A 115343-nucleotide genomic window follows, 5' to 3' on the forward strand; every position below is an offset into this window, starting at 1 on the left:
GTTGCGCCAGATCGTGACGACGGTTGGGTGCCATGGCGCCCAGGCCGCCCAGCAGAATGGCGATGGAGCTCAAGTTGGCAAAACCACACAAGGCAAAAGCCAGGATTGCCTGAGTACGAGGCGTCATCTCTGCACCGTTGATCAGCATTTCACCACTGAGGTACGGCGCCAGGTTGATGTAGGCCACAAACTCATTCACCACGATCTTCTGGCCAATGAAGGAGCCAGCAGTCAAGGCCTCTTCCCATGGCACACCCATGACAAACGCCAATGGTGAGAAGATGTAGCCCAGAATGATCTCCAGGCTCAGGTTTTCAAAGCCTACCAGGCCACCAGCCCAACCGATGATACCGTTGATCATGGCGATCAGACCGATGAAAGCCAGCAACATGGCACCCACGTTCAAGGCCAGCTGCATACCGGAGGAAGCACCGGCCGCAGCAGCGTCCAGCACGTTGGCAGGCTTGTCTTCTGGCTCGGCCAGCTCTTCAACGTCCTGCTTGGCGTGTTCGGTTTCCGGCTGCATCAGCTTGGCCATCAACAGACCACCCGGAGCAGCCATAAAGGAGGCGGCAATCAGGTATTCCAGAGGGACACCCAAACCGGCATAACCGGCCAGAACAGAACCGGCAACGGAAGCCAGACCACCGGTCATGATGGCGAACAGCTCGGACTTGGTCATGGTGGCGATAAAGGGACGCACAACCAGCGGTGCTTCCGTTTGACCAACGAAGATGTTCGCGGTTGCAGACATGGACTCAGGGCGAGACGTGCCCAGTGCCTTCTGCAGGGCACCCCCGATCACGCGGATGATCCACTGCATAACACCGATGTAGTACAAAACGGCGATCAGAGAGGAGAAGAAAACGATGATTGGCAGTACGTTAATGGCAAAAATAAAGCCAACTTTGAATGCCGCCAGGTCGCCAAACAGGAAGCCGATACCGTCATTGGCATAGCCGATGACCGAAGATACCGCTTCAGAGATCTTACCCAGCACGTCGCGCCCAAACGGGACGTACAAAACGAAGGCACCCAGAGATGCCTGGATGGCAAAAGCACCACCCACGGTGCGCCAGTTAATCGCACTGCGATCTGAAGACAGACCGTAGGCGATCGCCAGCAGGGTCACGATCCCTACCAGACTCATCAAAATACTCATTGACCCATTATCCTCTTTATATGGATGTTATTGACGCGTAGAGCACATCAACCTAAAAAAACGGCCGAATTATACTGTTCGCCCCGGTAAATTACCTCCGTTGCACAGCAATAATTGTGACTCATGTAGAAGTTTTAACTCGCGAGAGACTGCTTTTTTTGGCAATTCATTCACATTTTGTCTCACACATCACAGTCCACTCATGAAAATCACTCAGGATCGCTACACAGCCTCCCAGTGAGCCGTGTGTTTTTCATACAGGAAACGGTGTAACCATAGCAGTTTTGGGGACAGGTAAAGTTAGAGGGCTTCCCAGAGAGGAAAAAGTTCGCGGCAATTCTTGTGCAACTGCGCCTGCAACTGTGTCTCGGACTCTCCCCTGAGCTGGGCGAGGGACGACAACACCCGGGGCAATTGAGCCGGTTCATTGACCTGGCCCTGAAAGCCAGAGAGGGGCATGTCCGGGCTGTCGGTTTCCAAAAGCAGGGCTTTAGCAGGCAACTGGGCGATCGTCTCACGGGTCTTGCCCGCTCTTGGATAGGTGATGGTGCCGCCGATCCCCAATTTAAGGCCCCGGCGCACATACTCGGCCGCCAGGGCCGGACTGCCACTGAAGCCATGCAGAACACCGCCTTGTGGGATCGGGTTGCGGTTGAGCAGAGCCAGCATTTCATTGTGAGCCTTACGCACATGCAGGATCACCGGCAAGTTATGTTGACAGGCCAGACGCAACTGTTCTTCGCACAGTCGGATCTGCTGTTCCATGGATGCCAGCCCTCCGACCGAATCCAGGCCACACTCACCGATGGCCACATAGGGATGGGGGTTGGCCAGCCGCCGTGCCATTGCCGCCAAATCGCCCTCTTCATGCTCGAAGCAAGGGTGTAACCCGATGGCAGCCGCAACTTGGCCGTTATCGGCCAAGGTTTCGAGTCCCGCCCAGTGCGCCCGATCCACCGCAGGTACCAGGAAGTGCTGCACCCCCACCTGCCGGGCCCGATGCAGCACCGCAGGAAGTTGAGCCGCCAAGGGGGGCAGATCAAGGTGGCAATGGCTATCAATCAACACGAGAGTCCTGCTCATCCCCCCGCTTAATGGCCTTCTGAGCACGCTCAGACAGCGGCACACAGCAACGTCGACTCTCCACGGTCAGGCCCAAGCTGTCTAGAAACGCGCAGTATCTCTGCCACAGTCGTTTTATCCACACCATCCAAGATCCTCCTTATATTTGGCTTGGCATTCTATCAAGACCAGCGCAATGCTTCGATGCTCGGATCGAGTCACCCCTGGGATCCCGGGGCATCACTCTGATGATCTGGATGAGCCCGAACAAATGCCGGCAGCTGTTCGCAAGCCTGATCACAGGCAACAAGGGTCGGATAAGAAGCCATGTCCACCCCAAAGCGGCGCGCATTGTAGATCTGGGGGATCAGATACAGGTGCAGCCAGCTAGGTCTTTGGCAGTCAAACTCATCATTACCGGCCAACTCGCTCTCCAGGGCGCTAAACCCCTGGCCAATCCAATGCCGGACCCAGGCTATTTTATCGGCTTCGTTTACCGCCAGCTTCCCGGTAAGGTATTGAAGCACGCGTAGATTGCAGATGGGATGAATATCACAGGCAATGCTCTGACTCCAACCTCTCATCTTGGCAGCAGCGAGTGCCGATGAGGGCAACAAGGCTGGTTGCGGAAAGCGCTGCTCTAAGTATTCCAGGATCGCACCGGACTGGGTCAGACAAACCCCGTTATCCAGCACCAGAGTCGGCACCAGGTGCTGAGGGTTGATGCGGCCATAATCCGCCTTCCTATGCTCTCCTTGCAACAGGTTGAGGGCCACACTCTGATATGTCACTCCTTTGAGATTCAGGGCAAGGCGAACTCGATAGGTGGCGGAGGAGCGATAGTAACCATAGAGTTTCATCGCATCTCCTCAGGTTCGCACCGGTAATACCGTGCTGCTGACTTCACCAAAACCGATCCGAGCGGCACCGTCCGCACTGCAGTAGCCCTTCATCACCACGGTATCGCCATCTTCCAGAAAAGTTCTCTGCTCACCCGTATCCAGAGTCAGTGCGCACTTTCCTCCCTGAGTCAGCTCCAGCAGTGAGCCCGCCTCCTCAGGCTGCGGTCCTGACTGAGTCCCTGTGCCCAAAAGATCCCCGGGCTGGAGATTGCAACCATTCACCGTGTGGTGGGTCACCATCTGCGCCACGGTCCAGTAAGCGTGGCGGAAATTAGATCGGGACAGACGTTGCGCCGCCCTGCCTTGCGTGGCCATCTGTGCCGTTTGCAGATAGCATTCAAGCTCAATATCCAGGGCCCCCAGTGCCCGGTTTTGCTCCGAGTCCAGATAGGGTAATGGGAGAGGATCCCCTTCGGGCCTAACGAACTCACGGCGATAGGGCGCCAGCGCCTCCAGGGTCACGATCCAGGGCGATAGGGTCGAGGCAAAACTCTTAGCCAGGAAGGGGCCCAGTGGCTGATATTCCCAGGCTTGCAGATCTCGCGCCGACCAGTCGTTCAGCAGGCACAGACCGAAGATCTGAGCCTCGGCCTGTGCCATGGTTACCGGGACGCCCAGATCATTGCCCCCACCGATCACGACCCCAACCTCCAATTCATAATCCAGCCTCCGGCTCGGTCCAAGGGCTGGCTCAGCCGCACCGGGCATCAGGATCTGTCCTTGAGGGCGATGGAACCGCTGACCGGTCACCCGGATGGAAGAGGCTCGACCGTGGTAAGCAATGGGCACCCATTTATAATTCGGCAACAAAGGATTGTCCGGCCTAAACAGACTCCCAACCGCTGTCGCGTGATAAATGGAAGAGTAGAAATCCGTGTAATCCCCTATCACACAAGGAAGGCTGTACTCTGCTTCGCTCATTGGCACCAGGCATTGGGCAAACGCGTCCTGCCCACCTGAGCCCTCCCTAAGGGCTCGAGACAATGCCTGGCGCAATGCCGACCAAGCCGAGGGACCCATCGCCATCAACTCGTTGAGCCACGGCAAACTGGCTGCCTCCAATGCTTCGGCGGCCAGGCCAATAAAGGGGCGAAGCTGCTGCATGGCCTCCAGATCCAGGATCTGATCCCCGATGGCGACGCCGCCTCGAAAGGCTTCATCGCTGTGCTGCGTGCGAAAAACGGCAAAGGGCAGATTCTGAATAGGAAAGTCACTGTCGCTGCGGTTGGCGCTTTGAACCCAGCTTTTCAGTGCCGGATCATGGGTTTCGTTCAAACTGATCATGGATATTCCCTCAGATCTGACCATCAAAATGTTTCTTTAAACCGTCCCAACAGGCCTGATAATCCGCCTGGCGCTGCTCAGCCTCCAGGGCAAACAGGGTTGGCTCCATGACATAGCGGGACTCAAACATAAAGGCCAGGGTGTCCTGATAACGTTGCGGCAGCAATTCAGCGCGGCTGGCCTGATCGAACACTGCCGCCTCCGGCCCGTGGGGAGTCATGCAATTGTGCAAACTCATGCCACCGGGCTCAAATCCTGTCTCCTTGGCATCATAGCGCCCCTCCACCAGGCCCATAAACTCGCTCATCACGTTGCGGTGATACCAGGGTGGACGAAAGCTATGCTCAGCCACCATCCATCTGGGGGGAAAGATCACGAAGTCGACATTGGCCCATCCCTCCGTATCACTGGGGGAGGTCAGCACAGTAAAGATTGAAGGGTCCGGGTGATCAAAGCTGACTGTCCCCATGACATTAAAGCGGGACAGATCGTACTTATAGGGCGCACTGTTGCCGGTCCAGGCCACCACATCAAAGGGCGAGTGAGCCAGGGGCGCCTGGAAAAAGCCGCCGGCGAACTTGGTCACCAGAGTATGGGGCTTCTCACTGTCCTCAAACCAGGCCACCGGATACTGAAAATCCCGGTCATTGGCGTAGCCGTTGGCCCCCACAGGGCCGCGCTCCGGCAGGATCAGCGCGGCGCCGTAGTTCTCGCAAACGTAACCGCGGATCGGCCCCTCCAAAGGGGTAACTTTGAATTTCATGCCCCGGGGCACCACGGCGATCTCACCGGGCGCCAGGTCCAGCAACCCCAGCTCCGTCGTCAACCGCAGCCGCCCCTGCTGCGGCACCAGCAGCAGCTCGCCATCGGCATTGTAAAAGGCACGCTGGGTCATATCGGCATTGGCACAATACACGTGAATGGCGATCCCCAGCTGGGCCTTGGCATCGCCATTGACCGCCATGGTCACCATGCCGTCGATAAAGTCGGTATCGCCTTGCGGCAGGGGCAGCGGATCCCAGCGCATGGGATCCGGCGGCAGCGGCACGCCCTGCTGTGGGGCAGTCGTCCAGCCCGCCTGTCGGTAGGGCGTAAACTCCCCCATGGCCACGGAGGGGCGCAGGCGGTAGGTCCAGCTGCGCCGGTTGCTGGCTCGTGGGGCAGTAAACGCGGTGGAAGTAAACTGCTCGGCATACAGCTTGTAAGGACAATGCTGGGGGCTGAACTGCCCCTGTGGCAAGGCACCGGGCAAGGCCTCGGTTTCATGTTCATTGCCGAAACCGTGCAGATAATTCAAGGATCGGACATCCATTTTGTCTCACTCTTTCAATAGCCGATCCCTCGAACCTAGTGATAAGCCCGGATCCGATCAAGCACCCAGGGCACTTTTGCTAATCACCAATGTCATTCTGGCCTGCCATCGTCTGTTCTACCGATGCCAGCGTGCCCCCTTCTGGGATTAGATTGAATACCTGTTGCCTCACCCAGAGTCATTACCATGGGACGTAAACTGATACTCGGCACCCTCTCCCTGCTCTTCTTACTCCTGTTTGGCACCTTGTGCCTCGGACTCCTGCTCTACCGCTGGACCCCGGAGCCACCCCACTCCCAGTTGTTCTTCAATGGGCAGATCCTCACCATGGATCCCGACCGGCCCCGAGTCGAGGCGGTGCGGATCGAAGATCAGCGGATCGTCGCCGTAGGCAGCCTGGAGGAGCTGAGCAAAACGCCTGCGACCGTGTTGCACGATCTCCAGGGCAAGACCCTGCTGCCGGGATTTATCGACGCGCACAGCCACTTTCCCGGGATCACCGACACCGATCTCACCGTCGATCTCAATCAGCCTCCCATCGGCCAGATCCGCAGCATCAAGCAGGCCTTGGAGAAACTTCGGCAAGTGGAAGCCCGGCTGCCGGACGGGCACTGGTTGGTGGGGTTTGGCTATGACGACACCCTGTTGGAGGAGATGCGCCACTTTACCCGGGACGATCTGGATCAGATCAGCCAGGAACGTCCGATCTACCTGATGCATATCTCGGGTCACCTGGGCGTGGCCAACAGTGCCGCCCTGGCCAAGGCGGGGATCGACGCATTCACCCCCGATCCGCCCGGCGGCGTGATCCGGCGTGATCCCCAGGGCCGGGCCACCGGCCTGCTCGAGGAGAACGCGCATAAGGACGCCTTCAAGCATGCCATGGATCTGTCCCTGCTGCAGTTTCTCGAGATGCTGGATCAGGGGGCGCAACGCTATGCCGCCGCAGGGATCACCACGGCGCAAAGCGGCCTGACCAACCAGCAACTGCTGCAGGGACTGCAACTGGCCTATGGCCTCAACCGCCTGCCGATCCGCATGCAGATCTGGCCGGATCAGGCGTTGGGACTGAGCCTGCTGGAAGAGGGACGCCTGCCTCAACCGTTTCGGTCCGATAGCCTGCTGCGCCTGGGGGCGGTGAAACTGGTGGCGGACGGATCGATCCAGGGCTACACCGGCCTGCTCAGCCACCCCTATCACCACACCGGCCCCCATCCCAGTGATCACAACGGCTACCCGACCCTGTCGCAACCACAACTCGATGAGCTGGTCAGCCAGTTACACCGAAACGGGGTACAGGTGGCGATCCACGGCAATGGCGATCTGGCGATCAGCAACATCCTGCAGGCGATCAGCCGGGCCCAGCAGGCGGATCCCCGCCCGGATCCCCGTCACATCCTTATCCATGCGCAAATGGCCACCGAATCCCAACTGGTGCAGATGAAACAACTGGGGGTGACCCCCAGCTTCTTCTCCCCCCACACCTATTATTGGGGGGATCGCCACCAGCAGATCTTCCTCGGCCCTCAGCGGGCACGGCGGATCAGCCCCACCGCGTCCGCCCAGGCCCTGTCCCTGCCCTTCAGTGTGCACCTGGACAGCCCCGTGGTGCCGATGGATCCCATGATGCTGCTGTGGTCCACGGTCAACCGCGAAACCGCCTCCGGCCAGGTTCTGGGCCCGGAACAACGCATCGATGTGATGAGTGCACTGCAGGCCATGACGCGGATCCCGGCCTACCAGATCTTTGCCGACGCGGAGCTTGGCTCCATCGAGATGGGCAAACTGGCCGATCTGGTGGTGCTGTCCGGCGATCCCCTGGCGGATCCCAAGCGCATTCGGGATCTGAAGGTCGAACGCACCTTTGTCGGCGGCGTCCAGATCTTCCCCCGGGATTAAGCCAGACGGGGATCAAAAAAGGACAGCCGAAGCTGTCCTTTTTCCCTCGCCGCTGGAGCTTAATGCTCGCGGGTCTTGTGGAACACCACGTCCGGGTAGCGCTCCATGGTCAGATTAAGGTTGACCATGGTCGGGGCGATGTAGGTGAGGTTGTCGCCGCCATCCAGCGCCAGGTTGGTGGACGCCTTGCGACGGAACTCATCTTCCTTCTTCGCATCGTCACAGGTTACCCAGCGGGCAGTCGCCACGTTGATCGGCTCGTAGATCGCCTCCACCTTGTACTCGGTGCGCAGACGGGCCACTACCACGTCAAACTGCAGGACACCGACGGCACCGACGATCAGATCGTTGTTGTCGATGGGACGGAATACCTGCACCGCGCCCTCTTCCGACAGCTGAACCAAACCCTTGAGTAGCTGCTTCTGCTTGAGGGGATCCTTCAGGCGGATGCGGCGGAACATCTCCGGGGCAAAGTTCGGAATGCCGGTGAACTTCATCACCTCACCCTGGGAGAAGGTGTCGCCGATCTGGATGGTGCCGTGGTTGTGCAGGCCGATGATATCCCCCGGGTAGGCTTCCTCGGCGTGGCTGCGATCGCCCGCCATAAAGGTCACCGCATCGGAGATGCTCACGTCTTTGCCCAGACGCACGTGGCGCATCTTCATGCCCTTGGAGTACTTGCCGGAACAGATCCGCATAAAGGCGATACGATCCCGGTGTTTGGGATCCATGTTGGCCTGGATCTTAAAGATGAAGCCGGAAAACTTCTCATCGCCCGCTTCCACGGTACGCACATCAGTTTTCCGCGGTTGTGGAGCCGGTGCCCACTCGGTCAGGCCGTCGAGCATGTGGTCAACGCCGAAGTTACCCAGGGCGGTACCGAAATAGACCGGGGTCAGCTCGCCGGACAAAAACAGTTCCAGATCGAACTCGTTGGAGGCGCCGATCACCAGCTCCAGCTCTTCGCGCAACTGCTCAGCCAGCTCTTCACCGATCTCGGCATCCAGCTCTGGATTATCCAGGCCCTTGATGATGCGCTTTTCCTGAATGGTGTGGCCCATGCCGCTCTGGTACAAAATCGTCTCATCACGATGCAGGTGGTAAACGCCTTTGAACTCCTTACCACAGCCAATCGGCCAGGTAATGGGCGCACACATGATGTTCAGCTCATTCTCCACCTCATCCATCACCTCCATAGGATCACGAATGTCACGGTCGAGCTTGTTCATAAAGGTGACGATCGGCGTGTCGCGCAGACGGGTCACTTCCATCAGCTTACGGGTCCGGTCTTCCACCCCCTTGGCCGTATCGATCACCATCAGGCAGGAATCTACCGCGGTCAGGGTCCGGTAGGTATCCTCAGAGAAGTCTTCGTGTCCCGGGGTATCCAGCAGGTTCACCAAGGCATCGTTGTAGGGGAACTGCATCACCGAGGTGGTCACGGAGATCCCACGTTCTTTTTCCATCTCCATCCAGTCGGACTTGGCGTGCTGGCCACTGCCACCTCGACCTTTCACCGTACCGGCTTTTTGCAGCGCCTGCCCGAACAGCAGCACCTTCTCGGTGATGGTGGTTTTACCCGCATCGGGGTGACTGATGATCGCGAAGGTACGGCGACGCGCCACTTCAGAATTTTGGTTACTCATAGATCTCGACCGGAATAGGATGGAATACGGCGAACGGGCCGCAAGGCTGGCGCATTATAGCCGCTGCGCCGCACCAGCAAAAGGGGCTGGGGAGAGGTCACTGGGCAACGCCCGGGGAAACGTTCGTATGTTCAGCTTGACTCCGTCTCCAGCTTCGATGGTGTTGCTCGCCTGGGCTGCAACCACCCCAGGTAAGTCATCAGCATAAATCCTCCCACCAGATAGAGGGTCGCTACCGCCACTTGAGTCAGGCGCACAATAAACTTGGCATCGGTCTCGCCACCACTGGATCCTGTGGTCGAGCACACCAGTACCAGCATTGTGGTAAACGCCGAGGCATACAGCTTGCCGTAAGGTGAGGTAAACATAGCACTGGCAAACAGGGTACTGCTCAGAGCCATCAGGGCGACGAAAAATAGCCAAATAGGCACGGCCACCAGCAATTCATAAAAGATCACCGCAGCAACACCCCCCAGAAGATTTGCCAGCAGCACCACGGCACTGGCTTTGATCCCGCCTTGCAGATCCGGATCCTGAGCCAGGATGGCGACAAAGGCCAACACCAGCAGATCACTAGTCTTATCAAACAGGTAGATGTAAAACAGTAGCGGTAAGAGCAGCAACGTACTGAGCATGGCCCGCCGAGCGGCTTCTGTCGGAACCAGGGCCTCAGGCTTAGGCGGCAACGCCAGCGGCCCAAGTTGGGGGATCCAGCTATACATCAAAGCCGTCAATAACAGACCGATCCCCAGGGAGCTCAGAAAGCCCCAGGCAAAGTCGATGGCAAGAGGTCGGCTTAACAGACCGATGGCGGGAAACATCAGCAGGGCAATTAGCAGCATCAATACCACCATAGGGTTCATCCCAAGGCCCGCCTTATAGAAGGTCAGGAACAACAGCCAGGTCATGACGATCAGGGTTACCGTCATATTGGGCAAGAGAAACACCACCACCGCCAGGGCAACGGAGAATGCTAGGGCGATCCCCAGCAATAGCTGAATGTACACCTTGCCCGGCAAGGGCAACGCTGGCGGACCGAGAAACAGGCCGACGAAGATGGGGGCTACCATGGCCAGGGGCCACTCTATGGTCATCGCCAGCGTCACCGCCAGCGTCACTCCCAGAGCAAAGCGCCCTATCCGTCGCTCTGTGTCTTGGAACGACAAGGCCCGTTCAGTAGACATAGCTGATCAAGCTGACCAATCGGATCCAGAGCTTGCCGATCCAACGGGTCAGCAGGCTCGGCTGAGTGTAAACGATCACATCGGCCTGTCCCCCCTCCCGGCGAAAACCCACGGCGGACTCATCAAGGAAACGGATCACCACGGGGAAACGCTGCGCATCCCTGAGCCAGCCGGAGGTTTCCAGTGGATCCTGCAGTCCCCCCACCTTGGTGCCCGACTCAAACTGGACACCCGCACTGATGGATACGATCTCTCCCTGAAAGATCCGTCCCGGCGCAGAGTCCAGTACCATCTCGACCCGATCACCGGGCTGAATATGCTCCAGATTATTTTCCCGCAGATAGGCCTCGAGCCAGACATCCTTGGTGGAAATAAAGGTCATCAGGGGGGTTCCGGGATTGGCGTAAAAGCCAGCGTCATAGCGAATATTGGTGACCAGCCCAAAGCGGGGAGCCTTGATCACCGTGTTCTCCAGATCGAGTCTGGCCTGCCCCAACACCGCCAAGGCCTTTTGTAACTTGGGGTTATCCTCCCCCACCAAACCCAGCTGCTGCTTAGCCATCTCCAACTGGGCCTTGGCCTGCTCAACCCCGGCTTCGGCGCTGGCCAGCTGGGCCTTGGCCCGATCCACATCGGCCTTGGAGATGTAGCCTTGATTCGCCACCGCCAGGATCCGGGCGGTATCCGCCTTGATGTTATTCAAGGTAGAGATAGACTCAAGCACGCCAGCCTGGGCGGAGGCTACATTGGCGGTACCGGCACCGATATCCTGCCCTGCCAACTCCAACTCGGCCTTGGCCCTATTTACCGCCAATTGGTACTGCTCGGGATCGATCCGTGCCACCACCTGACCCGGCTCCACCACCTCATTGGTATCCACCGGGATCTCGGTCAGACGACCGGCCACCTGACTGGACAGGGGCAGCACAAAGCCCCGCACCCGGGCATTGTCAGTATGGGGAGTGAAGCGCTGGGCAGCCACGTACCAGACAAAAAGCAGCACGCACAGCGCCGCGACCACTAACGAGGTCCGCTTGATCCGCTGCGGGGTCGGATCGTCCTTTGAATTAATCTCGGCCGGGATCGGCGGTTCTGTTGCATCACTCATGGCTCACTCCCCTGGGGCTTTGTCTTCGCCTTCGCCCTCATCCCCATCGGGCGTGAGCCAGGCCATAAACAGGGTATAGCCCAGGGCCAATACCACAGCGCCAGCAAACAGGCCGACGATGCCGGACATCATCATGCCACCGATAGCCCCCAGTAGGATCACGAGCATCGGGACGTCCATCCCGCGACCGAGGAACAGGGGCTTAAGAAATCCATCACTGCCGCTCACGATCAGGCACCAGACCAAAAACAGGGTTGCAGACATCCCATCGGCCACCGAGTACATGTAGGCGGCAATGGGGCCAAGGATGATAATGGGCGGTAGCTGAGCAATGGCTAAGACCAAAATCAGCACGCTCCAGACTCCGGCGGCCGGTACCCCCATCAACACCATACCAATGCAGGAGGCGACGGCCTGGATCAGCGCAACCCCGAGTACCCCCTTGGCCACGCTACGCACAGTCTCGGCGGCCAACTTCGGCAGTTCGGAGCCGGCCGTGAGCCGACTGGCCACCCGCTCTACAGCTTGATGGCAGGCCTCACCCGTGGTCAAAAAGACTCCGGCAATGATCATCGACAAGGCGAAGACCGCAACGCCGCCAAAGATGGATCCCAGCATGCCAAGCAGGCCAGAAAGGGCGTCCTCCACCGACTCTTTATGCATTGCCAAGAAACCACTGAGATTTTGTGAAGCGGTCAACCAGCCATCGTAGAGAGGCTCACCGATCAGGGGCCAGGCACGGACCTTATCGGTTGGGGGCGGGACGGTCAGGGAACCCGCTTGCAGTTGTTCGGTAAACCTGCTGACATTCTCGACAATACTACCGCCGAGACTGAATGCCGGGATCAACAGCAAAGCCAGGCCAGTCAGGGTGATCAGCGTGGCCGAAAGCCCCTGTCGGCCGCTCAGTCGGGCAGTGAGACCAAGGTGCATGGGATAGAGGGAGACCGCCAAAATTGTGCCCCAGATCACCGGCACCAGGAAAGGGCGGATCAGCTGAAAACACCAGCTAAGCAGAATGAAGATCAGCAACAGTTTGATCGCCGCCTCGATCACCGAACGTTCAATATCGACAACAGGGGGTTGGGGGGAAGGGGCCATAACACACTCCAACATCAGCGCGGCTCGGCCAATGCGGACCGAAACCGATACCGACCAACTGGGTTAGGCTGTTAACTATAACAAAGCAGAAAAATGTTGCCGGGAAACAAAAGGGGCCCCTTGCGGGCCCCTCATCAAGCAAATATGCATTGGCTTACTCGTCGCCGCTAACCTGTTCTTCGGCCATGGCACCTTCTGCGACTTGCCGCATCTCCAGCAAGGCATAACGGTGCTCAACAAACTCATACACGTTCGTCGCCAGCGCCAACTTAAACAGGTTCATCGCCTTACCGCTGTCTCCTTGCAAGCGGGCTTGTTTACCAAGGTAGAAGTAAGCTTCACACAAACGCTCAGCCAATTCACCCTGCTTGCTCAGCCCATCTCTACTGGACACCAGCAACTCTCCGGCACTGATCCGCCCCAGAAAGAGATCCGCAAGACCGGTGGACCAGTTGGTGTCATCCATACGGGTTCGATGATCCGCCAACTGTACCAGAGCCTGCTCTGGATCCAGCTCATGCAAAGCCAGATAGAGCCAGATGGCGCGATAGGGATCCGACGGTTCATCCAGCAGGAAGGTGGTGAGATCCTGCACCGCTAACTCGGGGCGGCCACCGTAATAGAGCGCAATACCACGGTTGAGATAGGCAAAACTGAAATTCGAGTCCAACTCCAGTACCGCATCAAACGCCTGGTAGGCCTGATCAAACTCCATCGCCTGGGTCGCGTAGATCCCGACAAAGTTATAAACATCGGTGTAGTCAGGCTGCAATTGCAAGGCCTGGTTAAAATCAATCCGGGCCAGGGTACGAAGCCCCACCGCATCATAGCGAACGCCACGATCATAAAGGAATCGGGCCCGCTGAATATCGGTGAGATCCGGCACCTGCAGTAACTCGCCCAACTTGACCAGTTGAATCTCAATCTGTGGATCCGCCTGTTGTGGCGTGGCGAGCAAAAGCTGAGGCTCCAGTTGAGCCTGCTCTCCGCCAGGGGCCGCACACCCGCCCAACAATAAGCCGCTGATCACCGCCGGCAGCAAATACTTTCTCATAGTCATTCCGGTTCCTAACGACTTAGCAATAGTACAGCCCTTAAAGAAAAAGGAGAGCTGATGCTCTCCTTTTTACCACAGTCCAGCCTTATTCGGCAGCCGGTTTGGTCGCCGCTTCCTTCATGGACAGGCGGATACGGCCCTGACGGTCAACTTCTACGACCTTCACGTCGACTTCCTGACCCATCGCCAGGTGATCGGCGACGTTGTTCACGCGCTCCTCACAGATCTGAGAGATGTGTACCAGGCCATCTTTGCCTGGCAGGATGTTGACGAAGGCACCGAAGTCGACGATGCGAACCACTTTACCCTTGTAGACACGACCCTCTTCCACGTCTGCGGTGATCGCTTCGATGCGTGCAATCGCATCCTTAGCAGCAGCACCATCGGTAGAAGCAACCTTTACGGTACCATCGTCTTCGATCTCGATGGTGGTGCCGGTCTCTTCGGTCAGGGCACGGATCACGGCGCCACCTTTACCAATCACGTCACGGATCTTGTCCGGGTTGATCTTGATAGTGGTGATGCGTGGCGCGTGGATAGACAGCTCGCTGCGATGCGTCGGCAACGCCTGATCCATCACACCCAAGATGTGGTTACGGGCTTCGTTGGCCTGCTTCAGGGCGATCTGCATGATCTCCTGAGTGATGCCTTCGATCTTGATGTCCATCTGCAGTGCAGTGATACCACCAGTAGTACCAGCCACTTTGAAGTCCATGTCGCCCAAGTGATCTTCGTCACCCAGAATATCGGTCAGAACCGCGAACTTTTCGCCGTCCATCACCAGACCCATGGCGATACCGGCAACGGAGGCCTTGATCGGCACACCGGCATCCATCAGCGCCAGGGAAGTACCACACACGGACGCCATGGAGGAGGAACCGTTGGATTCGGTGATCTCAGAAACCACACGAACGGTGTACGGGAACTCTTCCGCAGAAGGCATAACCGCCTGAACACCACGCTTAGCCAGCTTACCGTGGCCGATCTCGCGGCGCTTAGGGGAGCCCATAAAGCCGGTCTCACCCACACAGTATGGAGGGAAGTTGTAGTGCAGCATAAAGCGATCGGTACGCTCACCGATCAGCTCATCGATGATCTGACCATCGCGCTCGGTACCCAGAGTGGCGGCAACCAGTGCCTGAGTCTCACCACGGGTAAACAGCGCAGAACCGTGAGTACGCGGCAGTACACCAGGCAGTACAGACAAGGCACGAACCATCTTGGTGTCACGGCCGTCGATACGAGGCTCACCGGCGATGATGCGAGAGCGAACCACCTTCTTCTCCAGGCTGCTCAACATACCGCCGATCTCGGATTCGTCCTGCTCTGGGTTTTCCGCCAGGATCGCCTCTTTGGCCGCGGTCTTCACAGCGTTGATCTTCTCGATCCGCGCCATCTTGTCGATGGTGGTGTACGCATCGCGCATGCCATCGGTGGCCAGTTCGGCTACCTTGGCTTCCAGATCCAGATTCTTCTCAGGAGCAGTCCAGTCCCAAACAGGCTTACCCGCTTCAGCCTTCAACTCGTTGATCGCGTTGATCACGGTTTGTTGTGCCTGATGACCGTAAACCACGGCACCCAGCATCACCTCTTCGGACAGCACTTCGGCTTCGGATTCCACCATCAGAACCGCGCCTTCGGTACCCGCAACCACCAGGTCCAGCTTAGACTCTTTGAGTTCTTCAACAGACGGGTTAAGCAGGTACTCACCGTTTAGGTAACCAACACGGGCACAGCCGATTGGGCCGTTAAATGGAACGCCAGACAGAGATAGGGCGGCAGAGGTACCAATCATGGCAACCACGTCTGGAGATACGGCAGGCTCAACAGAAACCACGGTGGCAACCACCTGGACTTCGTTCATAAAGCCTTTCGGGAACAGCGGGCGGATCGGACGGTCAATCAAGCGGGCAGTCAGGGTCTCGCTCTCCGCGGGACGACCTTCACGCTTAAAGAAGCCACCAGGGATCTTACCGGCCGCATAAGTCTTTTCCTGGTAGTTCACGGTCAGAGGGAAGAAATCTTGACCCGGCTGAACCTTTTTCTTACCCACAACGGTAACCAGAACAGTGGTATCGCCCATGCTGGCCAGAACGGCCGCGTCGGCTTGACGAGCAATAACACCGGTTTCCAAAGTTACGGTGTGCTTGCCGTAGGGAAAGCTCTTAATGACAGGATTCACTAGCTGTTTCCTTTAATCTATTTTCGTCTTGAAATTCGCCCGTTAGTATACTGCAAAGCGCATCGAAAGACAGACCATGCCAGTGAATAGTTGCCTGCAAGAGTGCAGAAATCGCAACGAAAAAGCGCCATTTATTCGCTTAATCAGGCCAAGGATAAGACGGAAATTCTGTGCTTAGCCGGACTCACTCAGCGATGCCATTGCCATGCATTCAATTTCCACGCACTAACAAGGTTCCACTATGAAGTCTGCTCCTCAAAAGATGCTCAAAAAGCACCGGCAGCTTACCCATTCCGAAGGCCTCAAGGTGCTCTCCCATACCCAAAGAGAACACAACGACTGGGTCCTGCACACCCTGATGATCGAAGGCTATGAGGTGCCATTTCAATTTCGCCGACCGAGAAACTATCACTCACTCAAGGGCCAAAGGGTTAACCTGACCTACTATCCAATAACCGAGACCATTGCCGGATTGGTCATCGAGACCATGAGGGTCGTTCGCGTTAAGCGCTATTAATGCGGTAAAACGAAAAAAGGGAGCCATAAGGCTCCCTCTTTCAAAACTTGGTGCGACTTAGCGACGCAGACCCAGCTTGGCGATCAGCTCTTGGTAACGAGCTACATCTTTACGCTTCAGGTAATCCAGCAGCTTACGACGCTGGGCAACCATACGCAGCAGACCGCGACGGCTGTGGTGGTCGTGGATGTGCTGCTTGAAGTGGCCTTGCAGGTGGTTGATCTGAGCGGTGTGCAGGGCAACCTGAACTTCCGGGGAACCGGTATCGTTTTCGCCCTGGCCAAACTCAGCAACGATCTTCGCTTTTACTTCTGCGCTTAGTGACATAGTCATCTCTCCAAAATAAGTAATACAAGCCTAAAGCCAATCACTAACTCAGCTTTAGGGGCGGGCATTGTAGCGGCTAATCGCCGCCCACTCAACCCTGGTGAATGTTGATCAGTCGCTTAGGAGCCACCAAGCCATCATCATCGATCTGACCCAGGCCAACAAACACCCGCTGCTCGCCCACGGTCAGGCGCACGGTTCCCTCGGTCGGGCTCCCTGGCACCTGAACTGGCTGGCCGTGCATCAGGTAACCCGCTACCACATCGGTCATGTTAACTTCCGGCAGGGTTGCTACTGCGGTATCCATCGGCAGCAGTAGTGGATCCAGCAGCTCCTTCGGCTGACGCTCTTGGCCCAAGGCTTCTTCCAAAAGGTTTTCGATCTGCTCAAGCTTGACCATGCGCTCGTAAGGATAGCCAGCGACCTGGGTGCGACGCAGTACAGTCACGTGCGCACCACAGCCCAGAACCTCGCCCAGATCGTCGGTGATGGTGCGGATGTAGGTGCCCTTTGAGCAATGTATATCCAGCTCCACCTCGTCGCCTTCGAAGCGATTGAGGATCAGTTCATGAACGGTAATAGGCCGTGCCTCACGGGGCACTTCAATCCCTTCCCGGGCATACTTGTACAGGGGTTGGCCCTGGTACTTGAGTGCCGAATACATGGACGGCACCTGCATGGTGGTCCCACGGAACCCCTCCAGCGCCTCATTGAGCTGTTCCAGGGTCACATTGATCGGACGCTCGGACACCACTTCGCCATCGGCGTCACTGGTGGTGGTTCGCACCCCCAGCTTCATCACCACGGTGTAACGCTTATCCGCATCCAGCAAAAACTGGGAAAACTTGGTCGCCTCACCCAGGCAGATAGGCAACATGCCGGTGGCCAGGGGATCCAGTGCGCCGGTATGCCCGGCCTTGGCGGCGTTATAGATGCGCTTGACCTTTTGCAGCGCATCATTGGAGGAGATCCCTGCCGGCTTGTCCAGCAGCAGTACGCCGTCAATCAGACGACCACGGTTACGACGACGGCCCATTACTGCTGACCCTCCTCGTTCTCCTCGTTGGTACCGTTGGCTTCGGCCTTGGCATCATCCTCGGCACGGACCTTGGAGACCAAGCTGGCCATCCGGATCCCCTCAACCAGGGACTTATCGTATTGGAAACGGATCTCCGGCATTACCCGCAGCTTTAATCGGGAAGCCAGCAGGGTACGGATCATCGGAGCCAGTTCGATCAACGCATCGAGCTGCTTCTTTACTTCGTCCGCATCGTCATTCAAAAAGGTCACGAACACCTTGGCATAGCCCATATCGCGGGATACCTCGACTTCGTTGACCGTCACCATGCCGAGCCGATCGTCACGAATTTCGCGCATCAGCACCATCGCCAATTCACGCTGCAACTGTTGCCCGACACGTTTGCTTCGACTGAATTCTCTAGCCATATTCTTCTCTACCAAAAAGAGGGGCCGCAGCCCCTCTTGATATCAGTGGTGCTCAATCACCTTTGGACCGAGTGCCACCGTTATTCTATGTTCCGCTGCGATTACAGGGAGCGTTTCACTTCAACGGTTTCGAACACTTCGATCTGGTCACCGACCTTCACATCGTTGTAGTTCTTCACGCCGATACCACACTCCATGCCATTACGCACTTCTTGCAGATCGTCCTTGAAGCGACGCAGGGATTCCAGCTCACCTTCGTAGATCACCACGTTGTCACGCAGAACACGGATAGGCGCGTTACGCTTAACCACACCCTCGGTAACCATACAGCCAGCGACTGCACCAATCTTCGGCGACTTGAACACTTCACGTACCTGAGCCAGACCGATGATCTCCTGCTTGAACTCAGGTGCCAGCATGCCGCTCATGGCCTGCTTCACTTCGTCAATCAGATCATAGATCACGCTGTAGTAACGCAGATCCAAGTTTTCATTATCGACCATGCGGCGCGCAACGGCGTCAGCACGAACGTTAAAGCCAACCAGGATGGCGTTGGAAGCGGCAGCCAGAGACGCATCGGTCTCGGTCAGACCGCCCACACCGCGACCAATGATGTTCACTTTCACTTCGTCGGTGGACAGCTTGGTCAGGGAGTCGGCAATCGCCTCCAGGGAGCCTTGTACGTCGGCCTTCAGGACTACGTTCAGCTCGGAGATGTCGCCAGCGGTCATATTGGTGAACATGTTCTCCAACTTGGCCTTCTGCTGACGCGCCAGTTTAACCTCACGGAACTTACCTTGACGATGCAGGGCAACTTCACGGGCTTTCTTCTCGTCACGCACAACGGTGGCTTCATCACCGGCTGCCGGTACACCAGACAGACCCAGGATCTCCACAGGGATGGACGGACCAGCCTCTTCGATGTCCTGACCGTTCTCATCACGCATGGCGCGAACACGACCGTACTCCAAACCACACAGGACGATGTCACCCTTACGCAGGGTACCTTCCTGAACCAGGATGGAAGCAACCGGGCCGCGACCTTTGTCCAGACGGGATTCGATCACCACGCCGTGGGCCATGCCCTCTTTGCGTGCGGTCAGCTCCAGTACTTCGGATTGCAAGATGATGCCTTCCAGCAGTTCATCAACGCCCATACCGGTTTTCGCCGAAACGTGAGCAAACATATGCTCGCCGCCCCAGTCTTCCGGGATCACGCCGTGCTGAGACAGCTCGTTCTTAACACGGTCCGGATCAACGTCTTCCTTATCCATCTTGTTCACAGCAATCACCAGAGGCACTTCGGCGGCTTTGGCGTGCTGGATCGCTTCGACGGTCTGTGGCATCACGCCATCGTCCGCAGCAACAACCAGAACTACGATATCGGTAGCCTTGGCACCACGGGCACGCATGCTGGTAAAGGCGGCGTGACCTGGAGTATCCAGGAAAGTGATGCTGCCATCACCCACTTCAACGTGGTAGGCACCGATGTGCTGGGTAATACCACCGGCTTCACCGGAGGCCACTTTAGCGCGACGGATGTAATCCAGCAGCGAGGTCTTGCCGTGGTCAACGTGACCCATGATGGTCACAACCGGCGCACGGTGAACGGTTTCCGCTGTGGTGTCACGATCGGACATCACCGCATCTTCCATCTCGTTGTCGTTACGCAGAACCACCTTGTGGCCCAGCTCTTCGGCAACCAGTTGAGCGGTTTCCTGATCGATCACCTGGTTGATGGTCACCATGGAGCCCATCTTCATCATCGCTTTGATGATCTCAGTAGCTTTGATGGCCATCTTGTTGGCCAGCTCTGCCACTGTGATGGTCTCACCGATCACCACATCACGAACCACCTTCTCTGCCGGTTTCTGGAAACCGTGCTGCATGGAAGATGGCGCATTCACACCGCGCTTACCACGCTGATTGCGGCCGCCACGACGGTCGTTACGACCACCACGGGCGTTACGATCGTTTGCACCTGCCGGCTTCTTCTTACGACGAGGGCCGCTGCGCTCGGCCTTGGCATCCTGCTGATCTTCAGCAGCACGGGCCGTAACAGAAGTGGTCACGTGGTAGTCGGCGTTCTTTTCCTGTTCCTTACGCTTGGCATCTTCTTCAGCCCAGCGCTGGGCATTTTCTTCGGCCAGCTTCTTGGCCTCTTCGGCCTTCTCAATGGCCAACTGTTCCGCTTTCCGTGCCGCTTCTGCTTCTTGCGCTTTTAACAATGCTTCTGCCTCTTCTTTGGCTTTCTGTTCCTGCGCAACGGTAACCGGATCTTTCTCCGCTTCGGCTTTACGTGCAGCTACTTGTGCAGCTTCACGCTTGGCTTTCTCTTCCGCCGCACGCTTGGCCTTCTCTTCGGCTTCGCGGCGAGCTTGCTCATCAGCCTGACGCTTGGCTTCTTCCGCCTCACGATTGACTGCCTCTTCGGCCTCACGGCGAGCTTGCTCTTCCGCTTCCTGCTTGGCCTGATCCTCTGCCACACTTCGTTTTACATAAGTGCGTTTTTTCCGTACTTCAACTTGCACGGACTTACTCTTGCCGCCTGTGCTGGACACGCTCAAGGTAGAGCGGGTCTTGCGCTGCAGCGTCATGCGGGTCGGCTCAGCCTTACCGCCATGTTGCTCCGCCAGATGACTGAGCAGAGTCTGTTGCTCTGCCTGAGTCACGCTGTCATTAGCAGTTTTCTTGATACCGGCTTCTTCAAATTGAGCCAGCAGCCGGTCAACGGGTTTGCCAACTTCCTCAGCAAGCGATTGAATCGTTTTCTCTGACATTATCCTTATATCCTCTGTTGACCGGTATTTAGGCTTCGTCGCCGAACCAGCAGATGTTACGTGCCGCCATAATCAATTCGCCGGCTTTTTCGTCGTTCAGCTCTTCGATGTCGGTCAGATCGTCAATACCTTGATCCGCCAAATCTTCCAGAGTCACAACACCACGGCTAGCCAACACAAACGCCAGGTGACGCTCTAGACCTTCCAGGCTCAGCAGGTCTTCCGCTGGCTCAGCACCATCGAGTGCCTCCTCGGAAGCCAACGCCTTGGTGGTCAGCGCCGTTTTGGCACGATCACGCAGCTCTTCGACCGTATCTTCATCCAGACCCTCGATTTCGAGGAGTTCAGCTACTGGTACGTAAGCCACTTCTTCCAGGCTGGTGAACCCTTCGTCAACCAGTACGGAAGCAAACTCTTCGTCAATATCCAGGCCTTCGACGAATACAGAAAGCATCTTGGCGGCTTCAGCCTGGTGCTTCTCCTGCATCTCTTCGGTGGTCATGACATTCAAGTCCCAACCGGAAACCTGAGAGGCCAAACGCACGTTTTGACCTGCGCGGCCGATAGCCTGAGCTAGGCTGTCTTTCTCAACGGCCACATCCATGGACTTGGCATCTTCATCCACCACAATGGAGGAAACATCCGCTGGCGCCATGGCATTGATCACATACTGTGCATTGTTATCATTCCACAGCACGATATCGATGCGTTCACCACCGAGTTCACCGGAAACGGCTTGAACTCGTGCGCCACGCATGCCGACACAGGCACCGACAGGATCGATGCGCTTGTCGTTAGTCTTCACAGCGATCTTCGCGCGAGACCCAGGATCACGGGCAGCACCCATGATCTCAATCATCTCTTCACCAATCTCCGGCACCTCGATGCGGAACAGTTCAATCAGCATTTCAGGACGTGAGCGGCTGAGGAACAGCTGAGAACCACGAGCCTCCAGCCGGACAGAGTGCAGCAAGGCACGAATACGATCACCCGGACGGAAGTTTTCCCGCGGTAGCATCTCTTCACGGAACAGGATGGCGTCCGCATTGTTACCCAGATCGACGATGACAGAGTCGCGGTTGACCTTTTTCACCACACCGGTGACCAGTTCACCTTCACGATCTTTGAACTGCTCAACCACCTGGGCACGTTCGGCTTCGCGTACCTTCTGTACGATCACCTGCTTCGCAGTCTGAGTCGTGATGCGATCGAAGACCACAGATTCGATCTGTTCCTCAACAAAATCGCCGACCTGGATGCTCTCATCTTCTTCCATCGCGCGTGCAGCGGACAGGTAGACCTGACGAGTAGGTACTTCCATTTCAGCATCATCTTCGATCACTTCCCAACGACGGAAGGTCTCGTACTCACCAGTTTTATGATCAATGCACACACGTGCGTCAATCTCCAGCTCCTGCTTCTTCTTAGTTGCAGTCGCCAGTGCAAATTCCAGCGCCTCAAAAATCTTTTCACGCGGTACCGCTTTTTCGTTGGATACCGCCTCGGCTACCGCCAGGATCTCTTTGCTCATTATCAGCCTCGTTTCACCCTGAAACTTAAAATTTCGGAACCAGATTGGATTTCTGCACGTTCGACAGCATCACCATCTGCTCTTGACCATCGCAACGCAGGGTGACCACGTCACCGTCGACGGCCACGATTTCACCACGCCACTTACGTTTTCCTTCCATTGGCATATTCAGCACCAGTATCACTTCGGAGCCGAGGTATTTTTCATAATGCCGGGCAGTGAACAACGGACGATCCATCCCAGGGGACGAGACTTCCAAGTTGTATTCTGTACTGATCGGGTCTTCCACATCCAAAACTGCACTGGCCTGGCGACTGGCTTCGGCACAATCGTCAACGGTAATGCCGTTTTCGTGGTCAATAAACAGGCGTAATACTGAATGGTTACCGGCACGTATGTACTGAAGGCCCCAGAGCTCGTAGCCCAGAGCTTCAACCGGCTCGGTCAACATTTCAGTCAGGCGTTGTTCTATCGTCGCCATGGGTTCACCCCTACAAACAAAAAAAGGGCATAACGCCCATTCACCCGACTATCTAGGATAGTCAAACCCAAGGATAGAAGCCTTCAATCACAGACTCTGTAACTGAAATAACAAAAAGCCCCGTAATCTAAACGGGGCTCAAAGTTTGCTATACCCTGTTTGAAGCCATTGGCTTCGACAGGTTTCCCTGTCACCACCTTCGCCGTGGTTTTTGACCATTGCTAGTCGGCACGTGTGCCACGAAGCGATAACCTGCTCGGCATGTAGACAAGTCATCGGAAATTGGTTGCGGGGGCCGGATTTGAACCGACGACCTTCGGGTTATGAGCCCGACGAGCTACCAGGCTGCTCCACCCCGCGTCCGTCTTCCCAATTTTACTTCCGGGAGAGAAGTGCAAGCACTCTACCACTTGGGCCAAGCATTCGCAACTAATGGTGCCGTGGGCGGGACTTGAACCCGCACGAGCATAGCTCACCACCCCCTCAAGATGGCGTGTCTACCAATTCCACCACCACGGCATAAATTCTTATCGTCTTTTTAAAGCCTGACTTTGGGCTATCAGTTCGGTACGTCGCTCACGGCGGGTACGTCACTTGGTTGAACTTGCTCAACCACAGGAACATCGATCTCGTTCCAATCTTCGCTAGGCGCTGTGGTGTGGGCAGTCATACGACCCAACAACAAACTCACCACGAAGAACACGGTTGCCAACACGGCAGTCGTGCGGGTCAGGAAGTTACCTGAACCAGAGGAGCCAAACAATGTTGCAGAAGCACCGGCACCAAAAGAGGCCCCCATGCCCGCTCCTTTACCTTGCTGAATCAACACCAGGCCAATAATTGCCAGGGCAACCAACAAGTAAACAACCATCAAAACTTCAAACATCTTTCACTTATTCCGCTTGTGAGGCGATGCGGCACAGCGTAACAAACTCGCTGGCATTTAAACTCGCACCGCCGACCAAACCACCATCGACATCCGGTTGGGTAAACAGGTCTGCCGCATTACTGGGCTTCACACTGCCACCATACAGGATGCGGATCTTTTCGCCTTCATAAGGCGACAGGTCCGACAACCGTTGACGAAGGAAGGCATGTACCTCCTGAGCCTGCTCAGGAGTCGCGCTCTTGCCGGTACCAATGGCCCATAAAGGCTCATAGGCAAGGACCGCATTATCAAACGCCATGATCCCACACTTATCCAGCACGGCATCCAGCTCACCGGTCAAAACTTCAAAAGTTCGGTTAGCCTGCCTTGCTGCCAGGGACTCACCGACACATAAGATGGGCGTTAAACCGCACTTCTGTGCCATGGCGAATTTCTCTGCCACCATGTCGCTGGTCTCTCCGTACATACGACGGCGCTCGGAGTGACCGATGATAACATAGTTGCAGCCAAATTCTTTCAGCATCGAGCCAGAGATCTCGCCAGTATAGGCGCCAAACTCCTGGTGACTCATATTCTGGCCACCTAAGTGTATTGACTTCCCAGCCAACACCTTGCTCGCTGCCTTGAGCTTCCGCTGCAAGTTATCCAGATAAACGCTTGGCGGACATAGCACTACGTCCGGGGAAAAGTCCGAAAGCTGCGAGAACTTTTGAATCAACTCCTGAGCTAACTGGGGGCTGCCTGCCATTTTCCAGTTTGCTGCGACCAGCGGGCGTCGTGTCGCCATAAGCGTCTCCTGTGAAAGCGAGCGAGATAATATCTAACTGACTTTCCTCTGACAAGGGGCAAAGCTACTCTAACACACTGACCGGTGATTCTTTACCCAATCAGGGTAAATATCCCACAAGTCGAGTGCGAGGAAAGCCTTTGAGAACGGCAGCGCTGCTCTATTTCACGCAGAGCAAGGGCAATACCAGTCGTCACTGCTGTATATCCTATTCTGGCTAGGTATAGCCCGGCCTATCCCATAGGGTGAAGCTCAAGCCAGCACCATCAAGCCCCAGTGCCCATTGGGCATCACTCTCGTTAAACAGGGCGAATGGATAAGGGGACGCGGGGGCTGAGAGTGAAACCATCGGGTGTCACTCGGCTATACCTCATCCGTGCACCGAGCCCCTCAAAGACCTTAAGCGCGATCTGGACGGTGGCACTACTGACGCAATCAAGTGCCAACCTGATCCCCTCCAGATCTTCTCCTAAGCCAAGGCGGTGTTTGTGGCGTTTAATGTACCGCCCAGCCACATCATGGAGGCCCGTAGCAGCTCCTAGCAGATGGGAAAACACACACAATACCGACTCATCCCATGGCTCACTCGATGACTGAGAAGACCACAAAGCGCGCAGCGTTCCCCATTTGCCATACAAGCACAAACCATTGCATGGGTGCATACCGCAAGCACTGCCAATCATAGCCCGGTCCCGGCCCGACAGGCATTCACTCGGTGTCATCGCCCTGGCGCAGGCACGGAGCCTGCCACTAGCACATCACAGGGAAAGGCGAAGCAAGGCTGCCCCCAGGCGCTTCGCGCTGAAAGGACCCAACCTATCCGCTTGAACCTGCTCTTTCACCTTAGCTCCTAATCATCCCGTAACCCGGAAACCGCCAACCCAGGATCAACTCAGAGGCAGGGCTCCTGCACTGGCCTGCCAAACCAGCAGGGCATCGCGGGTCGCCGCCACATCATGCACCCTTAAGATCTCAGCGCCTTGCTGGGCTGCCATTAACGCCCCGACCACACTGCCGACCAGTCGTTCTCCAACCGGGCGACCAAGCAGGTTACCAATCATGCTTTTACGTGATAATCCAATCAACAGGGGCAGTCCATGTCCTCTCAATGCCCCCAGTTCTCCCAATAAACGGTAGTTGTGCTCCAATGTCTTACCAAACCCAAAGCCGGGATCCAGTATCAGCCTACTGGAAGCAATCCCCGCCTGTTGACAGGCCCGGACCCGCTCGGCGAAAAATCCATTGATCTGGGCAAAAAGATCATCGTAATGGGGGGCATTTTGCATGCTCCTTGGCTGGCCCTGCATGTGCATCAAGCAGATCGCCGCGTCCGATTGTGCCGCTGCCTCCAACGCCCCCGGCTCGCGCAGGGCACGTACATCGTTGATCAAGCCCGCACCGACACTCACTGCCTCACGCATTACCTGTGGCTTGGAGGTATCGATTGAGATCACCACATCCAGCTCACCAGCGATCCGCTCAATCAGGGGAATGGTTCGCTCCAGTTCCTGCTCCAAGGCCACATCGGCCGCACCTGGGCGCGTCGACTCGCCACCGATATCCAAAATAGTCGCTCCCTCGGCCACCATCCGCCTTGCCTGAGTTAGAGCAGCTTCCAGACTATTGTGACGACCACCGTCAGAGAACGAATCTGGCGTGACATTCAAGATCCCCATGATCTGGGGTGAAGAGAGATCCAGCATTCGCTGGCCGCAAGGTAATTTCATCGTTGGTGTCCTCTACAGAAGAAAAAACCCCGCAAGGCGGGGTTTATTTTCAAGACGAGCTGCGCCTTTATTTAGCGGGCGCTTCTTCGCTCTCGCCGGCTGGGCGCTCCTCAGTGCTGGCATCGGCATCGGCTTCAGCCTTGACACCGCCATCACTACCACCGGAAGTGGGTCGATCGGTATCTGACCAATCAGCCGGTGGACGGACGTCACGACGCTCCATCAGATCGTCTATCTGCTGGGCATCGATGGTCTCATACTTCATCAAGGCATCCGTCATGGTGTGCAGGATATCCTGATTATCCACCAGGATCTGACGGGCACGACCATAGTTACGATCGATGAACTCTTTCACCTCTTCATCGATCATCTGCGCCGTATCATCAGACATATGACTGGCCTTGGCCATAGAGCGGCCGAGGAACACTTCACCATCATCTTCGGCGTAGTTCATTGGGCCCAGCTTTTCGGACAAGCCCCACTGAGTCACCATCTTACGAGCGATATCTGTGGCACGCTCAATGTCGTTGGAAGCCCCTGTCGTGACCTTTTCATCACCATAGATCAACTGCTCGGCAATACGACCACCGTACAGGCTGGAGATCATGGACTCCAGATGTTGCTTGGAGTGGCTCCAGCGATCCTGCTCCGGCAGGTACATGGTCACGCCCAATGCACGGCCACGAGGAATGATGGACACCTTATAAACAGGGTCATGCTCTGGCACCATCCGACCCACAATGGCGTGACCCGCTTCGTGGTAGGCGGTCATCCGCTTCTCGTCCTCAGACATCACCATGGAGCGGCGCTCGGCCCCCATCATGATCTTGTCCTTGGCCTTTTCGAACTCCTCCATCGCGACAACACGCTTGGAGCCTCGAGCAGCAAACAGAGCGGCTTCGTTAACCAGGTTGGCCAACTCGGCACCGGAGAACCCTGGGGTACCCCGTGCGATCAGGGCAGCATCCACCCCTTCGGCCAACGGCACTTTACGCATGTGGACTTTCAAGATCTGCTCACGACCCCGTACGTCTGGCAGACCGACGGTAACTTGTCGATCGAAGCGTCCCGGACGCAACAAGGCGGGATCCAGTACGTCTGGACGGTTGGTCGCGGCGATCACAATGATCCCCTCGTTACCTTCGAAACCGTCCATCTCCACCAGCATCTGGTTCAGGGTCTGCTCACGCTCATCGTGACCACCGCCCAAACCGGCACCACGCTGACGACCCACCGCATCGATCTCATCGATAAAGATGATACAGGGTGCGGATTTCTTAGCTTGTTCAAACATGTCACGGACACGGGAAGCACCCACCCCGACGAACATCTCAACAAAATCGGAACCCGAAATGGTGAAAAACGGCACCTTGGCTTCGCCGGCAATGGCCTTGGCCAGCAAGGTTTTACCGGTTCCTGGTGGACCCACCAACAGGACGCCCGTCGGGATCTTACCGCCCAACTTCTGGAACTTGGTGGGATCCTTGAGGTAATCCACCAGCTCTTCCACCTCTTCCTTCGCCTCATCGCAACCGGCGACATCGGCAAAAGTGGTCTTGATCTGATCTTCGCCCATCAGGCGCGCCTTGCTCTTGCCGAAGGACATGGCACCTTTACCGCCACCGCCTTGCATCTGACGCATGAAGAAGATCCACACACCGATCAGCAACAGCATCGGGAACCAAGACACGAAGATCTGCGCCAGCATGCTGGGCTTCTCTGGCGGCAAACGAGAGATCTGCACATCGTTGCGCAGCAGCTCGTTGATCAACGCCTCATCGTAGGCCGGCATGTAAGTCACGAACTTCTCGCCGTTGTTGGTGTTGCCGGTAATGGTGATCCCATCCTGCTGGAACTCGACACTGCCGACACGCCCATTTTCATAGGCCTGAACGAAGGTGTTGTAGTTCATGGCATTACTTTTACGAGCACTCGGCGAGTAGCTCTGGAACACCGTCATCAACACTACGGCAATCACCAGCCATAGGATCAAATTTTTCGCCATATCACTCAAGGTATGGAACCTCTCATATTCCTTGGTTTATTGGAGCTAGCTTAACCTTTGTAACCGCTTGCCACAATGTAGACTTCCCGCGAACGGGCCCTGGAACTATCCGGCTTGCGGATTTTTACGCTGGTAAAGCGATTACGCACTTCCTGCAGATAGGGATCAAACCCCTCCCCTTGGAATACTTTGACCACAAAAGCCCCTTTCGGTGCCAAAACCTGATCACACATATCCAGCGCCAACTCCACCAGATACATGGCTCGAGGCTGGTCAACTGCACCGGCTCCGGAGAAGTTGGGTGCCATATCGGACATCACAACATCCACCTTGGCATCTCCGACCCTTCCCATCAAGGCATTAAGCACCGCTTCTTCGCGGAAATCGCCTTGAAGGAAATCGACACCGGCGATTGGGTCCATCGGCAAAATATCACAAGCGATCACCACGCCCTCAAGCCCAACCTGCTCCACAGCGAATTGGGACCAGCCTCCCGGCGCGGCCCCCAAGTCCACCACAGTCATACCAGGCTTGAGCAATTTGTCCTTTCCCTGGATCTCTTCCAACTTAAAGATGGCACGAGAGCGCAGCCCCTTCTTCTGGGCCTGCTTGACATAATGATCGTCAAAATGTTCGGTCAGCCAGCGCTTCGAGCTGGCAGAATGTTTTTTCTTGGTCATGCCCTAAGTTTTTCCGTCCAGGCGGCTTAAGTATCTGAAGGTTGTCTACCCTCAGTATGGTAAGAATTAGTAATAAGGTAGAGATGCGGCTAGAATACGCCGTTTTCAAGTCCACCAAGCCAAATAAAGAGTGCCTGATGAGTCAACTGACCACCAAACAAAAGCAGTACCTGAAAGGACTGGCCCACGGCCTGAAGCCTGTGGTGATCCTCGGTGCTAATGGCCTGACCGAAGGGGTCCTCGCCGAGATCGAGCAGGCGCTGGAACACCATGAGTTAATCAAGATAAAAGCCGCCGGCGAAGATCGCGAGATGAAACGCGCCATTATGGATGCCATTGTCCGCGAAACCGGTGCCCAAGAGGTGCAGACCATCGGCCACATCCAGGTGCTGTTCCGTCCGTCCGAGAAGAAAAAGATCGACGTGCCAAAAGCACGCTGATCCGAACTCGGCCTGACAACAAAAAGCCGCCCCGGTCTCCCTCGGGCGGCTTTTTTGTACCCGAACAGCCTGATTAAAGGTAATCGACCTTAATCACTTCGTACTCAATATCGCCGGCCGGGGCCTTCACGATCACTACATCGTCCAGCTCCTTGCCCACCATCGCACGGGCAATGGGTGAGTTCACGGAGATCAGGTTGTTTTTCAGATCCGCTTCATCATCACCCACGATGCGGTAGGTTACCTCGGCATCGGTATCCACGTTCACCAGGGTCACGGTAGCACCGAAGATCACCTTGCCGTTATTGGTCATCTTGGTCACATCGATCACCTGCGCCACGGACAACTTGCCTTCGATATCACGCACTCGCGCTTCCACCAACCCCTGCTCTTCACGGGCGGCGTGGTATTCGGCGTTCTCTTTCAGATCACCCAGTTCGCGGGCCGAAGCGATCGCCTCGGTAATGGCCGGACGACGGGTGTGCTTCAGGTGATCCAGTTCTTCGCGCAGCATCTCGGCGCCACGCACTGTCATAGGGACTTGTGCCATAGGTTTCTCTTTTCTCCAGCAAAAACCCGCCCCACCCGGCTATTGCTGGGCGCTGGTGGCGAGTTTGGGGACTGGGGTTTATCCAAATGTTGGGACAGATTGTAATAGCAAAACGCCGGCGGGTCATCCCGTCCGGCGTTTTGTTAGGTTCCATTCAGGCCCAAACCGGGCCCGGGCTTACGCCAGGCTGCGCTTATGCAACTCCTGAACGGAAGCCACCTTCTCACGATCATCCGCCTTGTTGGCCAGGCAGGTGGCAAACGCCGCGTTCATGGTGGTGGTGTAGTTCACCTTGTAACGCAGGGCGCCACGGCGCAACTGACGGGAATCCTCAATCGCCTGACGACCTTCGGTGGTGTTGACGATGTAGGTGTATTCACCGTTTTTGATGCGGTCAAGGATGTGAGGACGACCTTCGTGCACCTTGTTGACCAGGCGCGGGTTGATACCCGCTTCGCCCAGTGCAACCGCGGTGCCGTGAGTGGCATCCAGCTCGTAACCCAGCTCAATCAGCTTGAGGGCCAGATCCGCCACACGGCGCTTGTCGCCTTTACGCACGGACAGCAGCGCGCGGCCGTTCTTAGGTACATCCTTGATGGCCCCCAACTGAGCCTTGGCATAGGCTTCGGCGAAGGTATCACCCACGCCCATCACCTCACCGGTAGAGCGCATTTCAGGACCCAGCAGCGGATCAACACCCGGGAACTTGTTGAACGGCAACACCACTTCCTTAACGGAGTAGTAAGGTGGGATGATCTCCTTGTTGAAGCCCTGCTCCTTCAAAGAGGTTCCCGCCATGACACGAGCGGCGATCTTGGCGATCGGTGCACCGGTGGCCTTGGAAACGAACGGTACGGTCCGGGCAGCACGCGGGTTCACCTCAATCAGATAAACCACATCATCCTTCACCGCGAACTGGATATTCATCAGGCCGACAACGCCCAGCTCCAGGGCCAGCTTGCGACACTGCTCACGCATCTCGTCCTGAATGGACTGGCTCAAGGTGTATGGAGGCAGGGAACAACCGGAGTCACCGGAGTGAACCCCAGCCTGCTCGATATGCTCCATGATCCCGCCGATCACCACGTCGGTACCGTCACAGATGGCGTCACAGTCCACCTCAATGGCGTCATCCAGGAAGCGATCCAGCAGAACCGGAGACTCGTTGGACACGCTCACCGCTTCGTTGAAGTAGCGACGCAGATCCTGTTCGTCATAGACGATCTCCATGGCGCGACCACCCAGTACGTAGGACGGACGAACCACCAGAGGGTAACCGATACGCTCGGCTTCACGAACCGCCTGCTCGACCGTGGTGACGGTGCTGTTTTCCGGCTGTTTCAGGCCCAGGCGTTCCACCGCCTGCTGGAAACGCTCGCGGTCTTCGGCGCGGTCAATGGCATCCGGGGAGGTACCGATGATAGGCACACCAGCGGCTTCCAGGGCACGAGCCAGTTTCAGCGGAGTCTGACCGCCGTACTGGACGATCACGCCCTTGGGCTGCTCGACACGAACGATCTCCAGCACGTCTTCCAGGGTGATGGACTCGAAGTACAGACGATCCGAGGTGTCGTAGTCGGTGGACACGGTTTCCGGGTTACAGTTGACCATGATGGTCTCGTAACCGTCTTCACGCATCGCCAGGGCGGCGTGCACACAGCAGTAATCGAACTCGATACCCTGACCGATACGGTTCGGGCCACCGCCGATCACCATGATCTTGTCCTTGTCGGACGGATTCGCCTCACACTCATCCTCGTAGGTGGAGTACATGTAGGCGGTATCGGTGGCAAACTCGGCAGCACAGGTGTCCACGCGCTTGTAGACCGGGAACAGCTCGTGCTTGTGACGCAGCTTACGCACTTCCGCCTCGGAGACGCCGATCAGGGTCGCCAGGCGAACGTCGGAGAAGCCCTTGCGCTTGAGGGTGCGCAGGAAATCGTAGGTCAGGCAGGTCATGCCGCCCTCTTTCACCTGCTCTTCCAGTTTCACCAACTCTTCGATCTGCACCAGGAACCAGGGGTCGATGTTGGTGATCTTGAAGATCCCTTCCATGGACAGGCCGGCGCGGAAGGCGTCGGCGATATACCAAGGGCGCTCAGGTCCACAGTCCTGCAGTTCGTAGCGGATCTTGGCCAGGGCGTCGTTGTCGTTGATATCAACAATCGGATCCAGGCCGGTCATGCCGGTTTCCAGGCCGCGCAACGCCTTCTGGAAAGACTCCTGGAAGGTACGGCCAATGGCCATCACTTCACCCACGGACTTCATCTGAGTGGTCAGGCGGTCGTTAGCACCGGCAAACTTCTCGAAGTTAAAGCGTGGGATCTTGGTCACGACATAGTCGATGGCGGGCTCGAAGGACGCCGGGGTCGCGCCGCCGGTGATGTCGTTTTGCAGCTCATCCAGGGTGAAGCCGACGGCCAGCTTGGCGGCGATCTTGGCGATGGGGAAGCCGGTCGCCTTGGAGGCCAGGGCAGAAGAGCGAGATACCCGTGGGTTCATCTCGATCAGCACCATGCGACCATCTTTCGGGTTAATACCGAACTGAACGTTGGAGCCGCCGGTTTCCACACCAATCTCACGCAGTACCGCCATGGAGGCGTTACGCATGAGCTGGTATTCCTTATCGGTCAGAGTCTGTGCCGGCGCCACGGTGATGGAATCGCCGGTGTGCACGCCCATGGGATCGAAGTTTTCAATCGCACAAACGATGATGCAGTTATCCGCCTTATCGCGGACCACTTCCATCTCGTACTCTTTCCAACCGATCAGAGATTCGTCGATCAGCAGCTCGTTGGTCGGAGACAGATCCAAACCACGGGTACAGATCTCTTCGAACTCCTCGCGGTTGTAGGCAATACCACCGCCGGAGCCGCCCATAGTGAAGGACGGACGGATGATGCAGGGGAAACCAACGTCTTCAAGGATGGCATTGGCATCCTCCATGGAGTGGGCGATCCCGGCGCGCGGACATTCCAGACCAATGGATTTCATCGCGGCGTCAAAGCGGGAGCGATCTTCCGCCTTGTCGATGGCATCGGCGGTGGCGCCGATCATCTCAACACCGAACTCTTCCAGCACACCCTTGGCTTCCAGCTCCAGGGCACAGTTCAGTGCGGTCTGACCGCCCATGGTGGGCAGGACCGCATCCGGACGCTCTTTGGCGATGATGTTACGAACCACTTCCCAGTGGATTGGCTCGATGTAGGTGGCGTCGGCCATCTCCGGATCGGTCATGATGGTGGCCGGGTTGGAGTTCACCAGGATGACTCGGTAACCCTCTTCACGCAGGGCCTTACAGGCCTGGGCGCCGGAGTAGTCAAACTCACAGGCTTGGCCGATCACGATTGGGCCTGCGCCCAGGATCAGAATACTTTTAATGTCAGTACGTTTTGGCATCGTCTTCTTCTCTGTGCGCTTATAGGGCCTTGAACTCGTCCATCAGTTCGATGAAATGATCGAACAGCGGCGCGGCATCGTGTGGACCCGGGCTCGCTTCCGGGTGCCCCTGGAAGGAAAATGCCGGCTTGTCAGTACGATGGATCCCCTGCAGGGTTCCGTCGAACAGACTCTTGTGAGTCCCGCGCAGGTTCGCTGGCAGGCTCTCTTCGTCCACGGCAAAACCGTGGTTCTGAGCGGTGATCATCACCACATCGCGATCCAGATCTTTCACCGGGTGGTTGCCACCGTGGTGACCGAACTTCATCTTCACGGTCTTGGCACCGGAAGCCAGGGCCAGCAACTGGTGACCCAGACAGATCCCAAACACGGGGATCTCGGTCTTGAGGATCTCGCTGATCGCCTCGATGGCGTAATCACAAGGCTGTGGATCACCCGGACCGTTGGAGAGGAACACCCCGTCCGGCTGCATCGCCAGCACTTCGGAAGCCGGGGTCTGGGCCGGCACCACGGTCACGTCACAGCCACGGTCCACCAGCATACGCAGGATATTTTGCTTAACGCCGTAGTCGTAGGCCACGACCTTGTACTTAAGCTCAGAAGCCGGGGTATCGGACGGCAGGCCACCCACCAGTTTCCAGGTCCCGCTGCGCCAGCTGTAGGGGCTGCTGACGGTCACTTCTTTCGCCAGATCCATGCCTTTGAGGCCCGGGAAGGCCTTAGCGGCTTCCAACGCCTTCTCCACATTCTCTTCACCCGCGATGATGGCGCCATTCTGAGCACCTTTCTCACGCAGAATACGGGTCAGCTTACGGGTATCGATATCGGCGATGCCAACGATGCCGTGACGCTTAAGGTATTCGGAGAGGGATTCTTCATTGCGGAAGTTGGACGCCAGGGCTGGGAGATCGCGGATCACCAAGCCTTGAGCATGGATCGCGCCGGATTCGACGTCTTCGGAATTGGCACCGGTGTTGCCAATATGGGGATAGGTCAGAGTGACGATCTGTCGGGAATAGGAGGGATCGGTCAGGATCTCTTGATAGCCGGTCATGGAAGTGTTAAAAACGACTTCTCCGGATGATAAACCGTTTGCACCTATGGATTTACCACGGAAAACAGTCCCATCCTGGAGCACTAACAGGGCAGTTTTGTTCAACTTGACCTCCCACCAGAAATAATTATAAGTTTTTGATTCTTTACCAAAGCTTATGCACAGAGAGTGCATGAATTTTGAATTTTTGGCAAATTCCGCGCATTATACCAGCCAAACCCTTATTTGACTATATCTCTTTAACGAAACCTTGTCATAAAAAAGGCCCGCAATTGCGAGCCCTTCATGGGTTACCCGATCAGACCGGCTTAAAGCCAAGCACCTGTTGCATGTCGTATAAACCGCTGGATTGAGCCGTCAGCCATTTGGACGCACGCATCGCGCCATTGGCAAAAGTCATACGGCTCGACGCCTTATGAGTGATCTCCAGGCGCTCACCCAGATCGGCAAACAGCGCCGTGTGATCACCCACGATGTCACCGGCACGTATGGTGGAGAATGCGATGGTGTCCCGCTCCCGCTCCCCGGTGATCCCCTCACGGCCATAGATGGCGCACTCTTTCAGATCCCGCCCCAGGGTTTCCGCGATCACTTCACCCATCTTCAATGCGGTTCCCGAAGGCGCATCCTTCTTGAACCTGTGATGACCTTCGATGATCTCAATGTCCGTGTAGCTGCCCATCACCTCGGCAGCCACTTCCAGCAGCTTGAACATCAGGTTCACCCCCACCGCCATATTGGGTGCCAGCACCACGGGGATGGACTTGGCCGCTTCGGCCACCTGAGCCTTCTGTGCCTCATCGAAGCCCGTAGTGCCAATCACCATCGGCTTCTTATGCTCGACACAATACTGCAAGAAACCCAGGCTGGACTCCGGAGAGGTAAAATCGACCAGCACATCGAAATCGTCACTCACCAGGGTCAACTCGCCCGCCAGCTTCACGCCATAATGACCCCGAGCCACCAGCTCACCGGCATCGCAGCCGATCAGGGTCGAACCGGGACGCTCGATGGCAGCCCCCAGCTCTACGCCCGGGTGTGCCAGGGCGGCTTCAATCAAGGTACGGCCCATTCGGCCACTGGCACCGGTTACGGCAACGCGGATAGCTTCCACTAGTAATCTCCCACTCCCTTAAAGCAATGGGGCAACTATATAGGGTTTGATCCGGACAAAAAAGGGAACCGCTGACGACATCAGCGCATTCGAGCTCTTTTTAACGAGCAGCGCTTATGAATTTGTTGATTTTGCCAATGATTAGGCCTTAACCACGCCACTCTTGGAATGCTGGCGAAGGCACTTTTAGGGCTGAGCAATGCGCTGAGCGGACTTCAACGATCTTTTGTCATATCAGGGCTGGGATCCGCTGCCCTGTTGTCGTTAGGATCGAACCACAACTGATTTGCTGGGAAGCGCCCCTTTCCAGCCCCTAGCTCAAGGACTGTGCTGATGATCTTTTCTTTGTTTCCCCGCTGGCTTTGTGCTGTGTCTTTTCCCCTGCTCCTCAGCGGCTGTATCTACCTTCAGATCGACGCTGCGGGCAGCGGTGATGCACCTTATGGTGACACCAAGATCTTGTCGCTGGCTCCTCTTGCCGATATGGGCCTGGATGTGGAAACCCGCAACGGCGCCATCGAGGTGAAGCGCGCAGACGTGTCCCAAGTGGAGATCCGCGCTCATGTGCGCGCCGCCACGGAGGAACGTTTGGAGCAGATCCAGCTGCAAACCCAGGTTCGTGATGGTCGGATCCTGATACTCCGAGCTGCCTGGCCTAACGACGAGCGGCTGAATAATGAAGGTGTGGGGTTTGAGATCCTGCTCCCCACTGCCCGCGACGTGCGACTGCAAAGCCGCAATGGCAAGCTGACGATCGAAGGGCTCTCGGGTAACGCTGAGCTGAGCACCCGTAACGGCGCCATTGGGATCCACGACCACCTTGGCCCTATCCAGGCGCAAACCCGCAATGGTCGGATCGATCTGATCCGAGTATCGGCGCCTTTCAAGGCCGACACTCGCAACGGAGCCGTCAACGTCATCCTGACAGCCGATTTTGCCGGGATCTTTTCCCTCTCCACCAGCAATGGAAAGCTCAATGTGGATGGCCTCAAAGGCGCCACGCTGATCTCACTGGACAAAAACCAGGCACAGTTGTCCATCGCGGCGGGGACAGAGCGATCCTCGGTTCAAACCCGCAATGGCAATGTCGTGGTCAAGCAACTGGAGCTGCACAAAGGCTCCTAAGCCAGGCGTTTGCCTCATCAGCCAAGACAGCAACAAAAAAGGGGAAAGCCTGTGCTTTCCCCTTCGTGTTTGAGCCGCGAAAGACCTTACAGGATCTCCAGCAGCTCCACTTCGAATACCAGGGCGGCAAACGGTGGGATGGCGCCACCGGCACCCTGCTCGCCGTAGGCCAGGTTGTGCGGGATGTACAGCTTCACCTTGGTGCCAACAGGCATGGTCTGCAGGGCTTCGGTCCAGCCGGCGATCACGCCGCCCACTGGGAAGTCAGCTGGCTGGCCACGCTCTACGGAGCTGTCAAAGACACGACCATCGGTAAAGGTACCGTGGTAGTGACAACGAACGGTGGACTCGGCAGTCGGCTTCTCACCTTCGCCCTGAGTCAGTACTTCGATCTGCAGGCCAGACTCGGTTACGGTCACTTCGTCACGCTTGGCATTTTCAGCCAGGAAGGCTTCGCCTTCTGCAGCGGCTTCTTTGGCCTTGGCTGCAGCTTCTTCCTGCATGCGCTGGGAGATCACGGCAAAAGCGGCTTGCAGCTCTTCTTGAGCTACCTGGCTGTCAACGCCGTTCAGCGCATCGGCCAGACCGGCCTGTACCGCGGCAACGTCAACGCCTTCAAAGCTCTGGCTCGCCAGTTGCTCACCCATCTGACGGCCAACGCCGTAGCTTACTTTCTGTTCTACAGACTCAAAAGTCATGGATATTTCCCGTTATCTGGAAAGAGTAAAGGCCGCAGTGTAACAGCTTTATCGGGGCGTTTTTACCGTTTACGGTGAGATTTCCACCGGTCACAACCGGCCCCAGAGAAATTTTTTCTCACGCAACCAGCCCGCCCCCGCGGCCACTATCCCGGAGGCTGGCAATCCGGCCGACGCCCCTGCTCCCGGGCCTGCTGATACCAGGGCTGAGCCTTGCTTTGCAGAGACTGCAAGCCATTGATCCGAGTGGTACTGGAGGGGTGAGTGGAGAGGAACTCCGGCGGCGCACCATTCGAGGCCTTGGCCATATTGCGCCACAGTTCGACGGCCGCTGCCGGATCGAAGCCGGCACGGGCCATCAGTTCCAGGCCGATCACATCGGACTCGGCTTCCTGCTGGCGGCCGAAAGGCAGCATGATCCCGACTTGAGCCCCCAGTCCCAGCCCCGCCATGATCAGATCTGAGTTCTGGGTGCCCGAAGCACCCAGTGCCACCTGGGCGATCTGCAAACCCGCGTTGGTCAACTGGCCGCGAGACACCTGCTCATTACCATGGTTGGCCAATACGTGACCTATCTCATGGCCCATCACGGCGGCGAGTTGATCCTGGGTTTGGGCCACCTTGAGCAAGCCGGTGTAGACGCCGATATGCCCTCCCGGCAGGGCAAAGGCGTTCGCCTGCTCCGAATCGAAAACCACCACCTCCCAGCTTTCCACCTGTTCGGGATCCACCGCCGCCAGGATCTGGGGGCGAGTCAAGGCATCGGCGATACACTGGACATAGCCAACTGTGGCAGGATCCGTCTCCACCGTCTCCTTCTCCTTGATCTGCTCAAACGACTGAGCCCCCAGTTGACGCATCTCGTCCGCCGAAAACATCAGCATCTGGCCTCGGCCAGTCGGTGACTGGCTGGTACAGGCCGACAACAAAAAGATCAGCAGAAAAACTGCACGTTTCATCCTATCTCCCCCATTGGATCATTTTCCCTTAAACCAATCTGCACAAGAGTTACCATCGCCTGTGGCCTTGGCCAAGCCTTCCGCTTTGTCGATCCCAATCACCTTACTGCCGTTCCCCATTCCTGTCACTGGCTAGAACGCGGCACGAGAAACTAAGAACAGGATATTCCCTGCAGCAAAGACCGGCACTTGCGGCACGCACAACCAAAAAAGCCGCCCTCCGGTAAACGGAGCGCGGCTTTATCAAGACCCAGGCCGGATCTTAGCTGGTCAGGTCGTCAAAGAATTTTTTCACGCCGTCGAAGAAGCCTTCCGCCTTGGGCTTGTGTCGCTTGGCTGATGCCGCACAGGACTCATCCAGCTCCCGCAGCAGCTCTTTCTGACGCTCTGTCAGGTTCACCGGGGTCTCGATCACCACCTTGCAGATCAGATCGCCCACCGCATGGCTACGAACGGATTTCACCCCTTTGCCACGCAGACGGAACATGCGACCGGACTGTGTCTCCGCAGGCACCTTGAGGGCAACACGACCGTCCAGGGTTGGAACTTCGATCTCACCACCAAGCGCCGCATTGGCAAAGGTGATCGGCACTTCACAATAGAGGTTGTTGCCATCACGGGTGAAGATCGGGTGCTCCTTAACATGCACCTGAACATAGAGATCCCCCGCAGGCGCGCCCATTTCACCGGCTTCACCTTCGCCCGCCAGACGGATGCGATCGCCGGTATCCACTCCGGCCGGGATGGTCACAGACAGCGTCTTGGTCTTCTCGACCCGACCCTGACCGTGACACTTGGTGCAGGGATCTTTGATCACCTTACCGCGACCGCCACAGGAGGGACAGGTCTGCGCCACGGCAAAGAATCCCTGGCGGATCTGCACCTGGCCCTGACCGTGACAGGTGCCACAGGTGGTGGCACTGCTGCCTTTCTTGGCACCGCTGCCGTCACAGCTGTCACAGCTGGACAGGGAGGGGATCTTCAACTCGCGCTTGCAGCCTTTCACCGCCTCTTCCAGGGACAGCTCCAGGTTATAACGCAGATCCGCGCCACCGCGCGCCTGCTGACGACCGCCACCGCGACGACCACCGAAAATATCACCGAACACGTCGCCGAAGATATCGCCGAAGTCGGCGCCACCGCCGCCCCCAAAACCGCCGGCACCGCGGTTTGGATCCACACCGGCATGACCAAACTGATCGTAAGCGGCGCGCTTCTGCTCGTCGGTAAGGATCTCGTACGCTTCCTTCACCTCTTTAAAAGCCGCTTCGGCTTTCTCATCTCCCGGATTTCGATCCGGGTGATACTTCATCGCCAGGCGCTTGTAGGCTTTCTTGATGTCGCGCTCGCTGGCATCGCGAGCCACGCCCAGCACTTCATAAAAATCGCGTTTTGACATTTGCTTGCCGTGATCCTTTGTTGGATAACAAAACGGGCGGCCGGGAAAGGCCGGTCGCCCGCTTAATTGGATTTAAGAAGAGTACGACAAAGGGTTACTTCTTGTCGTCTTTCACTTCTTCAAACTCGGCGTCAACCACGTCGTCGCCTGCAGGCTGAGCTTGCTGCTCAGCGCCGGCTTCAGGTTGAGCACCTTGAGCTTGTGCCTGCTGCTGGGCAATCTCCATCAGCTTGGCAGACGCCTGGATCAGCTCCTGAGTCTTGGCTTCCATCGCTTCTTTGTCGTCGCCTTTCACGGCTTCTTCAACCGCAGCCATGGCCGCTTCGATGTTGGCCTTGTCTTCCGCAGGCAGAGCTTCGCCAGCTTCTTCAACCTGCTTCTTGGTCGCGTGAACCAGACCGTCAGCTTGGTTACGAGCCTGTACCAGCTCTTCAAACTTCTTATCGGCCTCGGCGTTGGCTTCAGCGTCGTTCACCATGGCGTTGATCTCCTCCTCAGACAGACCGGAGGACGCCTGAATGGTGATCTTCTGCTCTTTCCCTGTGTTCTTATCCTTGGCAGATACGTGCAGGATCCCATCGGCATCGATATCGAAGGTCACTTCGATCTGCGGCATACCGCGCGGGGCTGCCTGAATACCTTCCAGGTTGAACTGACCCAGAGACTTGTTACCCGTGGCTTGCTTACGCTCACCCTGCAGCACGTGGATGGTTACTGCGGCCTGGTTGTCTTCGGCAGTAGAGAACACCTGAGACTTCTTGGTCGGGATGGTGGTGTTCTTCTCGATCAGAGCCGTCATCACGCCGCCCATGGTCTCAATGCCCAGAGACAGAGGAGATACGTCCAACAGCAGGACGTCTTTCACGTCACCGGCCAGTACGCCACCCTGAACGGCCGCGCCCATGGCAACCGCTTCGTCCGGGTTCACGTCCTTACGTGGCTCCTTACCGAAGAAGTCCGCAACGGCCTTTTGCACCATAGGCATACGGGTCTGACCACCCACCAGGATGATGTCGTTCACATCAGAGACAGACAGATCCGCATCCTGCAGAGCCACCTTCAGCGGCTCCAAGGAGCGCTGTACCAGATCTTCCACCAAAGATTCCAGCTTGGCGCGGGTTACCTTGATGTTCATGTGCTTAGGACCGGTGGCATCTGCAGTAATGTACGGCAGGTTAACGTCGGTCTGCTGAGCGGAAGAGAGTTCGATCTTGGCTTTTTCAGCGGCTTCTTTCAGACGCTGCATCGCCAGCGGATCGTTCTTCAGATCGATCCCCTGCTCTGCCTTGAAGGCATCGGCCAGGTAGTTGATCATGCGGTTATCGAAGTCTTCACCACCCAGGTGGGTGTCACCGTTGGTGGCCAGAACTTCGAAGGTGTGCTCGCCATCGACTTCGTCGATCTCGATGATGGAGATATCGAAGGTACCACCACCCAAGTCGTAGACCGCGATAACGTTATCGCCCTGCTTCTTGTCCATGCCGTAGGCCAGCGCGGCAGCAGTGGGTTCATTGATGATGCGCTTCACGTCCAGACCCGCGATGCGACCGGCATCTTTGGTGGCTTGACGCTGAGAATCGTTAAAGTAAGCCGGAACGGTGATCACCGCTTCGGTTACCTCTTCACCCAGGTAATCTTCCGCAGTCTTCTTCATCTTCTTGAGAACTTCTGCAGAGACCTGAGGGGCAGCCATCTTATTGCCATGGGCTTCTACCCAGGCATCACCGTTGTCGGCTTCGACGATCTTGAACGGCATGATATCGATGTCACGCTGAACCACTTCGTCTTTAAAGCGACGACCGATCAAACGCTTGATCGCATACATGGTGTTGTGTGGGTTGGTCACAGCCTGACGCTTCGCCGGCTGACCTACCAGAGTTTCGCCATCGGTGTACGCGATGACGGAAGGGGTAGTACGGTCGCCTTCGGCGTTTTCAATGACGCGCGGCTTGTCGCCGTCCAGAACAGACACACAGGAGTTAGTAGTGCCCAGATCGATACCGATGATCTTACCCATCGAGTGCCTCCAAAAATCTTCAAACAACGAGGTGCTTAACTGTTAAAGGGTATCTGGGGATAGTACCGACACCTTTCAAGCGTGTTGGCCATTTTTTCCAGTTACCCGGTGCTGACAAACAAGATGGGGCCATCCCAACGGCTTTCAAGGGGCGGGGACAAAAAAAATTGTCCGGGGAACCGCTTTGCCGCCAAAGCCCGGCAGGTATAATCCCGCCTTAAACGCCCATAACACACAGAAAAGACTCCCTACATGGTTAAAAACCAACGCCGAGCCCTGCAATTTGGCCTCGGAGCCGTACTCCTATGGTCCACGGTCGCCACCGCCTTTAAACTGTCCCTGGCCTATATGACCCCCCTGCAGTTGGTGCTCTTTGCCAGCCTCAGCTCTGCCACGGCCCTCAGCCTGATCCTCATGCTCCAGGGACGGCTTCATCTGGTGGCCAAACAGTGGCGGGCCACACCGATGCAGTTTATTAAAAGCGGCCTGCTCAACCCCTTCCTTTACTACCTGGTGTTGTTTGCCGCCTACGATCAACTGCCGGCACAACAAGCCCAGGCGCTTAACTATACCTGGGCCATCATGCTGAGCCTGCTGGCGGTTCCCATGTTGGGGCAAAAACTGCGAAGCTGGGATCTGATCGCGGCGCTGGCCGCCTACGGGGGCGTACTGGTGATCGCCACCGGGGGGGAATTGGCGGGACTCAAGTTCGATAATCCCCTAGGTGTCGGCCTGGCCCTGCTCTCCACCCTGTTCTGGTCGCTCTACTGGATCGTCAATACCAAGGATAAGGGCGATCCGGTCGCCAGCCTGCTACTGAGCTTCCTGGTCGCCCTGCCCTGTATCTTCGCCACCTGCCTGTGGCGCGGCGAATTGAGCCTTCCCGCCTGGCAAGGGCTGGCTGGTGCCGCCTACGTCGGGCTATTCGAGATGGGCTTGACCTTTGTGTTGTGGCTGACCGCGATGCGCAGCGCCGAGCGCACCGCACCATTGACCAATCTGGTGTTTCTCGGCCCCTTCCTGTCGCTGTTCTTTATCAGCCGGATCCTGGGAGAAACCATCGCCTCCTCCACCCTGCTGGGCCTGGGACTGATTATCTGTGGTCTGCTCGTGCAGCAATTCGGCCCGAGCCTGAGTTCAAAGCCCATGACAAACACACAGGATTGATAATAGCTCTCATTTGCATTAATTTGGTGATCCCATTCGTATCCCCGGAGGGATCACCTTGTCTGCACTCTGCCCAGGCCAAATGCCTCAGCGATCTCAACTGCTCTATGCCGCCAGCTTCAGCCTGGCCATACTGCTACTGCTCACCCCCTTGCTCCCCACCACAGCCATTGCCTGGCTAGTGCTCCCCACGCTGTTCATCAGTCAATTGGCCATGCTTCTCAGCCTGATGTGGGTGAGCTCCAGCCAGCCAAGTCGCCTGGCATGGCTGCTCCAGGGCTTGTGCTGGGTAGCCCTCCTGCCAGGGATCAGCTGACCGAGGTAAATCTCTGTGCGGCTTCCTGCAGTACCCGAGCCGCCGGCTCATTGGCAACGCAGGCAGGCACGCAAAGTCCGATCCGGCGAAACATTCTGGGTGCCACCAGAGGGACAGACACCAGGACGCTGCTCGACTCCAATACCCCACTGGGCAAAAACGAGATCCCCAAACCCGCCTCGACCAGGTGACGAACCTGGGTCTTGTGTGCCGCCTTGGCCACCAGATCCACTGCAAAGCCCCCGGCAGCCAACAGGCTTAAGGTCTGCTGGTGCGCCTCACAGGCCGCGCACTCGATAAAGGGGTAGTGATCCAACTGGGCCAGCTCAACGGATTCTTGCCTCGCCAGTTCATGAGAGCTGGGGACACACAAGAGATAGTCCTCTTCCCAAAGGGGGATAAACAGCTCATCGTCCTGTTTCAGGACATCCAGGGTGATCCGCCCGTCCACCTCATGCTCATCCTGATCACACAGCTCCAGCTCCAGGGCTTGCTCGCTCTGCCCGGTCGCGACCAGAAAGCCTCGCAGCTGCGTTGCACTGACATCATGAAAATTCGCCAGTCGAATTCGTAGCCGGCTCTGCCGCTCGGCGAAAAGATCCGGCAAAGTATCGGCTTGGCTCAGCAAACGAACCGCCAACGGATAGAGTTGATGGGCATCATCGGTCAAGTCGACACCGCGTTTATGACGCACAAACAGTGTTGCTCCCAACTCTTGCTCCAACTGTTTGATGGAGCTGGATAGCGAAGGCTGGGAAATAAAGCAACGCTGAGCGGCAAGCGTCATGTTGCGCTCCTCGAACACGGCAACGAAACAGCGCAGTCGGCGCAGATCCATAGGATTTACCTATCACAGACAAAGAAACAAAGTATTTTATCCCAATAATGGCTATCCCTATAGTAATTGCCATCACGACGGCCACTTCGGCCCAGTCGCTTAATAGGAGACATTCCAATGTCCAAGCCCTTGATCGTCATTACTGGTGCCAGCTCCGGGATCGGTGAAGCCACGGCTCGTGCCCTGTCCGCCGCAGGCCACCCGCTGCTACTGCTGGCCCGTCGAGTGGAGCGCCTCGAAGCCCTGGGTCTGCCCAACACCCTGGCCCGCAAGGTCGATGTCACCGACCGTACCGCCTTTGCTACCGCCATTAAAGAAGCCGAAGCCCAATACGGTCCTGTCGACTGCCTGATCAACAATGCCGGTGTTATGCTGCTGGGCCAGGCCGACAGCCAGGATCCGGCCGAATGGCAAAAAATGCTGGATGTAAACGTCATGGGCCTGCTCAATGGCATCCACTGCGTGCTGGCCGACATGCGTGAGCGCAAGACCGGCACCATCATCAACGTCAGCTCCATCGCCGGGCGTAAGACCTTCGACAACCATGCCGCCTACTGCGGAACCAAGTTTGCCGTGCATGCCATCTCGGAAAATATCCGGGAAGAGGTCGCACTGGATGATGTCCGGGTGATCACCATCGCCCCGGGTGCCGTGGAAACCGAACTTCTCAGCCATACCAGCAGCGATGAGATCAAAGCCGGTTACAACGACTGGAAAGAAAATGTGATGGGCGGCGTACTGGCCCCTCAGGATATCGCCAACGCCATCGCCTACGCCTATGGCCAGCCACAGAACGTTTGTGTTCGTGAGGTGGTTCTGGCCCCGACCCGCCAGCAACCCTAACGGGATCCGCCGCACAATTTATGCCGAAGGCATTTTGCCTAAGCCCGCGAGTTGCGGGCTTTTTTATTTTCCTCTTATGCTTAACGAATACACAGGGATTGATCGAGCATCGTGGGTATGGAAAATAGCCGCTCGATTGAAGAGATGAGGCGAGACGAGTGCGACATTGGGTATGGATAATGCTGGGGCTGTTGTCGGCTCAGGGACTGGCACAGGAACCGTCCCAGGGACGGTCCGTAGAGTCTGCTCTCACCCACTTTGGCCCCAATGCCAGGGCCCGTTTGGCCCTGCACTGGCAACACCTTCCAGAGCAGATGGAGATCCAAGCCGCCAAGTGGGTTGCCTTCAAGGCCGAGCAGCGGCTGGAGATCTGGCTGCAGGATCAAGACTTCCTATGGCACAAACTGCGCCACTATCCCATCGTCAAAACCAGTGGCAGCCTGAGACCCAAGATGCGCCAAGGGGATCTTCAAGTACCCGAAGGGGTCTATCGTCTTGACGCCGCCAACCCCAACAGCCAGTTCCATCTCTCTTTGCGGATCAACTACCCCAACTCCATGGATAGGCTCTATGGAGAACTGGAGCAGCGCCAAGATCTGGGCGGCAACATCTTTATTCATGGCCGAGACGTGTCCTGGGGCTGCCTGGCCATGGGGGATAAAGCGATCGAGGAGCTGTTTGTCCTGGCCCATGATATCGGCCTGGACAATATTGAGATGGTGATCAGCCCTCGGGATCCCCGCCAACATCAGTTGATCCGCCCACGAGGCCTGCCAGAATGGGTTGAGCTCAAATATCAGGAGATCGAGCAGAGCCTATCCGAACTTCAGGCTTCCGTCCCTCTGTTGCGCTATTAAAGCCCGAGATCCTTCGACTGCCCGGTCCGGAGAGAGAAGGTGCCCGCATTCTGTTCGCCGTAACGCCCCATCATCATGGCCAGTTCCGCAGCATTACTTACGCCCATCTTGCCAAACAGGTTGTGGCGGTGGATCTCTACCGTTCGCTGGGCAAGATGCAACTGGGCTGCAATCACCTTGTTGGCGTTGCCCAAGACCACCAGATCCAGTAGCTGCCGCTCTCTGGGCGTCAACAGTGCGAGTTTCGCTTCCACCTCTTCACGCTGCTGCCAAACCTTCTGTCGCTGTTGTGACCCGGCGATCCCTTGATCAATCAAGGCCATCAGCTTCACTCCATCCACCGGCTTCTCTAAAAAATCCAAGGCACCATACTGCAGTGCCTGGACGGCCTTGGGCACCGTTGCATAGCCCGTCAAAAAGATCTGGCTCAACATGCTGCCACGTTCATTCAAGGCCTGTTGCAGGGCCAGACCATCCATGCCGGGCATATTGATATCAATCACTGCCACACCGGTTAGCGAAGGCGTCAGCTCCGCCAGGAATGCCTCTGCCGATGAATAAACGCGGGCCTGATGATCACAGCCAGCCAGCATCCAGGACAGGGACTCCCGAACATCCGCATCGTCATCAATAATAAAAATGGTGCTCATGCTTTCTCTCCCGGCAGCCAAAAACTCACTTCCAGCCCAGGTTCACATCGCTGCGCCCGGATCCACCCCCTGTGTTCATCGATGATCCGTTTGCAGATCATCATCCCCAGACCCAGGCCATCGGACTTGGTGCTTTCAAAGGGCAAAAATAACCGATCCAACGCTTCGGCGGAGAGACCGACCCCCTGATCTCGAACACTCACCCGCCAGCCATCCTGATCAGGATACACTCCGATATCCAGTCGCCGACGAGAGGTTGGTACCGCCTCCATGGCATCAAGCCCATTACGGATTAAATTCACAATCACCTGCTGGATCAACACCCCATCTCCGGACACCTGAGGAGAGGATGACTCGGGCCAATGCAGATTGGGAACACAGCTAAAACGACGGAGATCCGGCCTCATCAGGATCAGGGTCTCCTCGAGCAGGGGCACTAATGACACCTGCCCGGGGGCGATGGGACGTGCACAAAAACTCTTGAGTCGAGTAATGATCTCCTGAGCCCTTTGAGTTTGCCCCTGGATCCTGTCCAGACCTTCCAGCAGCGCCTCCCGCTCGATCCGTTCCCCCTGCAAACGGAAGACACAGCCCTGGCTCAAGTAACCGATGCTGGCCAGGGGCTGATTCAATTCATGGGCGATACCCGCTGCCATCTCGCCGGTCAGCAACACCCGTTGAGCCTTGTAAAAGGCTCGCTGCTGTTCGCTGAGATGCTTCTGAGTCTGACGATGCTGCTCCATCTCCGATTGCAGATCGAGGGTACGCCTGGCCACCAGCGCCCTGACCCTCAAGTGGTGCCAGTACCCCAGCAAGAGGATCACACCCACCAATAGCGCATAGGGAAACGCCCTACCGGCCAGGTAGCGCCAGTCCGTAACAAAGGGCCACAAACGGATCACCCGCAGCAGACCGTAGATCTCACTGTCATCCACCGGAATGGTCCAACCCAGGTAACGACCGCTCTGCGCTTCCACACTGTCCGCTTCCAGATCCAGCAGCAAGCGCGCCACCTGCCGGGCCAGGGGCGTCGGTACATGCCCCAACTTCGACAAGGTATGGCCCGGATAAAGCCGGGTGCTGACACCACAGGGAAAGTCCTCCGCTGGCTGAGCCAGTGCCACGGTGAGACCGGACACCTGGCCCTTTTCGGTCAGGCGCTCCATCAGGCAGCTCGGTACGATCGCGGCATCCGCCTCACCACGGGCTACCAGCTCCAGCAAGCGGGACTGGGGATAGCCCTCGAAACTGAGGTTAGGGAAGTAGCCAAAGGGATCCAACCCCCGCTCCGCCAACTCCCGCCAAAGCGCCTGAAAGCCGCCAAATGCCTGTTGACCCACAGAGACGATCTGTAACGGCTGGAGATCCTCGATTCGATCGATCCGTATCCCCTTGCGAGTGACGATAGCCGAACCGATTGCCCGGGCGGGATCGGCTCCCGATAACGGCCGCAGGGTCAACAGTTGGCTGGCCCCATAGTGAGCCTTGAATTGCACCGATTTGAGTGCACTGCCCAACACAAAATCGACCCGCTGACGCTCAACCAGGCGTTCAAGCTGATGCGGTTTAAGGGTGAGCAGACGAACATCGTGATCCGGCAGGTGTTGATCCAGATAGGCCACCGTCGGGCTCCAGCGGGCCCGCACCTCGCTGGGGCTGTCAAACGCCAGCACAGCCAGCCGTACCTCGGCAGCCCTGCCAGGGCAGGTTAAAAACAATAAAAACAGGATCAAATAGCGCAATTTGGCGATGGTCATAGAGCCCCCGGGAGCGAACCCGAAACAGTTTACTCAACCGCTCCATCAGGAGTGTGATCCAGCTCCCCATCCCATCAGCATTGCGTAAAACCACTATAGGACCGAGCCGGTGCCCGGGGCGAAAGTGTGGCCGACATCATCCACTGAGCACGGGCCAGCACTCACCTGGCTCCCCGAGAACTATCGACAAGGATATCTAATGAATGCACGCCGCCTGACCGCACTGAGCGGGACAGCTCTTTGCTTGACTAGCCTGATGACTGCACCGGCACTGGCCGACAGCCCCGAGTTCTATGGCCGCATCGATTACTCCCTGACCCACAGCGATCAGGGCCTGGCGACCCACGAAGGCAAATCCGGCACCATTTTGGAGAATAACTTCACCCGTCTTGGGGTACGCGGTAACGTGGCCATGAGCGAACAGCTCAGCTTCTTCTATCGCCTCGAAGTGGGCGTCAACGGGGAGTCCAACGATAAAGGCGGTTCCCCCTTTAGCAGCCGTCCCACCTTCGCCGGGATCAAACACGAGCAGATCGGTGCCCTGGCTTTCGGTCGCATCGATCCCGTGTTCAAGATGGTTAAAGGCAGCGCGGATGCCTTCGATGGCTACAGCCTCAAACATGACCGCCTGATCCCGGGTGACAAGCGCCACGGCGATTCTCTGGAGTACAAGAGCCCGGTGTGGGGCGGCGTGCAACTGGGCGCCAGCTACCTGCTGGAGGACGACTACTTCCCAGAAAACGATCCCCGCCGCGACAACGGCAACTACCAACTCGCGGTAAGCTACGGCGACAGAACGTTTAAGCAAGGCAACCTCTACCTTGCCGCCGCCTACAACGATGGGATCCAGGACATCGAAGCCTGGCGCGGCGTTGCCCAGCTGAAGATGGGCAACTTGACCCTGGGAACTTTGCTCCAGGACAGCAAATTGGTCAACGAAGCACTGACTGCCCACCAGGATCGCCAGGGGTTCGGCTTTATCCTGAGCACCACCTACCAACTGGACAACTGGAAGCTCAAGGCACAGATCGGCCAGGATGACTCAGGAACCGGCCTGATCGCCGAGCGCCTGTATAAAAACCACAGCGATGAACTGCTCGACACACCGACCGTCAGCCAATGGGCTGTCGGCGCCGAGTACCGTTTTACCAAACAATTGCGTCTGCACACCGAAGCGGGCCAGTTCCTGGTGAAAGATCACAGCGAGTTTGATGATACGGTCACCAGTGTGGGTCTGCGTTACGACTTCTAAACCTCAGCTAACCGCTCCCTGCACAGTAAAAAAGCAGCCCTGGGCTGCTTTTTTTTCAAGTGGCAAAAACACCCGGGTCTCTGCACGGGAGGCACCGCCTCTCATTCTCGGAAGCAAGACACCGTGATCGCCCCCCTCCCTTATGAACACAAAATGGTCGCAGCAGATAAGCGTACCGGACCCGACCAATACCCTGTTGGTCACAACAGCGAATACGACAATAACATCGTCATGCTTAACCATACCTAACTGTTTCAAAGCCTTCCAAAGAAATATCAGACCAGCTCAATCCTGGTTTTTCCCCGATAAACCATGAAGGCATTCATTTCGACTGCTTCGCCTTCCGTTAATCACGGTTAGACCGATACTTTTCAAATCCACTGGTTGTCAACTTGTTCCCCGACTCATCCAAATACCAAACCGCTTCCAGATAAGGCAGTTCTTCCGCCATCCCGATCGCTTCTTTCATGGGCATCAAAAACAATGTCGTCGAGAGGATATCCGCATATATATGTTGTTCACTCATGACTACGGATACCGAAACCCCCTCTGTTTTAGGCGCGCCTGTATTGGGATCGATAATATGATGATACTCTTTGTCACCAACACGATAATAATTCAAGTAGTTACCACTGGAGACGATGGTGAGGTTTTCTCCAGAAACAATTTCATGAAACTGACCGGCGATCTCATCGCATCCTGGACTCAGAAAGTCATGCTTCTTACAGATGGGATCCTCAATGGCCGTGACAAACGTTCGCCCCGCTGGATGCAACCCAAAGTGTCGAATGTTGCCTCCGGCATTGATAACAAAAGAGCGCATCCCCGCCGCCACCAGATGATCCAGCACCTTCTCCGTCATCCAGCCCTTGGCGATCCCGCCAAGATCCAGGCTCATCCCCTCGGCCATGGTAATGGTGCCAGCCTCAACATCGAGACTTACCTTGCTGATATCTATTAGTTTTGAGGCTTCTTCCAAGGCCGCTTCACTGGGCAAACGGCAACCATTGTCCGCTTCTGTGGGGGCCGAACAGGCATTGCGTTGACGCCGCCAGGCCTGGACCAGGGGCCCCACTGCAATATTGAAATAGCCATTGGATATTTCATGCCAGTCAATGCCAGCCTGGATCAGCTCTACCAATTCCGAATCGATGTGGTGATGCTCTGTCGGGGCATTATTGATGGAGCGGACATTCACCACCCCTTCATAAGTATTATAATCAGACCCCTGTTGATGCAGCTGTTTGATAACGCCAAGACTCTCACACAATGCCTGCTCAACATCCCCGTCACCGGCATCATATATGTTAATGGAAATGGACGTACCAAAATATTTCAGCGTGGTAAGGCTGCTGTATTCGTCGCCAACATGAATGATCCCATCCTGCTGACACCAACTGTCCAGAGCATTGGTCGGGTCCACTCTAACGGGCAGTCTGTCGGCAACTCCATCCATACTAGAGAATGCGGAAAAACTGGGAAAAAGTAGCGCCATGGCACAGGCGGTCATTTTCATTTTCATAAAAGTAGTCTTTAACAAAATTTCGGCGACTCATTTTATCACAAGTAATAAAGAACCATGTCAAAAATCACGCCACAACCGAGATCGCAAAAGTAAAATAAAGTCACGCATATAGTGGTTTTCCGCAATTGCCTCTGGCGCAAAGTTCCCTATCCTCACTTATAAAAAATCACCAAGGAATACCCATGAGTGAGAACATGAAACACTTTAATCGCATTAAGTTGAGCCTGGTAGGCTCCGCTGTGGCTCTGGTTATCGCCGGTTGCGCCGCAACCCCTCCCGCTGGAAAATACATAGATGGCACTCACGAAGTGTCAGCCAGAGGGAAAAAAAGCGACATCGTCCTGACCGTTGCCGTCGAACAGGGCAACATCAAGGAGATCAAAACCAAGTCCCACAATGAGACCGAGTCTCTGTTCCTCAACGCTGAACGCCTGCTGCCCAAGATCGTCGCCAATAACGGCCATGAAGGCATCGATGCCGTCTCCGGTGCCACCTTCTCATCCAATGGAATTCTGCGTGCGGTAAACGATCTGCCCCGCGCCGATGGCTTCCAGCCTGAGTTCCAGAGTGTCGGCGCCAAGAAAAGCGATGATGATGAGTTCAAACTGAAGTGGTCCATTCAGCCTCAACTGGGCCTGATCAAAGGTGACTACTACTACGAGGAAGCACGTTTCCGTCAGGGCCACATGGGCTCCATGGCTGTGGTTGTCGACAGCAACTCCCCAAGTAATGTGCTCTTCGCGGAATTCAACGAAGACGGCCGGCCAAACTACTACACCCGTCTTTACCAGGGTGTGCCAAAACGGATGTCCGAGTACAACTTCTCCATGGGCAAGAAGAAAGGCACCGCCTGGGTTCAGTCCTCTTTGACCATGGAGCGACTGATGGTGGAAGAGAATAAACTGACCTTTGAATCCAACCCTGACTGGGATCCCAAACTGGCCAACAAGCTCAAAGAGCCGAACCGCCTCAAGTACCTGGGATTGGATATCGTTGCCGGTGCTTCCAACTCCATTCAGCAGTCCATGGTGCCGCTGACCGCCAAGATCCATAACCGTATCCATGCCGAAGGCACCACCACAAAGTTCTACCAGCAGGCTGAAAAGTTGCTGGATGAAAAGGGTAAATGGACCGGTCTGACGGCAATGCTGCGCTTTGTCGTGGACACAGACACTCAGCAGATCGTTGACGTCTACTACGACGAGATCTTCGCGGATGAGCAGGCTCAAATCTCCGACGCCTCCCTGAAGAAGTTCTACCGTCAGTCCAAGTACCAGTCCATCGGTTACGAGGAGCCGTCCCGTATCGGCTTTAACGTGATGTTCGATGCCCTTCAAGCGCACATCGTGGATGGCGGTTCCATGTTCGACATTCAGGATCTGCCCGCCACCGGTGACACCGGCAGCTACGCCGCGACCGGCTTCACCCGGCTCTCCAGCAGCTGGGCCAACTACTTGAAACTGGCCGACACCCTCTACAACGAGATGCGTACAGACGGTGTGATTAACGAGCACAAAAAAGGGTGAGCGTTCTCTCTTTTGTCTGATTATTCATCCTGCACAGCCTCCCATCCGGGAGGCTTTTTTAGCGCTTATCACCAGATCCCGGCGCAAAAAAAACCGCCCCGTGGGCGGCTTTTTCATGGCAATGAGACTCAGGCCTGGGTATCGACACTTTGAGTGCCACCGCCCTGGGAGACCATCACCATCGCCGGACGCAACAGACGCCCGTTAAGGGTATAACCCTTTTGCATCACGGCCATCACTGTGTTGGCCGGGTGCTCTGGGCTGGGCACCATGGAGATCGCCTGGTGCAGATCTGGATTGAAGGTTTCACCCTGAGGATCCACCAACTCCACACCGAACTTGGCGACGCTGGCCAAGAAGCTCTTCTGGGTCAGCTCAACGCCTTCCAGCACAGCCTTGACAGCTTCCTCTTCTTTATTAGGCACTTCCAAGGCACGTTCCAGGTTGTCCAGGATAGGCAGCAACTCGTTGGCAAACTTCTCCAAGGCAAACTTACGCGCCTTCTCCACATCCTGAGCACTGCGACGACGTACGTTGTCCACCTCCGCTGCCGCCCGGATCACACTGTCCTTCTGACCGGCGATCTCTGCCTTGGCTGCCGCCAATTCGGTCTCCAATTCGGCGATGCGCTGCTCCCGCGGATCGATTTCAGTTTGCTCAGCGGCGCCCTGCTCGGCTTCGACCGGCTCTTGTTTCTCGGTCGCAATCTCTTCTTGATCAACTACTTTTTGCTGTTCGTCGCTCATCACAACTCCGCCAAACCACTTTATTCACGATAACACTGAGCCTATTATGGGGACGAAATTTGCCACTTCAAGGCCGAGAGACAACGGAAAACTCATGTCAAAGCACTTCCATACCATTGGCCTGATTGGCAAACCCAACCATGCCGGCGCCAACCAGACCATCACAAGCTTGCTGCACTGGCTGCAAGATCAAGGATACGAAGTCCTGATAGAGCAGCGGGTAGCCCGTCAGTTGCCGCCCCACCACGCCGAAACCCTGACCCTCAACGAGTTGGGCGAACGCTGCGATCTGGCCATCGTAGTGGGCGGGGATGGCAACATGCTCGGTGCCGCACGGGTCCTGTCCCGCTATGACGTCGCGGTGATCGGCGTCAACCGAGGCAACCTGGGCTTTCTAACTGACCTGCCTCCCGAGGGATTCGAGGCACCATTGGCTAAGGTGCTCGAAGGGGAATTTGACACCGAGCATCGCTTCCTGCTCCAGGCCGAAGTGTATCGTCATGGTGCCCTCAAAGCCTCCAACAGCGCAGTTAACGAAGCCGTATTGCACCCGGGACGGGTCGCTAACATGATTGAGTTCGAGGTGTATATCGACGGACAATTCATGTACAGCCAGCGGGCCGACGGCATGATTGTCTCCACCCCGACAGGCTCGACGGCCTATGCATTGTCTGCCGGTGGCGCGATCCTCACGCCCAACCTCAATGCCAATATCCTGGTGCCCATGTTCCCCCACTCCCTGTCTGGCCGTCCCATTGTTGTCGATGGCAACAGTGAGGTGAAACTGATCGCATCGCCGGATATGGCCGACCGTCCCCTGGAGGTCAGCTGTGATGGTCACGTTACCCTGTCGGCCCAGCCCGGGGATGAGATCATCATACGAAAGGCCGACCATGCTCTTCGACTGATCCACCCCAAGGGGCGCAACTACTTCGAAGTGCTGCGCAGTAAGCTGGGGTGGGGAAGTAAGCTGTTTTAGCCGACTTCGGTGGCGCTCGGTAGGTTAGCTTAGCGACGCAGTCACGTAAGCCGACAAAACGCCCGGTTTGATCTCCCCCTACCCGGCAGGTTACGCTCGCTTCGCAGCTAACCTGCCCTACGAGACTCCCTATCCGAACTGCCACTCTGTCGATTGCCGGTGACGCAGAAACGGACCGGACGGCCCATTCGCTGGCACAGTGGTGGCCCACCCACACCTTCCACCGCGACTTCTGGCGCCCTAGCCTCATCAACGCCTCCCATATCAGTGCGAACCCAGCCGGGACACGGATTTAACTTTGATATCAAGATCTACCATCACGGTGGCCTTCACCCGAGTCAGCGCAGTCAGCTCCGCCTTGGCGATCCAATAAGTCGCGCTCTTGCCCCTCCTTCCCTGCAGTGTCCCATAACCGGAAACAGCAATGACCTCCCGGCCATAGCCCAGCTTCATCATGCCAGGCAGCACCGCCCGGCACAGGTAGATTGGCCCGTACAGGTTGGTCCCTATGGGTTGTGCAACATGGAATCATCCAACTCAAACAGCGTCAGTGAGGCATCCACAAATACGCGGCATTATTGATCAGCGGCTCCATAGGGCGGTGGGCCTTAATGATCTGTGCCAACGCCGTATCCAGCCAAGTTGACGAACGCACATCCAACACCCAGCCCCCCGAATGGACCATCCGTTTCAATCGCTCAGCCCCCTGAACGGCTGAATCTCGACAATGGGCTGCACAGATCACCATCATGCGCCGATGCGCCAGTTGCTGACTGACATGCAGTCAGTTCCACGATTTGCCCGGTGACCAGGGCGATGCGTTGTGGCGGACTCATGCCACGCTCCTCACAGATCCCGCGCCCATCCAAAAATTTTCACCCATCACACTTTACTGCGCACTTTTTCCACATATACTGTACCCACATACAGTGTTTATCTATACAGTATTTTAGCCACAGGGATGCACCATGCTCACACAACTGACGGTCAGTAACTTCGCCATCGTTAAGTTTTTGGAGTTGGAGTTTCACTCCGGGATGACCACCATCACAGGTGAGACCGGCGCCGGAAAATCCATCGCCATTGATGCCCTGGGACTCTGCCTCGGTAGCCGGGGAGAAGCCAGCATGGTGCGACCGGGAGCTGAGCGGACTGAACTGTCTGCACGCTTTGATCTCGAAGCCATTCCGCTGGCACGTCAATGGCTCAAGGAGAATGCGCTTGAGGATGAAGAGGAGTGCATCCTGCGACGGGCCATCAGCAGTGAAGGGCGCTCCCGCGCCTGGATCAATGGCCATCCGGTTCCCCTGGCCCAGCTAAAAACACTTGGGGAACTCCTGATCAGCATCCATGGCCAACATGCCCATCACAGCATGCTGCATCCGGATGTCCAGCTAAGCCTGCTTGACCAGTACGCCGGTCACCAACGCCTGTTAGACCACTGCCGCCGAGCCTACCAGCAATGGAAAGATCTCGATCACGCCATTCGCCGACTGCAACAAGATCAAGAGCAGCGCCGGGCCCGAGCTCAGTTGCTGGAGTACCAGGTCCAGGAGCTGGACGAGTTCAACCTGCAGCCCGGCGAATTTGAACAGATTGAGGCGGAACACAAGCGGCTGGCCAACTGCGGTAACCTGCTGGAGCAAAGCCAACGTGCCCTCTTCCTGCTCAGCGAAGGGGACGATGCATCGGTGCAAAGCCTGCTGCAGCAAGCGATCAACGAAGTCGAAGCCCTTCATGGCGACGATCCAGCCATGGGCAACGTCCTCACCATGCTCCACGACGGCCTGATCCAGGTTCAGGAGAGCAGCAGCGAGCTGGATAGCTACCGCAGCACACTGGAGATGGATCCCCAACGCTTTACCGAGTTGGAGCAGCGCCTCTCTCGAGCCATGACCCTGGCGCGCAAACATATGGTGGCGCCAGCAGAGCTGGCGATGCACCACCAGCAGCTGGTCGATGAACTTAGCCAGATCGCCGGGGACGACAGTCAGCTTGAGCAGCTTCAGCTCGAACGAGAGCACGCCAGGGAGCAGGCTGCTGAGCAGGCACTGCGTCTGCACAAGAGCCGTTGCCGCTATGCCCGGGAACTGGATAAGCTGGTTACGGCCAATATGAAAGAGCTGGCCATGCCCCACGCCAAGTTCACCATCGAGGTGGAGCATCACCCCCAAAGCCTCAGCCCTGAAGGAGCGGACAAGGTGCAATATCTGGTCTGCACCAACCCGGGCCAGCCCATGCAGCCCATCGCCAAGAGTGCCTCTGGTGGTGAACTCTCCCGCATCGGCCTGGCCATCCAGGTGATCACTGCCCGTAAAGTGGCAACACCGACCCTGATCTTCGATGAGGTGGACGTGGGGATCTCCGGCCCTACCGCTGCCGTTGTCGGGAGAATGCTGCGCCAGCTAGGCCAGTCGACTCAGGTATTTTGCGTGACTCACCTACCCCAGGTCGCTGGCAATGGTCATAACCATATGTTTGTCTCCAAGCAAAGCCAGGGCCGCAGCACCGAAACCCAAATGACGCCTCTGCTTGGGGAAGCGCGGATCCAAGAACTAGCTCGCCTGCTCGGTGGTGATACCATCACCGAAAACACCCTTGCCAATGCATGCGAACTGCTTGTTCAGTAAGTCTAAAGTCCCATATCCCAGGACCGGCTCCTTCACTAGTCTCAGGGACTTGAATGAGCAATGCCCGAAACCACGGTGAGGGCATTGCCTGACTCCCAGAGGAGAGGCCTATGTTAACCAGTAGACTTCCGGGCATCGGCAAGCTGCCTGACAACCAGCAGCAACTGCTCAACCACCTGTCTGAAATAGGCCACAGTAAGGCTGTGCTCCTGTGTACCCAACAAAACCAACTTGCCGAAAATCGCCTGACAAGCACCTTGCATACACTGGACTTTGATGTCGTTTCACTGCCGATCTTGCCTGCCAACTGTGGCGCCGAACATATCGAAATGGTCGTGACGGCCTACCGTCAGCAAGGCTGTGACCTGCTGATCAGTCAGGGAATCTCCCACGGGCACCAGTGCATACGGGCAGCTGCCATGCTGCTGAGCCGAACCGGAATAGAGAGCGAAGTGGCATGCCTTCACCTCCCACACGACAACCACAAAGATCCGGTTTTCGAGGTGCACCACACTCCCAACCTGACCGGGCAAACGGCTCAGCTACTGCAGTCGAGGTCTCCCCGAGACAACGTCCTTGACGCCATCCAATGCCTGGTCCTGGCCCTCACCCCTCTCTTTCAGCCCCACTGCTCTATCGTTAGCGAGGCATTGGCACTCCGGGCCTTGGGGATGGCAACAAGCTACCTGCTTTCCAGTCCCAGTTCCCGACAACAACTGACCGCACGGGAGCAACTGCTACACGCAACCCAGCTTGCTCAGTTCGCGGCGCATCAACGCCGAGAGCAGACATTCACGCCACCGACCGAGCCTGTCGGTTTTTGTGTCGGGCATCCTAAAGCCCCGCTGTCAATCCTACTTCTGCTCCCCAAACTGGCCCGTCTCCCCAGGCATCAACTCAAAGGGATCGCCAAAGCGATGGCTATCAAGGAGCCCACTGCTGATGCCATTCAAAACCGAGTTGATCAACTGTTAGAGTTTAATCAATTACCTAGCAACCTTGAGCAAGTCAGCGTCAACCAGCCCACCGGCGCTGTACCAGCCTAGTACACTCTCCTTTGGCTGCGCTCCGACTCAGCCAAAAGGCAACTCAAACTCAAGCCTGATCGCAAAAACCAGTGCTCTTACGGGGCTCGCAGCAGACTCCAACGATCCGTGGTCACGATTGACCAGATCTGCAGGGCATTGGAAAGTAAGAGGTAAGCGAATGTGCAGAGCGGTAAGAGAAACGGGGAACCCTCGGCCTTTTTTTACGTCCAACGCTTAGGTTATGATGCGCCTCTACGACAAAGGTACTAAGAGAACACAATGAAGCCGATCCGCTCACTGGCCCTTGCCACTGCTCTCACCGCCGCCCTCTCCGGCTGCTCTGTTTTTGACTGGATGGTGTACAAGATTGACATCCCCCAAGGCAACTTTATCGAGCAGGTGCAAGTCGACAAGCTGCGTATCGGCATGAACCGTGAGCAGGTGGAGTTCGTTTTAGGTCGACCGGTATTGAGAGACAGCTTCGCATCCGACACTTGGAGCTACGTCTATCAATTCAAGAATGGCCGCACTAACGAGCTAACCAGTAAAAAGCTGATCGTTACCTTCCACGATGATGTGGTAAGCCGTGTTGAGGGTGACTACGAACTGAGTGAGCAGTTCTACACTCCCTTGAGTGCGAGCCGTCCCTAAATAGGCTTCTTAAGTACAGAAAAAACGCAGCCCAAAGGCTGCGTTTTTTACTCTTTCGAACGGAGGGGGTTGGGCCTTCCCCCGGTCACCTTATCGGCACGACCCGCCAACTTAGCTTGCTCGGCTCTGCGTTTTCGCACCTCTCGTGGGTCGGCCAGCAATGGCCGGTAGATCTCGACTCTGTCTCCTGACTGCACCGACTCAGTGAGCTTGACGGTGCGGCTGAAGATCCCCACTTTCTGTTTCGTTAAATCGATCTCAGGAAAACGCTCCAGCACTCCGGAGTGCTCAATAACCTGCTCCACCGTCGTGCCTTCTGACACAAACAACGTTTTCAAAAAAACTTTGTCCGGCAGAGCATACACGAGCTCAACCTGGCAGTTCTCAGCCACGATAAACCTCCTTCGCACGCTCGGAAAACGACTGCACCATGGAGTGAGCCAGTTCGTTAAACACCTTACCAAACGCTTTCTCCGCCAGCCCATTGGAGAATTCAAACTCCAGCGCCAGTTCCACCTTACAGGCGTCGTCCCGAAGCGGAGTAAAACGCCAGATCCCCTGCAAGCGGCTAAACGGTCCCTCTTTCAGACGCATTCTTATGGTGCTGTTGGCTTCCAGTGTATTTTCCGTAGTAAAGGTCTGAGCGATCCCCACCTTGCGTACAGAGACCGAAGCCACCATCTTCTGTTCGCATCGATGATGTACCTCACTACCAACACAGCCGGGTAGGAATTGTGGATAGGCTGCCACATCATTGATCAGCGCATACATCTGTGCCGCACTAAAGCGCACCAGTGCGCTGCGGTTAAACTCAGGCATTGATGCCCTCCCATGATCACGAATGCACTATTTTGCCATACGAGAGACGATACCAAAATGGTACAAGCCAGGTATAATGCTCCGCCTATGGCTAAGAAAAACGCAAAGAAATCCCAGTCCACTTCCTCCACCATCGCGCTGAACAAAAAAGCGAAGCACGAATACAAGTTTTTGGAGAAGCTTGAGGCGGGTCTTTCCCTGCAAGGCTGGGAAGTCAAATCCATGCGGGCAGGTAAAGTAAACCTGACCGACACCTATGTCATCATCCAACGGGGTGAGGCCTACCTAGTGGCCTGTAACATCACTCCATTGAATACGGCGTCCACCCACGTCGTATGCGAACCGATGCGACCACGCAAACTGTTGCTCAAGCGCAAAGAGCTGGATCGTCTGATCGGCCAGGTTGAGCAAAAAGGTCTGACTCTGGTACCGGTCGCCCTGTACTGGAGCAAGTCCTTCGCCAAGCTGGAGATCGCCCTGGCCCAGGGTAAACAGCAGCACGACAAACGTCAGGACAGCAAAGAGCGTGACTGGCAGCGTGAAAAAGCCCGCGTAATGAAGGGATCCATGCGCTAACCGCTGTGGATTTGTACAGGCAACCTTGCCTTTAGGGTCATTTGCTGGTAGCCTGTTTCTCGTACTTGGGGTCGATTTAGGATTCGACGGGATATTTGAAACCCTAGGAGCATGCCGTGGGGCGGTTGGCCACGTAAAAAGCCGCAAAAAAATAGTCGCAAACGACGAAAACTACGCACTAGCAGCCTAATAAGCTGTGTAGTGCCTACCTCCGAAGCCCCGCTTACTGGCTGAAGATCATAGGTAGTCAAACCCTGTAAGATCGCGTGGACCCTTTGTCCGTAGGGAAAGCGTTAAAACTAATCGGACTCACCCGATAGAACCCTGTCTCTGGGGGTCTTGAAAGGTTAAATAAATCAGTGACTAAGCATGTAGTGCCGACGGCGTAGATGTTTCGGACGCGGGTTCAAATCCCGCCGACTCCACCAAACGCGTTTGATAAAGCCCATCTGAGTTAACCACTTAGATGGGCTTTGTTGTATCTGGCTTCCGTCAACAACCTAGCTGTCACCCTGGTGCACTAATACCAGTCGCACTAAGTATTTAATCTGTTCAGAAGCACACAGCGGTGCAGGATCTAGGCGTGATGATGAAGGAATGGTGGGCCCCTTTTGAGTCATCACAACAACGAGCCTGTGCCGCTGAGCACTTCCCAAAGGGCTGACGTAAAAAGGCTTTATGCTGCGTTAGCCAATCTCACTTTAGAGCCACTAGAGTTTCGCTTGACTGCCTTGCCTAAAGCCTTTTTCCTGTCAGCTGAATGACTAAATACTTAATGTGATTGGTATAAATAGTCCACCATCTCATTGAGTGTTCTGACTTTTTGATAATCGGCATCGGGTATGCTGATCCCGGTTTGCCGCTTGATCGCTACTATCAGGTGGACAAAATCCATCGAGTCCAGATCCAGCGCTTCACACAGATCCTCCGCCTCAGGTACCTCTTGTGCGCCGATCTCCGGGGCAATCTTGGTCAACTCCTCGATCACTATCTGCTTTAACCGCTGGTGCTCCATAGTGCCTCCGGTTGCTGTAATCGCTTGTCTAACGCCTGGAGAAAACGTGCACCATAGTGCCCGTCGCTGACCCTGTGATCCGCCGATAAGGTGGCGGTGATCAAACTATGGATCTGCACGGCTCCATCCACCACGACGGGCTGCTGCCTGGATCGTCCAAAGCCCAGGATGGCGACTTGAGGCGGAAAGATCACCCCCCAGACGGCATCACACCCCCGCTCCCCCAGGCTGGTAACACTGATGCTAGCCCCAATGAGATCCGAAGCCCGTAGCGCGCCACGTTTTGCTCGGCCAGTGACCTGTTCAAGCGCCTGCATCATCTCGATGGCGGACAGGCTCTGGGCCTGCTGAACAACCGGCATCATCAGTCCTCCCCCCCGCAGCTGCACGGCATTGGCCAGGTTCACGCCCGCTTGCTGTACGAATCTCTCCTGAAAATGGCCATTTAGTCTGGGATAATGAACCAGGGTGCGGGCCACGGCACAGAGCAAGGGAGCCACCAGCAGCAAACGCTGCTCGGGCTCAGCACTGTCATTGTGCCGCTGCAGTTCCGCTTCTAATCGACGGATGTCTAGGGCATGGCTCAGGTAGTAGTGGGGGATCTCCCGTTTGGCCCGGCTTACCGTGGCCCCGATCGCCTCGCGCATGGCGTCTTGATCAAAAGCCTCGACTGAAGGGCTCTTGGGCAGATCGGACAGCCGAATGGCTCCGCCGGGGCCAGTGCCCGTAAGCGTCGCCAGGTTGACTCCCCGCTCAGCAGCCAAGTGCCGGGCAGCCGGTGAGGCAGCGATAAAACTGCCTGTGGACGTCGAGAGGGGCAAGGGCGTTGGCAACACCGTGTCAGTCGTGGCCTCAGGCAGCGCGATTGACGCCGCGTGCGCGCCGGGTGCTTTTTCTGGCTGGCCAGGGGCGATTCCCTTCTCATCCGGTTCATACAGCAGGGCAATGGCCTGACCCACAGGCGCGCTCTCCCCAACCCCGATCAACAGCTCAGCCACCGTCCCTTCATCAAACGCATCGAGCTCCAACGCCCCTTTATGGGCTTCAATTACCGCCAGCGTGTCGCCACGCCGCACCTTATCGCCCGGTTTGACCCGCCACTCGGTCAGGATCCCCTGCTCCATATCTGAGCCAAATGAGGGCATGGATACAGTGATCACTCAGCCCCCCTTGCCATCAGGCCCCGGGCCGCCTCAAGGATATTCTCCACCTGAGGCAAGGCGGCTTGCTCAAGGTGAGCCGGATAGGGAATGGGTACCTCCTCGCTGCAGACTCGAACGACCGGGGCATCGAGACTCCAGAAACCCTGCTCGGCGAGCAGAGCAGCCACCTCTGCCGCCATGCCGACACTCTTCCAGGACTCATCGACGATCACCGCCTTATGGGTTTGAGCCACCGCCGCCAGAAGGGTCGAGCTGTCTAAGGGACGCAAACAGCGCAGATCCAAAACCTGAGCCTCTATTCCCTGCTCAGCCAACTGCTCTGCCGCCGCCATCGCCTTGTACAGACTTCCTCCCCAGGCAATCAGGGTCAGATCGTTTCCTTCCCGCCTGAGAACAGCCTTCTCCATGGGCGCGATGCTGTCGGCCTCAGGCAAAGTTTCGGTGCGGTTATACAGCATCACATGTTCAAACAGGATCACAGGATCGGGATCATCCAGTGCCATCTGCAGCATATAGCGTGCATCGCCAACGGTACCGGGGCAAAGTACCTTCAGCCCGGGAATATGGGCATACCAGCCTTCGAAACTGTGAGAGTGCTGGGCAGCCAGCTGCTTGCCGGCGCCGCAAGCCATGCGGATCACCAGAGGGACGCCTATCTGACCACCGGACATATGGCGCAAGGTCGCAGCGTTATTGACGATCTGATCCAGTGCCAGTAGGCTGAAATTAACCGTCATCACCTCGACTATCGGCCGGACTCCTCCCATCGCCGCACCTATCCCGGCGCCGACAAAGCCGGACTCGGCCAGGGGCGTGTCAATCACCCTTTGCGGACCAAAACGTTCCAGCATCCCCTTAGATACGGCGTAACAGCCACCGTATCGCCCAACATCCTCGCCCATCAGGAACACCCTTTCATCCTGCTCCATGGCGACGACCATGGCGTCGTGGATAGCCTGACGGAAACTCAGTTCACTCATGACCCTGCTCCTCGCCGTAGACGTCCCTGAGCAGATCAGAAACGGGCTCAAACTCTGCCAGTTCAGCCTGCTCCACCGCCTGCTCGATCTCCTCGTCTATCTCCTGAGTCAGGCTGTAGAGCCTCTCATCCGTCAGCAGACCGTTGGTTTTCATCCAGTGACTGAGCTGTACTATGGGCCCCCGCTCTTTCCACTGCTCCACCTCCTCGGACCGCCGGTACAGCTGGGTATCAAACATGGAGTGACCGCGAAACCGGTAGGTCTGACACTCCAGAAACTGGGGGGCAGGCGACTGGCGCATCGCTCGACAGGCCAGCTGCGCCGCCGCCTCGACATCCACCACATTCATGCCATCCACCACCTGGGCACACAGGCCATAGCTGGCTGCTTTTTTGTGGAGCTGGGGCTCGGACTCCTCAAACTCCAGCGCCGTCCCCATGGCATAGCGATTGTTCTCACAGACAAAGAGCACCGGCAACTGCCAGAGTGTCGCCAGATTCAGGCTCTCATGAAACTCCCCCTCCGCAACCGCGCCCTCGCCAAAGAAGCAGACGGTGATCCGCTCAGTTCCAGCCATCCGATCGGCCAGTGCCAACCCCACCGCCAACGGTAGGGCACCGGCAACGATGGCATTGCCACCATAGAAGCGCCGTTTGACATCAAACAGATGCATTGAGCCCCCGCGGCCACGACTGCAGCCACTGGCCTTGCCGTACATCTCCGCCATCACGGCCGCCATCGGCACCCCTTTGGCCAGGGCATGGCCATGCTCCCGGTAGGTAGCGACCACGGCATCCTCGGCGGTCAGGGCCTGCATGATCCCCACTGCCACCGCCTCCTCACCGTCGTACAGATGAAGAAAACCGCGGATCTTCTCCTGCTGATACAGCTGAACACAGCGCTCCTCAAAGCGTCGGATCCGCAACATCTGGGCAAGCAGGTGGCTTAGGTGGGAGGTCGACAGTCGCACTTTTTCATCACTCATGAGCCATCACTCTCCAGGGTCGAGGTGTCCCCCTCCGGCAGCCCCAGGGCCCGGGCTTTCAACAGGCGACGCATGATCTTGCCGCTGCGGGTTTTCGGCAATTGGGGACAAAACAGGATCCGCCGTGGCGCCACGGCGGGACCCAAGCGTTTACGGGCGTGTCCCATCAGCTCCGCCTCCAGCGCCTCGTTGCCCGCCATACCGGGTTTCAGCGCGACATAAGCCTGTACCAGCTCACCGGCCAGTTCATCGGGGATCCCGATCACGCCCGCTTCCGCCACCGCCGAATGCTCCAGTAATACGCTCTCTACTTCAAAGGGACCGATCAGGTGGCCGGCAGATTTGATCAGATCATCCGCCCGGCCAACAAACCAGTAATACCCCTCCTCATCCCGACGGGCGAGATCACCGGTCAGGTACCAGCCATCGGCAAAGCATTTTTGGTACCTGGCCTCCTCCCCCAGGTACCCCCGGAACATGGAGGGCCAGCCGGGCCGCAGTGCCAGCTCACCGATCTGATCGGGCTGGCTCAACTCCCGGATCCGGCCATCGCTCTGGCGCTGGACAATGCCCGCCTGGATCCCGGGCAGGGGCTTGCCCATGGAGCCGGGCTTGACCGGCAGTCCGGCAACATTGGCGATCATGATCCCGCCGGTCTCACTCTGCCACCAGTTGTCGTGAAAGGGCTGACCAAAATGATGCTGGCTCCAGCGCACCGCTTCCGGGTTTAGCGGCTCCCCCACCGACGCCATAAAACGCAGCGCCGACAGATCGTGGCCAGCGATCAGCTCGCCACCGGCCTTCATCAACATGCGGATCGCCGTGGGCGCGGTATACCAGATCTCGACACGCTGCTGGGCCAGCATTTGATACCAACGCTGGGGCTCATACTCCTGCTCATCGACGATCAGTGTGGTGCGGTTGCATAGGGGCGCGATCACCCCGTAGGAGATCCCAGTGACCCAGCCAGGATCGGCGGTACACCAGAAGATGTCTCCCGGCCTCATATCGAGGGCGTAACGACCGGAGATCTTGTAGTACACCGCCGCATCATGAACATGCATGACCCCCTTGGGCTTGCCCGTCGTACCAGAGGTAAAGTGCAGTAGCGCCAGATCCTCCGGCTGGCAGGGGCGGGTGGTAAAGCGGGACGAGCTCTCGGCCAGGGCCTGATCCAGATCCAGGCAGCCCTTTGGCAGTGGCCCCTTGACGTCATAGAGCAACACCCACTCCAGCTTGGGAAACTGATCCCGCCAGGGGGCCACCTTCTTCCGGTACAGTGCTTCACTGGTGAGCAAAAGCCTGGCCTGCCCTATGATCATGCGAGAGTGGATCGGCTCGGGACCAAAAGCGGAAAACAGAGGCGAGAACACCGCGCCGAGCTTAAGGGTGCCCAGCACGGCGACATAGAGCTGAGGCACGCGATGACACAGGGCAAACAGGGTATCTCCCGGCTCAGTCCCCAGGTTCGCCAGCAGGGCGGCAAAACGATCGCTTTGCTGCTTTAACTGGTCATAACTGAGGTCAACCCTTGCGCCACTTTTACCAAACCAGCGCAGGGCCGTCTGCTGGCCCCAACCCTGTGCCACATGGGTGTCCACCGCCTCGTAGGCGATATTGACGCCCCCCTCCAGCCCTCCAACCGTCTGTCGGGCCTGCGCCCAGGAGAAGGCAGCACAGGCCTGATCATAAGTCAGCCCTGGCGGAGGATAGAGTCCGCTGTTGCCGGATCCGCTCATGATCCCTCTCCAGATCCAAACCCGCTGATACTGCAGACCACTCTCCAAAACATCGGTGCACTCCTGTTGCAGGGGCCGAATGATGCATTAAGTATTGAAGCCATGGGCAATGTTCGCCACCGCACCGCCAGGAATGAGACAAATGCCCTTGGGCTGAGCCGAATAAACGCCTCGGGCTTGTTGCGCCACGCAGCTTATGCCAGCATCCAGCCAACTAACGGTAAAAAGAGCGATACCATGGACGCCCTCTCTCAGCTTGAAAAAGAGTTTCTAGCCCTGATCAGCCACAACCCCAACGACTGTGTCCAGCTGGGCCTGTCGCAGCGGCTGGGCGATCTGCCCAACCCCTCCCTGGCTGATCAGCATGCCTGCATGGACAAGGCCGAGGCACTGCTCGCCGCCATCAACAAGGTGACGCCCAGTGACTTCAATCAACAGCAGGATCTGGAGCTGATGGCGCTGACCGCCAAGCAGATCCTGCTTCAGGGCAAGCTGAGCTACAACGACCGCCCTCACCTGGCCCAACTGCCCAAGGCCGGTGAGGAGATCAGCAGCGGGATCTTCCTGCTGGTGGTGGCCGATCCCCGCCCGGCGGTCGAACGCCTGGACGATATCCTCTCTCGGTTACAACAGGTTCCTGAGTTTCTCAGTGCCATGCTGGCCCGGCTGGATACACCGATCAAACGTTGGGTCGCGATCGATCTGGAAACCCTGGATGGGCTCCCCGAGTTCTTTGCCACCATCGTCGACTGGGCCACTGCCGAGCACTATGAAGCCCTGCCCGCACTCAAGCGAACCGTCGCCCAGGCCAACGACGCCATGGAACGCTATGCCTTGGCCCTCAAGGCCCTGCCCACTACCGATAACTTCACCATCGGTGGCGAGAACGCCGCGTCCTTGTTACGCACCCAGGGTATCGAGCAGGACTTGGACACCATTCACGGCTTTGCCTGTGACTTTGTCACCCGCACTCGCGACGAACTTGAGCAGCTGCGTCAAATCCTCATTGGCCGCTACCGACTGGCCGAGGAGACCTCAGTCGAGCAATTGCAGCAGTTTCTCAATCAAAAGTTCGCGGTCCAGGTGCCACAGGGAGATCTACAGGCGGTGATCACCCGCTACCAAAAAGAAGCCAACACCATCGCCGAGTTCATCGCACAAAGGGATCTCTTCCCCATGCCCGCCGAGCAGGAGATGAACATCATGCAAACCCCGGCCTTTATGGCGCCGATGATCCCGGCGGGTGCCATGATGCCACCTGCGGCTCTGCGTCCAGGGGTCAAGTGCTCACAGATCTACCTGACCCTAAGTAACGAACTGCTCGATGAGCACACTGAGCTGGGTATTCCGGTCATGATGGTGCATGAGGGGATCCCGGGTCACCACCTGCAGTTGGCCACCGCCAGCCAGCACCCTTCCCTGGCACGACGTGTCTTTTCCGCCAATGAACTGGCCGAGGGATGGACCACCATGCTGGAAGACTACATGCTGGATCAGGGTTTGATGGGAGAACGCACTGACGAGGGCCGCTTTATTGCCAAGCTGGATATCAGCCGGATCAGCGCCCGGGTAGCGATCGATCTCTACTTTATGACGGGAGAAGCTCATTACCTGGAGATCGGCTATGACGTCAACATCGACGGGAAGGACCCTTTCGAGAATGCCGGGCGCTTGCTCAAGGCCGTGACCGGGTTCAGTGATGGCCGAGTTCAGGCCGAGCTCAACTGGTACTCTCAGGAACGCGGCTACCCGCTCTCCTACCTGCTGGGTAACACCCTGACCTGGAAACTCAAACAGGATTTCGTTCGAGCCCACCCGGATCTGGAGAAACCGGAGCAGGATCGACAATTTCACCGTCACTTTCTGGAAGCCGGCAATATGCCCATGGCGATGCTGCGGGCCCGATTTGAACACCTGGGACTGCTCGGGGCGAACTAGTGCGGGAAGGCTCGGCCGCGCGCTGGCTGCGGCCAGAGTGTGCCGAAAGAGAGCAAAGCCTCCAAGTGGCGCACCACTTGGAGGCTTGATGCAAAATCTAACCGAAGACGCAAGCCAGCTGATCCGGATCCTTTAACGCCGCCAGCTGCTCACCGCTAAAGAGATTGATCCGCCCATCACGGTGGCACTCCAGGGTATCTATCCAGCAGCGGTTACCATAGCGGCGGGGATAGGCAGCCAGGCAGTGTCCATGCACCAGCAGATCCACCCCCTCCACCTGGGGGCACAGCCCGTCTGAAACCGTCTGGTTCCAAGCACAAAGCTGAGCCAACTGTTCACCGGTCTGGCACTGAGCCAGGGCCGCCAAAAACGCCTTCCAGCAGGATTGAAACACAGCGCCGTGAACCACCCCAACCTTGATGCCCGTCTCAGTGGTCACTTCAAGGGCCAGGGGAAGCTCAGCGACCCGTTGAGCGAGCCGTTGAAGACGCTCAAACTCCTCCGCAGAGAGGCTCAGCGCCCAACGCCCACCGTGTTCGAGCCAGTAGCTCACCTGGCGGCTGGTACACTCATCCACCGCCCGGGACAGCATAAAATCATGGTTGCCCATGACACTGGCAAACCAAGGTTGCTCCAGCAACGCCAGTGCCGCCAGGTTCTCCTGACCGTGATCGGTCAGATCCCCACAAGCCACCAGCAGATCACGCTCATAATCAAATCCCAGAGCCAACAGCTGAGACTGTAATTGAGCGGCCTGGCCATGCAGATCACCACAAAAATACACCCGTCCCTCGGGCGTCCTGGGCGCCAGAGTACGATAAAGGGGATCGTCCATTTTCCGTCCTTTCATTGGTAAAACGTATTTGGGTTATTCGAACCTGTGATAGTCCATCAAGATGACATCTATAAGAGCGGATCCCAAAGCCTGCAGCAAGTCCAGCAAGGGAATCACAGCATAAATGCTGCTTACGCTTGGATTGAGCCACTCCTGCTGGGGATCCTGCTCCACCCACTCACTATTTGCCCTTCACCTGATCCAGATCAAAACCCGCCCGGTGACGCCAGTAACGCCATTCTCTTAGGGTTTTAAAGGGGGATCGATCAGCGCTAATTCCTATACACCAGACAGAGTACTAGCCCGCTTACGCTCGCTCAGCCACACCACAACGAGATACAGAACACGCGATTGTAACCGATGACTTTCCTGTGATATCACAGAGGTTTGCATTGTTTTTCGACTGTTCAGGAGTACAGGATGTTCAAACTGAAATCGTTATTCACCATCCTCCTTTCCACCACCTTGTGTCTGCCGACAATGGCCAATAACTACACCATAGGCACCGGCAGCCAGAGCGGCACCTACTATCCCTACGGCGGCCTATTGGCCAAGATCTGGAGCGAGAAGATCGAAGGCTTCAACATGCGCGCAGAAGTCACCGCCGCGTCCGTTGAGAATGTTATCAAGGTCTCTGCCGATCAGCAGTTGGCCGGGATCGCCATGGGGAACGTGGTGCAGCAGGCCGTGGCAGGGGAAAAACCGTTCCCCAAACCCATGGACGTCAGCGTCTTGTTCGCCCTCTACCCCAATGTGGTTCAACTCATGGTCCCCGCCAAGTCAGAGATCCTGGGTGTCGAGGATCTCAAAGGTAAGCGGGTTTCCCTGGGCGCACCGGGCTCTGGCACCCGGGTCAGTGCGACCAATATTCTCCAGGCCCTGGGGGTGGATCTGTCCGACATGAAGAGCCAGAGCCTCAACTACACGGCAACCACCAATGCCCTGGCCAACGGTCAGATCGATGCCGGCTTTATCGTCGGCAGCCTGGGAGTGGGTGCCATTACCGAGCTGGCCCTGACCCGGGATATTCGCATCATCTCCTTTACCCCAGAGCAGATGGCCAAAATCATCAAAGCCAACCCCGCCTACTCCAGCCTGGATATCCCCCAGGACAGCTACAACAAGGTGCCGGCCTTTACCGCTCCTGCCGTGTGGAATGTGCTGGTGGCCAATAAGAACACGGACGCCGATCTGGCCTACCAGATGACCAAAGCCGCCTTTGAGAACATGGACAAGATCCGTGAAGTCCTCAATGTGGCCCACTTCACCACTTTGGAAAACATCGACAAACTCGACGGCGTCGAGTTGCACGAAGGTACCCGCCGCTACCTGGCCGAAGTCGCCGAGTGATCCCTTCCAAGAGAGTCACCCCAGGGTGACTCTCTGCCTCTCAAATAAATAAGGGATCACCATGACCGAGCAATTCTCCCGCAGCGCCGACACCATGATGAAGATCATCGCCCTGTTGGCCATTTCGCTGACCCTGTTCCAGCTATGGCAGGGTCTAAGTGCCGAGCTGTCGGCCCCGGCATTTCGCACCATTCACGTCAGCTGGATGCTGGTGCTGGCTTTCCTGATCTACCCCAGTTTACCCAAACACAGTCCCGCCCCCCTGTACCTGCTGGGTCGTGGCATCGATCTGTCCGTGAGTATCGCTGTGATCTGGGCTGGCTGGCACATCGCCCGCTTCGACTATAACGACATCATGTTTTTGATCGAAGGGCTAAAACCCGCCGATCTACTGGCCGGGCTCATCATCCTTATCGCCCTGCTGGAAGCGACACGTCGCACTGTCGGCCTGGTTATGTCCCTGATCGCCATTTTGTTTTTGGCCTATGCCATGTTTGGCGATCTGCTGCCAGCCATGCTCGCCAGCAAGGGGTTCGATAGCGGCGAGATCATCCGTTTCCATATCTACTCCACCAACGGGATCTACGGTGCACCTCTGGCCATCGCCGCCAGCGTGGTGTTTGTCTTTGTCCTGTTTGGTGCATTTCTTCAGATCACCGGCGCCGGAAAATTCTTTATCGATGCCGCCTTCGCCGTTGCCGGTAAGTACCGAGGCGGCCCAGCCAAGGCCAGCGTAGTGGCCTCTGCTGCCCTGGGTTCCATCTCTGGTTCGGCCATCGCCAACACGGTGACCACGGGGGCATTAACCATCCCCATGATGAAGAAGTTGGGTTATAAACCCGAGCAAGCCGCCGGGATCGAGGCAGCCGCCAGCACGGGGGGCCAGATCATGCCGCCAGTGATGGGTGCCGGAGCCTTTGTCATGGCCCAGTTTACCGGGATCCCCTACTCAGAGATCCTGCTGGTCTCCATCGCTCCGGCTATCCTCTACTTCTTCTGTACCCTGCTCTACGTCCACCTGATGGCCTGCAAGCTGGGCCTTAAAGGCATGACTGCAGTGGAAAAAATCCAGATCGTACTGATACGTGGCTGGCACTTTTTGCTACCTCTGGTGCTGATCACCGCCCTGCTGCTGATGAGCTACTCCCCCGAGTGGGTCGGGATCGCTGGCTGTGCCGCCATCCTGCTCGCCTCGCTGACACGCAAGCACAGTCGCATCAGGCTGTCACAACTGCTGCAGGGGATGAAGGATGGCGCCGTGATGGCGATGCCCATCTCTTTGGCCTGCGCCACCGCCGGGATCGTCGTTGGCGTCGTCGGCCAGACTGGGATCGGACTGCAGTTTACTCAGTTCCTACTGGCCCTTTCTGGGGGTTACCTCTGGTCAGCCCTGGCGCTGATCGCCCTCGCTGCGGTGATCCTCGGCATGGGTCTGCCGGTCACCGCCGCCTACATCGTGCTTTCGGTCATGGCTGTGCCCGCCCTGGGCGAATTTGGCCTAAGTGTCCTGGCCGCCAATATGATCTGCTTCTGGCTCTCCCAGACCTCCAACGTGACCCCACCTATCGCCTTGGCCGCGTTCGCCGGCGCCGGGGTCGCCAACGCCTCCCCCATGCGCTCAGCAGTACAGGCCTTCAAGCTGGCCCAGGGCTTTTTCCTGATCCCGGCCATGATGGCCTTCTCCCCATTGCTTTGGCAGGAGGGCGTCTCGGCATCGGCCTTCGGCCTGGCCCTGGGATCGACGGTGGCACTGATCATCGCCTTTGCCGGCAGCATCGAGGGGCGCCTGTTCAATCCGCTGGACCCCATCAGCCGATTGCTGCTGTTCCTTGCCGCTGCGGCTCTGCTGTTTGGCCAAGACCTGCTTCGTCTTGCCATGCTCACAGTGATCGCCGTTCTCCTTGTGCTCAATAGACGCAAAGGCAACGACCAGCTGAGCAGGACACTGACTACAGACTAAGCAACGCCCCGTCGATCCCTGTGGCATCGCCGGGGCGAACATTGTCATGGCTCTATCGGCTCCTGCCCTGGGGTAAGGAAAGCGGCGCCAAGCGATGGCCACGCACACCGGGAGACACGCGGCACAGATTAGCACCAGGGCAGGATCTTCTCACCCTGCACCAGCTCCCCCTGAGGGTGCAGGCTGCCAGCTTTTAGGCTGGCCAGCCTGAGAACCACATCAACGAACGCTTCCTGACCGTCCGCCTCCCCGGCTTTACCCCCAGGTGGGCAAGCCGCATTGATCAGGATCCGATCTTCGGGCCGCTCACTGGCCAACTGAGCCGCTGCGATCCGCACCAGGGCGCACAAGCCCAGCGACGCGACGATAAGCTCCGACGTCGGCCAACCTTTATTCTTTGCATCACCAACTCCACCGGCATCAAGATACTGATTTATCGCCCCATCGATATCGTCATAGTTTGCCCCGCTTGTCTCAAAACCGCCGCGCAACGGCTCGGCCAGCTGGCTCAGATGGGCGGCAATAGGCACCAGCACCACGGCGCGGCTACCTTTGAGCAAGACAGGAACAAAAGCCTCCAATGCAGCACGGATCCCAAGATAGGTATCCTTTAGCCAAGAATCTTCAGCCTTTGGGGTGCCAGAACAGGTACCTGGACCCAGACCACAACCGATCAGCAGATTGACCCCACCATGACGAACTTTCAAGGTGTGGGCGAGATCAGCCATACCCAGGGGATCACCCGGCTTGAGCACTTCGAGCACCAGTCTGGGACCAGTGTTTCCCATAGGAGGAAATGGCTGCGTTAACCTGGCATCGGCCGCCTCTCGCTCAGATACCAGTAAATATATCGTCGCCGTCTCGGGCAAGCACCGACACAAACCTTCAACCAGACTCAAACCCAGATCCGGCCCGGTACCTGTGACCACTGCAATCGTCGACATAGTGTCACTCCCAGCATCTGTGATTCCCACAAGTGTACGGCGCTATGAGCTATCCTGCCTGGCAGCTTTGCCTCACAAGCCAAGCCTGTTTAATGTAAAAGCTTCTAATGCTTAATATTTTCCCTGTACAAGATCGTAATAAGGGAGACAGACCAAAGCGGCAAGCCCACCACTGATCTTGTCCAGCGCCATTCCCTTGAGACTAGGACGCCCATAATTCCGCACCGTGACTCACTGCCACCGGGCATACTGGATCCGTCGGCGAATGATCAAGTCAGCGAGACCATACACCTCGATAATCGTGACAAACAGGGAATAATGGCCGAGCTACCCGCCGCGTTACCGCAATAACTCAAAGGGATCCAAGCGGCACTCACACAGTGACAATCGAAAGCAAAAAAAATGGAGGACCTAAGGTCCTCCAATTTTTTTTGTTTTTCGAGCATGATTATTTTTTTCACCGCGGCTCGTCGCCAGTGTCCAGGTTTACGATCTTGATGTCGCATCTCTCCTGGTAATGCTCCAGCAATCTTAACGTTGCATGGGGTACGGAGCGTGTCTTCTTTCTAAAAAGGACCCCGGCATATACCGGGGCTTAAAGTCCAGATGATGGTTCAAAACCATCCAGGCAATTGGCCCACTGAACCAAGGTGTCCAGCGTCCAAATACCCTGTCAAACGCTGCAGACCGGCTTGCTTTACCAGAGGGGTCAATTCCGCTAATGCATCACCATCGTTCGACGGGTGCCATTCTATCCGGTTCGTTCCCCCAGGCAAGCGAAGCCTGAAGTGAAGTTTACATCCTTATAACTAAAAGCTTTAACCGACAGCCCCTGAAAGGGAATAAAAAAACCTTTATATTCATGCCGTTGGTGGGTTTTGCCCGATCTTCATAGAGTCATTGTTCAATATCGCGAACAATGATTCTTTCACTTGTGACTCTTACTGCTGCTTATCGTACTCAGATCCCAGCGCTTGCTGTCGCCAAAGTGGGCACGGACAAAGTCGACGAAGGCTCGCACCTTGGGCGGCAAGTGCTGTCGACGGGGATAAACCGCCTGCAGGGCCAGCTGATGATTGAGCCCCCAGTCAGGCAATAACTGAACCAAAGAACCGCTTTGCAGCTCCTCTTCCAGCAAGTAGGTAGCCAGATAGACAATACCCAACCCCTGCTTGGCTGCGTCTTTTAATGCCGGAGCATCATCGACCCGGTAGTTGCCTTGGACCCGGATCTCACAATTCTCGTCACCACGGACAAACTCCCATACCTGGTGCTGATACCACTCGCTCTTGTAAACCAGGCAGTTGTGCTCGGCCAACTGCTCCGGATGATAGGGCACGCCATGTTTGGCCAGGTAATCCGGGGAGGCCACCAGGGCAAACTTACAGTTCATCACCGGCCGCGCCACCATGCCCAGAGGCAGCTGCTCTGACATGGTCAGCAGCAGATCCAAACCCTCGCTCACTACGTCAACCTTGTGATCCAGGAAGCTGATCTCCAGCTCCAGTTCCGGATGCTCGGCCATAAACTTAGGGATCAGCGGCATCAAGTGCAAAGAGCCGAACGCCTGGGTGATGCCGACGCGCAGCACACCGCGGATCTCCCGTTGCAGGCTCTGAACACTCGCCACGGCCTGATCCAGGTCTTTCAACAGACCCTCACCATGGCTATAGAGCAGTTCACCACTCTCGGTCAGGCTTAAGGATCGGGTGGTGCGCTGGACTAACTGCACCCCCAAATGCTGCTCAAGCTGGCTGATCTGGCTACTGACTTTTGATTTAGAAATACCCAATTTGCGGGCTGCCGCAGAGAAGCCCTGTGCCCTTACCACATGGGTAAAGATCACGATTGGTTCTAATAACTCACGCATATTCGTATATTCCTTTTGACCCGGGCATTATTGAACCCGTTAACGGCACAAAAGAAAAGCGGCGATACCACTCATCGCCGCTATCTTCTCGATCTTTTCTATAAAAGTTAGCGTAACCAGGCCAGATCTGGGTCTCCCTGGACGACAACATCCATTCCGTTGAGCTCGGGGATCATCCGCTGCAGCTTCCCCTCCAGCTCATCCAGGACCATCCAATCCTCGCACATCGCCTCGGCGCGACGCTCAATCGCCTCCGCCTGACTCTCCACCCGTGCTTCCAGACGCTCCCCCATCTGCTCCATGGAGCGGCCAAAACTCTCCATCTTCTGCTCGAAGCTGTCACCACTGTTATCCACCAGGGCACGGCCTAAAAACATCAGGACATTCCCCACGGATCCCGTAACCGCCCGCTCCAGCTCTTCGCTGAGCGCCTCCCCCATCTGGTCATCGAGGTTGTCCAAAGATTCGCTGTTGAGACGGTAGCCACCTCGTTCGGTCACCATGGATTGATTCACCTTTTTGCGCACCGAGCCCATGATCTCACCAGTCCTGTCATCCACTCCCAGAGCCGCCAACTCGGTGAAGACCTCATCCAATGCCTCGGCCGCCAACCCCAGAGCCTCATCGACCACTCCAACCAGTTGCTGGGCATTGTTGATCATCTGCAACTGGTACATGTCCAGATGCGCCCTCTGCTGGGGATTGAGGCTGATCTCCTTACCCGATACCCATAAGCGGCTGTCCTCGTAGCGGTACAGCTCACCATCGACATCGCTGATCAGCAGGCGCTGGGCGTCCACCTCGATACTGTGCTGCAGCGTCACATCACACTGAGCACCGCTTAGGCTCAATTCGTTGGCCGGGGAGCTAATACAAACCAATAACAGCGCAGCAGGCAGGAGAGAGCGAAACATGACGATGATCCTTATGAGACTGAGTTAGCAACATAAAGGCAAATGCCATGCCAAGGCAACAACGCCCCCTGTCATGGGGCTTCAGCCCTGGAGAAACGGGATAAAGTCGTCAACTTGACCGAAGGTTAGCGAAATCGGTCACTGCCGGGACCAAGATTTGGGGATGCGGGGCGCAGCCCTGTGCCCCACCCTACTGGCATTAGAAGATCGAACGGCCCAGTCGCTTGCCGAGTTGCTCCAGCATGGCGACCCCGGCCACCGAATTACCGCTGGCGTCCAGCTCCGGCGACCAGACACAGACGCTCATCTCGCCGGGCATCACAGCGACGATCCCGCCACCGACACCACTCTTGCCCGGTAAGCCAACCCGATAGGCAAACTCCCCCGAACCGTCGTACAGGCCCGAGGTCGCCAACAGGGCATTAACCTGGCGATTCTGCTTCTCGGACAAGCGGTTTTTCATATCCAGGCCGCTGCCCTTGTTACTCAGGAAGAAGAAGGCCCGGGCCAGATCGGCACAGCTCATGCGAATGGCACAGTGGCTGAAATAGGTTTGCAGCACGGTATCCACATCGTTGTCGAAGTTGCCAAAGGATTTCATCAGGTAGGCGATCGCCGCATTGCGCGCCGAGTGCTGATATTCAGACGCCGCCACCAGCTTGTCGGAAACGATATGGGGGTTGCCCGACATCTCCCGCACCATCTCCAGCATCCGCATCTTGGGGGCACTGAGCCGTGACTGAAGCATGTCCGTGATCACCAGGGCACCGGCATTGATAAAGGGATTTCGCGGCATCCCCCTTTCAAACTCCAGCTGAACCAGTGAGTTAAATGGATTCCCCGAGGGCTCCTTGCCCACACGACGCCACAGCTCTGGCTCATCGTACAACCCCATGGCCAGCACCAGGGCAAACACCTTGGAGATACTCTGGATGGAGAAGGCTTCCTCGAAGTCACCGGCTCCGACCACACCGCTATGGGTACAGACAGCGATGCCCAGCTTGGAGCTGGGCACCTTGGCCAGTTCGGGGATGTAATCGGCAACCTTGCCACCTCCCAGCAGAGGGGCCGCATCGGCGACCACCTCCAATAACAGGCGCTGGGTTGGCATCAGCCCCACCAGATATCGTACAGCTCGGTCACCTTGACGTCGGAAACCGGCTGCTTGGCAAAAAATGCCTCGACGGCCTGACGATTGTCCTCGGTGCACTTGCCGATCTGCTGGGTGCAGATCAAGCCTTCCCAGGCCTTGTGACCGCTGCCGGAAAAGCCCAGCTTGGCAGGTTCAACCACTTCATCGATAAACTGGTCGACAATGGCGTCGATCTGCTCTTCGCTTACTTCCGGGTTGAACGTCCAGAACAGGTCAAAACCCATCTCCTGGAAATCGCCAGTGCGCAGCTTCTTGTGGATCCGGGTGTTACGTTTTGCGTTGGTCTTGATAGCCATCTGTGTGCCTTCTTAGCTTTCGCGTTTGTAGATCAGATCCCACACACCGTGACCGAGACGGTGACCGCGGGCTTCAAATTTGGTCAGGGGACGGAAGTCCGGACGGGGAACGAAGTCACCGTCGGTGGCCGTATTCACAAAACCCGGGGCTTCGTTCATCTCTTCCACCATATGCTCGGCATAGTGCTCCCAGTCGGTCGCCATATGGAAGACACCGCCCAGCTTCAGCTTATTGCGGATCTGAGCAATGAAGGATTCCTTAACGATACGGCGCTTATGGTGACGCTTCTTATGCCAGGGATCCGGGAAGTAGAGCTGAACGCGATCCAGACTCTGATCGGCGATGCAATCTTCCAACACCTCGACGGCATCATGCTCGTAGACCTTGAGGTTCTTCACCCCCAGCTCTTCGGCATACAGCAGGCAGGCCCCCACGCCTGGACCGTGCACCTCAATGCCGACGAAGTTCTTGTCCGGCTCAGCCTGGGCCATCTCCACCAGGGATTTGCCCATACCAAAGCCGATCTCCAGCACCACGGGGGCACTGCGACCGAACTCTTTGTCCAGATCCACCGCGCCATCGGCGTGGTTCAGACCCATGGTCGGCCAGTACTCTTCCATGGCGCGGGCCTGACCCTTGGTCATACGGCCTTCGCGCTTCACAAAAGAGCGGATCTTACGCATGCGTTTGTCGTCTTGCTCGACAACCGGCTTTTGCTCTTGTGTCATCTGATCTTCTCGCTTACAGCTCTTCAAGCTAAGTGCGGTGGACGCTACACTGGCGCCCACAAAAACGCGTGATTGTATTTTAGGTTGCCCACCGATGGAAGCGAACCCGACTCCCTTTGCCACCCAGATCCTAGCTTGGTACCAAGAATATGGACGTAAAACCCTGCCTTGGCAGCTAAATCAAACGCCCTACCGGGTGTGGCTGAGCGAAGTGATGCTGCAGCAGACCCAAGTGGCCACCGTCATTCCCTACTTCGAACGCTTTACCGAACGTTTCCCCAGCCTGGTCGATCTGGCCAATGCCGAGGACGACGAGGTGATGCACCTGTGGACAGGCTTAGGCTATTACGCCCGGGCGCGCAATCTGCTCAAGGCCGCCCGACAGGTACGAGATCACTATCAGGGCGAATTTCCCACTGAAATCGATCAGGTGATGGCACTGCCCGGGATCGGCCGCTCCACCGCCGGGGCCATCCTCAGTCTCTCCCTTGGCCAGCCACATCCCATCCTAGATGGTAACGTCAAGCGTGTCCTGGCACGGCACAACGCGATAGCCGGGTGGCCGGGCCAAAGGGCCGTGGAGCTGAACCTGTGGCAATTGGCCGATGCCAATACGCCCCTCGAGGCGGTCCAGCAATATAACCAGGCGATGATGGATATGGGCGCGATGATCTGCACCCGCAGTCGGCCCAAATGCGAGAGCTGTCCGGTGGCCGAAGATTGCCAGGCCAAACGACTCGAGCGCCAAGCCGACTTTCCAGGTAAGAAGCCGAAAAAGGACAAGCCCATCAACGCCTGCTTCTTACTCCTGCTGCGCCACCAGGGAAAACTCTACCTGGAAAAGCGTCCCGGTGCCGGGATCTGGGGGGGGCTCTGGTGCCCGCCTCAACTGGCCGACAAAACGGCGCTGGACCATGCCCTCTCGCCCCTGAAGGCCGACAAGGCCCCCCAGCTGCTCGAGCCGTTTCGCCACACCTTCAGTCACTACCATCTGGACATTCAGCCGGTGCTGGTGGAACTGGCCCAGCGTCCGGCCCAGGTAGAGGATAAAACCGATGACTGGTTTTGCCTGGATACCGAACACACCATTGGCCTGGCCGCCCCCACGGAAAAACTGATAAAGCGGCTACGGCGGTTGGGCTGATCCCGGGGTTCTGGTATAACAGCAGCAGTACTTTTAAGAGGATACAGCAATGGCACGTACCGTTTTTTGCCAATACCTGAAAAAAGAGGCCGAAGGGCTGGATTTCCAACTAATCCCAGGTGAAGTGGGCAAGCGGGTGTTTGACAACATCTCCAAGGAAGCCTTTACCCTGTGGCAAAAAAAGCAAACCATGCTGATCAACGAACACAAGCTGAACATGATGAACCCTGAGCACCGCCAGATGCTGCAGGACAACATGGTTAAATTCCTGTTCGAAGGCGAAGATATCCATATCGAAGGCTACCGTCCGCCCGAAGCCTAATGGAGCCTGCGGCTTTGCCGCTTCCCCTTGCTCAAATGCCCCGGTTCCGGGGCATTTGTGTATCAAGAGCCTACTACCCGGTGCTTAGGGCACCAGCTTGGCGAGGCGGCGCTGGCAGCACCACAATAGCGCCATGAGCCACCCCAACAGAGACAGTGCCATCACCCCCGGGCCCAGCGCGGCATGGTGGAACAGGGAGAGGACGCCGGTAACCGAATCGTGTCCGCTGGCGATCAGATTCAGCAGACGGAACAGATCCACCGGGTTGAGCAGGATCAATCCCCGGATCCAGCCACCACCCCAAGGCCCGACCAACAGGGCCAGCAGGACAAGATCGTAAAGCAGGACAAAGACCAGCCAGAGGGAAAACAGCTTGGCCACCGCCTGCCCCTTGCTTTGCGCCCCGAGACTGATCCAGTAACCCAGCCCGATAAACACCCACCCCAGTAAGATGGCACTGGACACAAACACCAGGTAGGCGACGACCATCCCCTGGCGTAGCCCCTCCGGTGTGATCAGCAGATGAACCCACCCGCTGAGGCCAAACCCGAGCAATGCGGTACATGCCAGGATCCCCGCCTGGCCCATAAACTTGCCCAGCAGGAGTTCCCTGCGGTGCAGGGGGTAGGACAGCATCAGCAGCAGGGTGCCATCCTCCCGCTCCCCGACAAAGCGGTCGTAGCTGAGCAGGATGGCGATCAGGGGGATCAACACCGCCGCCAGGGTCGCCAGGCTGGAAAGGGACTCCTGCCATCGACCCTGTTGCAGGCTGCCAGTGGCGGCGCTGCCAAACAGGATCAGCACCAGTGACAACGCCAGGAAGCAACCCCCAAGGCAGAGCAGCCAGCGGCTGCGCAGCCCATCCGCGAACTCCTTGCGGGCGATAACAATCATCGGCTTCATTGCACTGCTCCCAACCGTGACTGATAGTGATGGTAGATCTGAGCCAGGCTCGGTGCCGCCACGGTAAAATCCAGTAAGCCATGGACACTGGCCAGGCGGGCGATGGCGCTGCGTTTTTGGCCGCTATTGACCAACAGGGAATGGGTCGCGGGATCCCACAGGGGCGCCAGCAACTCATCCCGCTCTATGCGGTCCTCGCCACCGCTAAGCTCAATGCGAGTCTTCAGGCCCGTCTCATGACGCAATGTATCCAGCGCTCCCTTGGCCACCACCTGTCCCTGGGACAAAAGCAGCGCCTGATCAAAATGGGGCTCGATCAGGGTCAGTTCGTGGGTACAGACGATCACCGCACAGCCGCGCGCCCGCTGTCTGGACAGGGCGTGATAGAGGTAGGCCGATGAGTCGGGATCAAGCCCTACGGTGGGCTCATCAAGCAATAACACCTTAGGCTGGCCCAACAATGCCTGAGCCAGTCCCAGACGTTGCCGCATCCCCTTGGAGTACTGGCCTACAGGCCGATGGGCAACACTGCTCAATTCAAGTTCGACCAGCAACTCCTGTGCCTGCCCGCGTTTCACCCCACGCAGATCGGCAAAGTAGTTCAGCAACGCCTGTCCACTCATCTGGGGATAGAGGCTCACCTGCTCGGGCAGATAACCGATGGCCAGTTGGCGCCGGTCTTCGAGCTGTGACGGCGTTTTTCCCAGCACGGACAGATGGCCACTGTCCGGGCTGAGCAGACCCAGGATCAACTTCATCAGGGTGCTTTTGCCCGCACCGTTATGTCCCAGCAAGGCCATCATCTCCCCGGAGTCCAGCGCAAAGCTGATCCCTTTCAGGGCACGGTGATTTTGATAGCTTTTATTCAGGTTTAGGGCGTGGATCGCCGGTACATTCATGGTGCATTCTCAAATTGAAGCTGTGGGGCATACAGCAGGGGGTGGGGATCAACCACTCCGCCGACACGGGGAGCGGGCTGACTCTGCAACAGGAAGCGGATCACTCGGACCAGCGGGCTATCGAGCAGGAAGCTGGCCTCTGGATAGAGCCAGAACAAACGGTCCAGATCGTCATTGGGCCAGTAGGGGGCATCGCCGATCCCATTTCCATTGAGATCCCAGCCCTGATAGGAGCTCCAGTAGTTGCCCTGGCCTTCATGGCTCCAGTTGACGGCTTCCTCCCCCAGATATTTCACCTGGGTGCGGTTATGGATAAAGGCGTTGCCAAACACCAGGTTGTCCTCGCCCCCCAGTGCCAACATCACCCCTATCTGACAGTTCTCAAAGCGGTTTTGGTACACACGGTTGTCGCTGGCACCATAGATATGGAGCCCCTTACCTTCGGCATCATAGGAGTCCGGGCTGTCGGGGTTGGCCACATCAACCACCAGATTATTCCAGATCCGAGCCCTCTGGGTGACGTTCAACAGCACACCAAACTCCCGGGCACGATGGAGCCGATTATCGTGCAGCGCCACGTCACTCGAATCCATCAGGGCCCAGCCCCCCAGCACATCTTCCGCCAGGTTATGCCAGGCACGAACCTGGCTGGAATACATCAGGTGGAGGGGATATTGCTGCCAGCGCATTCGGTTAGCCTGCACCTGGATCGCTTGACTGGACTCGAGATAGATCCCGTCACGAACCCGCTCGAGCCGATTCTGGCCCACGAGGGCGTGCTCAACGCGATTCAGGTGGATCCCGTCGCCGCGCAGCATCAGGGGCAGGCTGGGATCGCCGTCGATCCGGTTGTTCTCGATGACCAAATGGGTCGAGCGCTCGGCCAGGATCCCATGACCCCGGCCCTCGATGCGGTTCTGGATCAACACTATGTTGCTGTGCTCAGGCCGGATCAGGATCCCGGCATGCTTACTGAACAGCGCCTGCGCCGAACCCTGAATATCAAGATTTTCTATCCGGACCTCAGAAGTATCGATGATCAGTACGCTGCCCGAGCCATCTCCCAGCAGCCGGGCCCCCTCTTCCCCCACCAGGGTAATGGGTTTATCGAGGGTGAGCGGACCTGGGTAGTCCCCGGCCGATAACACCAGGATATCCCCAGGACTGGCCTGGAGCAGATGATCCGACAGGGTTTCCGGGGTAACCACCTGGCCCGCCGCCTGAACCGACAGCGCCAACAGCCAGAGCAGTACTATTCCCTGGAGGCGGATCATCATGGACTCAGTGAACCCCGTGACCACCATGATGCCCCATTTTGTGACTCAGCAGATCCAGGCTGATCTCGGTAAAGACAAAGACACGGCCGCCGAATTGATCGGCGAAACTCTGAGCCCCCTGCTCACTGGCGAAAGTCGCCAGTGAGGGGCCCATGGCCGCTTTGCGATCCGAGCCATAGACATACCAGGCTTCCCGGGCATCGATAAAGTGCTCATCCCCTGGGCGCTGCCAGTCGGTATCCCCCATGTCGTGCACCAGCAACTGGCTCACCTGACGGGTGTTGCCCGGTTGCAAATAGAACTCAAACAGATCTCGGGTTGAGCAAAACTTCAGCCGTTGCTCACTGAGCAGATCGGCCGTGCCCTTGGGGCCCGGCTGTTGGATCACCGCCATTCCACACAGGTGGCAGCGAGCATTCAGCTCAATATGAGCCGTCGCAGCCGCCGTCTCACTCCCACTCTCAGAGCAGGCCATCAATACCAGGCTGGTGAGAAGAATAACCATTTTACGCACAACAAACTCTCCGAAAACTTGCCGGGGTTACCCCCGGCTCAAACCACTCAGATGGTGTAGATCTGGCCTGCGTACAACAGAAACAGGCGAAGGCACATCATGCCGCAGACGACACTGGTGCAGGTCATGTAGAAGGCTTGCCCCGAGTGGGCAAAACGACGCCCCAGGCCAAAGTTGAGCAGCAACGGCATGATAAAGCCCAGGCCGACAACACCGCCCCAGAACAGGGCCCCCCAGGTTCCCTGAGAAAAGGCCGCTACCGCACTGGCGCCAGCACCTCCGAAGATCAAGCTGCTGACCAGCATAAAGATAAATAGCCCCTCAACGGCCATGATGGGCCACTCGACACCGTGCAACAGGTGCATCTCTTCGCTGTGGCTGTCTTCACCAAAGAAGCGAACCGCCACCATCTTGGCCACCGCTGTGCCGGCAGAGAGGCCGGAGACCACGAACAGTGCCGGCAGCACCGAGGTGTTGATGATCGGGAAGCGGATCAGCGCCGAGATCAGGAAGCCGGTGTAGGCGCAGACCGCCACCGCACAGATCAGTGCCAGCCACTGGCAGGGAACGCGCACTGCCGACAGACGATCAAGCCAGGGCAATAGGAAACGGATCTGAGGGATCCGTTCCAGCTCTTCACACAGGGCAAAGGCACTCATCACCAGAGTCAGGGGGATATAGACTGACAGCACGATCACCCCGAGAGACATCACGGAGTTGAAGTTGTAAAAAACCAGGATCTTCCAGAAGAACAAGGGGTTGGTCAGATCCAGCACTAGGCACAGCATGCCCAATGCGATGGTCACAAAGCTCACCAGGCTGGCGGCCTTGAGCAGCGGCGTGTTCTCCGTCTGCTTTTTGTAGATCCGCATCAGCAGGGCTACAGCCAATGAGCCACCGGAGATCCCGGCAAAAAACAGGTAGACCGCAATGGGCCAGGGCCAGGCAATGGTCTCTCCCAGGCCAGTAGTAAAATCGATACCGTTCATGCTCAAACCTCCGGCTTCAGAATGGCGACATATTGCAGGCTCGGCTCAGTCCCCAGATGAGGACGGATCCTCTGGGTATTCTTCACCGCCAGCAGGCGACTGATGTAACTGTTGGGATTGTTGGCATCACCAAACACCAGCGCCTGGTACTTGCAGGCCTGTACACACGCTGGCCTTTCCCCCTTGGCCAACTTGCTGTGCAGGCAGAAATCACAGTTATCCGCCACCTTGGTCTCTTGGTTGATCTGACGGACGTTGTAGGGACATGCAGCGATACAATACTTACAGCCTGCACACTTGCTGCCATCCATGGAGACGATCCCCGTTTCTTGATCGCGATAGGCCGCACCGGTCGGGCACACCATGACACAGGGAGCCTTCTGACATTGTTGGCAGGAGATCCGAACGTACTTGCGATCGCAGTTGCACTGGGTTTTGCCACACTGGGGGCACACAGCCCCTTCGACACGGTCGCTCTGGCGCTCCAGTGCCAGGCGAGACATCCCTTCGGGCAGATTATTGGCCTGATTACAGGCCTCTTTACAGCGACCACAGCCTGTGCACTTGCTCTGATCAAACATCATCACATAGTGAGGCTGAGCCCCCTGCGCATCTTCGTCTTGGTGACTGCTGCAGGCAGCCAGAGTCACGGCAGCAGTGCCCGCTCCCAACCCCTGCAGGAATCGGCGTCGGTGCAGCTTTAATTGGTCCACATCATCGTCCTCATGGTGATTGTTGGAATAAGTTCGTCAGGAAGCGTCCGCCAGCCGTGCTTTGGCAATGGCATTACCGATGGCAACTCGATTCACCTGGGCTTTGTCGCTGGCCAGCAAGGCGTTCCAGTGCCCGATCGCTTCCTGAAATTGGCCATTGAGATAGGCATGGTTTGCCAACAAGAGCCGGGTATTCACCTCGCTGGAGTCAAGCTCCAGGGCCTGATTAGTGAGTGCCACGACCGGATCGCTCAGGTAACGCCCATCTCGGTAATACTGATAGGTCGCGCTAAGACCAAGCCACGTCGGCTGGGGTTCGGCCTGCGCCAACAGTTGCGCCATCACCGACGCCGCTTCCTCGTATTGGCCAGCATCCGCCAGGTTGTTGGCCAGGCGCAGGTAACGTTGTGGCGCATGCGGTCCCTGCTCTATGGCCAGGCGATCCGTATTGATCTCTTGATGAATGAGGTAGCTAACCCGATGCTCGGTCTCGCCTGAGTCCCAGTCTGAATACCGTCCCAATTGGCCATACACTAACGTTGCAGGGAGGATGAGGGTGCATAACAGGAGGCATGAGATCAGAAGCTTTGGGGCATGGCCTGCCACCACGCATCGGCGATGCGCCCGTGCAAAGATCGCAACGACCCAACACAGCAGGCACGTCAGGGTTAATGCAAGTGGTTCCATAACTTCCTCAAACGTAAGCAAACAATCGGGTTAGCTGAAAAATAGAATTTATGGATGCCCGTTCATCGCCCCGTGCAGGCTCGTTCCGGCTCCGGGCTTGGCGTGGGACAACAGCTCAATTTCGAAGATCAGCGCAGTATGGGCAGGGATCTCTCCCATCTCCATGCCTGCATAGCCCAGCTCTGCGGGCATCACGAAGCGGTACTTGGCACCGGGGGACATCAGCTGCAGCCCCTCTTCCCAGCCAGCGACGGTGTTGATCAAGGCCACCTGCTTGGGACCGCCTTGGGTATAGGTGTTTTCAAACTGGGCACCGTCCATGGTCCACCCCTTAAAATTGACGGTAACCACGTCTTCACGGGCCGGCTTGGGACCTTCGCCGACTTCCAGTACCTGGTATTGCAGACCCGAAGGGGTTACCACGACGCCCTCTTTGCCAGCGTTCTCGGTCAAAAACAGGGTCGACGAGGCTTTCTGCAGTTCAATCTCCTTGTCCCGCTGCGCCTTGACCAAGAGGTTCAAACGTTCAGCCCGGGCATTGAGGTGGTCCACCAGGGCCTCGTTATCCAATTGCACCTCGTTGTTAAGGGCATCGCTCAGTCCCGCCAGCAGCGCGGAAAGCTCATAGCCCTCTCCCAACTGAGCCTGACTGGCCAATTGGCCCGCCAGGTATTTGCCAAAGGTGGCCCCCAGGCTATAGGACTCTTTCTCGGCATCGTTGCCCATGGCGCTGCTAGCCTGGGCGGGCAGGCAAAGAACAACCGCACCAAGGGTCAGGGCGGCCAAACAAGGTTTGCGAAACATCTTCATCATCTGATCTCTTAAGTAGCTCGAAGTTAGGGTCTTTCTGTGACACGACCGGACATGCGCCAGCCATATATCCCTTCCGGCATCTGGCGAACATTGGTGTAGCCCATGGACATGGCCGCGTGTGCTGCGATCTCGCTGGCATTGCATAGACGATTCGCGCAGTAAAAAATCATCTCGACATCCTTGTCTTCGGGCAGCAGCTCTTTCCAGTTATCGACAAAAAAATGAATAGCCCCTGGGATGTAGCCTTCGGCCCAGATCTCCAGAATATTGACGTCGTAGAACAGCACGCCGGGCTGACCAATCTTCTGCTCCGCTTCCAGCATGCTGATGTAGTTGAGCTGCGTCTCGTACACCTCGGCAGGGCGAAGCTCACCACCGGCACCGGCCAGGGCCGGGCAACACAGCAATGCCGCACACAGGGATAAAGCCTTTCTCATACACACTCCTCAATGGGGCCCCACAGGCTGGGGCCCCATACGGCATCACTCGCCGATGTAATCACCGGTATCGAGCATGGACTGAGCTTCCTGAACGTAGATCCAGGCGTCCTCGATGATCCGCTTGGAGTACTCGAAGCCGTGCACACCCCAGGAGCCGTCTTTCTCGATCTTGGCCACGGCATCGCGGGCCTTGTCGGTCAGCAGCAGCACCTTGGCCTTGTCGGAGGTGGTCAGGCGGGTCACGTTCATCAGCTGCTCAATGCGCTTGATGGAGTTCACCACCTTGCCGTGGGTCGCCTTGATCGGCTCCTGCCACTTCATCACCTCTCCGTAGATCTCCATCTGATCTACGAAGTGCAGGCCGACATCCAGTTCGGACTGGAACTGGCTGTGACAACCCTTGCCATTGACCACGTTGCGATCGGAAGCGGAGGTACGGGCACAGGACCACATCAGATCCAGGTAGGTGTAACCACTCTCATCCTTGGCCATGGTCCAGTCTTTACCCGTGCCATCGCGCGGCTGACCTTCAGCAGGGTTGAGTGTCTTGCGATTCGGATGGATATCGATGTTCCAGACGTGAGAAGCACGCACGTTGTCGAAACCGGCCATATCGGAGAACTGGATCGAGGTGAACTTCTCACAGCTACCCATGTTTGGCATGTGGCAGGAACTGCAGTCATTTTCACCGTGGGCCTTGGAGTTGGCGTGGATCTCCGCCTGAGCGTCGTGACAATCCGCACAGGCTTTTTTCTGTTTGGTCTTAGTCACACCAGACAGGTAGGTGCCGTCGGTCACTTCATGGGGATCGTGACAGGTTGTACAGCGCATCCCCTTGTCATAGTGAGCTGAGCCAAACATCTGGGAGCCTTCGGTACCACAGGAGGGGCAGGCGCCCTTCATCTTCACGCCAAAGGCATCTTCCGGCTTGGAGTCGGGACCCATAGCGATCTGTGGCTTGTAATCGAAGCGCTGATGGCAGCGTTCACAGTTGGATTGCATGTTGCCAACACCGCCATCCAGGTGAGCACCGGCGCCATGACACTCCTCACAGGCCACCCCTTTGGAGATGGTGTGCTCACGCAGTTTCTGTGGATCGCCCAGGGCATCGAAGAACTCATCTGAGGACTGGAAATCGAACTTGAAGGTATGGCACACCTCGCAGTAGGACGCGGCTGGCTGGAACAGCAGCTTATCCTGGTAGCTGGAGCCGTAGGAGTTCATCCCCCACACCTCGGAGCCCATCTTGCCGTGGTCTTCCATGTCCACCGGGAAATCCGGGATCACCTTATTGATCTTCTTGGCCATCTCGGGGGTCAGGAACTCCGCCCAGTTGCGAGAAAACTGGTTGCCACCAGCCACCAGGGTGCCCGTACCGTCCTTGAGCAGGCCATCCTTCACGTGATAAGTACCACGCACCAGGTAGGAATCGATAAAGCCATACTTGGTACGGGGTGTCCCCACCACGGCATAGATGGCGTCTTCGGTGATCCCCATTGGCAATACTGAAGCCTGAGTACCGAACAGGCCGGCGTTCAGATCGCCATTAGGCGCCTCGATGATCTCATCGGGGAAGCGGATGGTATTGGCGTGGCGAGAGCGCTTCCACTTCTCGTACTGAACCGCGTGGCATTCGCCACACTTCTCTGGGCCAATAAATTTGTTGGGATAGTCCAGAATCGACTTGGCACCCAAGCGGTACTGAACCGCAGAGGGCCGACCCTTTTCAGCACTGTAAGCCTCGGAGTTACCCGTATGCAGGTACTCCTCACCCCGGTCACTGATATGTGGGGTACCAAGCAACCGCCCTTCCGGTCCATAGGTTTTAAAGATTGGATGGTTCTCGAACAGGAAATCAAACAGGTCCTTCTCCTGCACAATATAATCGTGCAGGGTCTTCACTCCATTTTTATCCTCGGTGCCCTGAGGGTTATCCAAGATCAATTGAGCTTGCGGCGACATCTTGGGCTTAGGGCCTTTCGCTGCATCAGTTGCAGCATATGCCGCCACCGCGCTACAGCATACAAGTGCACCTAGTGTTGCCCGGAGTTTCCAGGTTTTCATCATCATCTCCTAATTTTCATCCCTCACCCAACAACCAACTTAAATATCCCATTTAAACTAACTGCCGGGCGCGGAATACCATTAGAGCACCAGCCATCCTGCACAAACCGCCTAGAGATCACATTTCATCCAGGCTTGAGGACTGATCAAGCAAAACCAAGAAAACAAAAATATAAACAGATATAAATTAAGGACTTATGTGCAAATTCCGCCATCTGAAAACAATCAAAAAAAGCAGTTATTAGATCTAAAAAAGACTAAAAGAGTGCGACTAGGTCAGAATGTTGCTTGACCCGACAAATACATTAAGGATTGGGGAAAATTATTCAAAATGACAACAGGGAGTGCATCAGGAGTTAATTGGAGCGAGTTCACAATTATACCACGCAATTCAAGACACTTTATTTCTCGATGATATGGTTGTTCTTCCTGCAGGGTTTCTCCTCGGAAAACAAAATTCATTCCAGTTGTTTTATTAAGAGGTAGCACGTGATACCAGAAGTTGGTCACTTCGCTTTCATTCTCAGTACAATCGCTGCCTTCCTGGTATTTACTCTTCCCGCGTTCCCCTGCCATAAAGAGTATCGGTGGCAGTTACAACGTGCCGGGGTTTTTATTATGACGGTTGGCAGCCTGCTCGCGGTCATGCTCCTTGTACTGAGCTTTCTTCGAAATGACTTCTCCGTCGCCTTTGTTGCCTATAACTCCAATAGCACACTGGCTTGGCCCTACAAGATCGCTGCTCTTTGGGGGGGGCATGAAGGCTCATTTCTGTTTTGGTCGGCTGCTCTGATCCTGGCCTGTGCTCATCAGGGGCGAAACCACGGTTCGACAGCGCAACTTCAAGGTCCCCTGATCACCGTCCTCAGTGGCGTGATCGCCGGTTTCAACACCATCATCCTGCTGACCTCAAACCCCTTTGTCCGGCTCCTGCCCCAGGTCCCCATCGAAGGGCGAGATCTCAATCCCCTGCTACAGGACATTGGGATGCTGCTGCACCCTCCCCTGATCTTCCTGGGTTACGTCGGCTTTACCGTACTCTTTGCCGGCGCTGTGGCCACCCTATGGCAGCGCCAGGAAGATCCCCAGCTGGCACGTTGGCTGCGACGCTGGACACTGTTTACCTGGCTTCTGCTAACCGGGGGCAACGCCTTTGGCTCCTGGTGGGCCTATCACGAGTTGGGCTGGGGGGGCTGGTGGTTCTGGGATCCCGTGGAAAACGCCTCCTTTATTCCCTGGCTGGTGGCCACAGCCTTACTCCATGTGCTGTACCTCAATCGTACGGACAGGAGCCTTAAAGCAACGACACTGTGTCTGTGTCTGCTGGGCTATGCCTTGAGTCTCATCGGCACCTTCTTGGTCCGTTCGGGTGTGATTGACTCGGTTCACGCATTTGCCTCCGATCCCAAGCGGGGCATCGCCATCCTACTTTTGCTCATCGCCACAGTCGGACCCGCCCTGGTACTGATAGCCTGGCGCGGTCTGCCCCGCAGTGAGCCCCTGGTGCTCAGTGGTCGGAGCGGCCTGACCGGCCTCGGCGTCATGCTGACGCTGGTGGCGTGCTTTGCCGTGCTGCTGGGCACCTGTTACCCCATCCTGTTCCGGATCTTGGGGCTGGGTGCCATCTCTGTTGGTCCCCCCTACTTCAATACCCTGTTTGTCCCCATCACCTGCCTGATCGCCCTACTGGCCACACTGACCCTGCTCCCGACACTGCCTCAAAAGAGGCGTGTCACCATAGGTATTCTTGTCGTGGCGGCGCTCTCAGCCGCGGGGATCCCCTGGCTCATGGAGGGGGATACCAGCCCCTACCTGTGGCCAGGATTGGCTGCGGGGATCGCCCTTTGCCTGACCCTACTTTTTCGCCTCGTCTATGAGCCCAGATCATTAACCGCTCCACCTACCTTGGGTGCCTTCCTCGCCCACCTGGGCCTGGCGATCGCCATACTGAGTGCCACCTTGGTATCGCACTTCGAAGAGAACGCCATGGTCCGAATGGGACCCGGTAAGGGCCGGATCATCGCCGGTTACACCCTGATCTACGAAGCCACAGAATCGATCACCGGCCGAGGCTATATTGGCACCGCCGCCCGGATCCGGGTCGAAGACAGTGAGGGGACAATGCTCACTACCCTTCGGCCGAAACGACGGACCTATCTGGACGACATGACCGAACTAACCGAGTCTGCATTGCTGAGACGCCCGCGGGGAGATCTCTACCTGTCGATGGGGCCCGAACTGGACTCGGGTGAATACCTGCTTCGCCTAAGCCATAAACCGGGGATCAACGGCCTCTGGCTCGGTGCCGCGTTAATGATGCTTGGGGCCCTGTTGTGCCTGTATGGATTAAGGAGACGAGCATGATCCGCCACTGCCTAACCTGGCTACTGCTGCTACTTGCCTTGCCCTGTATGGCTAACGGCCTCAACCCGGTGCAAAGGCAAGAGTTCGAGGCCATCGCCGCCGAGTTACGCTGCCCAGCCTCCATCAACCTGACGGTGCTGGAGTCACAAGCCCCCATCGCTTTCGAACTCAAGGCAAGGATCGCCGAACGTCTGTTGGCAGGTGCCAGCAAAAACGAGGTGATCGCCGAGCTTGAGGCTCGATACGGTATGCAGATCCGCTACCGTCCCCCCCTGCAGCCAAGCACGGCAGTGCTCTGGCTAGGCCCCTTAGTCCTGTTATTGATGATGGCGGTCGGTGTCGCACTGGCCAGTCGACGTATTCATCGAGGAGAAAAACAATGAGAGCCTTCACCCTGATGCTGGCAACCCTACTCTGCCTGCCCGCGTACGCGACGTCACAGCTTGAAAAGGCATACGATACCGGCACACCCCTTGCCAAACCTATGGTCCTCTCCCGCCTGATTGAGTTTTCTCAGGCCAGGCGCATGCCCGAACTGTCCTTTACCAATGATCTTGGTGAGCACGTGACTCTGGGCGAACATCAGGGCAAGATCGTACTGGTGAACCTGTGGGCCACCTGGTGCGGCCCCTGCCGAAAAGAGTTACCGGAGATGGAGCAGATCCGCCAGAACTATGCCGAGAAGGCACTGACCGTGGTCCCCCTGAACATAGATCAGGAGGGCGATCTGCCACAGTCCGTACGTAACATGCTGAGCAAAAACAACATGGAAGAACTAGCCACCTGGTACGATCCTGAGCACATCATAGGTACTGCTGTTCCCGTCAACGTGGTTCCAGCCACCTACCTGCTGGATGGCGAAGGGAACCTGATTGGCTTTGTCCGTGGTTATCTGGATTGGACCGATCAAGCCATTCCCGCCTATCTGGACCAGCTCATCGACAAATACGCTCAGCCTCATCCGGGCTAAACACAAAAATGGCGCCCATGGCGCCATTCTCACGCAAGTCACATTTTCAGTTCGGTGCGCTCCATCCATCCCAGCGTCTGCCCCATGAAAGGGATGATCCACAGGGCTGACCCTTCATCCTGATACAGGCGGTAAAAATAGATCTCTTGAGGATCCAAGCTACGGCGACGCAGATCACGATAGAAACCCAAGGCCGCCGGGCTGACACGCTCCGGCGTCAACATCTGCTTCTCGGTGATCTTCACCTGGAAAGCCTCGATTATGCCGGAATCAAACGGCACCTCATAACGTGAGAAGCGCCCCTCCATGCGGAACTTGATGGGCGAGGTCGCGCAGTCTTGGTCGGTCACACAGAAACTCACAGCCATCACACCATGATCTTCATTGCGGTAAACCAGTGAGATGCTGTGGTCAACCCGGATCAGGCGGCGATCGTTGGCGGGAAAGTAGAGATCGCCCTGATAGATCTGCTCCACCAGTTCGCCACTAAATTGAGAGGTATCAGGCAGTTGGATCCGGTTGTAACGGATCCGCCCCTCCATGGTATCGGCCAGCTCCATGAACGCCAGAAGATCCAAATCCACCTGCTGACCATGAGGAAACGTCAAGTTGAGCAAGTCCTTACCATCACAACGTCCCTTTCGATAATGCGGACACAACGCCAGTGAATGGCCATAATCACTCGCCAAACCCACCGAGAGGAAATGATTGAACCCCATGGAGACCAAAGGAGTCTGGGTAAAGTGACGCTGCCAACTGGCCGGAAGGGGTGCCTCTTGATCCGAGCGCAACAGTAATCGCAATGGGCCGCGAGCACTGCCAATGATCAAACTCCGATTGACACTTCCACTCCAGGCATGACTGTTTTTCAATGCTTTATGGTAATCACTGACATACCAGCTGGCAGCACTTAGCAAGAGTACAACGCCGAGCGTCACCAGGATCAGTCCCAATCGCTTTGACCGCTGAGGAGGGGCCACGTCTTCATCAAACACACGTAGGGATAACTGATAGCCTTTGCGCGCCACCGTCTTTAACTCTATCTCGGGGTAAGGCTGCAATTTTTTACGAAGCAGACTGATGCACTGCAGCAAGGAGGAAGACGCTACGACGCGCTCGGGCCACCCCGCTGCCAACAAGGCCTCTTTACTACAAACCTCATCACGGTGAGCAATCAATGCCGCTAACACCGACGACTCAGAAAGCGTCAGTACAATGCGTTCGCCTGAACGTTTATCGATCAGGCAAACCTCTTCCGGGTCAAAATCCACCGACTTTGAAAGGTTCAGCATTGAATATTATTCTTTTTTATCATCAACTTGAGTTGCGAGATAAGCATGTTGTCATGCTACCAATAAACCCCTTCTCCCCCTGTGATAAAAATCTCACTACGCTGGCAAATATCTCATCAATAAACACACTCGGTCTGAACACTTAACGCTTTCGTCCGCCTCAGGATAAAAACCTTCACCCACAGGGAAATAACGACTCACGCGAACCGATTTTTATCCGGATCAAAAAAGCCGGTGCACAACAGCACCGGCCCTCCAAACCCACTAAACGACTTTGATCAGGCGCCACCTTTTTTGGGTAATGCCTTGATAAGGTTACCGCTGGCATCCCCTAGCTGACACCCACCATCCACATCCAGAATCGTTCCCGTTATATAACGGCCCAGTTCACTGCACAGATATACGGCCGCATTGGCAATATCCTCCTTATCACCGAAGCGTCCCAAGGAGATCCGTGCCTTCATCGCCTGTTCAATCTCTGCCGTGGGTGCCAAGCGCCGCATCCCTTCTGTATCCTCGATAGGTCCGGGACAGATCCCATTAACCCGGATCCCCTCCCGGCCCCACTCGAAAGCCAGATCCTTGATCAGCATGTTGATCCCGGCCTTGGCCGCTCCCACATGAGCCTGAAATGGTGTGGCCTTGACCGCCTGCTCCGCCGTAATGGCAATAAAACTGGCGCCCGGCTTTTTGCAATGCTCATAGGCGGCTCGGAAGACATTGAAAGTGCCCAACAGATCGATATCGACCACGGTTTTGAAACCATTGGCACTGATCCCCGAAGCCGGTGCCGGGAAATTGCCAGCAGCACCGGCAATCACTATGTCAGGCTCACCAAACTGCTCCCTTGTCTGCTCCAGCGTAGCCATCACCGCATCGTAGTCCCGCACATCGGCAGAAAAAGCCAGGGCAGGGCCACCAGCATGCTGACGGATCGCCTCCGCCGCGGCCTGAGCCTTCTCCTCGTTACGTCCAATCACCACCACCTTGGCACCGTACGCCGACAGGCCCTTCGCGATCCCCAGATTAATGCCACTGGTGCCGCCAGACAGATAGGCCACTCGTCCCTGTAATATATCTTTCTGATACATGCATGCTCCTCATTCCATCCCGCCACAGCCGGTTCTCGCATCAATCCTGATGGAGCTTCCACAGCACGACCAAACCCATCACTGCCTCTCCCTACAGCAGGGTTTTAGCAATCATCTCCACCGAGCAACTGGCCGATCGCCTCGGCGTCCAAACCCAGCTCTGCCAGCAGATCCGGACCATCTTCCCCAACACCGGGCGCCGCCTGCGGTACCTGAGGTACCGTCCGGCTGAATCTGGGCGTTGGTGCCGGCTGAACAACTCCATCGATCTCCACGAAACTGTTTCGAGCCTTAGCATGCGGGTGTTCATGCGCCTGCCAGAACGGCAAGACTGGTGTGACACACGCATCCGTTCCATCAAACAGCGATGCCCAATGACTTTGGGGCTGGCTAACAAACAGAGCCGTCAAGGCTTGGCGAAGTTCAAACCACTTACGTGGATTGCTATGCCACGTCAGCCATTCTGGATCACCTTCAACTAACTCGACAAACTGAGCAAAAAAAGGCGGTTCTATCGGCCCCATTGCAACAAAAGCCCCATCGGCACAGGCAAAGCTACCGTAATAGCCGCAACCACCATCAAACAAGTTAATCCCACGCTGAGCCTGCCAGACCCCGGAAGCTTTTAACGAAAACATCAGCGACATCAAAGCTGCTGAGCCCTCAGTCATGGCCGCATCAATCACCTGCCCCTCTCCGCTCCCCTTGCTCTCAAGCAAGCCACAGACCAACCCAAACGCCAGCATCATGCCGCCGCCACCATAGTCCCCAACCAGGTTCAAGGCCGGGCTTGGTGGCCGGTCGCCTGGGCCGTTGGAGTACAAGGCACCAGATAGAGCGATATAGTTAATGTCATGTCCAGCCGTATTGGCCAGCGGCCCCTCTTGCCCCCATCCAGTCATCCGCCCGTAGACCAGCTTCGAATTGCGAGCCAGGCACTCCTCGGGCCCCAGTCCCAACTTTTCCATGACACCAGGGCGAAACCCTTCAAACAGGCCGTCGGCACTCTCCACCAACTTCAGCAACGCTTCACGTCCCGGCTTCGACTTGAGATCGAGCACGATCGAACGTTTACCCCGTCGATTGATGTCCACCGGTAACTGGGGCGCTCCTCCCTTCACCTTTCGCTCAACGGCGATCACCTCTGCGCCCATATCAGCCAGCATCATGCCAGCAAATGGGCCAGGGCCTATCCCCACCATTTCAATGATCCGGTATCCGGTTAACGGCCCCATGCTCATATCCTTATCATCTGTTAATCGTCCCCATCATCAAGGACCCCCGCAGGTTGAAAATGCGCTTAACCCGTTAGCGCAATCTTTCGCTTGGCCACCGGACCTTTCAACCTACTGGTGGGATTTTGGGCTCGCCTCGGCCATTTAGGGGATGACAGCAAGGGAGCAAGCATCCTCCCTGAGCCTTGCCAGAAAATTACCCAGACAAATTGTCGCTCCCTCCCCCTCCACAAAGACTTCAGGACCAAATATTTTGCCCCGATGAGCGATATTCGGCCAATATGTAACCGGCGCACCAGTGACGAGACAAAAACACGACACGCTCAACACACGCCGAGGCGGACAAAAATCATTCACCCAGGAGGCTTGAAGGCCCCATTCCGTCTAAACTTCGCCCACTTGACGCATCAATGCGCATCTTTCACCCAAACGGCAAAAATCGTGTTGACTTGAACAGGCAAAATCCGTTTAATAGCGCCCCGTCGCCTCGATAGCTCAGTTGGTAGAGCAGCGGATTGAAAATCCGCGTGTCCCTGGTTCGATTCCGGGTCGAGGCACCATATTCCTGAGACGTCAGACGAAACACGTAACAATCTGTTCCCCCTTAGTTCAGTCGGTACAAAACAGCGGACTGTACTCTTGTAAGAAACAGCGTATGTCGCTGGTTCAAGTCCAACAGGACTTAAGGGAGCATCCTGAGATGTCAGGCTAAACACATAACAATCTGTTCCCCCTTAGTTCAGTCGGTAGAACGGCGGACTGTTAATCCGTATGTCGCTGGTTCAAGTCCAGCAGGGGGAGCCACTTTCGCCTCGTTAGCTCAGTTGGTAGAGCAGCGGATTGAAAATCCGCGTGTCCCTGGTTCGATTCCGGGACGAGGCACCATATTCTGAGACGTCAGGCTAAACACGTAACAATCTGTTCCCCTTTAGTTCAGTCGGTAGAACGGCGGACTGTTAATCCGTATGTCGCTGGTTCAAGTCCAGCAAGGGGAGCCACTTTTGCCTCGTTAGCTCAGTTGGTAGAGCAGCGGATTGAAAATCCGCGTGTCCCTGGTTCGATTCCGGGACGAGGCACCATTTTTGTTCCCCCTTAGTTCAGTCGGTAGAACGGCGGACTGTTAATCCGTATGTCGCTGGTTCAAGTCCAGCAGGGGGAGCCACTTTCGAAGCCCTGATCGCAAGATCGGGGCTTTTTCGTATCCGCTCCCTAAGTTCAGTCGGTAGAACGGCGGACCGGCTCTTATTAAGAGCGCGTATGTCGCGCAGCTCGTAGAAAGAGCAGTCCAGCAGGGGGAGCCACTTTCGAAGCCCTGATCGCAAGATCGGGGCTTTTTCGTATCCGCTCCCTAAGTTCAGTCGGTAGAACGGCGGACCGGCTCTTATTAAGAGCGCGTATGTCGCGCAGCTCGTAGAAAGAGCAGTCCAGCAGGGGGAGCCACTTTTGAAGCCCTGATCGCAAGATCGGGGCTTTTTCGTATCCGCTCCCTAAGTTCAGTCGACCGGCTCTGACTGAGCTGTCATACAAGCGCGCATATGTCGCTGCCGCTGTTCAACAGCGCAGTCGTGGCGGGGGAGCCTCTTTGCTGGTTCGGCTCGCCAACGCCACGCTTTGTATTCCTATCCGTTTAGCGATGACGCTGCCAGATCACCATCGCGATCCCTCCCAGGACCATCATGCTGACGATCAGCAGGCGTAGGCTGGGGATCTCGCCGATCCAGATCAGCCCACCGAGGACGGCCAGCAAAGGCACCGCCAGTTGCACCACCGCGGCAATGGCGGTGGGCAGCCTAGGCAGAACCCGATACCAAAGAGCGTACCCCAGGGCCGATGTGAAAGCGCCGGAGCTGATCGCCAGAACCACACCCGTGACCGGCCACTGCCCCCACAGCAGTGCCGGAACGAACAGTGGGAAAGCCAGCAGCGAGGCACGCATAAAATTGCCAGCGGTATCCCGCAGCGGCGTCGCACTGCCCTTGCCATTCAGGGTGTAACCCGCCCAGCCAGCCCCGGCCAGGGCCATCAATAACAAACCGGCCGGTGCCGGTGAGCGGACGTTCGGCAGAAAGAGCAGCACCAGACCAGCAAAGGCCAGGGCAACCCCCAGCCAGGCCAACGAGCTGAGCCGCTCCCCCCGCCTGAACGCCACCATCAGCATCACCAACTGCACCACGGCAAACAACACCAGAGCCCCGGTACCGGTATCAAGGAAACGGTAGGCGTAGGAAAAGCCAACAGCGTAGAGCAACAGCAGCCCACCCGACAGCCAACTGCCACGATCTGTCAACCTGAGCACCGGCCGTCGATCGACCAACAGGGCCAGCAGCAGCGCCCCACTCCCCAGACGCAACAAGGTGAAACTGGCCGGATCCATTCCCTGCTGCTCCAGCGCCAGACGGCATAGCACGGAGTTACCGGCAAAGGCCAGCAAAGTCAAACAGGTCAAAATGACGGTGGAGCCAGATCTGGGCATGGTTCGACGCGCAGCCCCTGGAGAGTTCAAGCCAGGACCTCAGTGTAGGCTTACCCCAACTGAGGCACCGCCATCAACACCAGATCGCGCTGCCAGTGGGCCAGCAGACGGGTAATATCGAGCGGGGACAACACCCAGGTCTGGGTATTATCCAGGGGATGGCACTGCAGCGGACCGCCGTTCCATAGCTCCCGATCTATCCACAACTGAACCTGCTGCTCGGGATCGTTGATCAACGCCAACAAGGAGACGTGGCCGGGCTTGACCCCCAGATAACGCGCCAGACGCTCAGCGGAGGCAAAACCCAGGCGGGCGATCTTATGCTCACGGGACAGCGCCTTGAGGTCCACCGCCTTATCGGGCCGGGTGATCAGCAGATAGTGGCGTTTCCCATAGTTATCCCTAAGAAAAAGGGACTTGGTCCTTTGACCGGAGCGCACCAGGGCCAGACGGTCGGCTTCCTGACAATTGTGGAGCGGGGGGTGTTGGTAGGTGTGGTAACCAATCCCCAGCTCAGACAGCAAGGATTCAAGCATGGTCGTAGGTCGAGGCGAAAATACTGAGGTCACCTTACCCCAGGGTAAGGTGACCACTCAATGGCAAAGGCGAAACTCAGGCGGTCACGTTCAATGCCAGTTGCCACATATAGCCAGTAAAGAGCACCAGGAGCACACCGCCACCGATCCGGCTCACCTGATACCCCCCGCCCGTCAGTGCCAGGCGGCGCTTACGCTGTACGGCTGCAAAGAACATGATCCCAACAACGGCCGTGAGGATCGCCATCGCAGGCAGATCTCTCGCCAGGACCTGCCCGGGCAGTTGCAGACCGTCTCCCAACAGTGCCGGAAACGCGATCACCCCCAACAGATTAAAGATGTTGGAACCAATCACGGTGGCAAAAGCGATATCGTGCAGGCCACGACGCACGCCAGCCACCGCCGCCGCCAGTTCAGGCAGGCTGGTGCCAAAAGCGATCACCGTCAGGCCAATCACCAGCTCGCTGATCCCCATGGCCCGGGCCAGCTCCACCGCCCCCCACACCATCACCTGAGACGATCCCAGCAACAGCAGCAACATGATGAGACTCTCAACCGCCGCCCGCAGCTTAGAAACCGGCAAAAACTCCAGCTCCTCAGGCTCTGCGTCACCATTTTTGACACTGCGCCCCAGGTAAAGGCAGTAAGCCAGCAGGGCGGAAAGCAAAATGATCCCGTCCCACCCCGCCAGTTCACCATTGGCCATCAAGAGGGCGCACAAAGCCAGGGACAACACCAAAATAGGGAACTCACGGCGAATAAAGCGACTGTGGACCATCAGGGGCGCCACCAGGGCACACAAGCCCAGCACCAAGCCAACATTAATGATATTGGAGCCGATCCCATTCCCCACGGAGAGTCCTTCGGCACCATTGATGGCAGCCACGGCAGAAACCAGCAACTCGGGAGCCGAGGTACCGAACGCCACAACGGTCATACCGATAAAAACCAGGGAGACACCACTGTGTTTGGCAAACGTCGCTGCACTGGCAATTAAGCGGTCGGCACTAAAGGAAAGCACGACAAATCCGGCCAGCAATGCCAGGAGAGGCAACAAGAGAGAGATCATAATTGGAGACACCGAGGCGAGGGCTGAAACAACACGAATGATCCCACGCCCAGCCCTCGCAATTGGCGCGTTATCACTCGAGTCTCGCCAGGCCGTGATACTGCGTGTTGCAGCTCACCGGCTGAATGTGCCACGGCCGAATGGCCAATGATGTTGACACACCCTCCCGCTTTTTCGGCGCAGGACGGCTACTCCCTCAAATGGAGGCCGCATTATACCCACTCCCGAGCGGCCTGCAACCACCCCATAGGTGGAGTAAGGGCCACTCCCCTATTTCACGACGTTCAGGCCTGCTAGGGTAAACACGTTAGGAAGATGATGGAGATAAGGATGATCACCCTGTTTGGCTACCCCAAAACCCGCACAACACGGATCAGCTGGCTGCTGGAAGAGCTCGGCCTCGACTGGCAGATGCAACTGGTCGACCTCAAGCAAGGCGGCCAGCGCCACGATGACTTCCTGGCGCTCAATCCCAGGGGACGGGTCCCGGCACTCAAGGATGGCGATCTACTGATCACCGAATCGGCCGCCATCGCTCTCTACCTGGCGGAGAGATACGGCCAGGGCAAGTGGATACCCATGCCGGGCAGTGCGGCTTCGGCACGTCATCATCAGTGGATAAGCCTGATCATCAGCGAGCTGGAACAACCGCTTTGGTTGCTGGGTAAACACAAATTTGTGCTGCCCAAGGCGCAGCGCATCGCCGCCAACGTTAATTTTGCCGCCTTTGAATTTGCCAAGATCTTACACGAAGTGGAGGGTGAACTGCCCCAAAGTGGCTACCTGCTCGGCGAGCAGCCAACCGTCGCCGATATTCTGCTGGGCCAAACCCTGAACTGGGCCAAGGCATTTAACCTTCCCCTGACCGACAGCGCCGAGGCTTTTCGCCAACGAATGACGCATCGCCCGGCCCTAGCCAGAGCCAGGCAAAAGGAGAGTGCTTCGTTGCCAACATAAGAGCCCAGCCGGTCCTAAGGGGGTATTAAGGATCACGCCCCAGCCAGTCATTGAGACGAGACAGATCCCGATTCAAGGCATGCTGGAGGGACAGGCTGTCCTGCTGATCCCCTCCACGTTCAAGCACTTCAGCCATACGGGCCGTTGCACGCAGCCCCAAGGCTCCACAAGCACCTTTGAGCTGGTGTGCCAGCTCGCTCCACTGCGCTTGCGGTGCCTGGGCAAAACGTTGACTCAGAGACTCTAATGCTCCCACCATCTGCATCATGCGCTGTCGCCCCAATACCGCCTCATCCCGTGCCAGGGCTGGCCAGTCGATCTCGCCCGGTTCAGGGGCTGAGGCTGCATCAAGTGATGCTTCATGCCCCTCTCCAGACAGGGCTCGAGCCACACTGTCGAGGCTCATGGGCTTACCAATAAACCCATCGAAGCCGGCCTGCAGATAGCCTGAGATCTGGCTATCAAGCACATGGGCGGACATCGCCAGGGCTAAGGGGCGACCGCCATGCCTCTGTTGATGCGTTCGCATAAGCTCAGGCAACAGCTGCTCTCCCCCCATATCCGGCAAATTGATATCCAGCATGAGTCGGTCGAACGCCTCCTTTTCCACCGCAAGCAGGGCGCTGGCACCACTGTCCACCCGCACTGCGGTCTGGCCCAGCCGCTCAAGGTACCCTTCCAGCACTAGGGCATTGGTATCATTGTCCTCCACCACTAATATCTTGCACTTGGCCAACCGGGGAAGAACCGCGGGTTTGACACGTCGTGGCACTGAGGCAACCGGGGATAAAACCAGACTCAGACTAAAGCTGCTGCCCTCACCCGGCTCTGAGCGCAGCGTTAACTTCCCTGCCATGGCGTCCGCCAGCTTACGACAGATCGCCAACCCAAGACCCACCCCCTCCTGGCCCATCTGAAGCTGGGTAAAGGGCTCGAACACCTTGGCCTGCTGGGCCGGCGTTAGCCCAGGCCCGGAATCCGAGATCACAAACTGCCAACGCTCCCCCTCGCCCTCGCGTCCCAGGCAGGCAACGGAGAGATCCACCCAACCCGAAGAGGTGAACTTGATCGCATTCGCCAGCAGGTTGAGCAGGATCTGCCGAAGCTTATGGCAATCTGCCAAATAGCCAGGGGCTGGTATTTCGGCCAGTTCATGGGAGAATGCCAAGCCCTTTTGCGCCGCCCTGGGGCCCATCAACTCGACCACTTCGGTCACCAAGGCGTCCAACTCAAATGGCTCGGGATTTAGCACACTCTCCCCCGAGCCAATCTTGGAGTAATCAAGCACCTGGTTGAGCAACTCCATCAACCAGGTGCCGCATCGACGTATCACCTTGAGATAATCCTGCTGCTTCGGCCCCAAGGCGCCATCATCCAACAACTCGGCACTGCCTAGGATCCCATTCATAGGCGTACGGATCTCGTGACTGACGGTCGCCAGGAATAGGTCTTTGGCTTGGTTAGCCTGTTCAGCCTGGCGTCTGGCCGAGGCACTGGCGGCGATCTCCCGCTCTAACCTGGCATTACTCGAAGCGAGCGCCTCGGTCCGAGCGGCCACTGTTTGCTCCAATTGCTGCTGATGGGCCAACAACGCCAACTCCGCCTCATGTTTAGCCCGAGTCGTGGCTTTAAACCGCTTCAAGGCAGTGGCCAACTCGGCCAGCTCATCCTCACCGGATGCGTCAATCTGTGCCGACAGGTCGCCCCGACTCAGGGCCACCAAGGCATCGGTAGAGGCGACGATCCGTCGCACCACATCCCGGTAGACCCTTCGCCATACCACATACAGGGCCAGCGACATCGCCAACAGACCAATCAACACCAGGGCCCAGCGAGCCATGCTGTGGGCTCGCCCGGAGCGAAGCAGTGCCTGCTGCCGAGCCGAGTCCGCCAGGGCCAACTGCTGTGCCAGCCCTAGGTTCAGCGCGTCGAACTGAGTGCCGATCCCGGCCTGGAGCTGTTCGATCCGAACCTTCACCGCTGCCCTTTGTTCCAGCCAGTCAAACAGCTCGGAGCTCTCTTGCAGGGAGCGCAGCAACTGCGCCATGACCGCCGCCCGCTGAGGATCCGGCACCGCCTCGATCAGCAAAGGCAGATAGTCCAGCCGTGACCGATAATCCTGGGCACGGGCCGCCAGCGTCTCGGTTGGCGCCGATAACAGCAACCGCTGCAACATCGCCTGCCCATTGGCATGCAACTCCTGCATCCTCTGCAATTGAGCCAGATCTTCAGTCAGCAGCGCCTTTACTGCGCCCCGACGCTCGGGCCCCTCCAGCGCACCGCCACGTGCCACCAGGCCTGTGTGAGCATTGTCGATCTGGCTTTGGGCCAGCTCGGCCAGTTGGGCGGCATCTCTCGACCAGCGCTGTCGCCCCAATACCAGTTGCTCCGACAAGCTGTCCCGAACGATCACCGCCTCAGCCAGGGCCGACAGGGCATTGGGCAGGCTACTGGCCAGTACCGACAACTCCGCTTCCGCTTCGAGCAGATTGAGCTGCTGTCGCAGCTCCCGCCCCAATTGCCGTAACTGCACCTGCAGTCGGCGTGCCTCTTCGACGCTGTCCCCCTCCAGCAGCAACTGGCTATTGAGACGGATCTGGATCTGCAACTGACTTAGCCTCTGCGCCCGCTCCAGCAAGGGCAAAGCCCGCTCAGTCAGTAACCGTTCACTCTCTCCGACCTGGCGGATCCCGAACCAGCCGACAGCGGCCGCCAACGCCGACAACAGCGCCAGCACCAGAAACGCCAGCATCAGCTTGCCCGCAAGGCGGCGGGGAGAGAGAAAATGGGGTAACCAGGTCAAAGAAAAGATCCGCTATGATGGAGTAACTCTATTGTATGCGATTGAATACCCAACCGTGTTGACTTCTCTTCTGCTGGCCGCCACGCTGACGACCCCACTACAGCAGTGGAGTGCCGATGGCACCACTGACTACCACTGGCAGCCACTGAATCGGGCTGAGCGCCGTTTCCGCCTGTGTGCCCTCTACCCCCACCTCAAAGACTCCTACTGGCTCAGCATCAACGAGGGGATGGTGAGCCAGGCTAGAGCCCTGGATCTGGAACTGCTGGCGCTGGACGCCGGGGGGTATGATGGCACTGAGCAACAGCTTGAGCAGCTAGAGCACTGCCTGAACGAGGGCAGTGACGCCATCCTGCTGGGCAGCGTCAGTTATCAGTTACCCGAGGCGATCCGTGAGGTGGCCCGGAAGATCCCAGTGCTGGCACTGGTAAATCAGGTCGAACCCGGGTTCCTCGCCAGTACGGTGGGCGTTCCCTGGCAGCAGATGGGACACAACCTGGGCGAAACCCTCAACACCCTGGCCGAGTCCGCGCCGATGAAGGTTTTGGTCATGCTCGGCCCCGCAGGCCAGGGAGGAAACCGCTTTATCGAGCAGGGGTTGCACAAAGCGCTGGATCCCGACCGGATCACTCTGGTTGCTACCCGTTACGGCGACAACAGCCTGGCGGAGCAGCGCCGCCTGCTACTGCAATACCTGGCGACGGCCCCCGCTCCCGATGCGATCGTATGTGGCGCCATCTGCGCCGAGATCGCCATGGCCGAGTTGCCCCGCCGGGGACTGAATATTCCCGTGCTGGCCAGCTACTACAGCCATGCTGTGGCACTTGGGCTGCAACGGGGCGATCTGGCCATGGCCAACAGCGATCAGATGCGCCTGCAGGGACAGATCGCAGTGGATATGGCTGTACGCTTGCTGCAGGGGGAGCCGGTTCCCGAAGCTGTCGGCCCCAAGGTACTCAAATTGCTGTCCGGTGCCCAACCCCACCCGCAGAGCCTCTCCGCACCGGACTTTCGAGCCATCTATACCCTGTCCTACCCCTAAGTCATCGTGCCGAATGGTGCGCCCCCGACGAACGGCGAGGATCCCCAGATCTGGGGGGCTGGGCTATTAGGAGCCAGGAGCACGACCCCCTTACCGCTTCACCGCGGCCCGTCAAAAGTGGCGTAGAGCAAAGCGCAGCGATCCAGGTTGGTCTGCCGCCTGGGGAAATGAGACAGGCTCAGGCCACGGCCGCGGCAAACAGATACCCTTCACCGTGCACCGTCACAAACAGCTTGGGCCAGTCCGGCTCCCCCTCCATCTTGGCCCGAAGACGACGCACCAGAACATCAATGGTCCGGGGATCCGGCGCATCAACCCGGTGGGACACCAGGCCCAGTAAACGCTCCCGGGGCAGCACCTGCTGGGGATGCCGGACAAACGCCTGCAGCAGTTCATATTCCGCCGTGGTCAGGGCCAGGGGGATCCCGTCCCGACTCAGGCGTCTGGCCATCGGTTCAAACAACCACCCGGCAAAACGGACACGTTCCGACTCCTCGGCCGCATCCTGCCTGGCCAGGGCAATCCGCCACAGCAGATTCTTCACCCGCACCAGCAACTCACGCATCTCCACAGGCTTGGTGACATAGTCATCGGCCCCCATCTCCAGGCCAACGATCTTATCCACCGCGTCATCACGACCGGTCACCAGGATGATCCCCACGGTCGAGCGACTGCGCAGCTCCCGGGTCAGCAGCAGACCATCTTCATCGGGCAAATTCACATCCAGCAGGATCAGTTCAAACTCCTGCTGAGCCAGCTGGGCACGCATGGCCGCGGCACTGTCGGCACTGTGTACCCGGTACCCCGCCTGTTCGAAATAGCCCTGGTGACGCAGCCGGGTGGCCTCGTCGTCGTCCACCACCAGTAAGCGTGCGGCAGGCTCGATCTGCATAGGACCCACGATTCACGCCTCCCTAAATAGCGCCAACAGCGCCTCACTGCTGTCCAGTTCAACCAACCCATCTTCAAGATCGGCGGCTCCATACATACCATCGGCCAAGGCCTGCTTTCGCTGTTGCATCTCCAAAACCCGCTCCTCGATGGTCTGTTCACAGATCAGCTTATAGACAAAAACCGGTTTGTCCTGGCCAATTCGGTAGGCCCGATCGGTCGCCTGCAGCTCGGCAGCCGGGTTCCACCAGGGATCCACATGGATCACCGTATCCGCCGCCGTCAGGTTCAACCCTGTCCCCCCCGCTTTCAGAGAGATCAGAAAAACCGGAACCTCTCCCTGCTGAAACGCCTCGATGGCCGCTTCCCGGCGACGGGTCTGGCCGGTCAGCTTGCTGTAGCCGATCCCGGCCTCCTTGAGACGCTCTTCGATCAAGCCCAGCATCTGGGTAAACTGGGAAAACACCAACACCCGCCGGCCCTCCTCCAGCATCTGTGGCAATTCATCCATCAGGAAATCCAGCTTGGCCGCCCCCTCAACCTGCTGTGCCTGCTCCAGCTTAAGCAATTTGGGATCACAACAGATCTGCCTCAGCTTCAGCAGCGCATCGAGGAATTCGATGCGACTCTTGGCCACCCCCTTGCGAGTCAACAGTTCGCGCATCCGCTCCTCCATCGCCAGGCGCACCGTTTCATACAGGGTACGCTGCGCATTAGGCAGGGTGATCCTCTGGATGATCTCCGTCTTGGCCGGCAACTCGGTGGCCACCTGATCTTTGGTTCGACGCAGCATAAAGGGACGGATCTTGGCCTGCAGCCGGGCCCGCGCCGCCAAGTCCTGCTGGCGCTCAATGGGGTGACGATAGAGGCGATTAAACTCCGCCTGATTGCCCAGAAACCCCGGCATCAGGAAATCAAACAGGGACCACAGCTCCCCGAGGTGATTTTCCATCGGTGTCCCGGTTAATCCGAGCCGTACCGGGGCGTTAAGACGCTTGATCGCCTGGGTCATCTTGGCCGTGGGGGTCTTGATGATCTGGGCCTCATCCAGTACCGCCAGGCTAAAACGATTCACCTCCATTTGCTCAATATCCCTGTGGATCAGGGGGTAGGTGGTGATCACCAGATCGGACTCGGGGATCTGCTCAAAGGCGCCATGGCGCTGGCTGCCATGCAACACCAGTACCTTAAGATCCGGGGTAAAGCGTGCCGCCTCCCGGCGCCAGTTGCCCACCAATGACGTCGGACACACCAGGATCGCCGGCTCGGAAAGCTCTTCTCGCTCCTTGAGACGCTGCAGGTGGGCCAGAGTCTGGATTGTCTTTCCCAGTCCCATATCATCCGCCAACACGCCGCCAAAACCATAGCCATGCAAAAAGCCCAGCCAGGCCAAGCCCCTTTGCTGATAATCTCGCAGTGTCGCATTCAGCCCCTGTGGGACTTCCACTGCCTCTATGCCGTGGAAATCCCGGAGTTTGTGGGCCAGGGCCCGGATCTGCTCGCCCCCAATCCAACGATTGATCTCCGGCAGCTGGGCCAGCATGCCGGCGTCCCGCTTATTGAGCCGGATCCGCTCGTTGTCGTCGCCGGTCAGCTCCGCCAACAGATCCAGTATGGGTTTCACGCTGGCATGGCGGATCAGCAGCGGCGCCCCCTCGATACGTTCCAGCTCCAGCTCGGTGCGCTCAGAGCGCCAGTCTGGCGTGTGTCGCAACCATTGCATCAACAAAGGCAGCAATGACACCGTCTGGCCCTCCAACTCGACGCTCAGCCCCAGATCAAACCAGTGATCCTGAGCCTCGATCTGCAGATCCAAGGCGCTGAGGGGGATCGGCTCCGCCATCAGGGCCGGATCCAGAGTCACCGACCAGCCCAATGCCTCCAGGTGTTCGGGCCATAACTCACAGAAACGCCGCCAGAAACCACGTCCCGGCTGCTGTGCCACCAGGCGAAGGGGCGAGTAACGATCTTCATCATGAGCCAAGGGTTCGAGGGAGAACTCCTGCGACTTTGCCCAGGCAGCCTGCTCTCCCACCAGATCCCGATCCAGCCACAAGCTGGTTCCCTCTCGACTCACCCTGCGCCGGCGTGGCTCCTGTACCCACTCGGGAGACAGGCACAGGCCCCCATAATCAAACCAGAATTCGGCCACACCGACACCGTCCTGCCACTTGACCGCCAGGTGAGGCACCAGAGGGTAACTCCACTCCTGCTCGGAACGGGGGATCGGCGGTGGTAATGCTCGGCTGGGTATGGCGTCCAGCACCTCATTGGTAAAATGTCGGGCAGACGCAAGGTCCAGCTCGGGCAGTTGCGCCAGCATCGTGATAAAAGAGGTTTCCAACCCCGTATCCACCGGCCCCAGGGTGCCGGCCCGCTCATCCAGATACCAGGGCCGGGAAAAGGGCAGAAGCTGCCAGTCCGGCCGCCCATCGAGAGACAGATCCAGCTCAAAATGCTCATCAACATGCAGCCAGCGGGCCTGCAAGGGCAGTGCCTCCCCCGCCATCAAGGGAGTTTTGTTGTCCTGCCAGAATCCCAGGCCCTGGGCCAGCATCCGTTCAAGCGCCAGGCGATGCAGATCCGAATGGATAAACAGCTCGCCCTCATAATAGCTCGGCGTTCCCGTCAACAGCAGCTCCAGGATCTCCCGGGCCCCATCGGGAAGAGGCACTGTGCTGTAGCCGCTGAGGAACGCACGGATCGGCTTGACCGAGATCTTGCTCCAGCCCCCTTTTTTCAGTGCACGGCGCACCCCGATCTGAGCGTAGATCCGCCGCGCAGGATCCGCCTGATGCTTGCGGGACAGTCGAAACACCACTTGCTGCTCACTCGCCTTGGCAACCGGCTGCGCCATCACTTCGTTCAGGCGGCGCAACCAGGCCTGGTATTGCCGTGACTCCTTCTCATCCTGATACAAAGCGGCCAGCAGAGTCGCCACCACATGCTTACAGTTAAACCCCACCGGGCAGCTGCAGTGGCCCATAAACTTGCGCCGGGTCCGACGATCGAACTCCACCGCGACCTCGTAGTGCGCCTCACCCCGTCCCTGGACTCGAGCAAAGATCTGCTTCCCTGACGGCTCCACGCGCAGTTCCATCACCCGCTCCTGCTCGAAATACCCCAGCCCCCTGGCAAAGGTCGCCTCAGGAAACTGCTTGCGGATCATGGCATCATCGAACGGAAAGGAAACAGGCATAAGAGTACGACTTTACAAACTACAAACTCACTATGTTACTGACATTGATGGAGACAAGGGAAGAGGCGAAAGCCGGGTCTGAAAAACAAATTGCCCACGCGCGCGCCCTACCCGGCTAAGAATGTCGACAGACGCCCCTGTCCGCTTCCTGCTCTCAGAGCCAGGCGCAGCCGTAAACTTGGTAAGAGAAGGCAATTTAATCACTGGCAGCCCACAGCACTTAGGGTATATTGGCCGCCAAGGAACTATGCGACGGAACAGCCCAATTGAGTAAGAACAAAGCCACCTCCTTTGATATCGCCCACCTGGCCGGTGTTTCCCAGTCCACCGTGTCCCGCGCCCTGCGCAACAGTCCACTGGTTAAAGCGGAAACCGTCGAGCTGGTCCAGCGGATCGCCCGTGAGCTGAATTACAAGGTGGATAAGCACGCCAGTAGCCTGCGCTCCCAACACAGTACGACACTGGCCCTGCTACTGTTTGAAGATCCCACCAGTGACGACTCGCTGATCAACCCCTTCTTTCATGCCATGCTCGGCTCCATCACCCGGGCGTGTGCCCGTCAGGGCTACGATCTCCTGATCTCCTTCCAGCAACTTTCCGATGACTGGACCGCCGACTATGGAGACAGCCACAAGGCCGATGGACTGATCCTGCTGGGCTATGGAGACGCCATCGACTACCAGCCCAAACTGCAACAGCTGGAAGCCCAAGGCACCCCCTTTGTCCGCTGGGGGCCACAGCAGGCCTCCACCTGTGGTGTCTCGGTCGGCTGCAATAATCATCAGGGTGGCTTCGACGCCACCCAACACCTGCTCAAACAGGGGCGCCGTCGCATCGCCTTTATCGGCACCGCATCCAACCATTACCCTGAGTTTTTTCAACGTTACCAGGGCTATGTACAGGCCCAGGTGCAGTCCGGTGTGGCGATCGATCCGACCTTGCAGCGAGACGCCATCACCAACGAAGACGCCGGTTATCAGGCCACTTTGTCCCTGCTGGATCGGGTCAATGATCTGGATGCCATCTTCACCGCCAGTGATCTGATCGCCATCGGTGCCATGCGGGCCCTGCAGGAGCGTGGTGTTCGAGTGCCTCAGGAGATCGCCCTGGTGGGCTTTGATGACATTCCGGTAGCCAGCTTCACCTCTCCCCCCCTGACAACGGTGCGACAGGACACTCGACTGGCTGGCGAGATCCTGGTCGACAGCCTGATCCGCCAACTCAACCAGGAGGAGCAGGGGCCCACCACCATCAAAACCGAATTGGTGATCCGGCAGAGTTGCGGAGCCAAACAGCCCGGCTAAGACCAAAAAAAGCCGACGCAGGGCGTCGGCTCTTCAGGACTCAGTCCCAGGCCAACTCGCGAAAATGCTTACGGCACATGGAAACATAACTGTCATTGCCTCCGATCTGGACCTGGGCACCATCCCGAACCGGGTTACCCGCACCATCCAACCGCACCACCATATTGGCCTTACGACCACAATGACAGATGGTCTTGAGCTCTACCAGCTTGTCGGCCCAGGCCAGCAGATAATGGGCCCCTTCAAACAGCTCCCCGCGAAAATCGGTACGCAGGCCATAACACAGCACAGGAATATCATGCCGATCGACGATCTGGGTCAGCTGACGCACCTGGAGCTTGGACATGAACTGGCTCTCATCCACCAGCACACAGTCCACCGGCCCTTTGGCCAGCTGGGCTTCCACCAGAGCGACAATGTTATCGCTGCCATTGAAGATCAGGGCATCAGACTCCAGGCCGATCCGCGAAGTCACCTTACCAACACCGTAGCGGTCATCCAGCGCCGCCGTCAGCACCAACGGGACCATGCCCCGCTCACGATAGTTGTAGGCCGACTGCAGCAAGGAAGTCGATTTGCCGGCATTCATGGCCGAGTAGTAGAAATAGAGCTGAGCCAAAGGTGGGTCCCCCGATAGTGAAGGTGCGATCCTATAAAAAACCGGCGGTGGAGACCACCGCCGGTTGGCATTAGCGTTAGCTGTTTGGCGTTTTCGCCATCACGCCTTGGCCAGGACTTGACGGGCACTCACGCCACGCAGCACCACGACGGCGGCGATCAGGGCCACGCTACTGACCACGAAGCCCACGGTCGCAGAGCCGGTGATCCCGATAGCCAGGTAACCCAGTGCAGCGATCAGGGCCACGGTCACCGCATAGGGCAGTTGAGTGGTCACGTGATCGATGTGGTGACAGCCAGCACCGGTACCGGAGAGTACAGTGGTATCGGAGATTGGCGAGCAGTGATCACCGAAGACCGCACCGGCCAACACTGCGGCCATCATCGGCAGCAACATGGCGATATCGGCGGCAATCGCCATGTCCGCAGCGATGGGCAGCATGATGGCAAAGGTGCCCCAGCTGGAGCCGGTGGAGAAGGCGCAGATCCCCGCCAGCAGGAAGATCAATACCGGCAGCAGCCACAGAGGCGTAGTGCTTCCCACCAGTGAGGCCAGGAAGGTCCCGGTTTCCAGATCACCGATCACGCCGGCAATGGTCCAGGCAAACACCAGAATGTAGACCGCTGGCAACATGGACTTGGTGCCGCTCAACAGCGCCTGACCCACGACCTTGGCTCGGATCCCCTGGCTCAGGGACATCATCAAAGCCACCACCAGGCTCACCAGGGAGGCCATAAACAGGGCAATGGTGGTTTCGGTCTCTTCCAGGGCGCGCATGACGGAGAAGGCTTCACCCTCATCCAGACCGGCAGCACCGGTGGACAGGATGAAGTAGATGGAAGCGATGATCAGCGCCAGGATCGGCAGCAGCAGACCCCAGACTGAGCCATTGTCGGCGATCGCCAGCTTCTCATCCACGCCCGGCGGGTTGCCCTTGCGGCTGTCCCACAGTTGGCCGTCTTCGCGGGCGCGCTTGGCGGCACCGGCCATTGGGCCAATACGGATATCGAAGGCGATCACACAGGCCAACATCACCAGGGCGAAGATGGCATAGAGGTTCATCGGGATCATCTGCAGGAAGCTGGTCAGGGCCCCCAGCTCCAGCCCGCGAGCCGCGAAGATGGTACCGATCAGGCCGACAATGTAGGCCCCCCAGGAGGAGAGCGGTGCCATGACACAGACAGGGGCTGCGGTGGAGTCCACCCCGTAGGACAGCTCTTCGCGGGAGATATTGTGATCATCCGCCACCGGCTTGGCCACAGAGCCCACGGTCAGGGTGTTGAAATAGTCATCAATAAAGATCACAAAACCCAACGCCATGGTCATCAGCCGCGCCTGCTTGCGGGTGCGGATCCGGGTACGAGCCCAGGTCGCAAAGGCCTTGGCGGCGCCGGAGGTATTGATCAGGGCAATGGTCATGCCCAATACCACCAGGAAACCCAGCAGCGGCACGTTCCAATCGTCGATGGCGCCGTCGGACCAGAACTGGCCAATGGCACGGGAAAACAGATCCGTCACGCTATCCAGGGGAGAAAAGCCGTTGGCCATCAGGACACCGACCAGGATCCCTAGACCCAGGGAGAGCAGAACACGGCGGGTCATGACCGCCAGCACAATCGCCACTAGCGGCGGCAGCAGGGAAAATACCGAATTGGCAAAATCGAAAGAAACCATCTTTTATCTAATCGTCGTTATTTAAGATGGAGGCAACTGACACGGCACGAGCCGCGGGGGGAAATCATGGATGATGATCCACCGTCCTTTCAGTAGCGCTCCATAGATAATCTGGACCTGTCATCCTTAACAGAGATCACTATGGCAGTGTTGCACCTGTTCGATACAACCCCAGCAGCCGGGAGCGACCCCCCTAACCACTTCGGCACTAACTCCTTTGGCCCAGCGTTATCGGTTCTCCACCTCGACTGGGTTACTGATAGGCAGTGCGCCTCTACCTGACTTAGGCAGTGATTAATCCTATGGGGACTAATCAACGGCGACATTCTAACCATATTTAAAGGGGGATTAGCCAGAAGGTACCGCCATTTTGGGATCCTTGTCTCGTTATTTTTCCAGTTCAGCCAGTAGGGCAGGCAACACCTGGTTGAGATCCCCCTGCAGGGCATAGTCCGCCTGTTGCATCAAGGGCGCCTGCTCATCAAGATCGATGGCCACTATGACGCCCGCCTCCTTGATCCCCGCCAGGTGTTGCGTCGCCCCCGAGATCCCGATGGCAATATAGAGATCCGGAGCGATGATCTTGCCGGTCTGACCGATTTGGTACTCATTATCAATCAAACCCAGATCCACCAAGGCCCGGGAGCCACCAATCGCGGCCCCCAATCGGTCGGCGAGCCGTTCAACCAGAGCAAACTGCTCCGCATTCTCGATGCCTCGCCCTGCACCAATCACTACCCTGGCCTGCTCCAAGGCCGGTCGTTCACTGTCGATCGTCTGGCAGGACAAGAGTCGTGCCAAGGAGGGGGCCAGGGCCAACGTCACCGGCAAGATCGCCACAGGAGGTGCTGCATTCACCGGAGTAAACCCACCGGTGCGTACGCTGCAAAGGACAGGCGTAACCAGAGTCTGTACCGTCTCGAGCACAGCACCGGCATAGATCGGCCGAACAAACTGGTCGGCGGCTTTAATGGCGACCACCTCGGACACCATGGGGCCATCGAGCAGGGCCGCGATCCGGGGCAGGAGATCCTTGCCGGCGGAATTGGCCGCCATCAGGAGATGGCTGTACCCTTGCTGACGGACCCATTGACTCAATGGCTCGGCCAACGATTGAGCCAACGGCAGTCGTGTTTCATCGACCCAATGGACTCTCTCCACCCCCGCTAACCTGGCCAACTGGCTGGCCAGGGGGTCGCCACCAAACACCATCAGGTGGCAGGGGCCAGGCAACTTGGCCGCGGCGGATACCAGGCGAGATACCTCATCACAATCGGCCGCCACTGGGCCGGTTAAGATCAATGTGCTCATCACAATACCTTTGCACGATTTCGTAAATGGTCGACCAAGCTGGCCACGCTGTCCACCCGGCAGCCTAAACGCTCACCGCGACTGGCATGACGTGCCAGGCTGCGCCATTGAGGACGAACCTCGATAGCGAGCTGTTCCGGTGTCCAGCAGACAATCTGGGCTTTTCGCGCCTTAAGCAGCGCCGGCAACTTGGCAAACCTGGGCTCCGCCAGGCGCAGATCGCAACTGATCACCGCTGGCGTGCTCAGGGCCAGGGTGTGCCAGGCCCGCCCTTGCTCCACACGAACCCGCAGTTGTGAGTCCTCAATCGACAGCAGGCTGACGGCACTGGCCTGGGGCCAACCCAGCAGCCCGGCGAGCCTTTGAGCCACTTGGTGATGATCGCCATCCTCCGATTGCTTGCCCAGCAGCAGCAGGTCCGCTCCCTGCCGCGCTGCCCAGGCCGCCAGCAGCTTAGCCACCACTTCCGGGTGCCCGGCATCGGCTGAGATCCGAACGGCCTGGTCCGCCCCCATTGCCAATGCCGTGCGTAATACGGATTCCGCATCCTCATCCGCCACGGAGATCGCGACCACCTCGGTCACACACCCCAACTCCTGCAATTGAAGCGCCCGCTCCAATGCCACGGCACTGAAAGGATCCATGACTATTTCACTATGAGTCAGCGTATCCTTGTCGATTTGTGCAAGCCCCCTCACCGGCTTTATCGCCACCACCACTTTCATTGCTTACACCTTATTTAATTTCCGTGCAGTTTGAGTTCAGCAAGATGAACTGACTGCCTTCCTTTCAATGCCAGCATTATTACATCAGAGTTATTACAGCGCAGCTTGCAGCTACGGTAGAACGAGTCCGATCACAGATTTGTGCTGGAACCAATGGCTCTAGCCAACACGCTCAACCGGGTACTGCCACATGTCACGATGGGAATAATCATCGGAAATAATTAAAGACGGGTTTGCATTTCAAAAAAAAAGATTTATTCTTTTACCAAACATTTAATACTTTCCTCGAAAGCATCATCATTTTAAGGATAACTCCAATGGCAGATTTTCTGGAAATCTTGACGCACGGTCGCCGCCTGAAGGCTCAATTGAAAGGCTTGACCCTGGACGAACTGCAAGAAGTCATCGGCAAAATGCAAGCCATTGCCGATGAGCGCGAAGATGAACTCAAAGCCGAACAAGAAGCCAATGCTGAGCGCCTGGCTAAAATTGAAGCGATCCGCCAGCAACTGGCTCAAGATGGGATCAGCCTGGACGAACTCGGCGCCTTAGCCGAAGCCGCTCCTCGCAAGAAGCGCGCACCACGCCCGGCCAAATATGAGATCACCGTAGACGGTGAACATATTACCTGGACCGGCCAAGGCCGCACTCCAAAGGCAATCAAGGAGCGCCTGGATGCCGGTGCTTCTCTGGAAGATTTCCTGATCAAGTAAATCATTCCACACTTAGATAAACGGCCGCCTCCTGCGGCCGTTTTTGTTACATATTGTCCATCAACATCTCTGATAAGAGCTTAACCAGTCCCCCACAGCCGACCTTCTTTTTGCTAACATGGCAACCTGAAACCCTTTATTACAACAGGATGTCGTAATGCGATGTTGGGGAAAATGGCTCACCCTGCTCCTGCTTGGCCTCGTACAGTTCAATCTCGTCATCGCCGTTCCGCTGCAATACGAATTGACGATCCGCGATAAAACACCTCGGCTCACCGCTTTTACCCATGCAAATCTGGTGATAGCACCCGGGGAGATCCTTCATAATGCCGCCTTGATTGTTAAAGGTGAGCGGATCCTGGCCATCGCCGACAATAATAAGATCCCTCCCGGGGCGACCGAGATCAATCTTCAGGATCATTGGATATATCCGGGCTTTATTGACAGCTATACCC

102 protein-coding genes, 8 tRNA genes, 1 other RNA gene and 1 riboswitch (2 of these 112 cut by a window edge) are annotated in these 115343 nt (G+C 57.2%); of the genes, 35 read left to right on the forward strand and 76 right to left on the reverse strand.

The genetic code is table 11. The annotated features are described in order from the left end of the window. From AC2D8U_RS08080 to hmgA, 6 genes are all read right to left on the reverse strand, one after another. Positions 1–1162, reverse strand: partial view of a NupC/NupG family nucleoside CNT transporter gene (locus tag AC2D8U_RS08080; protein WP_484618537.1) — the 5' portion only. 86 nt of this gene lie to the left of the window's left edge; the window shows 1162 of its 1248 coding nt (coding positions 1–1162); the start codon lies at positions 1160–1162; its stop codon lies off the left edge, out of view. A 300-nt stretch (positions 1163–1462) separates the two neighbouring features. After that, the gene (locus AC2D8U_RS08085; RefSeq protein ID WP_484618538.1) at positions 1463–2245 is read right to left on the reverse strand and encodes a TatD family hydrolase; all 783 of its coding nucleotides are present in this window, start codon (positions 2243–2245) and stop codon (positions 1463–1465) included. Next, positions 2220–2372, reverse strand: coding sequence for a hypothetical protein (locus tag AC2D8U_RS08090; RefSeq protein ID WP_484618539.1), 153 nt, complete (start codon positions 2370–2372; stop codon positions 2220–2222). The genes AC2D8U_RS08085 and AC2D8U_RS08090 overlap by 26 nt, the downstream gene beginning before the upstream one ends. Positions 2373–2442: 70 nt before the next feature. Further along, on the reverse strand, positions 2443–3084 hold the full coding sequence (gene maiA / locus AC2D8U_RS08095) for a maleylacetoacetate isomerase (protein WP_484618540.1): 642 nt from the start codon (positions 3082–3084) through the stop codon (positions 2443–2445). Positions 3085–3093: 9 nt separating this feature from the next. Next, a complete protein-coding gene (fahA, locus tag AC2D8U_RS08100; RefSeq protein WP_484618541.1) occupies positions 3094–4410 on the reverse strand; it encodes a fumarylacetoacetase in 1317 nt (438 codons plus the stop codon). Between the two features lie 10 nt (positions 4411–4420). Further along, positions 4421–5722: a homogentisate 1,2-dioxygenase gene (gene hmgA, locus AC2D8U_RS08105; RefSeq protein WP_484618542.1), complete on the reverse strand. Its 1302-nt coding sequence runs from the start codon at positions 5720–5722 to the stop codon at positions 4421–4423. A gap of 186 nt (positions 5723–5908) precedes the next feature. Between hmgA and AC2D8U_RS08110 the strand changes: the two genes are divergently transcribed. Then, on the forward strand, positions 5909–7621 hold the full coding sequence (locus AC2D8U_RS08110; protein WP_484618543.1) for an amidohydrolase: 1713 nt from the start codon (positions 5909–5911) through the stop codon (positions 7619–7621). A 59-nt stretch (positions 7622–7680) separates the two neighbouring features. On the opposite strand, the gene prfC is transcribed toward AC2D8U_RS08110, so the two are convergent. The 6 genes from prfC to pnp form a co-directional block, all read right to left on the reverse strand. Next, positions 7681–9267 carry a peptide chain release factor 3 gene (gene prfC, locus AC2D8U_RS08115; RefSeq protein ID WP_484618544.1) on the reverse strand — a complete coding sequence of 529 codons (1587 nt, stop codon included), beginning with the start codon at positions 9265–9267 and terminating at the stop codon, positions 7681–7683. Between the two features lie 131 nt (positions 9268–9398). Beyond that, complete coding sequence (locus AC2D8U_RS08120; RefSeq protein WP_484618545.1) at positions 9399–10451, reverse strand: DUF2955 domain-containing protein; 1053 nt, start codon at positions 10449–10451, stop codon at positions 9399–9401. Further along, positions 10441–11559 (reverse strand): HlyD family secretion protein, encoded by a 1119-nt coding sequence (locus AC2D8U_RS08125; RefSeq protein ID WP_484618546.1) that lies wholly within the window; start codon positions 11557–11559, stop codon positions 10441–10443. Before AC2D8U_RS08125 ends, AC2D8U_RS08120 begins: the two co-directional genes overlap by 11 nt. A 3-nt stretch (positions 11560–11562) precedes the next feature. After that, entirely contained in the window at positions 11563–12660 is a 1098-nt protein-coding gene (locus AC2D8U_RS08130) for an AI-2E family transporter (RefSeq protein WP_484618547.1), read from the reverse strand. Positions 12661–12814: 154 nt separating this feature from the next. Next, the gene (gene nlpI / locus AC2D8U_RS08135) at positions 12815–13714 is read right to left on the reverse strand and encodes a lipoprotein NlpI (protein WP_484618548.1); all 900 of its coding nucleotides are present in this window, start codon (positions 13712–13714) and stop codon (positions 12815–12817) included. A gap of 88 nt (positions 13715–13802) precedes the next feature. Beyond that, positions 13803–15899, reverse strand: a complete 2097-nt coding sequence (gene pnp, locus AC2D8U_RS08140; protein ID WP_484618549.1) for a polyribonucleotide nucleotidyltransferase — start codon at positions 15897–15899, stop codon at positions 13803–13805. 241 nt (positions 15900–16140) lie between these two features. Here pnp and AC2D8U_RS08145 point away from each other — a divergent pair, with 241 nt between their 5' ends. Further along, positions 16141–16416, forward strand: coding sequence for a hypothetical protein (locus AC2D8U_RS08145; RefSeq protein ID WP_484618550.1), 276 nt, complete (start codon positions 16141–16143; stop codon positions 16414–16416). A 57-nt stretch (positions 16417–16473) separates the two neighbouring features. Here the strand turns inward: AC2D8U_RS08145 and rpsO are convergent, their stop codons facing one another. The 13 genes from rpsO to rlmE all read right to left on the reverse strand — a co-directional run bounded on the left by rpsO (position 16474) and on the right by rlmE (position 29069). After that, entirely contained in the window at positions 16474–16743 is a 270-nt protein-coding gene (gene rpsO, locus AC2D8U_RS08150) for a 30S ribosomal protein S15 (protein WP_484618551.1), read from the reverse strand. Between the two features lie 91 nt (positions 16744–16834). Then, positions 16835–17779 (reverse strand): tRNA pseudouridine(55) synthase TruB, encoded by a 945-nt coding sequence (gene truB, locus AC2D8U_RS08155; protein ID WP_484618552.1) that lies wholly within the window; start codon positions 17777–17779, stop codon positions 16835–16837. Continuing rightward, positions 17779–18189, reverse strand: coding sequence for a 30S ribosome-binding factor RbfA (gene rbfA / locus AC2D8U_RS08160; RefSeq protein ID WP_484618553.1), 411 nt, complete (start codon positions 18187–18189; stop codon positions 17779–17781). Before rbfA ends, truB begins: the two co-directional genes overlap by 1 nt. A gap of 101 nt (positions 18190–18290) precedes the next feature. Continuing rightward, positions 18291–20969: a translation initiation factor IF-2 gene (gene infB, locus AC2D8U_RS08165; protein ID WP_484618554.1), complete on the reverse strand. Its 2679-nt coding sequence runs from the start codon at positions 20967–20969 to the stop codon at positions 18291–18293. A 28-nt stretch (positions 20970–20997) separates the two neighbouring features. Beyond that, the gene (gene nusA / locus AC2D8U_RS08170) at positions 20998–22500 is read right to left on the reverse strand and encodes a transcription termination factor NusA (RefSeq protein WP_484618555.1); all 1503 of its coding nucleotides are present in this window, start codon (positions 22498–22500) and stop codon (positions 20998–21000) included. 25 nt (positions 22501–22525) lie between these two features. Continuing rightward, a complete protein-coding gene (gene rimP / locus AC2D8U_RS08175; RefSeq protein WP_484618556.1) occupies positions 22526–22981 on the reverse strand; it encodes a ribosome maturation factor RimP in 456 nt (151 codons plus the stop codon). Positions 22982–23264: 283 nt separating this feature from the next. Beyond that, positions 23265–23341: transfer RNA gene (locus AC2D8U_RS08180), tRNA-Met, on the reverse strand. Positions 23342–23414: 73 nt separating this feature from the next. Further along, positions 23415–23500 (reverse strand) — tRNA-Leu (locus AC2D8U_RS08185). Between the two features lie 40 nt (positions 23501–23540). Then, a complete protein-coding gene (secG, locus tag AC2D8U_RS08190; RefSeq protein ID WP_484618557.1) occupies positions 23541–23867 on the reverse strand; it encodes a preprotein translocase subunit SecG in 327 nt (108 codons plus the stop codon). A gap of 7 nt (positions 23868–23874) precedes the next feature. After that, positions 23875–24657, reverse strand: coding sequence for a triose-phosphate isomerase (gene tpiA / locus AC2D8U_RS08195; protein WP_484618558.1), 783 nt, complete (start codon positions 24655–24657; stop codon positions 23875–23877). Between the two features lie 887 nt (positions 24658–25544). After that, positions 25545–26384 carry a dihydropteroate synthase gene (folP, locus tag AC2D8U_RS08200; protein ID WP_484618559.1) on the reverse strand — a complete coding sequence of 280 codons (840 nt, stop codon included), beginning with the start codon at positions 26382–26384 and terminating at the stop codon, positions 25545–25547. A gap of 67 nt (positions 26385–26451) precedes the next feature. Further along, positions 26452–28398, reverse strand: coding sequence for an ATP-dependent zinc metalloprotease FtsH (gene ftsH / locus AC2D8U_RS08205; protein ID WP_484618560.1), 1947 nt, complete (start codon positions 28396–28398; stop codon positions 26452–26454). A gap of 41 nt (positions 28399–28439) precedes the next feature. Then, positions 28440–29069, reverse strand: coding sequence for a 23S rRNA (uridine(2552)-2'-O)-methyltransferase RlmE (gene rlmE, locus AC2D8U_RS08210; RefSeq protein ID WP_484618561.1), 630 nt, complete (start codon positions 29067–29069; stop codon positions 28440–28442). Positions 29070–29206: 137 nt separating this feature from the next. Between rlmE and yhbY the strand changes: the two genes are divergently transcribed. Then, a complete protein-coding gene (yhbY, locus tag AC2D8U_RS08215) occupies positions 29207–29509 on the forward strand; it encodes a ribosome assembly RNA-binding protein YhbY (RefSeq protein ID WP_484618562.1) in 303 nt (100 codons plus the stop codon). Between the two features lie 73 nt (positions 29510–29582). Here the strand turns inward: yhbY and greA are convergent, their stop codons facing one another. From greA to dapB, 4 genes are all read right to left on the reverse strand, one after another. Next, positions 29583–30059: a transcription elongation factor GreA gene (gene greA, locus AC2D8U_RS08220; RefSeq protein ID WP_484618563.1), complete on the reverse strand. Its 477-nt coding sequence runs from the start codon at positions 30057–30059 to the stop codon at positions 29583–29585. Positions 30060–30236: 177 nt separating this feature from the next. Next, entirely contained in the window at positions 30237–33458 is a 3222-nt protein-coding gene (carB, locus tag AC2D8U_RS08225) for a carbamoyl-phosphate synthase large subunit (protein WP_484618564.1), read from the reverse strand. A 19-nt stretch (positions 33459–33477) separates the two neighbouring features. After that, entirely contained in the window at positions 33478–34686 is a 1209-nt protein-coding gene (gene carA / locus AC2D8U_RS08230; protein ID WP_484618565.1) for a glutamine-hydrolyzing carbamoyl-phosphate synthase small subunit, read from the reverse strand. Positions 34687–34810: 124 nt separating this feature from the next. Next, positions 34811–35626, reverse strand: coding sequence for a 4-hydroxy-tetrahydrodipicolinate reductase (dapB, locus tag AC2D8U_RS08235; protein WP_484618566.1), 816 nt, complete (start codon positions 35624–35626; stop codon positions 34811–34813). A 333-nt stretch (positions 35627–35959) separates the two neighbouring features. On the opposite strand from dapB, the gene AC2D8U_RS08240 reads away from it, so the two are divergent. Continuing rightward, positions 35960–36751, forward strand: a complete 792-nt coding sequence (locus AC2D8U_RS08240) for a DUF4097 family beta strand repeat-containing protein (RefSeq protein ID WP_484618567.1) — start codon at positions 35960–35962, stop codon at positions 36749–36751. Between the two features lie 86 nt (positions 36752–36837). On the opposite strand, the gene bamJ is transcribed toward AC2D8U_RS08240, so the two are convergent. The 4 genes from bamJ to dnaK form a co-directional block, all read right to left on the reverse strand. Beyond that, positions 36838–37455, reverse strand: coding sequence for a BamJ family beta-barrel-assembly machinery protein (gene bamJ / locus AC2D8U_RS08245; protein WP_484618987.1), 618 nt, complete (start codon positions 37453–37455; stop codon positions 36838–36840). 140 nt (positions 37456–37595) lie between these two features. Next, positions 37596–38408 (reverse strand): M48 family metallopeptidase, encoded by an 813-nt coding sequence (locus tag AC2D8U_RS08250; RefSeq protein ID WP_484618568.1) that lies wholly within the window; start codon positions 38406–38408, stop codon positions 37596–37598. Positions 38409–38670: 262 nt separating this feature from the next. Next, positions 38671–39807: a molecular chaperone DnaJ gene (gene dnaJ / locus AC2D8U_RS08255; RefSeq protein WP_484618569.1), complete on the reverse strand. Its 1137-nt coding sequence runs from the start codon at positions 39805–39807 to the stop codon at positions 38671–38673. 94 nt (positions 39808–39901) lie between these two features. Beyond that, positions 39902–41824, reverse strand: a complete 1923-nt coding sequence (dnaK, locus tag AC2D8U_RS08260; RefSeq protein ID WP_484618570.1) for a molecular chaperone DnaK — start codon at positions 41822–41824, stop codon at positions 39902–39904. Between the two features lie 252 nt (positions 41825–42076). Between dnaK and AC2D8U_RS08265 the strand changes: the two genes are divergently transcribed. After that, on the forward strand, positions 42077–42991 hold the full coding sequence (locus AC2D8U_RS08265) for a DMT family transporter (RefSeq protein ID WP_484618571.1): 915 nt from the start codon (positions 42077–42079) through the stop codon (positions 42989–42991). Positions 42992–43073: 82 nt separating this feature from the next. Beyond that, the gene (locus AC2D8U_RS08270; RefSeq protein WP_484618572.1) at positions 43074–43307 is read left to right on the forward strand and encodes a hypothetical protein; all 234 of its coding nucleotides are present in this window, start codon (positions 43074–43076) and stop codon (positions 43305–43307) included. Here AC2D8U_RS08270 and AC2D8U_RS08275 read toward each other — a convergent pair. Beyond that, positions 43300–44145, reverse strand: coding sequence for a LysR family transcriptional regulator (locus AC2D8U_RS08275; RefSeq protein WP_484618573.1), 846 nt, complete (start codon positions 44143–44145; stop codon positions 43300–43302). The genes AC2D8U_RS08270 and AC2D8U_RS08275 overlap by 8 nt on opposite strands. A gap of 117 nt (positions 44146–44262) precedes the next feature. Between AC2D8U_RS08275 and AC2D8U_RS08280 the strand changes: the two genes are divergently transcribed. Both AC2D8U_RS08280 and AC2D8U_RS08285 read left to right on the forward strand, forming a co-directional pair. Beyond that, a complete protein-coding gene (locus AC2D8U_RS08280; RefSeq protein ID WP_484618574.1) occupies positions 44263–44988 on the forward strand; it encodes an SDR family oxidoreductase in 726 nt (241 codons plus the stop codon). A gap of 179 nt (positions 44989–45167) precedes the next feature. Continuing rightward, complete coding sequence (locus AC2D8U_RS08285) at positions 45168–45845, forward strand: L,D-transpeptidase family protein (RefSeq protein WP_484618575.1); 678 nt, start codon at positions 45168–45170, stop codon at positions 45843–45845. Here the strand turns inward: AC2D8U_RS08285 and AC2D8U_RS08290 are convergent. Both AC2D8U_RS08290 and AC2D8U_RS08295 read right to left on the reverse strand, forming a co-directional pair. Beyond that, complete coding sequence (locus AC2D8U_RS08290) at positions 45842–46495, reverse strand: response regulator transcription factor (protein ID WP_484618576.1); 654 nt, start codon at positions 46493–46495, stop codon at positions 45842–45844. The genes AC2D8U_RS08285 and AC2D8U_RS08290 overlap by 4 nt on opposite strands. Beyond that, positions 46492–48252 carry a sensor histidine kinase gene (locus AC2D8U_RS08295; RefSeq protein WP_484618577.1) on the reverse strand — a complete coding sequence of 587 codons (1761 nt, stop codon included), beginning with the start codon at positions 48250–48252 and terminating at the stop codon, positions 46492–46494. Before AC2D8U_RS08295 ends, AC2D8U_RS08290 begins: the two co-directional genes overlap by 4 nt. A 199-nt stretch (positions 48253–48451) precedes the next feature. On the opposite strand from AC2D8U_RS08295, the gene AC2D8U_RS08300 reads away from it, so the two are divergent. Further along, a complete protein-coding gene (locus AC2D8U_RS08300) occupies positions 48452–49504 on the forward strand; it encodes a porin (protein ID WP_484618578.1) in 1053 nt (350 codons plus the stop codon). Positions 49505–49850: 346 nt separating this feature from the next. Here the strand turns inward: AC2D8U_RS08300 and AC2D8U_RS08305 are convergent, their stop codons facing one another. Next, positions 49851–51026 (reverse strand): FAD:protein FMN transferase, encoded by a 1176-nt coding sequence (locus AC2D8U_RS08305; RefSeq protein WP_484618579.1) that lies wholly within the window; start codon positions 51024–51026, stop codon positions 49851–49853. Positions 51027–51211: 185 nt separating this feature from the next. Between AC2D8U_RS08305 and AC2D8U_RS08310 the strand changes: the two genes are divergently transcribed. Beyond that, complete coding sequence (locus tag AC2D8U_RS08310) at positions 51212–52555, forward strand: FMN-binding protein (protein ID WP_484618580.1); 1344 nt, start codon at positions 51212–51214, stop codon at positions 52553–52555. Between the two features lie 128 nt (positions 52556–52683). Here the strand turns inward: AC2D8U_RS08310 and grpE are convergent, their stop codons facing one another. Continuing rightward, positions 52684–53301 carry a nucleotide exchange factor GrpE gene (gene grpE, locus AC2D8U_RS08315; protein WP_484618581.1) on the reverse strand — a complete coding sequence of 206 codons (618 nt, stop codon included), beginning with the start codon at positions 53299–53301 and terminating at the stop codon, positions 52684–52686. Positions 53302–53395: 94 nt separating this feature from the next. On the opposite strand from grpE, the gene nadK reads away from it, so the two are divergent. Then, positions 53396–54280: an NAD(+) kinase gene (gene nadK / locus AC2D8U_RS08320; protein ID WP_484618582.1), complete on the forward strand. Its 885-nt coding sequence runs from the start codon at positions 53396–53398 to the stop codon at positions 54278–54280. Between the two features lie 264 nt (positions 54281–54544). Here the strand turns inward: nadK and AC2D8U_RS08325 are convergent, their stop codons facing one another. After that, entirely contained in the window at positions 54545–54790 is a 246-nt protein-coding gene (locus AC2D8U_RS08325) for an SDR family oxidoreductase (protein WP_484618988.1), read from the reverse strand. Positions 54791–55248: 458 nt separating this feature from the next. On the opposite strand from AC2D8U_RS08325, the gene recN reads away from it, so the two are divergent. From recN to AC2D8U_RS08340, 3 genes are all read left to right on the forward strand, one after another. Beyond that, positions 55249–56910: a DNA repair protein RecN gene (recN, locus tag AC2D8U_RS08330; RefSeq protein WP_484618583.1), complete on the forward strand. Its 1662-nt coding sequence runs from the start codon at positions 55249–55251 to the stop codon at positions 56908–56910. Between the two features lie 110 nt (positions 56911–57020). Further along, entirely contained in the window at positions 57021–57956 is a 936-nt protein-coding gene (locus AC2D8U_RS08335; protein ID WP_484618584.1) for a hypothetical protein, read from the forward strand. Positions 57957–58217: 261 nt separating this feature from the next. Further along, a complete protein-coding gene (locus AC2D8U_RS08340) occupies positions 58218–58589 on the forward strand; it encodes an outer membrane protein assembly factor BamE (protein ID WP_484618585.1) in 372 nt (123 codons plus the stop codon). Positions 58590–58636: 47 nt separating this feature from the next. On the opposite strand, the gene AC2D8U_RS08345 is transcribed toward AC2D8U_RS08340, so the two are convergent. Next, positions 58637–58981, reverse strand: a complete 345-nt coding sequence (locus tag AC2D8U_RS08345; RefSeq protein ID WP_484618586.1) for an RnfH family protein — start codon at positions 58979–58981, stop codon at positions 58637–58639. Continuing rightward, positions 58974–59408, reverse strand: coding sequence for an SRPBCC family protein (locus tag AC2D8U_RS08350; RefSeq protein ID WP_484618587.1), 435 nt, complete (start codon positions 59406–59408; stop codon positions 58974–58976). Before AC2D8U_RS08350 ends, AC2D8U_RS08345 begins: the two co-directional genes overlap by 8 nt. Before the next feature lie 87 nt (positions 59409–59495). Between AC2D8U_RS08350 and smpB the strand changes: the two genes are divergently transcribed. Further along, positions 59496–59984: an SsrA-binding protein SmpB gene (gene smpB / locus AC2D8U_RS08355; protein ID WP_484618588.1), complete on the forward strand. Its 489-nt coding sequence runs from the start codon at positions 59496–59498 to the stop codon at positions 59982–59984. 67 nt (positions 59985–60051) lie between these two features. Then, positions 60052–60412, forward strand: a transfer-messenger RNA (tmRNA) gene (gene ssrA, locus AC2D8U_RS08360). Positions 60413–60756: 344 nt separating this feature from the next. Here the strand turns inward: ssrA and AC2D8U_RS08365 are convergent. From AC2D8U_RS08365 to acsA, 5 genes are read right to left on the reverse strand one after another with little or no spacing between them, the layout of a single operon-like run. After that, on the reverse strand, positions 60757–60999 hold the full coding sequence (locus AC2D8U_RS08365) for an acyl carrier protein (protein ID WP_484618589.1): 243 nt from the start codon (positions 60997–60999) through the stop codon (positions 60757–60759). After that, positions 60981–62159 carry a dihydrolipoamide acetyltransferase family protein gene (locus tag AC2D8U_RS08370; RefSeq protein ID WP_484618590.1) on the reverse strand — a complete coding sequence of 393 codons (1179 nt, stop codon included), beginning with the start codon at positions 62157–62159 and terminating at the stop codon, positions 60981–60983. The genes AC2D8U_RS08365 and AC2D8U_RS08370 overlap by 19 nt, the downstream gene beginning before the upstream one ends. Continuing rightward, on the reverse strand, positions 62156–63142 hold the full coding sequence (locus AC2D8U_RS08375; RefSeq protein ID WP_484618591.1) for an alpha-ketoacid dehydrogenase subunit beta: 987 nt from the start codon (positions 63140–63142) through the stop codon (positions 62156–62158). Before AC2D8U_RS08375 ends, AC2D8U_RS08370 begins: the two co-directional genes overlap by 4 nt. Beyond that, positions 63135–64127: a pyruvate dehydrogenase (acetyl-transferring) E1 component subunit alpha gene (gene pdhA / locus AC2D8U_RS08380; protein WP_484618592.1), complete on the reverse strand. Its 993-nt coding sequence runs from the start codon at positions 64125–64127 to the stop codon at positions 63135–63137. Before pdhA ends, AC2D8U_RS08375 begins: the two co-directional genes overlap by 8 nt. After that, a complete protein-coding gene (gene acsA, locus AC2D8U_RS08385; protein WP_484618593.1) occupies positions 64124–65866 on the reverse strand; it encodes an acetate--CoA ligase in 1743 nt (580 codons plus the stop codon). Before acsA ends, pdhA begins: the two co-directional genes overlap by 4 nt. A 237-nt stretch (positions 65867–66103) precedes the next feature. Between acsA and AC2D8U_RS08390 the strand changes: the two genes are divergently transcribed. Beyond that, positions 66104–67804 (forward strand): DUF885 family protein, encoded by a 1701-nt coding sequence (locus tag AC2D8U_RS08390; RefSeq protein ID WP_484618594.1) that lies wholly within the window; start codon positions 66104–66106, stop codon positions 67802–67804. A gap of 97 nt (positions 67805–67901) precedes the next feature. Here the strand turns inward: AC2D8U_RS08390 and AC2D8U_RS08395 are convergent, their stop codons facing one another. After that, positions 67902–68639, reverse strand: a complete 738-nt coding sequence (locus AC2D8U_RS08395; RefSeq protein WP_484618595.1) for a metallophosphoesterase — start codon at positions 68637–68639, stop codon at positions 67902–67904. A gap of 420 nt (positions 68640–69059) precedes the next feature. Between AC2D8U_RS08395 and AC2D8U_RS08400 the strand changes: the two genes are divergently transcribed. Both AC2D8U_RS08400 and AC2D8U_RS08405 read left to right on the forward strand, forming a co-directional pair. After that, a complete protein-coding gene (locus AC2D8U_RS08400; RefSeq protein ID WP_484618596.1) occupies positions 69060–69989 on the forward strand; it encodes a TAXI family TRAP transporter solute-binding subunit in 930 nt (309 codons plus the stop codon). 61 nt (positions 69990–70050) lie between these two features. Continuing rightward, positions 70051–71949 carry a TRAP transporter permease gene (locus tag AC2D8U_RS08405; protein WP_484618597.1) on the forward strand — a complete coding sequence of 633 codons (1899 nt, stop codon included), beginning with the start codon at positions 70051–70053 and terminating at the stop codon, positions 71947–71949. Positions 71950–72077: 128 nt separating this feature from the next. Here the strand turns inward: AC2D8U_RS08405 and AC2D8U_RS08410 are convergent, their stop codons facing one another. The 6 genes from AC2D8U_RS08410 to trmB form a co-directional block, all read right to left on the reverse strand. Beyond that, entirely contained in the window at positions 72078–72893 is an 816-nt protein-coding gene (locus tag AC2D8U_RS08410) for a Rossmann-fold NAD(P)-binding domain-containing protein (protein ID WP_484618598.1), read from the reverse strand. A 928-nt stretch (positions 72894–73821) separates the two neighbouring features. After that, a complete protein-coding gene (locus tag AC2D8U_RS08415) occupies positions 73822–74763 on the reverse strand; it encodes a LysR family transcriptional regulator (protein ID WP_484618599.1) in 942 nt (313 codons plus the stop codon). Between the two features lie 107 nt (positions 74764–74870). Further along, positions 74871–75677 carry a DUF2884 family protein gene (locus AC2D8U_RS08420; protein ID WP_484618600.1) on the reverse strand — a complete coding sequence of 269 codons (807 nt, stop codon included), beginning with the start codon at positions 75675–75677 and terminating at the stop codon, positions 74871–74873. A gap of 199 nt (positions 75678–75876) precedes the next feature. Next, on the reverse strand, positions 75877–76788 hold the full coding sequence (gene glsB / locus AC2D8U_RS08425; protein WP_484618601.1) for a glutaminase B: 912 nt from the start codon (positions 76786–76788) through the stop codon (positions 75877–75879). Continuing rightward, positions 76788–77126 (reverse strand): YggL family protein, encoded by a 339-nt coding sequence (locus AC2D8U_RS08430; protein ID WP_484618602.1) that lies wholly within the window; start codon positions 77124–77126, stop codon positions 76788–76790. Before AC2D8U_RS08430 ends, glsB begins: the two co-directional genes overlap by 1 nt. A 12-nt stretch (positions 77127–77138) precedes the next feature. Beyond that, on the reverse strand, positions 77139–77855 hold the full coding sequence (gene trmB, locus AC2D8U_RS08435) for a tRNA (guanosine(46)-N7)-methyltransferase TrmB (protein WP_484618603.1): 717 nt from the start codon (positions 77853–77855) through the stop codon (positions 77139–77141). 94 nt (positions 77856–77949) lie between these two features. On the opposite strand from trmB, the gene mutY reads away from it, so the two are divergent. Both mutY and AC2D8U_RS08445 read left to right on the forward strand, forming a co-directional pair. Beyond that, positions 77950–78999 carry an A/G-specific adenine glycosylase gene (mutY, locus tag AC2D8U_RS08440; protein WP_484618604.1) on the forward strand — a complete coding sequence of 350 codons (1050 nt, stop codon included), beginning with the start codon at positions 77950–77952 and terminating at the stop codon, positions 78997–78999. Positions 79000–79048: 49 nt separating this feature from the next. Beyond that, positions 79049–79321 carry an oxidative damage protection protein gene (locus AC2D8U_RS08445; RefSeq protein WP_484618605.1) on the forward strand — a complete coding sequence of 91 codons (273 nt, stop codon included), beginning with the start codon at positions 79049–79051 and terminating at the stop codon, positions 79319–79321. 84 nt (positions 79322–79405) lie between these two features. Here AC2D8U_RS08445 and AC2D8U_RS08450 read toward each other — a convergent pair whose 3' ends face one another. From AC2D8U_RS08450 to AC2D8U_RS08495, 10 genes are all read right to left on the reverse strand, one after another. Continuing rightward, complete coding sequence (locus AC2D8U_RS08450; RefSeq protein WP_484618606.1) at positions 79406–80224, reverse strand: ABC transporter permease; 819 nt, start codon at positions 80222–80224, stop codon at positions 79406–79408. Further along, positions 80221–81123, reverse strand: a complete 903-nt coding sequence (locus AC2D8U_RS08455; protein ID WP_484618607.1) for an ABC transporter ATP-binding protein — start codon at positions 81121–81123, stop codon at positions 80221–80223. Before AC2D8U_RS08455 ends, AC2D8U_RS08450 begins: the two co-directional genes overlap by 4 nt. Continuing rightward, positions 81120–82427, reverse strand: a complete 1308-nt coding sequence (nosD, locus tag AC2D8U_RS08460) for a nitrous oxide reductase family maturation protein NosD (protein ID WP_484618608.1) — start codon at positions 82425–82427, stop codon at positions 81120–81122. Before nosD ends, AC2D8U_RS08455 begins: the two co-directional genes overlap by 4 nt. Next, entirely contained in the window at positions 82405–82905 is a 501-nt protein-coding gene (locus AC2D8U_RS08465; RefSeq protein WP_484618989.1) for a nitrous oxide reductase accessory protein NosL, read from the reverse strand. Before AC2D8U_RS08465 ends, nosD begins: the two co-directional genes overlap by 23 nt. A gap of 56 nt (positions 82906–82961) precedes the next feature. After that, complete coding sequence (gene nrfD, locus AC2D8U_RS08470) at positions 82962–83903, reverse strand: NrfD/PsrC family molybdoenzyme membrane anchor subunit (RefSeq protein WP_484618609.1); 942 nt, start codon at positions 83901–83903, stop codon at positions 82962–82964. Positions 83904–83905: 2 nt separating this feature from the next. Next, a complete protein-coding gene (locus AC2D8U_RS08475) occupies positions 83906–84616 on the reverse strand; it encodes a 4Fe-4S dicluster domain-containing protein (protein WP_484618610.1) in 711 nt (236 codons plus the stop codon). Positions 84617–84652: 36 nt separating this feature from the next. Further along, positions 84653–85138 (reverse strand): tetratricopeptide repeat protein, encoded by a 486-nt coding sequence (locus tag AC2D8U_RS08480; protein ID WP_484618611.1) that lies wholly within the window; start codon positions 85136–85138, stop codon positions 84653–84655. Between the two features lie 213 nt (positions 85139–85351). After that, positions 85352–86116 carry an FKBP-type peptidyl-prolyl cis-trans isomerase N-terminal domain-containing protein gene (locus AC2D8U_RS08485; protein WP_484618612.1) on the reverse strand — a complete coding sequence of 255 codons (765 nt, stop codon included), beginning with the start codon at positions 86114–86116 and terminating at the stop codon, positions 85352–85354. Between the two features lie 23 nt (positions 86117–86139). Next, positions 86140–86553 carry a rhodanese-like domain-containing protein gene (locus tag AC2D8U_RS08490; RefSeq protein WP_484618613.1) on the reverse strand — a complete coding sequence of 138 codons (414 nt, stop codon included), beginning with the start codon at positions 86551–86553 and terminating at the stop codon, positions 86140–86142. 45 nt (positions 86554–86598) lie between these two features. Continuing rightward, positions 86599–88620 carry a cytochrome c3 family protein gene (locus AC2D8U_RS08495; protein ID WP_484618614.1) on the reverse strand — a complete coding sequence of 674 codons (2022 nt, stop codon included), beginning with the start codon at positions 88618–88620 and terminating at the stop codon, positions 86599–86601. 489 nt (positions 88621–89109) lie between these two features. Here AC2D8U_RS08495 and AC2D8U_RS08500 point away from each other — a divergent pair, with 489 nt between their 5' ends. Genes AC2D8U_RS08500 through AC2D8U_RS08510 form a run of 3 tightly spaced genes read left to right on the forward strand, consistent with a single transcriptional unit; the run spans position 89110 to position 91954 of the window. Further along, positions 89110–90984 (forward strand): heme lyase CcmF/NrfE family subunit, encoded by a 1875-nt coding sequence (locus AC2D8U_RS08500; protein WP_484618615.1) that lies wholly within the window; start codon positions 89110–89112, stop codon positions 90982–90984. Then, the gene (locus AC2D8U_RS08505) at positions 90981–91367 is read left to right on the forward strand and encodes a cytochrome c-type biogenesis protein (RefSeq protein ID WP_484618616.1); all 387 of its coding nucleotides are present in this window, start codon (positions 90981–90983) and stop codon (positions 91365–91367) included. The genes AC2D8U_RS08500 and AC2D8U_RS08505 overlap by 4 nt, the downstream gene beginning before the upstream one ends. Beyond that, positions 91364–91954: a TlpA family protein disulfide reductase gene (locus tag AC2D8U_RS08510; protein WP_484618617.1), complete on the forward strand. Its 591-nt coding sequence runs from the start codon at positions 91364–91366 to the stop codon at positions 91952–91954. The genes AC2D8U_RS08505 and AC2D8U_RS08510 overlap by 4 nt, the downstream gene beginning before the upstream one ends. Positions 91955–91992: 38 nt before the next feature. On the opposite strand, the gene AC2D8U_RS08515 is transcribed toward AC2D8U_RS08510, so the two are convergent. From AC2D8U_RS08515 to AC2D8U_RS08525, 3 genes are all read right to left on the reverse strand, one after another. Continuing rightward, positions 91993–93246 (reverse strand): winged helix-turn-helix domain-containing protein, encoded by a 1254-nt coding sequence (locus AC2D8U_RS08515; protein WP_484618618.1) that lies wholly within the window; start codon positions 93244–93246, stop codon positions 91993–91995. A gap of 278 nt (positions 93247–93524) precedes the next feature. Further along, the gene (locus AC2D8U_RS08520) at positions 93525–94337 is read right to left on the reverse strand and encodes an SDR family oxidoreductase (RefSeq protein ID WP_484618619.1); all 813 of its coding nucleotides are present in this window, start codon (positions 94335–94337) and stop codon (positions 93525–93527) included. 104 nt (positions 94338–94441) lie between these two features. Further along, entirely contained in the window at positions 94442–95572 is a 1131-nt protein-coding gene (locus tag AC2D8U_RS08525; RefSeq protein WP_484618620.1) for a CaiB/BaiF CoA transferase family protein, read from the reverse strand. Between the two features lie 484 nt (positions 95573–96056). Here AC2D8U_RS08525 and AC2D8U_RS08530 point away from each other — a divergent pair. From AC2D8U_RS08530 to AC2D8U_RS08555, 6 genes are all read left to right on the forward strand, one after another. Continuing rightward, positions 96057–96132 (forward strand) — tRNA-Phe (locus tag AC2D8U_RS08530). A gap of 168 nt (positions 96133–96300) precedes the next feature. Beyond that, positions 96301–96376 (forward strand) — tRNA-Asn (locus AC2D8U_RS08535). Positions 96377–96381: 5 nt separating this feature from the next. After that, positions 96382–96457: transfer RNA gene (locus AC2D8U_RS08540), tRNA-Phe, on the forward strand. A 37-nt stretch (positions 96458–96494) separates the two neighbouring features. Next, positions 96495–96570: transfer RNA gene (locus AC2D8U_RS08545), tRNA-Asn, on the forward strand. Positions 96571–96575: 5 nt separating this feature from the next. Next, positions 96576–96651, forward strand: a tRNA-Phe gene (locus AC2D8U_RS08550). A 7-nt stretch (positions 96652–96658) separates the two neighbouring features. Beyond that, positions 96659–96734 (forward strand) — tRNA-Asn (locus AC2D8U_RS08555). Between the two features lie 465 nt (positions 96735–97199). On the opposite strand, the gene AC2D8U_RS08560 is transcribed toward AC2D8U_RS08555, so the two are convergent. The 3 genes from AC2D8U_RS08560 to AC2D8U_RS08570 all read right to left on the reverse strand — a co-directional run bounded on the left by AC2D8U_RS08560 (position 97200) and on the right by AC2D8U_RS08570 (position 99650). Beyond that, positions 97200–98045, reverse strand: coding sequence for a DMT family transporter (locus tag AC2D8U_RS08560; protein WP_484618621.1), 846 nt, complete (start codon positions 98043–98045; stop codon positions 97200–97202). A 50-nt stretch (positions 98046–98095) separates the two neighbouring features. Continuing rightward, the gene (locus AC2D8U_RS08565; protein ID WP_484618622.1) at positions 98096–98581 is read right to left on the reverse strand and encodes a prolyl-tRNA synthetase associated domain-containing protein; all 486 of its coding nucleotides are present in this window, start codon (positions 98579–98581) and stop codon (positions 98096–98098) included. 76 nt (positions 98582–98657) lie between these two features. Continuing rightward, complete coding sequence (locus tag AC2D8U_RS08570; protein WP_484618623.1) at positions 98658–99650, reverse strand: calcium/sodium antiporter; 993 nt, start codon at positions 99648–99650, stop codon at positions 98658–98660. A 330-nt stretch (positions 99651–99980) separates the two neighbouring features. Here AC2D8U_RS08570 and AC2D8U_RS08575 point away from each other — a divergent pair, with 330 nt between their 5' ends. Continuing rightward, positions 99981–100607: a glutathione S-transferase family protein gene (locus AC2D8U_RS08575; RefSeq protein WP_484618624.1), complete on the forward strand. Its 627-nt coding sequence runs from the start codon at positions 99981–99983 to the stop codon at positions 100605–100607. A 25-nt stretch (positions 100608–100632) separates the two neighbouring features. On the opposite strand, the gene AC2D8U_RS08580 is transcribed toward AC2D8U_RS08575, so the two are convergent. Beyond that, entirely contained in the window at positions 100633–103410 is a 2778-nt protein-coding gene (locus tag AC2D8U_RS08580; protein ID WP_484618625.1) for an ATP-binding protein, read from the reverse strand. A 55-nt stretch (positions 103411–103465) separates the two neighbouring features. Between AC2D8U_RS08580 and torT the strand changes: the two genes are divergently transcribed. Continuing rightward, positions 103466–104452, forward strand: a complete 987-nt coding sequence (gene torT, locus AC2D8U_RS08585; RefSeq protein ID WP_484618626.1) for a TMAO reductase system periplasmic protein TorT — start codon at positions 103466–103468, stop codon at positions 104450–104452. A 178-nt stretch (positions 104453–104630) separates the two neighbouring features. Here the strand turns inward: torT and torR are convergent, their stop codons facing one another. Further along, complete coding sequence (torR, locus tag AC2D8U_RS08590) at positions 104631–105344, reverse strand: two-component system response regulator TorR (protein WP_484618990.1); 714 nt, start codon at positions 105342–105344, stop codon at positions 104631–104633. Positions 105345–105356: 12 nt separating this feature from the next. Beyond that, entirely contained in the window at positions 105357–108542 is a 3186-nt protein-coding gene (locus tag AC2D8U_RS08595; protein ID WP_484618627.1) for a DEAD/DEAH box helicase, read from the reverse strand. A gap of 266 nt (positions 108543–108808) precedes the next feature. Here AC2D8U_RS08595 and AC2D8U_RS08600 point away from each other — a divergent pair, with 266 nt between their 5' ends. After that, positions 108809–109846 carry a LacI family DNA-binding transcriptional regulator gene (locus AC2D8U_RS08600; RefSeq protein WP_484618628.1) on the forward strand — a complete coding sequence of 346 codons (1038 nt, stop codon included), beginning with the start codon at positions 108809–108811 and terminating at the stop codon, positions 109844–109846. 40 nt (positions 109847–109886) lie between these two features. Here AC2D8U_RS08600 and AC2D8U_RS08605 read toward each other — a convergent pair whose 3' ends face one another. From AC2D8U_RS08605 to AC2D8U_RS08620, 4 genes are all read right to left on the reverse strand, one after another. Next, the gene (locus AC2D8U_RS08605; RefSeq protein ID WP_484618629.1) at positions 109887–110465 is read right to left on the reverse strand and encodes a thymidine kinase; all 579 of its coding nucleotides are present in this window, start codon (positions 110463–110465) and stop codon (positions 109887–109889) included. 99 nt (positions 110466–110564) lie between these two features. After that, positions 110565–112139, reverse strand: a complete 1575-nt coding sequence (locus tag AC2D8U_RS08610; RefSeq protein ID WP_484618630.1) for a Na+/H+ antiporter NhaC family protein — start codon at positions 112137–112139, stop codon at positions 110565–110567. Positions 112140–112224: 85 nt separating this feature from the next. Next, positions 112225–112424, reverse strand: a riboswitch (Lysine riboswitch). Between the two features lie 102 nt (positions 112425–112526). After that, positions 112527–113450 carry an electron transfer flavoprotein subunit alpha/FixB family protein gene (locus tag AC2D8U_RS08615; protein ID WP_484618631.1) on the reverse strand — a complete coding sequence of 308 codons (924 nt, stop codon included), beginning with the start codon at positions 113448–113450 and terminating at the stop codon, positions 112527–112529. Beyond that, positions 113450–114175 (reverse strand): electron transfer flavoprotein subunit beta/FixA family protein, encoded by a 726-nt coding sequence (locus tag AC2D8U_RS08620; protein ID WP_484618632.1) that lies wholly within the window; start codon positions 114173–114175, stop codon positions 113450–113452. The genes AC2D8U_RS08615 and AC2D8U_RS08620 overlap by 1 nt, the downstream gene beginning before the upstream one ends. Before the next feature lie 317 nt (positions 114176–114492). On the opposite strand from AC2D8U_RS08620, the gene AC2D8U_RS08625 reads away from it, so the two are divergent. Both AC2D8U_RS08625 and AC2D8U_RS08630 read left to right on the forward strand, forming a co-directional pair. Next, positions 114493–114888 (forward strand): H-NS histone family protein, encoded by a 396-nt coding sequence (locus AC2D8U_RS08625; protein ID WP_484618991.1) that lies wholly within the window; start codon positions 114493–114495, stop codon positions 114886–114888. A 157-nt stretch (positions 114889–115045) separates the two neighbouring features. Next, positions 115046–115343 carry the beginning of an amidohydrolase family protein gene (locus AC2D8U_RS08630; RefSeq protein WP_484618633.1) on the forward strand. The gene runs 2720 nt beyond the window's last position, so only the first 298 of its 3018 coding nucleotides appear in the window; the start codon lies at positions 115046–115048; its stop codon lies beyond the right edge, outside the window.

It is taken from the genome of Ferrimonas sp. YIN67 (assembly GCF_057219095.1).

Bases quoted from the DNA above. Each gene is read 5' to 3' on its own strand.
- trmB (WP_484618603.1), bottom strand. From the start codon at position 77,855: ATGACACAAGAGCAAAAGCCGGTTGTCGAGCAAGACGACAAACGCATG.
- AC2D8U_RS08465 (WP_484618989.1), bottom strand. From the start codon at position 82,905: ATGGTTATTCTTCTCACCAGCCTGGTATTGATGGCCTGCTCTGAGAGT.
- nusA (WP_484618555.1), bottom strand. From the start codon at position 22,500: ATGAGCAAAGAGATCCTGGCGGTAGCCGAGGCGGTATCCAACGAAAAA.
- torR (WP_484618990.1), bottom strand. From the start codon at position 105,344: ATGCAGATCGAGCCTGCCGCACGCTTACTGGTGGTGGACGACGACGAG.
- yhbY (WP_484618562.1), top strand. From the start codon at position 29,207: ATGAGTCAACTGACCACCAAACAAAAGCAGTACCTGAAAGGACTGGCC.
- AC2D8U_RS08280 (WP_484618574.1), top strand. From the start codon at position 44,263: ATGTCCAAGCCCTTGATCGTCATTACTGGTGCCAGCTCCGGGATCGGT.
- secG (WP_484618557.1), bottom strand. From the start codon at position 23,867: ATGTTTGAAGTTTTGATGGTTGTTTACTTGTTGGTTGCCCTGGCAATT.
- AC2D8U_RS08290 (WP_484618576.1), bottom strand. From the start codon at position 46,495: ATGAGCACCATTTTTATTATTGATGACGATGCGGATGTTCGGGAGTCC.
- tpiA (WP_484618558.1), bottom strand. From the start codon at position 24,657: ATGGCGACACGACGCCCGCTGGTCGCAGCAAACTGGAAAATGGCAGGC.
- AC2D8U_RS08265 (WP_484618571.1), top strand. From the start codon at position 42,077: ATGGTTAAAAACCAACGCCGAGCCCTGCAATTTGGCCTCGGAGCCGTA.
- AC2D8U_RS08390 (WP_484618594.1), top strand. From the start codon at position 66,104: ATGGACGCCCTCTCTCAGCTTGAAAAAGAGTTTCTAGCCCTGATCAGC.
- truB (WP_484618552.1), bottom strand. From the start codon at position 17,779: ATGGGCCGTCGTCGTAACCGTGGTCGTCTGATTGACGGCGTACTGCTG.
- AC2D8U_RS08250 (WP_484618568.1), bottom strand. From the start codon at position 38,408: ATGAAACGTGCAGTTTTTCTGCTGATCTTTTTGTTGTCGGCCTGTACC.
- AC2D8U_RS08395 (WP_484618595.1), bottom strand. From the start codon at position 68,639: ATGGACGATCCCCTTTATCGTACTCTGGCGCCCAGGACGCCCGAGGGA.
- AC2D8U_RS08525 (WP_484618620.1), bottom strand. From the start codon at position 95,572: ATGGGGCCGTTAACCGGATACCGGATCATTGAAATGGTGGGGATAGGC.
- AC2D8U_RS08085 (WP_484618538.1), bottom strand. From the start codon at position 2,245: ATGAGCAGGACTCTCGTGTTGATTGATAGCCATTGCCACCTTGATCTG.
- maiA (WP_484618540.1), bottom strand. From the start codon at position 3,084: ATGAAACTCTATGGTTACTATCGCTCCTCCGCCACCTATCGAGTTCGC.
- AC2D8U_RS08455 (WP_484618607.1), bottom strand. From the start codon at position 81,123: ATGAATGTACCGGCGATCCACGCCCTAAACCTGAATAAAAGCTATCAA.
- greA (WP_484618563.1), bottom strand. From the start codon at position 30,059: ATGGCACAAGTCCCTATGACAGTGCGTGGCGCCGAGATGCTGCGCGAA.
- AC2D8U_RS08560 (WP_484618621.1), bottom strand. From the start codon at position 98,045: ATGCCCAGATCTGGCTCCACCGTCATTTTGACCTGTTTGACTTTGCTG.
- nlpI (WP_484618548.1), bottom strand. From the start codon at position 13,714: ATGAGAAAGTATTTGCTGCCGGCGGTGATCAGCGGCTTATTGTTGGGC.
- AC2D8U_RS08240 (WP_484618567.1), top strand. From the start codon at position 35,960: ATGATCTTTTCTTTGTTTCCCCGCTGGCTTTGTGCTGTGTCTTTTCCC.
- nosD (WP_484618608.1), bottom strand. From the start codon at position 82,427: ATGGTGGTCACGGGGTTCACTGAGTCCATGATGATCCGCCTCCAGGGA.
- nrfD (WP_484618609.1), bottom strand. From the start codon at position 83,903: ATGAACGGTATCGATTTTACTACTGGCCTGGGAGAGACCATTGCCTGG.
- AC2D8U_RS08305 (WP_484618579.1), bottom strand. From the start codon at position 51,026: ATGAAAATGAAAATGACCGCCTGTGCCATGGCGCTACTTTTTCCCAGT.
- AC2D8U_RS08405 (WP_484618597.1), top strand. From the start codon at position 70,051: ATGACCGAGCAATTCTCCCGCAGCGCCGACACCATGATGAAGATCATC.
- AC2D8U_RS08375 (WP_484618591.1), bottom strand. From the start codon at position 63,142: ATGAGTGAACTGAGTTTCCGTCAGGCTATCCACGACGCCATGGTCGTC.
- fahA (WP_484618541.1), bottom strand. From the start codon at position 4,410: ATGATCAGTTTGAACGAAACCCATGATCCGGCACTGAAAAGCTGGGTT.
- AC2D8U_RS08445 (WP_484618605.1), top strand. From the start codon at position 79,049: ATGGCACGTACCGTTTTTTGCCAATACCTGAAAAAAGAGGCCGAAGGG.
- smpB (WP_484618588.1), top strand. From the start codon at position 59,496: ATGGCTAAGAAAAACGCAAAGAAATCCCAGTCCACTTCCTCCACCATC.
- prfC (WP_484618544.1), bottom strand. From the start codon at position 9,267: ATGAGTAACCAAAATTCTGAAGTGGCGCGTCGCCGTACCTTCGCGATC.
- glsB (WP_484618601.1), bottom strand. From the start codon at position 76,788: ATGCCAACCCAGCGCCTGTTATTGGAGGTGGTCGCCGATGCGGCCCCT.
- AC2D8U_RS08450 (WP_484618606.1), bottom strand. From the start codon at position 80,224: ATGAAGCCGATGATTGTTATCGCCCGCAAGGAGTTCGCGGATGGGCTG.
- AC2D8U_RS08410 (WP_484618598.1), bottom strand. From the start codon at position 72,893: ATGTCGACGATTGCAGTGGTCACAGGTACCGGGCCGGATCTGGGTTTG.
- dnaK (WP_484618570.1), bottom strand. From the start codon at position 41,824: ATGGGTAAGATCATCGGTATCGATCTGGGCACTACTAACTCCTGTGTG.
- AC2D8U_RS08495 (WP_484618614.1), bottom strand. From the start codon at position 88,620: ATGAAAACCTGGAAACTCCGGGCAACACTAGGTGCACTTGTATGCTGT.
- AC2D8U_RS08520 (WP_484618619.1), bottom strand. From the start codon at position 94,337: ATGTATCAGAAAGATATATTACAGGGACGAGTGGCCTATCTGTCTGGC.
- AC2D8U_RS08110 (WP_484618543.1), top strand. From the start codon at position 5,909: ATGGGACGTAAACTGATACTCGGCACCCTCTCCCTGCTCTTCTTACTC.
- AC2D8U_RS08485 (WP_484618612.1), bottom strand. From the start codon at position 86,116: ATGATGAAGATGTTTCGCAAACCTTGTTTGGCCGCCCTGACCCTTGGT.
- recN (WP_484618583.1), top strand. From the start codon at position 55,249: ATGCTCACACAACTGACGGTCAGTAACTTCGCCATCGTTAAGTTTTTG.
- AC2D8U_RS08275 (WP_484618573.1), bottom strand. From the start codon at position 44,145: ATGGATCTGCGCCGACTGCGCTGTTTCGTTGCCGTGTTCGAGGAGCGC.
- nadK (WP_484618582.1), top strand. From the start codon at position 53,396: ATGTCAAAGCACTTCCATACCATTGGCCTGATTGGCAAACCCAACCAT.
- AC2D8U_RS08335 (WP_484618584.1), top strand. From the start codon at position 57,021: ATGTTAACCAGTAGACTTCCGGGCATCGGCAAGCTGCCTGACAACCAG.
- AC2D8U_RS08145 (WP_484618550.1), top strand. From the start codon at position 16,141: ATGAAGTCTGCTCCTCAAAAGATGCTCAAAAAGCACCGGCAGCTTACC.
- AC2D8U_RS08125 (WP_484618546.1), bottom strand. From the start codon at position 11,559: ATGAGTGATGCAACAGAACCGCCGATCCCGGCCGAGATTAATTCAAAG.
- AC2D8U_RS08490 (WP_484618613.1), bottom strand. From the start codon at position 86,553: ATGAGAAAGGCTTTATCCCTGTGTGCGGCATTGCTGTGTTGCCCGGCC.
- AC2D8U_RS08130 (WP_484618547.1), bottom strand. From the start codon at position 12,660: ATGGCCCCTTCCCCCCAACCCCCTGTTGTCGATATTGAACGTTCGGTG.
- dnaJ (WP_484618569.1), bottom strand. From the start codon at position 39,807: ATGTCAAAACGCGATTTTTATGAAGTGCTGGGCGTGGCTCGCGATGCC.
- AC2D8U_RS08295 (WP_484618577.1), bottom strand. From the start codon at position 48,252: ATGACCATCGCCAAATTGCGCTATTTGATCCTGTTTTTATTGTTTTTA.
- AC2D8U_RS08420 (WP_484618600.1), bottom strand. From the start codon at position 75,677: ATGTTTCGCTCTCTCCTGCCTGCTGCGCTGTTATTGGTTTGTATTAGC.
- carA (WP_484618565.1), bottom strand. From the start codon at position 34,686: ATGCACTCTCTGTGCATAAGCTTTGGTAAAGAATCAAAAACTTATAAT.
- AC2D8U_RS08515 (WP_484618618.1), bottom strand. From the start codon at position 93,246: ATGCTGAACCTTTCAAAGTCGGTGGATTTTGACCCGGAAGAGGTTTGC.
- carB (WP_484618564.1), bottom strand. From the start codon at position 33,458: ATGCCAAAACGTACTGACATTAAAAGTATTCTGATCCTGGGCGCAGGC.
- grpE (WP_484618581.1), bottom strand. From the start codon at position 53,301: ATGAGCGACGAACAGCAAAAAGTAGTTGATCAAGAAGAGATTGCGACC.
- acsA (WP_484618593.1), bottom strand. From the start codon at position 65,866: ATGAGCGGATCCGGCAACAGCGGACTCTATCCTCCGCCAGGGCTGACT.
- AC2D8U_RS08620 (WP_484618632.1), bottom strand. From the start codon at position 114,175: ATGAAAGTGGTGGTGGCGATAAAGCCGGTGAGGGGGCTTGCACAAATC.
- AC2D8U_RS08510 (WP_484618617.1), top strand. From the start codon at position 91,364: ATGAGAGCCTTCACCCTGATGCTGGCAACCCTACTCTGCCTGCCCGCG.
- rimP (WP_484618556.1), bottom strand. From the start codon at position 22,981: ATGGCGACGATAGAACAACGCCTGACTGAAATGTTGACCGAGCCGGTT.
- mutY (WP_484618604.1), top strand. From the start codon at position 77,950: ATGGAAGCGAACCCGACTCCCTTTGCCACCCAGATCCTAGCTTGGTAC.
- rbfA (WP_484618553.1), bottom strand. From the start codon at position 18,189: ATGGCTAGAGAATTCAGTCGAAGCAAACGTGTCGGGCAACAGTTGCAG.
- pdhA (WP_484618592.1), bottom strand. From the start codon at position 64,127: ATGAGTGATGAAAAAGTGCGACTGTCGACCTCCCACCTAAGCCACCTG.
- AC2D8U_RS08505 (WP_484618616.1), top strand. From the start codon at position 90,981: ATGATCCGCCACTGCCTAACCTGGCTACTGCTGCTACTTGCCTTGCCC.
- AC2D8U_RS08430 (WP_484618602.1), bottom strand. From the start codon at position 77,126: ATGGCTATCAAGACCAACGCAAAACGTAACACCCGGATCCACAAGAAG.
- rlmE (WP_484618561.1), bottom strand. From the start codon at position 29,069: ATGACCAAGAAAAAACATTCTGCCAGCTCGAAGCGCTGGCTGACCGAA.
- AC2D8U_RS08610 (WP_484618630.1), bottom strand. From the start codon at position 112,139: ATGGTTTCTTTCGATTTTGCCAATTCGGTATTTTCCCTGCTGCCGCCG.
- AC2D8U_RS08400 (WP_484618596.1), top strand. From the start codon at position 69,060: ATGTTCAAACTGAAATCGTTATTCACCATCCTCCTTTCCACCACCTTG.
- rpsO (WP_484618551.1), bottom strand. From the start codon at position 16,743: ATGTCACTAAGCGCAGAAGTAAAAGCGAAGATCGTTGCTGAGTTTGGC.
- folP (WP_484618559.1), bottom strand. From the start codon at position 26,384: ATGAAATTACCTTGCGGCCAGCGAATGCTGGATCTCTCTTCACCCCAG.
- AC2D8U_RS08365 (WP_484618589.1), bottom strand. From the start codon at position 60,999: ATGGAGCACCAGCGGTTAAAGCAGATAGTGATCGAGGAGTTGACCAAG.
- AC2D8U_RS08615 (WP_484618631.1), bottom strand. From the start codon at position 113,450: ATGAGCACATTGATCTTAACCGGCCCAGTGGCGGCCGATTGTGATGAG.
- AC2D8U_RS08285 (WP_484618575.1), top strand. From the start codon at position 45,168: ATGCTGGGGCTGTTGTCGGCTCAGGGACTGGCACAGGAACCGTCCCAG.
- AC2D8U_RS08270 (WP_484618572.1), top strand. From the start codon at position 43,074: ATGCCTCAGCGATCTCAACTGCTCTATGCCGCCAGCTTCAGCCTGGCC.
- AC2D8U_RS08310 (WP_484618580.1), top strand. From the start codon at position 51,212: ATGAGTGAGAACATGAAACACTTTAATCGCATTAAGTTGAGCCTGGTA.
- infB (WP_484618554.1), bottom strand. From the start codon at position 20,969: ATGTCAGAGAAAACGATTCAATCGCTTGCTGAGGAAGTTGGCAAACCC.
- AC2D8U_RS08575 (WP_484618624.1), top strand. From the start codon at position 99,981: ATGATCACCCTGTTTGGCTACCCCAAAACCCGCACAACACGGATCAGC.
- AC2D8U_RS08120 (WP_484618545.1), bottom strand. From the start codon at position 10,451: ATGTCTACTGAACGGGCCTTGTCGTTCCAAGACACAGAGCGACGGATA.
- AC2D8U_RS08300 (WP_484618578.1), top strand. From the start codon at position 48,452: ATGAATGCACGCCGCCTGACCGCACTGAGCGGGACAGCTCTTTGCTTG.
- hmgA (WP_484618542.1), bottom strand. From the start codon at position 5,722: ATGGATGTCCGATCCTTGAATTATCTGCACGGTTTCGGCAATGAACAT.
- AC2D8U_RS08350 (WP_484618587.1), bottom strand. From the start codon at position 59,408: ATGCCTGAGTTTAACCGCAGCGCACTGGTGCGCTTTAGTGCGGCACAG.
- AC2D8U_RS08565 (WP_484618622.1), bottom strand. From the start codon at position 98,581: ATGCTTGAATCCTTGCTGTCTGAGCTGGGGATTGGTTACCACACCTAC.
- AC2D8U_RS08625 (WP_484618991.1), top strand. From the start codon at position 114,493: ATGGCAGATTTTCTGGAAATCTTGACGCACGGTCGCCGCCTGAAGGCT.
- AC2D8U_RS08570 (WP_484618623.1), bottom strand. From the start codon at position 99,650: ATGATCTCTCTCTTGTTGCCTCTCCTGGCATTGCTGGCCGGATTTGTC.
- AC2D8U_RS08595 (WP_484618627.1), bottom strand. From the start codon at position 108,542: ATGCCTGTTTCCTTTCCGTTCGATGATGCCATGATCCGCAAGCAGTTT.
- AC2D8U_RS08090 (WP_484618539.1), bottom strand. From the start codon at position 2,372: ATGGTGTGGATAAAACGACTGTGGCAGAGATACTGCGCGTTTCTAGAC.
- AC2D8U_RS08415 (WP_484618599.1), bottom strand. From the start codon at position 74,763: ATGCGTGAGTTATTAGAACCAATCGTGATCTTTACCCATGTGGTAAGG.
- AC2D8U_RS08340 (WP_484618585.1), top strand. From the start codon at position 58,218: ATGAAGCCGATCCGCTCACTGGCCCTTGCCACTGCTCTCACCGCCGCC.